The following is a 111,064-nucleotide window of genomic DNA, read 5'->3' as shown; positions in this document are numbered from 1 at the left end:
CAGACTTCACGTCAGCCTCCTCGCTGCTAGTACCAGTGGGGAGGCGCCCTCGTATGCCAGTGGTTCCGGAACGTGGCTGCCGGTTCGCTCACTGATCGGCGCTCGCAGCCAGTGTTGGCGTTGGCGCTCAGCCCTGTCGACGGTCCGCACGTCCCGGGTAACCACCAGTCCTCGCAGATCTCATGATGGACATCAACCGTGTCGAGCAAGCTCGGCGATGAACTGGCGGCACCTCGGGCGCATCAGCAATCCATCTGAAATCACTGACCTAAGGATGGTGCACCAGTGAGCTGGATCGGTTGGGTGGTGCTCGGAATCCTGGCCGGTTGGCTGGCCAACCTGGTGGTGCGGGACGAGCGGCGCAGGGGTTGCCTGACCAACATGGTGACCGGAGTACTGGGCGCCGTGCTCGCCGGCTTCATCTATCGGGCGGCGACCGGGACGCCCTGGGACTTCCGGTTCAACTGGGCCAGCATCGGGGTGGCCGCGCTCGGCGCGATCGCGCTGCTCATCGTGCTCAACCTGGCGGTCGGCCTCGGTCGCGGCGCCCGCCGCCGCTGATCGGCGCAGCCTCCCAACGCCGCCCGGACGGCAATCGGCCCCGGTGTCCGCTTCGGACTCCGGGGCCGATCGAGCCTGGCGCCGTCAGGCGGCGACCAGCGGAGCCGCAGCGGCGGCCGGCAGCCGACGCGCCCTGGTCTGGATCGCCGCCACCCTGGCAACCACCATGGTCAGCGCCCAGATCACGAAGAACGGCGCGATCGCACTCTGCTCGATCTGGTGGCCCATCATGAAGATGCCGACCTGGTCCCGGAACGCCGGGACGTCCGTCACCGCCCAGACGAACACCAGCCGGGAGGCCAGCGCGACGAACCAGGTGACGGCGAACCCGGCGCCGGCCACCGTCACCACGGCGCCGGTGTCGGCGTCCCGCTCCACCTTGGTGAGCAGCGCGGCGATGCCGCCGAAGACCAGCCCGAGTGCGACGCCAACGGCGTAGAGCCCCCATTCCCCGCCGGTCGCGGTCGGAGCGTCCTTGAGGTAGATGACGGCGAAGATCCCGACGATGACCAGCGGTCGCACCACCGAGCGGACGGTCAGGGCGCGTCGGCCCAGTCCGGTGAACAGCATGGCGACGAAGATGCTGCCGCCGATGACCAGTGCCTGCATGAAGTCGGACATCTTCAAACTCCTTCTTGGTGGCGGCCGATCGGCCGCTCTGGGACGTTCTTCGTGCTGACATCCATGTTCGTTTTCGGCAGGCAGCGGCACATCGGCCGGCAAGTGGAGTCCGGGTGGAGTTCGGGTCTCCACCCTGGGGTGCAGGGCGCGGGCCCCGGCCGGTGCAAGACTCGGGGAGTGCAGATGAACATCGGCCGCCGGCTGCAGGCGCAGCAGCGCGAATCGGGGATACCGGTGCTGCCCGAGGCCGACGCGATGGTGGTCGCCGTGCAACCGCTGCTCGGCCTGGCGATGATCATTCTGTCGGTGGTCACCGTCGATCCGCTGGGCTGGAGCGGCCGAGGGCTGTTCGGCAGCTGTCTGCTCATCGCCAATGGCGCGCTGACGCTGACCCGCACCCTGCCGGACACCCTGATCGGTCCGCGACTGCGATGGGCGATCGCCCTGGTCTGGTCGGTACCGGCCGGGTTGCTGTTCGCCTTCGATCCCGGCAGCTTCGCGGTGTCGTTCGCGTTCATGCTGGCGATCCACGCGGGCATCCGGTTCCCGCCGGTGCCAGCCGTGGTGATCGGTTCGATCGCCGGCATCACGGCGATGACCAGCATGGCAATCGACGGCGACACCTATTGGTGGATAGGTGTTTTCGTCATCGTGTCGGTCGCGCTGGGGATGCTCCGACGGAATCGGATGCAGACGCTGCAGGCGGCCCACGAGTTGGTCGAACAGACCCGTCGGACGGCCGCGTCCGAGGCGAAGGCACAGGCGTTGGCGGAGCGGGCGCGGATCGCCCGCGACATCCACGACGTGCTGGCGCACTCGTTGTCCGGCGTCAACATGCAACTGTCGATGGCCGACGCGCTGTTCGAGGCCGGGCGCGACGAACAGGGCCGGGACGCGGTGCGCCGGGCGCAGCACATGGTGGTCGAGGGGCTCGGTGAGGCCAGGCGGGCGGTGCAGGCACTCCGCGAGGACGTGGTCGACGCGGTGCCGGCGATCCGGTCGATGCTGTCGGCCGACCATGAGCAGCTCGTGGTCTCCGGTGAGCCGGGGCAGCTCGACGTGACCCGCAGCCAGACCCTGCTGCGGACCGCTCAGGAGGCGCTCACCAACGCCCGCCGCCACGCGCCGGGCGCGCCGGTGCTGGTGACGCTGCGGTTCGCCGCCGACCAGGTTCGGCTCGAGGTGACCAACGGCGGGGTTGACGCACCACCTACCTCTCACGGCAGCGGAATGGGGCTGATCGGCATGCGGGAACGCGCGGCACTGATCGGTGCGACGGTGACGGCCGGGCCGGTCACCGACGGCGAGTTCGCCGGCGGCTGGCGGGTGCAGCTGGCCATGCCGGTCGGCGTCGACATCAGTGGTTCGGATGAGGAGAAGTGATGGCGGACAAGGCGATCAGGGTGGTGGTGGCCGACGACCAGACAGCCATCAGGGAAGCCCTCGCCACCATGCTCGACCTGTTGCCGGACATCGACGTGGTGGGAACCGCCGCCGACGGGCAGCAGGCGGTCGAGCGGGTGACGCAGCTGCAGCCGGATGTGCTGCTGACCGATCTGCGGATGCCGGTGATGGACGGCGCCCAGGCCACCGCCGCGGTCTCCGAGCAGTCGCCGGACACTGCAGTGGTGTTGCTGACCACCTACGACGACGAGGAATCGATCCTGTCCGCGCTACAGGCCGGCGCTCGCGGCTACCTGACCAAGGAGGCGGGCCGGGACGAGATCGCCTCCGCGATCAGAACTGCGGCCTCTGGCCAGTCCGTGCTGGATCCCGGCGTGCAGGCCAGGTTGGTACGGGCCGTGGTGGCCGGCCAGCAGCCTGCGGCCAGTGCCGGCCCGACCGACCAGTCGCCGGACGGCCTCACCAAACGCGAGCTGGAGGTGGTGGCACTCATCGGCCAAGGACTGACGAACTCCGAGATCGCACGTCGCCTGTTCGTCAGTGAGGCGACTGTCAAGACGCACATCAACAATCTGTTCGCCAAGGCGCAGCTGCGGGATCGGGCGCACGCGGTGCGGTACGCCTACACCCACGGCCTGGCCGGCGGCTGAATCGCGGGTTGATCAGGATGCGGTCACCACGGCCGGATCTCGCAGCCGATGCCGTCGTTGTCGCGGTCGAACTTGGACTGGAATCCCAGGTCGGACGGGTAGATCGAGCGGCCCAGCCTCTTCCACACATCGGTGCAGTTCTTATAGGAAGCAGACGGCTTCGGTGCGACGGGCGGTTTCGGTGCGGCGGCCGGCTTGGTGACGCGAACGGTCGCGCTCGTGCTGCGGGCCTTGAACTTGCTGCTGCCCTTGTAGTTCACCGTGAACCCGTAACTGCCCGCGGCAAGGGCCGGCAGCACAATCGACGCCCTGCCCGAGGACAGCGACCTGGTTCCGTAGGACTTGCCGTTGCGCGTCACCGTGAGCGTGCCGGTCGGCGTCGACCCGGTGCCCTTGACGGTAACTTTGACCGTGGCGCGTTGGCCGGTGTGCACGGCTGCGGAGGTAGCGGACACGACAGGTAGCGCGGTGGTGATCCGCGAGACGACGGACGTCCGGCTCGTCTTGTGCTTGCTGGATCCAACATAGATCACCGTCAACCGACGAGTGGCCGGGATGAGCGACTTCGGCAGTGGCACGGTGGCGGTGCCCCCGCTGAGAGTCCGTGCGGCCAGCCACTTACCTGCCTGGTAGACCCGAACGACGCCGCCGGGCTTCGAACCGGCGCCGCGGACGGTGACCTTCACTCTGGCCCCCGTGCCGTATGCGACCGTGGCCGTAGTGGCAACGACCGAACTCACCGCCCTGATCGTCGACACCGAGATCGTCTTGGTGGTGCCGAGGTTTCGCGCGTCACCCAGATACTTGATCGTCACGGCGCGGGTGCCAGGCGCCCAGCCCGCCGGCAGGGTCAAGCGGACCCTGCCTGAACTCAACAGTGCGCCGGTTACCTTCGCGCCACGGTAATAGGCGCGCACCGGACCGGTGGGGGCCGGCGACGATCCCTTGACGGCAACAGTGATCCGGACCGGCGTCCCGAAGGTCGCACGCGTTGTCGTCGCAGTCACGGTGGTGGCGACCTTGCCGATCGGGGCGGTGCTGGTCGCTGGTGCAACGGACGGCCGCGGAGCGGCCTCGACCAACGCCGGGACCAGCCCGGCCAACAACGCGGCAGCGGATACCGCGACAACGCCACGTCGCAGGACAGCGGGCCATGAGGGTGCGCGCATCGCAGTGCTCCATAGGGAAGGGGTCAAGGAGAGCGTGCCGGCTCTGCCATCTGGGCAGGTCGGCGAATCCAGCCGAAGCATACGATAACGGAGTGACACTCTGCCAGTCGCAGCGTGGGCGTTGCGACCCGACTGGAGGCAGGAGCTCGAGGATTGCAGTCACGCACTGTGTTCGCCGGCCGTTAGGCCTGAGCGCGTCGCCGGGGCGGGTCGGGCACCGCCCGGTTGACCGCTGATCCATACCCGGTAGAACAGACCAATGTCATCCACGCCGACCGACCCGAAACCGCTGCCCTACGGCTCATGGCCGTCTCCGATCGACACCGAGCTGCTGACGTCCGGATCGGTCGGGCTGTCCGAGCCGGCGGTTGACGAACGGCCCGATGGCCGCGATCGCTACTGGTTGGAATCGCGGCCGAGCGAAAAGGGTCGCACGGTGCTGGTCCGCTCCAGGAATGGTGGCCCGCCGGTCGACGTCACCCCGGCGCCGTTCAACGTGCGCAGCAGCGTGCACGAGTACGGCGGTGGCGCGTACGCGGTGGCCGACTCCGTGGTGGTCTTCTCGAACTTCGCCGACGGCCGGATCCATCTGATCGACGGGGATGACGAACCCCGGCCGATCACCCCCGACCTGCCGGACCGGATGCTGCGGTATGCCGATCTGGAACTCGACCTGCCCCGGCGCCGGCTGCTCGCGGTCCGCGAGGACCACCGCGGGGTCGGGCGGCCGGACGGGCCGGCGGAATGCGTCAACTCGATCGTCCGGATCGCGCTGGACGCGGACGTCGACCCGGCCACCAACGAGGGCGAGATCCTGGTCGACGGGCACGATTTCGTCTCGTCACCGCGGTTGTCCCCGGACGGGCACCAGCTGGCCTTCTACACCTGGGAGCATCCGTCGATGCCCTGGGACGCAAGCCGGCTCTGGTGCGGCGATGCGGATGCCGGCGACGTCCGTCAGGTGGACGGCGGCGCCGGCGTATCGATCGCCGACATCGGCTGGCTCGCCGACGGGCGGCTGGCCTGGTGCAGCGACCGGAGCGGCTTCTGGAATCTGCACGTCGACGGGAGCAACGTCTACCCGGTGGCAGCCGATTGTGCCGACCCGGCCTGGGTTTTCGGGGCGCGCGGCTGGATACAGCTGGCGAACGGAACGGTGCTGATCCGCCGGCACGAACCCACAGGAGTGGTGCTGGTGCGGCTCGAGCAGCATCAGGACGCCAGGGCGATCGGCGGCTTCACCGCCGGCGAGCTCGCGGTCGACCTCGCCGCCGTCGGGTCGCTGGTCGCCGACGGCGACGAGGTGGTGGCGGTGGCCGGCTTCCGGGACCGGCCGAACGCGCTGGTCCGGATCGACGGGTCGACCGGCGAGCTGACCGAGCTCCGGTCGAGCATCTCGGAAACCGTTGACCCCCGTTATTTCTCGATCGCCGAGCCGATCAACTGGCCGACCCCGGACGGCGCCGTGTCGCACGGATTCTTCTATCCGCCGGTGAATCCGGAGGTCGCGGCACCGATCGCCGAGCTGCCCCCGCTGATCGTGCTGTCGCACGGCGGGCCGACCGGCGCGTCGTCAGCCGCGTTGTCGTTGTCGTTGCAGTACTGGACTTCCCGCGGATTCGCCGTGCTGGACGTCAACTATGGCGGCAGCACCGGCTACGGACGCGCCTACCGGGAGCGGCTCACCGGGCAATGGGGCATCGTCGACGTCGACGACTGCTGTTCCGGCGCCGCGCATCTGGTCGCCGGCGGTGCGGTGGACGGCGACCGGCTGGCCATCCGCGGCGGCAGCGCAGGCGGGTACACGACGCTGGCCGCGTTGACCTTCCGGGACGCCTTCGCGGCCGGCGTCAGCAGGTACGGCATCGGCGACCTGGAGGCGCTGGCCACCGACACCCACAAGTTCGAGTCCCGCTATCTGGATGGACTGGTCGGGCAGTACCCGGCGCAACGGCAGATCTACCTGGACCGTTCGCCGATCCAGCACGTCGACCGGCTCGATTGTGCGCTGCTGGTACTGCAGGGAACCGAGGACAAGGTGGTGCCGCCGAACCAGTCGATCTCGATGGCGGATGCGGTGCGCGCCAAGGGCCGGCCGGTGGCGCTGCGGCTCTACGAAGGTGAGGGACACGGCTTTCGGATGGCCGAGTCGGTGCGCGATGCGATCGAGAGTGAGCTGGTGTTCTACGGGCGGGTGTTCGGCTTCCGCCCGGTCGGAGAGTTGCCCGAATTGGACATCGACAACCTGCCACGCTGACGCTGTGTCGGATGGCGGGCCGGCAGGCCCGGGGTTATCGTCGAACCGACCCCTGGAGGTGGTGACCGTGACGGATCCAGCCGGATCGTTCGTGGCCCAGGCATACACGTCCATCCGTACTTCGGCCATTGTCAGCGCGGTGGTCGGGATCGTGGTGGGCATCATCGTATTGGTCTGGCCCGGCGCGACCGTGGTGGTGCTCGCCTGGCTGTTCGGGATCGCCTTGATCATCGGTGGCCTGTTCCGGATCGTCGCCGCGTTCACCGCGGACGCGCTGTCCACCGGGAACCGGTGGCTGCTCGGGATCCTCGGCGTGGTGGTGGTGGTCGCCGGCATCATCTGCCTGATCCATCCGGTGAGCACCGCGGTGTTCATCGCGATCTTCATCGGGATCGCCTGGATCATCAGCGGCATCCACGATCTGATCGTCGGGATCTCCGGTCGCACTATCGGTCCGCGCTGGCTGCCGATCGTCGGTGGCATCATCTCGGTCATCGCCGGCATCGTGATCCTGTTCCTGCCGGGAGTGGCCATCGGGACCTTCATCGTGGTCAGTGCGATCATGCTCATCGTGGTGAGCATCGTGTCGCTGTTCACCCTGCCGCCGAAGATCTCGGTCGCCTGACTAACCGCCGTTCTCCGGCGCGACCCGGCCCCGCAGCGCCTTCGTCCGGCCGCGCTGCTTCTTCGCGTCGAGCCGTCGGCGCTGCGAACCGCGGGTGGGTTTGGTCGGCCGGCGCGGCGGCGCGGGAGGGGCGATCGCATCCCGCAGGATCGCCGTCAGCCGCTCCCTGGCGGCGACCCGATTGCGGTGCTGCGAGCGGTATTCGCTGGCCGCGATGGCCACCGCTCCCTGACTGAGTCGATCGGCCAGTCGGCGCAGCACCCTGGCGCGCTGCGCCTGGCTGAAGGCCGTCGAGGTGGCCGGCACGAACAGCAATTCCACCCGGCTGTCCGCGGTGTTCACCCCCTGGCCGCCGGGTCCGGCCGATCGGGAGAACCGCTCCACCAACTCGGTGGCCGGGATCCGTAGCCCGTGTGGCATACCGGGTCCGGCGGCGATCAGCAGGTCGCCCCCCGGGATGCTCGACGGTCCGGGGGCGGTCACCCGACGCCACCGGCGGGTCGAGGAGCCGGATGTTCCACCGCGGCCACCAGATCCGGCTCCTGCGGGCCGAGGAACTTCGGGTCCGGCCGCCAGATGGCATCCCACGACGCCTTCACCGCCGCCGGGAGCTCTCGCACGGTGAACCGCAGCCCGACGCCACCTGGGTGCGGGTCGGCGACGCCCGCGGCGTCGATACCGGCCTGCCGGCACAGGAACACCGCCCGCGGCAGGTGGAACTCCTGGGTCACCACCAGTGCCCGGGTGACGCCGAAGATCTGCTTGGCCCGCACGCACGAGTCGTAGGTGTCGAACCCGGCGTAGTCCCGGATCACCTGCTGCGCCGGGACACCGTGTGCGGCAAGGTAATCACGCATCGCGGTGGGCTCGTCATGATCGGTCGTGCCGTTGTCGCCGGAGACCAGCAGTGCCGTCACCGTGCCGTTGCGGTACAGGGTCGCGGCGTCGTCCAGCCGGTCCTGCAGGTATTGCGACGGCGTGCCGTCCGGGCGCAGCCCGGCGCCCAGCACCAGCGCGACCGGGGCGGTCGGCGCGGTGTCGGTGCGGTACAGATGGGCCGAGCTGTCGATCCGTACCCAGGCGAAGGACGCACCGAGGACGCCGGCACCGAGCAGCACGACGGCAACGGCACCGACTAGAACGGGATGACGCCGGTACCAGCGACGCCGCACGACGGATGCCGGCGCTGCGTCAACCGGGCCGTCAGCCCCATCGTTGTCCGGTGCGACACCCGGCTGGTGCTCCGTCATACGCGAAACGATACTGACCACGGGGCACCCGTGGCGCCGATCGGGCCCGTCCCCACCCCCAGGTAGCGCTTCGTTTGACCCGACACGCCGACGATCGGCCGGCGTGTCGGCCAGTTTCGCGCTACCTCGGGGTCAGGCCTGCTGATCCTGCTGGTTCAACACGGCGACGGCGGCGGCGAACCGGGCGATCGGCACCCGGTACGGCGAGCAGGAGACGTAGCTCAGGCCGATCTTCTCGAACAGGTTGATGGAGGCGGGGTCGCCGCCGTGCTCGCCGCAGACGCCGACCTTCAGGTCCGGTTTCACCGACCGGCCGCGTTCGGTGCCCAGGGCGACCAAGCCGCCGACCCCGTCCACGTCGATGCTGGAGAACGGGTTGGCCGGAACGATATCGGCATCGACATAGGCGGCCAGGAAAGCGCCCTCCGCGTCGTCGCGGGAGATGCCGATGCCGGTCTGGGTCAGGTCGTTGGTCCCGAAGCTGAAGAAGTCGGCGAACTCGGCGATCTGGTCGGCGACCACCGCGGCCCGCGGCAGCTCGATCATGGTGCCGACGGTGAACGGCAGCTCGGCGCCGCCGGCGGCCGCCAGTTCCTGCGCCATCGTCTCGGTGATCAGCTCCCGCATCCGCTGCAGCTCCTGGGCGAAGGCGACCAGCGGCACCATGATCTCTACGTGCGGATCACCGCCGCGGCCCTTCACCGCGAGCGCTGCCCTGGCGATCGCCCGGACCTGCATCACCGCGATCTCCGGGAACATCAGGGCCAGCCGGACGCCGCGGGTTCCGAGCATCGGGTTCTGCTCGGTCAGCGCATTGATCCTGCCCAGCAACGCCTTTGCCTCGGCCAGCTCTGCTGCATCCCCGTTCTGCAGCTCCAGCCGCTGCACCAGCAGCGCCTGGTCCACCAGGTTCGGCAGGAACTCGTGCAGCGGCGGGTCGAGCAGCCTGATGGTGACCGGCAGGCCGGACATGGCGTCGAAGATCGCCTCGAAGTCGGCCTGCTGCATCGGCAGGATCTCGGCAAGCGCGGCTTCCCGCGCCGCCTCGTCGTCGGCCAGGATCATCTTCCGGACGGCCGGCAGCCGGGTCTCGTCCATGAACATGTGCTCGGTGCGGCACAGCCCGATGCCCTGGGCGCCGAACTCGCGGGCCTTGGCGGCGTCCTCGCCGTTGTCGGCGTTCGCCCGCACGTCCATCCGCCGGATCTTGTCGGCCCAGCCGACGATCGCCTGGAAGTCCTCGTTGACCTGTGGCGGCACCAGGTCGAGCGCACCGGCGAACACCTCGCCGGTCGATCCGTCCAGGGTGATCGAGTCACCCTCGCCGAGCACGGTGTCGCCGATCGTCAGCGTCTTGGCCAGCGCGTCGATCTTGATGGCCGAAGCCCCTGCTACGCAGGGCTTCCCCATCCCGCGGGCGACGACGGCGGCATGCGACGTCATTCCGCCGTGCGCGGTCAGCACGCCCTGGGCGGCGATCACCCCGGCGATGTCGTCCGGGGTGGTCTCCCAGCGCACCAGTACCACCGGGTCGCCGGCCTTCCCGCGCCGCTCGGCCGTCACCGCGTCGAACACCACGGTGCCGACGGCGGCGCCGGGAGAGGCATTGAGCCCCTTGGTCAACGGGGTCTTGCCGTGCTGCGGATCGATGGCCGGATGCAGTAGCTGATCCAGCTGTGCCGGTTCGATCCGGCGCAGTGCCTCGCGTTCGTCGATCACGCCCTCGGCGACCAGGTCGCGGGCCACCTTCAGCGACGCCGATGCGGTGCGCTTGCCGTTGCGGGTCTGCAGCAGGTACAGGGTTTCGTCCTCGACGGTGAACTCGATGTCCTGCATGTCGCCGTAGTGCTGTTCCAGCTTGGTCATCGTCTCGAGCAGCTGCCGATAGGCCGCCGGTAGTACCTGCTCCATCTCGGCCAACGGTCGCGGGGTACGGATGCCGGCGACCACATCCTCGCCCTGCGCGTTGACCAGGAACTCGCCGTACAACTCCTTGGCGCCGGTGGCCGGGTTCCGGGTGAAACACACGCCGGTGGCGGAGGTGTCGCCGCGGTTGCCGAACACCATCTGCATCACGTTGACGGCGGTGCCGAGGTCGGCCGAGATGTTGTTCGCGCGACGGTAGACGTCGGCGCGTGGGTTGAGCCAGGACCGGAACACCGCGTCGATACTGCGTCGCAGCTGTTCCTTCGGGTCCGTCGGCAGTTCCTCGCCCATGTGCTCGCGGGACAGCGTCAGATAGGTCTGCACCAGTTGCTGCAGGTCCTGCTCGGTGAGGTCGGTGTCCTGCTGCACCCCGCGGTCGGACTTCAGTGCGGCCAGCGCATCCTCGTAGACGTGCGCCGGGACGGTCTCGACCACTTCGCCGTACATCTGGATGAACCGCCGGTAGGCGTCCCAGGCGAACCGTGGATTGCCGGACTCGGCGCCCAGCGCCACCACCGAGGTATCGCTGATGCCGAGGTTCAGGATGGTGTCCATCATCCCCGGCATCGACTGCACTGCACCGGATCTCACCGACACCAGCAGTGGCCTCTCGGCGTCGCCGAGCCGCCGGCCGGTGCGCTGCTCCAGCCGGTCGAGGGCGGCGAGAATGTCGTCCCACAAGCCGTCCGGCCATTGCCCGTCGTTGTTCATCGCCGCGACGCAGGCGGTGGTGGTGACGGTGAAGGCATCGGGTACCGGGATGCCGATCCGCAGCATCTCGGCGACGCCGGCGCCCTTACCGCCGAGCAGCGGCTTCATCGATGCGTCGCCCTCGGACAGGTCGTACAGGTACCGCTCGGTCATGGTGAGTCCTCCGGTGTCGGGGCGGTGGGTCTGGCCGTACTACTGGTGTTGCGACTGTCGATCAACTCGATCACCCGTCCGGCCGCCTCTTCGAGCGCGACGTTGGTGGTGTCGATCACCGGGCAGCCGAGTCGGCGTTGGATGGCGCCGATCTCGTCGAGTTCGTCGTAGATCCTGGCCAGTTCGGAGTAGCCGTCTTTGCTCTTGCCGAGGCTGGCCCTGCCGATGCGCCCCTTGCCGATGCCCGCGGCAACGGCGGCCCCGGCACCACCTCCGCCCCCCATGCCCATCGCCTGCACCCGCCGACCACGGATCGCGGCCAGCCGCTGCGGGTCGATGGTGAGTCCGATGATCCTGTTCCGGTCGATGGCGAAAAGCTCTGCGGGAGGGGCGATCCCGGGGACCAGCGGGATGTTTGCTGTCTTGTAGCCGAGATAACCCAGGTACATCGACAGCGGTGTCTTGCCGGTGCGGGACACTCCGATCAACACGATGTCGGCGTCTGCCAGTCCTTCGAGGAACTGGCCGTCGTCGTTCTTGACCGCATACTCCATCGCGGCGATCCGCTTGAAGTAGTCGGCATCGACCCCGACCGCCCTGGCCGGCACCCGCTCGGCCCGGTCGCCGCTGGCCGCCTCCAGGGCATCCATCGCCGGGCCCAGCAGATCGGCGTGCGGGATGTGCATGGTGTTGCACAACTCGGTCACCAGTTCGCGCAGGCCCTCGTCGACCAGGGTCGAGTACACCGCCACCCCGCGCCGGTGCTCCAGGGTCTCGAACACCCGGCGCAGCCCGTCGGCGGTCATGATCCGTGGGTGCCGGACGATCCGCACCGAGTGCGTGGTGAACTGCACCTGCACCGCTCTGGCCACCCGGGCCGCGGTGTCTCCGGTCGCGTCGGCGATCACATGGATCTCCATCGGCTCCGACGACATGCGGTTACCGTAACGGCGCCGCTGCCGATTGGGGACCCGTGGGTGACGATGATCTCGATCAGTGCGGTGAGCTGCGGTTCGCCCGCAGACCACCCGGCCGCCGGGACCTGCGAAGATAGCGGTTCACCAGCAACAGATTCGGGATGAATGCCAGCCAGCAGGTGATCAGGTACGCGGTGTGGAACAGCGGATCGAAATCGCCGCCGTAGCTTCTGTCCAGCAGCGGCAGCTGCACCACGAGCAACAGCGGCAGCCAGATCCGGAACGTCACCGCGGCGAAGGTGAGCGCGAAGTTCCGGACCATCCACCGGGCGTGCTCGCGATAGCGGTGCGCGCGCACCAGTCGATAGGCCTGCACGCCGGTCACCAGCCAGATCAGGTCGCCGACCAACAGACCGGCCGCGGCGATCGGCCCTGCGGTGCTCAACAGGGCCACCGGAATGCCCACCAGACTGGACGGGAATACCCCGGCGAACAGGTAGCCGCGGCCGATGTAGCGGTGCAGTCGCGGGATCCGCCGGATGCGTCTGACGAACTGCAGTGGACCCAGCGCCAGCGCCACCGAGGCGGTGACGATGTGCGTCATCAGCGCCGCGAAGTGCCAGGGCACTCCCGGGCGCAGTCCGACGGCCGAGTCGGACGGGTCGAACCCGGAATAGGTCACCACCACGTAGCCCAGCACGCCGGCCGCCAGGAAGCCGGCAATCACCACCCGCAGCCGGTGGGGATGCTCCAACGGGGTGTGCGACATCGCGGCCACGATTTTCGAGCGGTTGTCCGCTGCGGCGGCCGAATTGTCGGCCGGGTGATGCTCGGCGGGCTGTGCGTGAATGGTCATGCCAGCGATGGTTCGCGCAGCCCGCTGATGGCACATCCACCCCTGGTCCAGACCACGGATCGACCGGGGTGGCAGCCGGTGCCGCACCCATCCCTGTTGATCATGGCGCCCAGCCCGGTAAGTCGCCGGGGGCATGTCCGAATTGCCGGGCAGCGAACCATGTTCATCGCCGAGGGGCAGCAAGGGGGCAGCAAGGGGGCAGCAACGGGGGAGCAGCAACGGGCGGCGAGGGGGCAGCGACGGGCGGCAAGGGCGGCCCGTTCGTCAGCCCCGGTGGTCGTCGCCGGCGGCGACCACGCCGTGGTCGAAGGCGAAGACGATCGCGGCCGGCCGATCGCGGACGCCGAGCTTGGCGAAGATCGCGCCGACGTGCGATTTCACCGTCGCCTCGCTCACGAACAGGGCCTCGGCCACCTCCTTGTTGGTCGCGCCGCGGGCCATCCGGCGCAGCACCTCGGTCTCCCGGTCGCTGAGCCGATCGAGCGCCCGGCGCTGCCGGGCAGCGGGGATCACCGCGCGCCGGTAGGCGGCCAGCAGCCGCGGGGTGACGGCCGGGTCGAACCACGCTCCACCGCCGGCCACCGCAGTGGTCGCCGCGATCAGATCCGCCGCGGTGGTGTCTTTCAGGACGAAGCCGGCGGCGCCGGCCTCGACCGCACCCCACAGCACTTCGTCGTCATCGAAGGTGGTCAGTACGAGCACCGCGGGCGGCTGCTCGGTGGCTTGCAGCAGCCGGGTCGCGGCGATGCCGTCCAGCTCCGGCATCCGGATGTCCATCAGCACCACATCGGGTCGGGTCCGCAGCACCGCCTCGGCGACCGCGCTGCCATCGCCGCATTCGGCCACCACCTCGAAACCGTCGTCGGGCGACAGGATCCGGGCCACCCCGGCGCGCACGATGGGTTGGTCGTCGGCGAGCAACACCCTGATCATCGGTCCATCATCGCCTCACCCGGCCGGCCGGAGCCGCTCGTCGTGCCGGTCGGGATCAGTGGGAGCTCGCAGCGCACCGTCCACCCTTCGGAGGTGCGGCCGGCCGAAATCTGTCCGCCGACCACTGCGGCTCGTTCCTGCATGCCGAGAAGTCCGTAGTGCCGGCGCTTCTCGGACCTGTTGGGGTCGGCAGCGATGATCGGGCCGACCGTGTCGACGGTGAGCGTGAGCTGCTGTCCGGTGACCAGCACCGTCAGGCTGGTCGCCGCGGCCGGTGCATGTCGGACGGCGTTCGCCAGCGACTCCTGGGCGATCCGGTACGCGGTCACCCCGACCGCCGGGTCGACGGCGCCGAGGTCGCCCTCGGCGCAGTATGCAATGGGATGACGGCCGTCGACGCCGCCGAAGGACTCGGCCAGTCCGCGGAGCTGCGAGAGCCGCGGCAGCGACGTGTCCGGCGCGTCGTCGTCCCGGCGCAACAGGTCGACGGTGCGGCGCAGTTCCTGCATGCTCCGCCGGCCGACGTCCTCGGCCGAACGCAGTGCCTCGTCCGCCGAATCCGGGTCCCGGCGCAGCACATGGCGGGCACTGGTGACCTGCAGCAGGACTGCGGCCAGCCCGTGGCCGACCAGGTCGTGAACGTCCCTGGCGATCCGCCGGCGCTCGTCGGCCACCGCCCGGTCGGCCAGCTCCAGCCGGGCGCCGGCGAGCTCGTCGGTCAGCTGCTCGAGCCGCCGGACGATGAGGCCGAGCACTGCCGGGAAGAGGATGCCTCCCATCCAGATGGCCCAGTTGATCTCGGCATCCGGGCTCACGAGTGCGAGGGCCGGCGGCACCAGCAGGGAACCGGCGACGATGACGCCGGCCAGGATCCGGTTCGTCACCCAGGCGGCCGCGGCCAGCGCCACCAGCGACACCTGGAACAGGCCGCCCTCGAGTGCGCCGGACCACGCCGCGGCGCCGACCAGGACCGGGATTGCCAGCGCCATCGCCGGCATGATCAGCGGCCAGCGGTACCAGCCGGCGAACAGCAGTACCGCGAGGGCGAGCAGCACCACCTGCCACCAGTCGCCCGGGTCGCTCAGGATCGTGACCAGCGCGAAAATCGCTGCCAGCGGCGCTATCCAGGCCCGGGCGGTGACCGGCAGATGGGCTCGGCGCAGTCGGGGCGGCACCATCCGACGGACGCTACGCCGGTCGGCGACCGGTGCCATCCGCCTGTGGTCGGACTCGGGCCGTCCGCCTGTGGTCGGACACCCGTGCTGCGCCGTGGGCGCTGTTCGTCCCCGCCGCGGACGATAATCCGGGCTGACGGCGACGACCGGCGACACCTAAGGTGGTCGGGTGGCAACGACACCGAGGTCCGCACCGCCGGACCGGACCATCGATCCCGAGTTCCTGGCACTGCCGCTGCGCGTGCTGGCCGACGCGGCGCTGACGGCTGCGACAGCGGCCGGCGCCTCGTTCGCCGACTTCCGCAGCGAGCGGTTGCGCACCGGAAACCTGCTGATCCGGGACACCGCGGTGCAGAACGCGACCGAGTCGACCACCGTCGGCTACGCGGTGCGGGTGATTGTCGACGGGGTCTGGGGTTTCGCCGCGGACATCGCCTTCACCCCGGACGCGGCCGCGGCCACCGCGCGGCAGGCAGTTGCGGTGGCCAGGGCGCTGGCCGGCGCGGTGGACGAACGGGTGGAACGGGCCGACGAGCCGGTGTACGCCGACGTCAGTTGGGTCTCCGAGTACCAGGTGGATCCGTTCGAGGTCCCGATGGCCGACCGGCTGGCCCTGCTGCTGGACCGCTCCGAGCGGCTGCTGGCCCAGGACGGGGTGGCCCACAGCATCGCCTCGCTGCTGCAGGTCAAGGAGAACAAGTTCTACGCCGACACCGCCGGCACCATCACCACCCAGCAGCGGGTACGGCTGGAGCCCGGACTGGAGGCGACCGCCGTCGACGTCGCGTCGGGTTCGTTCGAGTCGATGCGCACGCTGGCCCCGCCGGTCGGTCGCGGCTACGAGTACCTGACCGACGGGATCTGGGATTTCGACGGCGAGATCCCGGTGATGGCACAGACTCTCGCCGAGAAGCTGAAGGCGCCGTCGGTCCGGGCGGGCAGTTACGACCTGGTGATCGACCCGTCGAACCTGTGGCTGACCATCCACGAATCGATCGGGCACGCCACCGAATACGACCGGGCCATCGGCTACGAGGCGGCCTACGCCGGGACCTCGTTCGCCACCCCCGACCAATTGGGCAACCTGCACTACGGCTCGGACGTGATGAACGTGACCGGCGACCGGACCGCGGTGCACGGTCTGGCCACCGTCGGCTACGACGACGACGGCGTCGCCGGCCAACAGTGGGACCTGATCTCGGCCGGCACCCTGGTCGGCTACCAGCTGGACCGGGTGTTCGCCCACCGGCTCGGGCTGGACCGCAGCAACGGCTGCGCCTTCGCCGATTCTCCCGAGCACACCCCGATCCAGCGGATGGCCAATGTATCGCTGCAACCCGATCCGGCCGGCGGATCGACCGACGACCTGATCGCCGGCATCGACGACGGCATCTACGTGGTCGGCGACAAGTCGTGGTCGATCGACATGCAGCGCTACAACTTTCAGTTCACCGGGCAGCGCTTCTACAAGATCTCCGGCGGCAAGCTGGCCGGCCAGCTGCGCGACGTCGCCTACCAGGCCACCACGACCGACTTCTGGGGAGCGATGGACGCCGTCGGCGGCCCGGACACCTATGTGCTCGGCGGCGCGTTCAACTGCGGCAAGGGCCAGCCCGGCCAGGTGGCGGCGGTCTCCCACGGCTGCCCGAGTGCCAGATTCCGCGGTATCTCCATTCTCAACACCGTCCAGGAAGGTGCCCAGTAAATGGCAACCGAATCGGGCCCGGCGAGCGCGGCAATGCTCACCCCTCAGCAGATCGTCGAGACCGCGCTGGCCGCGTCGAGGTCCGACGGCTGCATCGTGGTGGTGAACGCGACCGGCGCGGCGAACGTGCGGTGGGCCAACAACACCGTCACCACCTCGGGGCTGGCCACGTCGCTGTCGTGGTTCGTGGTGGCCGTGCACGGCCGGGCGGCGGGCACCGTCGAGGCCTCCGCGGTCGACGCGACCTCGGTCGAGGCGATCGCCGCGGTGGTGCTGGCGGCCGAGGCGTCAGCGGAGTCGGCGGCCGCGTCCGGGCCGGCCCGGGACGCGCAGCCGCTGGTGGAAGGCGGGGCTGACGACGGCTTCGCCGACGGCCCGCAGGAGCAGGCGTTCGAGATCTTCGCGCCGTTGCTCTCCGGATTGTCGGCGTCGTTCGAGGCAGCCAGGTCGGGCGAGCGGCTGCTCTACGGGTTCGCCCGGCACGAGCTGACCACCACCTATCTCGGCTCGTCCACCGGGCTGCGCCGGCGCTGGGTGCAGCCGACCGGGACGGCCGAGGTGAACGCGAAATCGTCGGACCTGCAGCGATCCTCCTGGGTGGGGGCCGGCACCGCCGACTTCACCGACGTCGACGTCCAGCAGATGACGGACGGTCTCAGCCAACGGCTGGAATGGGCCCGGCGCAGCATCGAACTGCCGCCCGGCCGCTACGACACCGTGCTGCCGCCCACCTCGGTCGCCGACTTCATGATCTACCTGGGCTGGAGCGCCGGCGCCCGACAGGCGCGCGAGGGCCGGTCGGTGTTCTCCGCGGCCGACGGCGCCACCAAGATCGGTGAGAAGATCACCGACCGGCCGCTGTCGCTGTACTCCGACCCGGCCGAACCCGGCATCGAGTCGTCACCGTTCCTGGCCACCGGCTCCTCCAGTGAGGAGAGTTCGGTCTTCGACAACGGCATCGACCTGGGCCGGACCGAATTGATCGCCGACGGCACGGTCAACGCGCTGCTGCAGACCAGGGCCTCCGCCGCCGAGTACGGCGAGGCGTTCACCCCCGGCGCCGAGAACCTGGTGCTGCGCGGTGGCGACGAGACGCGCTCGCTTGATCAGCTGGTCGGCGATCTGCAGCGCGGGCTGCTCGTCACCTCGCAGTGGTACATCCGCGAGGTCGACCCGATGACGCTGCTGCTCACCGGGCTCACCCGGGACGGGGTCTACCTGGTCGAGAACGGCGAGGTGGCCGGCGTTGTCAACAACTTCCGGTTCAACATGTCGCCGCTTGACGTGCTGCGCCGGGCCTCCGACATCGGGGCGACCGAGCGCTGCCTGTCCCGGGAGTGGAGCGACTGGTTCACCCGCAGCGCGATGCCGCCGATCCGGGTCGACGGCTTCAACATGTCGTCGGTGTCCAAGGCTCAGTAGCGGCCAGGGCGCGGTCCGGCGGGGGAGGCGAGCCCTGGAACGGGTGGCGCCTCAGTGTTTTTCGCAGGCGATGCCGTCCTTGTCGCGGTCACTTCCGATGTTGAGGTTGTAGGCGGCCGTGGAGACGGTGAAGTTGGTGACGGGTGTTCCGCTGGTCTTGTCGCGAGCTCCGGGCCGACCGACCCCGTGCGGGTAAACCTGGTTCAGCGCTGCGCAATTGGCGTACTTGCGGGGAGTCGGCGCGGGCGCCGCCGCGGCCCGGCAGACCTTCGACAGGGGCGACAGGACGGAGAACTTCGACACCTGATTGTCGGTCCAGCGCACCGAGAAGTAGGCCCGGGTCCGGTAGCTCACACAGGTGCCGGCCGCGAGGTTCTTCCAACCCGTGTACGACAGCGCGGTAGCGCCGGTTCCGGAGTTCACCGGGGTGTTCTTCCGGATGACTGCTGCGGTGGCCGTGCCGAGGTCCACCCGATCGACCTGGACCTTGAGTGCCTTGCTGATCTTGGTGATCCGGCCGACCCCGCGCACCGCCGTCAGCACACCCGCCGAGTTGCGGCTCACCTGAAGTCCCACTGCGAAAGAGATCCCACCCCGGGCCGGGACGCCCGCGTGATACTTGCTGCCGGTGGCGTTGCCCTGCCCGATCACCGTGTCGGCGGCGGCGCTCGGTGCCGCCACGACCGAAGCCAACAAGGTAGCCAGCGCAGCACCGATGACCAGGATTCGCTTCATGTTGGTCCGTCCGTAGGTCCGTCGCGTCCCCATGAGGCGGCTGGACAGTCCGAGCATGGACTCGCAGTAGCTCGCCCGTCAAGCAGTCGCCGGCACGCGCTTAGACTGTGTCGACGGTCACACTGTCGGCGGTCACCGATCACTCGGGCGGCCGGCAGCTGAATCGTTCCTAGGTGGACGGTTGGGGGGCATCACGATGCATTGGTCCGGACAGGCACGACCCGCCGATGGGGTTGGCGAGGCCGCGGCGGGAGCGAACGCAGCGGCGGGAGCGAACGCAGCGGCGGGAGCGAAGGCTGCGGCGGGATCGACGTTGGACGCCCTTCCGCAATTGATCTGCGAGGTTCCACCCGACGGTTCCGAAGGGCGGCTGAATCTGGCCTGGCGGAGCTACGCCGGATCCGCTGCCCCGGCGGACGAGGGCTGGCTCGGCTGGGTCCATCCCGACGACCGGCCAGGGATCGCGGCCCTGCTCGCCGCAGCGCAGCGGGACGGCGGCGCCGCCGAGAGGGACGGGCGACTGCGGCACCGATCGGGGGAGTATCGGTGGCACTCCATCGTGCTGCAGCCCAGCCGGAGCGAGGATTCGACGGTCCCGGGCTGGTACGTGATCTGCACCGATGTCCACTCCAGGGTCGTCCAACAGCGTGCGCTGGCCGATCGGGTGAGCGTGCGCGACGACATGCTGGACGCCAGCGTCGACTGCATCAAGATGATCTCGACCGATGGCCGGCTGACGCATCTGAACATGTCGGGCTGCCTCGCCCTCGGCCTCCCGGCGGACGAGACAGAATTCGGGATGAAGTGGCTCGACCTTTTGCCCCAGGTGGTGCGGCGTCGCGGCCGCCGGGCGTTGAACATCGCGCGTTCCGGCACCGGGTCACGCTTCCCGGGTCTGAGCAAGGTGCCGGGTCGGCCGCCGCAGTACTGGGACAACATCCTGACCCCGCTGAAGAACAGCGCCGGCGAGACCACCGGAATCCTGTGTGTCTCCCGGGAGGTGACGGTCCAGCGAGAGGCCGAGCGTCGGCTCCGGGTGGCCGGCGAGACGGACAGCCTGACCGGACTGCTCAACCGGCGGGCCTTCCAGCTCCGGCTGAACCAGCTGGTGCGGAAGGCTCGCGAGTCCGGCGGCGAGGTCGGGCTGATGTTGATCGATCTCGACCACTTCAAGCATGTCAACGACACGGTCGGCCACACCGCGGGCGACCACCTGCTCCGGGTGCTGGCCCGTCGGTTGGCTGCGTGGGCGCCCGGATCCGGCGCGGTCGCCAGGCTCGGCGGTGACGAGTTCGCGGTCGCCCTCGGCGGCGTCGGGGGCGCAGCCGGTGTCGTCGATGCGGCCGAGCAGGTCGGAAGGCTGACCCAGACGCCGATCTCCTACGGCGGGCGGCTGATCAACGGCGGGATGAGTATCGGCTGCGCAGTCTTCCCTGGCGATGCGCGCGATCCGCAGGGCCTGATGAAATGCGCGGACACGGCGCTGCACGATCTGCGGGGCGAATCGCGGGGCGGCCACCGGATGTACTCCAGTGCGATGGCCGAGTCGGCGGAACGCGCAACCGGGCAGCTTCGGCTGGCCCGCCAGATCGTCCGCGACAACGCGGTCGAGTCGCGATACCGCACCAGGGTGGGGTTGGCGGACGGCCGAATCGTCGGGCTAACGGCGTTGCTGCACCACCGGACCTCCGAGAGCGGCGGGCAGGTGCCGGGCGCGGTGGCCGCGGCATTCGAGGACTACCAGCTGGCCACCCAGCTCGGGCGCCGGATGCAGGAGAAGGTCTTCGATGACCTGGCGTCGTGGCGCGGACAAGGGCTGGCGCCGGTCCCGGTCACCGTCAGCGCGACCTTGGTCGAGTTTCTGCGAGACGACTATGCCGAGCGGTTGCTCAGCGGCCTGGACGAGTTCCGGATCCCGCCGACGCTGTTGCAGGTGCAGATCGGCGAACAGATCCTGGTCCAGCGCGGGGCCGACTATGCGATCCGTGCGCTCCGCGCCATGCGTGAGGCCGGGGTGCGGGTCGTCCTGGACGGCTTCGGCGTCGGGCCGTCGTCGTTGGCCGATCTCGAGCACTACACGGTCGACGTGCTGACCATCGATCCGACCTTCGTCGCGCGGATGATGCGCGAGCGGTCCGCACTGGCCATCGTCCGGGCGATCGCCCAGCTGGGCCCACAGCTGTCGCTGACCGTCGTGGCGAAGGGGATCGCTACCGAGGAACAACGCGAGGCGTTGGTCGGCGTCGGCTGCCGGACGGGCGAAGGGCCGCTGTTCGGCCCTTCGCTGAGCGGCGACCAGGTGGCCGTCGCGCTCGCCTGACAACACTCCCGGAGTGTCTCCTCTCAGGTCGAGATCGAGAACGGCTGGTTCAGAGCGAGACGCCAAAGTCCTGGGCGATACCGGCCAGGCCGGAGGCGTAGCCCTGGCCGACCGCGCGGAACTTCCATTCGGCGCCGTTGCGGTACAGCTCGCCGAACACCATGGCAGTCTCGCCGGCGGCGTCCTCGGTGAGGTCGTAGCGGGCCAGCTCGTTGCCGTCGGCCTGGTCGACCACCCGCACATAGGCGTTGCGGACCTGCCCGAAGGTCTGGCCGCGGGTGTCGGCCTCATAGATCGATGCCACCACCACGACCTTGTCCACCTCCGGCGGCAGCGCGGACACGGAGACGTTGATCGCCTCGTCGTCGCCCTCGCCCTCGCCGGTCAGGTTGTCGCCGCTGTGCTCGACGGCGCCGTCGGGGGAGCGCTTGTTGTTGAAGAACACGAAGTGCGCATTACTCAGCACCTTGCCGTCGGCGCCCACCACCAGCGCGCTGGCATCCAGGTCGAAATCCGCGCCCGTCGTGGTGCGCAGGTCCCAACCCAGACCCAGCACCAGCGACGACAGGCTCGGCGCCGCCTTCGTCAGTGAGACGTTTCCACCCTTGCTGAGACTGACACCCATGGCCTAGTGACGCTCCTTCGCTGTTTGCTGTTGGCGGTCCGCTGTTTCGGTCCGTTCGGACGGACCCGTTGACTCGACACCCGTCATCATGCCCGGCGGTGGCAGTTCCTGCGCCGATCCGGAAGAAAATTGGCCGATGCGGGCCGGGCGTTAGGGTGACCAGCGATGGGATTCAGCCGGGAAGAACTCGAGGCGGCGCGTGGCAGGCAGGTGGACGACCTGGTCGGCCCCGGCCTGCGGTTGCTGATCGTCGGCATCAACCCCGGTCTGTGGACCGCGGCGGCGAACGCGCACTTCGCCCGTCCGGGCAACCGCTTCTACCCGGCACTGCACCGGGCCGGCATCACCGAGCAGGTGATCGATGCTTCTGCGGGGATGACGCCCGAGGACCGGGCGGCGCTGGTATCGGCCGGCATCGGCATCACCAACCTGGTGCGCAGGGCCACCGCCAGGGCTGACGAACTGACGCCCGAGGAACTGCGGGACGGTGCGGCGCGGGTCGCCAGATCGGTGGCCGCCTACCGGCCGAAGGTGGTCGCATTCCTCGGAATCACCGCCTACCGCAAGGCCTTTCGCAATCCCCGGGCGAAACCCGGCCCACAGCTGGACAAGCTGGCGGGCGCGCAGGTGTGGGTGGTACCGAACCCGTCGGGTCTCAACGCCCACGAGACGATCGACAGTCTCGCGGCCGCCTACGCGGCGGCCGCCACCGCGGCCGGCGTGTTGTCCGACGCCTAGACTCCCTGTCATGTCAGACGGAGCGGACCGCCGCTTGCGGATCTCGAATGACGACCGGGAAGTGGCTGCGCAGCTCCTGCAGCAGGCACTCGTCCAGGGTCGGATCACGATCGCGGAGCTGGACGAGCGGTTGGCGACCGTCTATGCGGCTCGCTACGCCGACGAACTCGATGCGCCGTTCGCCGACCTGCCGATGTCGCCGGCCGCCACGACCGCATTGCCGTCGGCCCAACCGCCGGTCCCGGTGGCTTCCTGGCCGGCCGTTTCCGACGACAGCGACCGGATCGTGCTCTCCGTCGGCTGGGGCACACTGCGGCGCGACGGCCGTTGGTCGGTGCCCGCCCGGCTGGCCGTCGAAATCGGACCGGGAACCGCGATCCTCGACTGCAGTCAGGCCGTTGTTCCGGCGGTCGTGGACCTTCGGGTGACGGTGAAATCCGGAACCTTGAAACTCATCGTCGGCCAGGGGATGACGGCCGACATCAACGGCGTGACCGCCCGCAGCGGAACCGCGCGCAGCAAGGTCGACGGTGTCGCCGACCCGCGCTACCCGCATTTCGTGCTGCACGGAACGGTGGGCGCCGGGACGGTCGTGGTCCGGCGGTCCCGCTCCGGCGGGTAGGCGCATCGCCGGACCGACCGGCCCTCTCCCGGCTGCCGATCTCGCGGAACGTCAGCCCAGCAGTCCGCGTTCGTAGGCCACCCGCACCGCGGCCGCTCGGTCGCGCACCCCGAGCTTCGGGTACAGCCGCATCAGGTGCGTCTTCACCGTCGCCTCGCTCACGAGCAGGTCCTTGGCCACGTCCCGGTTGGTACCGCCGCCGGCGATCGCCCGCAGCACCTCGACCTCCCGGTCGGTGAGCTGCCGGCCGCGGTCGCGGTCCATCAGCGACTGCACCGCGGACTGTGCCAACACGCTGCGGCCGGCCTGCGCCTGCAGCACGGCGTCGACCAGCTCGGCCCTGCTGGTGGCCTTGAGCAGGTAGCCGTCCGCCCCGGCGTCGATCGCGGTGTAGATGTCGCGGTCGGTGTCGTAGGTGGTGAGCACCAGGATCCGCGGGCGGTCGGCGGACCGTTCCCGCAGCGCCCTGATCGCGGAAACCCCGTCACCGCCGGGCATCCGCAGGTCCATCAGCACCAGATCCGGGTCCAGTCGGCGTACCTGGGCCAACGCTTCGACGCCGTCGCCGGCCTCCCCGACCACCTCGATCCGATCGTCGTGGTCGAGCATGCCCTTGATGCCGTCGCGGACCACCGGATGGTCGTCGACGACGATCAGCCGCACTGCAGTTTCGGCTGCCGGCTCGCTCATCCGGGCACCGCCGCGCTCACAACGCAGCCGCCGCCCGGCTCGGACTCGACGGCCAGCCGGCCGTCGGCCAGCCGGAGCCGCTCGGCCATGCCGGGCAGCCCGTGGCCGCCGGCAACTCCGGGCTCGGGGCGGGCAGCGGGGTCGAAACCTGTTCCGTCGTCACGGATGTCGAGCAGCACCTCGTCGTCCAGGTAGGTCAACGTCACCGCGACGTGATGCGCGGCCGCATGCCGGGCGACATTCGACAGGGCCTCTTGGGCGACCCGGACCAGCGCCGCGTCCTGCTCGGTCGCCCGTGGGTCGCCGGAAACCCGGTGTTGGGCCGCAACGCCGTTCAGCTCCGCCCAATCGGCCACCAGTCGCTCCAGCGCGTCCGGCAGTCCGCGGTCGTCCAGCGCCGGCGGACGGAGTGCGTTGACCGCACGCCGGGCCTCGCCGAGGCTCTGCCGGGCCAGGTCCTTGGCCCGCTCGACGCGTCGCGCAACGTCGGCGGACCGCACCTGCGCGTCGTCGATCGCCTCCAGTTGGGTGACCACCGCAACGAGGCCCTGCGCCATCGTGTCGTGCAACTCGCGGGCCAGCCGGGCCCGTTCGCCGAGGATCCCCTGCTGTCTGGCCTGCTCGACGATGTGCCGCTGCAGGGTGCTGTTCTCCTGCTGCGTCGCCAACAATTGCCGGAACGTGGCACCACGCCGGAGCACCGCCTCTTCCCGCCGGTTGGCCAGGATGATGGAGGCCAACCCGATCGAGGTGTTGAGTGCCATCAGCGCGGTGAACAGCGTCCACTCGCCGGCGAACTCCTCGAACCCGCCGAACTGGGTCGCCGTCATCAGCACGCAGGACAGTGGCACGGCCAGCAGCAACAGCCATCCGGTGAAGAAGGTTCCGGCGATGAGATAGCCGCTCCAGGCGAAGATCCCGCCCAGCGGGGTGACGACGATCAGGGCGGCGGTGAGGATCCAGTTGCCGGCGATCACGATGATCCGGCGACTCAGCGGCGTCAGGTCCCACCGGAACCACCACTCCAGCCACCCCCACAACAGCAGCCCGATGGCCAACCCGACCAGGTGCCGCTGCCATCCGCCGCCGGCGGTGATCTGCCCGACCACCAGCGCGACGACGAGCAGCCCGCGGAGAATGTGCGGACCGAACCGAGCCGAGAGCATTGCGTCCGGCCAGTCGAGCTGCGGTCGGTCCCGCAGCCAGCGACCCTCCGGTTCCCACTCCGGCACCCGGTGCAGCGCGGAGTAGGGCGGCAGTACGGTGTCGTGCGGCCACACCCGGTTGATCTCGTCGGCGGACCGGCCGCCGGCGACGCCGATCGGCTGAACCTCGGCCGGGTGGGGGTCGGCGGGCGCGCAGGACCCCGACACTGCGCCTGATTCAGACACCGGGTGCGCGCCCGCCAGGTTCATCTCGACTACTCCCACTTGAAGATCCGGACCGCCAGCAACGAGGTGACGGCTCCCCAGACGAGTAGAACACCGAAGTAGCCGATGCTGGCCCAATGGCCGGCCGCTGCATCCGCCAGCGCCTGCTGGGCGGCACCGGTGGGCGTGAGGTTGGAGATGGTCCGCATCCAGCCCGGCATGGTCGGCCGCGGCACCCATAGACCGGCGAAGAACTGCAGGACGAAGAACAGCACGGTGCCGAAACCGGCCGCCACCTTGGCATTACGGAACAGGCTGGCAATCACCATGCCCAGCCCGAGCATCGCCCAGGCGGCCAGCACGTACGAGACCAGGAACGCGGGCACGTTCTCCGGCCACGGCGCGCCGAAGAAGGTCGGCAGCACCACCATCAGCAGCATGCAGACGACCGAAACGCTGAAGATCAGCGCCAGCTGTGCGACCAGCAACAACCCCGGTGACGCCGGCGTGGTGCGCAGCCGTTTGAGTACTCCCAGCTCGCGGTAACGGGTCAGCACGTCCGGCAGCGCCTGCACCGCCAGCATGCAGATGGCGAACAGCACCAGGACCGGCTGGTAGACGCCGAAGAAGCTGGCCCCACCCAGGTCGTCGGTCGGGTTCCTGGTACCGGGAATGGCGCCGAGCACGATGGCAGCGACCACCGGCAGGATCGCCGTCCACAACACCACGCCGGGGTTGCGCAGCATCAACTTCGATTCGGTCTTGATCATCATGCTGGTCGCGCTCATCGGCTTCCTCCTGCCCTGGTCATGGCGCTGTCCTCTTCTGCTTCCCTGGTCAACTGGACGAAGGCGTCGTCCAGGTTCGGCTGATCGACCCGCAGCTTCTGCGCGGTGATGCCGTTGCCGTGCAGCGCGATGATCACCGCGCTGGCGACGTTGTCCGAGCCGCTGACAACCACCCGGTCGCCGCTGGTGCTCACCCCGTGCACGTCCGGCAGCTGCTGCAGCGCGGCGAGATCCAACGGGGCTGACGGGATGAAGCTCATCCGCTGCTCGCCCTGGGCGCCGGCGGCCAGACCCTCGGGGGTGTCGGTGGCGATCACCTTGCCGCCGTCGATCACCGCTACCCGGTCGCAGAGCCGCTCCGCCTCCTCCATGAAGTGCGAGACCAGCAGCAGGGTGACACCGGTGCCCTTGAGGTCGGCCAGCAGCGACCAGACCTCGCGCCGGGCGGCCGGGTCCAGGCCGGTGGTCAGCTCGTCGAGGATGGCCACCTGCGGATTGCCGATCAGCGCCAGTGCCACCGACAGCCGCTGCTTCTGGCCGCCGGACAGCTTGGCGAAATAGGTCTTCTCCTGGGTGCCGAGGCCGAGCCGGTCCAGCAGCTCGCGCCAGTCCCGGGGCTTTTCGTAGAAGCTGGAGTACAGCTGCAGGGCCTCGCCCACAGTCTGCTTGTCCGGCAGCCGGCTCTCCTGCAACTGGATGCCCAGTGCCTCGCGGAATGCCCTGCCCTCCCGTGCCGGGTCCATGCCGGCGACGGTGATGCTGCCGCCGTCGCGCTGCCGCAGCCCGCCGATGCACTCCACCGTTGTTGTCTTGCCGGCACCGTTCGGGCCGAGGATCCCGAAGATCTCGCCCGGTTCGACGCTGAAGCTCACCCCGTCCACTACGGTCTTCGGTCCGTAGACCTTCCGCAGGTCGCGCACTTCGATCATTGACATGCATCCATGGTCCGCCTACCGGCCAGGTTATTTGGTCCACCGGTCGGTCAGAACCCCGTCAGTCGATCGGTTGACCCCCTGGGTCGGGTGGGTCAGGGTAGTGGTCAGGCTTCAGGCCGACGGCGAGGAGACCGACCATGGCGCAGCTCAGCTACTCAGCGATCACCTCGTTGGACGGGTATGTGGTCGACGCTGCCGGCAGCTTCGACTGGGCCGCGCCGGACGAGCAGGTGCACGCTTTCGTCAATGACCTGGTGCGGCCGATCGGCACCCACTTGTTCGGCCGACGGATGTACGAGGTCATGCGGTATTGGGAGCACGCCGCCGACGAGACGAATCAAGGTGACACGGGGCAGTCACCGGTGATACTGGATTTCGCCCAGATCTGGCGGGGCGCCGACAAGATCGTCTACTCCAGCACGCTGGACGGGGTGACGACGGCGCGAACCAGGTTGGAACGCGCCTTCGACCCGGACGCCGTTCGGCAGCTCAAGTCCGCGGCCGTCAGGGATCTCGGCATCGGCGGCCCGACCCTGGCCGGCGCCGCGATCCGCGCCGGGCTGGTCGACGAGCTGGTGCAGTTCGTCAACCCGGTGGTGGTCGGCGGCGGCACCGGGTGGCTGCCCGGCGACGTCCGGCTCGACCTCGACCTGGTCGACACCCGCCGGTTCGACAGTGGCGTGGTGTTCCTACGCTACCGCGTGCTCACGCCTGCTGCCCGATGATCATGACGCCCAGCCCGCTCGGGGGTGAAAATATCCGGAATGCCGGGCAGTGCGTGATGATCACCGAAGGCTGGGCGGGCGGATTGCTCAGTCGCGGGACTGCGAGAAGGGCACCGGCTTCGGGGCCGGCCGCATCCGCATGCCACTGCCGCCGCGCAGCTGGCTGACCCGGCCGCGCTTGTCGAACTCGAAGTGCACCAGTTCGCCGAGCGAGTCGTAGCCGGAGCCGCCGTCGGTGCGCAGGGTGGCGGCATCGATCACCGTGAGCGGCTCGGCCGCCGCCACCGGGTTCGGTGCCGTCGGCGGGATCATGAACAACTGGTCGCCGAGCCGAGCGATGTCGACCAGCGCCCACGGGCTGGCATACCGGCCGGTGAAGGCGTCCAGGTCGACCGACCCGGCCGTCGCGGCAGGCGCACGGGTGGCCGCGCCATAGACGTCGTTGGGCAGCCCGCTGCTCGGCCGCAGTGCACTTCTCGGTCGGTCGAGCGCCGTCATCAGCAGCTCGATGACGCCGACCGTCAGATCTTCGGCCGGCCCGTCGATCGCGTTGGTCAGCGACGACACCGCGATGCCGAGCTCGGGCTCCCACAGTGTCCGGGTGATGTGTCCCGGCCAGCCGCCGCCGTGGCCGTACCAACTGCGGCCGTGGATCTTTCGCCCGGCGAGGCCGAGCCCGTAGCTGGTGGCGCTGCCGTCGCGGCCCTCGACCTGCCACAGTGCCTGCCGCATCCAGCGCTTGGACCGGTCGTCGAGCAGTTCACCGGAACCGGTGAAATGGGCTGCGGCATAGCGGACCAGGTCACTCGCGGTGGAACTGAAGCCGGTCGCGGCGGCCATCGCACCGGTCGGAACGTTGGGGATGATCTCCCGGTCGAAGTCGGTGATCACGCCCGAGTGCGCGGCGGCGTACTTCGTGCCCGGCTTGTCGATCACGTCGGAGGCGGTGTTGCGCAACCGCAACGGGCTGACGATGTGGTCGCGGGTGTAGTCGTCGTAGCTCTGCCCGCTCGCCGCCTCGATCACCATCCCGAGGATCGAATAGCCGATGTTGGTGTATTTGAAAGCATGGCTGGAGACCGTGACGTCCAGGTCCTGGCGCAGGATCTCGTCGAACGCTTCGGCATCCGGGAACGGCCGCGCCAACGACCAGAAGTCGCCGTCCGCCGAATCCCTTGAGACCCCGCCGGCATGCGAGGCGAGCTCGCGAATCGTCACCGTGCCGATGGCGGCGCCGACCAGTCGAGGCACATATTGCTGCACCTCGTCGTCCAGCCGCAGCTTTCCGGCCGCAGCCAACTGCAGGACACTGGTGGCGGTGAAAGTCTTGGAGTGCGAGGCGATCCGGAACAGGTGCGAGTTCGTCAGCTGCTCGCCGGTCGCGACGTTCGCCAGTCCGAACGAGCGGGCGAACTGCCGCTTGCCGTCGAACCAGATCGCCACCTGCGCACCGGGCACCCTGGTCCGCCAGACCCGGTACTCCAGCCAGCTCCGCACATATTCCAGCGATGCGGTCAACGCCAGGTTCGCGTCGGCGGTGTTGTTCTCGGCAGGGATCTGGGATGCACGTTTCCTGGTCGCCACCCGTCCATCCTGCCTTGCTCCTCCCGGCGTCGCTCAACCGGTTGGTGCTGGTCGGACCTTCCGCTACCTCCGGGCGGGACAACCCCGCTACGCCCTGGGCGGGACAACCCCGCTACGCCCGGGCGGGACAACCCCGCTACGCCCGGGCGGGACAACCCCGCTACGCCCGGGCGGGACAACCCCGCTACGCCACAGCGGGAGGCATCGTCGCCGGCAGGGGGCGGCTGTTCGGCGCAGAACCGTTGGGGCCATCCTGGAGTGCGCCGGGACCGCCCGTGGCTCGGCGGAGGAGATGACGGGATGAGGATTCTGCTTGCCGGCGGTACCGGTGTGCTCGGCCGGAGAGCCGGCGCCCTGCTGGTCGATGCCGGCCATGAGGTCTGGGCCAGTACACGATGGCCGAACCGTACCGCCGCGCTGTCGGCGGCCGGGCAGCATCCGGTGCTGATGGACGCGCTGGAACCCGACAGCGCAGACCGCGCCGTCGCGGAGAGCGAACCGGATCTGGTGCTACATCTGCTGACCGATCTGGCCGGCGACGACTTCGCCGCCAACGCGCGCCTTCGGGTCGAGGGCACGGCGAACCTCGTGGCGGCGGCCCGTCGCCACGGCGTGACCAGGATGGTCGCGGAGAGCCTCAGCTGGGTCTACCGGCCCGGGCCGGGAGCGGCCGGCGAGAACGAGCCGCTCGCCCGCAACCCCGACGGCGAGCCCGCCTACCGCGGGGTGGAACTGCTCGAGCAAGCAGTGTTGGCCCTGCCGGGCGGTCTGGTGCTGCGGTTCGGCCTGCTGTATGGGCCGGACACCTGGTACGCGCCAGGCGGTTCGGCGTTCGTGGCAGCGGCGGCCGGATCGGTGACGGCGACCACCGACCACACCAGCTTCGTGCAGGTCGACGACGCCGCAGAGGCCGCAGCGGCCGCCATCAACTGGCCGCCCGGCGTGGTCAACGTGGTGGATGACGAGCCGACCCGGCTGCAGCAGTGGGGGCCGGCGTTGGTCGCGGCCGCCGGCGGCGACCCCGAACGGGCCACCTTCCGAGCGAGTGCGCCTGGCCGGTCCGCGTCCAACGCGTTGGCATCGTCGCTGGGCTGGCGGCTTCGTCATCCGAGTTGGTCGGCGACGGCGTTCGACACACGCCCGCAGTGACCCCAGGCGGAGGTACGGACAACCCCCGGGCCTGACCAGCGGCCGCAGGGAACTCGCAGCAAACAGCCTGAGCCGATGCCGAAAGGATGCGGCCGGAGGTCGAGCCGACGTGGACAAGATGTCGGCGGCCCGGGGGTCGGGTGACTGTCCGGTACTGGCCAGGTCGTCACTCGATCTCCCGATCGACCGGCTCCTGGCGGGCGGTGGACGGCCTAGCGGCCAGTCACCTCACGAGTCCGTTGGGAATACAACTTCGGACCACCTCCTTTCGTGTGTACCTCGAAGGTACGAGCGAACGGCGGGGTTCGCAACGAGATTGGCCAGTTGTCCCTTCGTGGTGCGGCGCCCGGCGTGGCCCGGCCGACGCCGTCGTGTGGTCGCGAACCGAGGGTTGTGGCAGTTCGTGAAATGTGATTTCATCGCAACAATGACGGCCCTTCGCGGCGGTTCCTGTCGCACGTCCGACTCCGGCAACTGGTGAAAGGTCTTCTGCGGAACATGATGCTGACACGAGAGTCCTTCATCGGACCATGGGCCGGCCTGCCGGTCGCCTGGGACGAGAATGACGAATTTGACGAGAGAACGTATCGCGCGGACGTCGCGCGCAGTGCGGAGAACGGGGCGCCGGGCATCTACACCGGCGGGACGTCGGGTGAGTTCTATGCGATCTCCGAGGACGAGTTCAAGGCCATCACCGTTGCGACGGTCGACGAGGCGCACAAGTACTCCACGGCGGCGATGATCGGCTGCACCGCTACCAGTACTCGTGGGGTGCTCGACCGGATCGCCTGGGCCAAGGAGGCCGGCGCGGATGCCGTCCAGGTCGCGCTGCCGTTCTGGCTTGCGGTCGCCGATCATGAGGTGGTCCCGTTCTTCGTGACGGTGGCCCAGGCGGCCGCTCCGATGGCGTTCTCGGTCTACGAGACGACACGGAGCAAGCAGACGCTGACCGTCGACCAGCACCGCGCGATCCATGACGCTGCCCCGAACTATCTGATGGTGAAGGCGAACGCGGACACCGTTGGGTGCACGCTCGAGGGCAGTCGGGAGCTCTCCGAATTCGTCAACGTCTTCGTCAGCGAGGGTCTGTGGGCAGAGATGGCCGACAGCGGGGTGATCGGCGGTTGCAGCGCCACCGTGTACGCGAACCCGACCAAGATCCTTCGGATGTTCGAGCATCTGCAGGCGAAGGATCAGGTCGCCCTGCAGGCCGACGTCGACGCGTACAACAAGCTGTACGACTTCGCGTTCCAGGCATTCGAGGGACGCGGATTCCATGACAGCGCCTGGGACCGTCTCGTTGGCAGCGCCACCGGGTTCCTGTCGACCGATGTCCGCTGTCGCGCGCCGTATTCCGCGGCGAACGCCGACGACGTTGCGGTGCTGCGCGAATGGATCACGGACCATGCGCCGGAGTGGCTCTGGGAGCCCGCTGCGGCCGGGGAGTGACCGTGACCGACAGCGCGCCGGACGTGTTCACCGTCGATGTCCACGGACACTACGGATCGATGGACCGAGGACTGGGTGAACTGGTCGACAGGTTCATGTCGGGCGAGGCGGGCGAAGTCGCAGCCCGCGCCGAACGATCGAACATCGACTGGACGGTCATCTCGCCGCTCCGTGGGTTGGTGCCCAGGTTCAGCGCCAACCCAGTGATCGGCAATGCCGACGCCGAGAAGATGGTGCCGGCCACACCGGGTTTGCTGCAGTGGGTGATCATCGACCCGCGTGAACCGGAGACCTTCGAGCAGGCGGACCGGATGCTGCAGCATCCGTGGTGCGTCGGCGTGAAGATCCATCCGGAGGAGCATGGCTATCCGATCACGGAGTTCGGGGAGGAGATCTTCCGGTTCTGCGCAGAGCGGGGAGCGTTGGTGCTCACCCACAGCGGTGAGCAGAACAGCCTGCCGATGGACTATGTGCCGCTGTTGGATCGGTACGCCGATGCGCGGCTGATCCTCGCGCATCTGGGGAACGGGTGGGACAACGACCCGAGCCACCAGGTGCGTGCCGTGCAGGCGAGTCGGCATTGCAATATCTGGACCGACACGTCCAGCGCACGGAGCATCTGGCCAGGACTCATCGAATGGGCCGTCGCGGAAATCGGCGCGGACCGGATCCTGTTCGGCTCCGACACACCGCTGTACCTGGCGGGGATGCAGCGGTTCCGGATCGTGGACGCGGAGATCAGCGACGAGGATCGAGCGCTGATCCTGGGGCGCAATGCCGAGGCGCTGCTCGGCCTGACGGGGCGCGATCCTCGATCCGGCTGGTAGTGCGTTCGCCGGTCAGCCGGCGTCCCGCGCGATCCGCAGGGTGACGATCTGGAACGGCCGCAGCGCCACGGTGATCGGGTCGGTGTCGACCAGCGCGTCCGGCCGCAGTTCCCGTTCCAGCAGGTCGGTCTCGATGACCGCAGCGACGTCGAACGACGGCGTGACGGTGACCTGCGCGCGGGCCCCGCTGGGCTCGTACAACCGGACGATCAGATCGCCGCTGCGGTCCTGAGCCAGTTTCACCGCCTCCACCATGGCGCCCTCGCCGACGCTGACCAGCGGCGACACCGGGCCGGCGCCGGTCCCCCGGCGCGCCGGCAGGTTGATCCGATAGCCGGCCGCGGCCGCGCCGGCGACATCGACGCCGGGAACCAACGCGTAGTGCAGAACGTGCCGACCCTGGTCGGTGTGCGGGTCGGGATATCGCGGCGCCCGGAGCAGGCTGAGCCGAACGGTCGAATAGCTGCCACCGCCATCCCGGGGATGACGGGTGACGTCGTGCCCGTAGGTCGCGTCGTTGCTGACGGCGATCCCGTACCCCGGCTCGGCCAGGTGCACGAAGCGATGCGCACAGACCTCGAAACGCGCTGCGTCCCAACTGGTATTCCGGTGGGTGGGGCGCACCACGTGCCCGAACTGCGTCTCGTAGGCCGCATGGTCGGTGTGCACGTCCAGGTCGAAAGCGGCCTTGAGTACCCGCTCGCTCTCCTGCCAGTCGATGTCGACGGTGCACAGCACCTCTCCGGCCCCCGGTTCGAGCCGGATCCGTTGCTGCACGGTCGATGCACCGAACGAGCGGCGGACGATCACCTCGGCGGCGCCGCCGGAGTCCGGGCCGGCCTGCTCGAGGGTCATCTCGTCGACCTCGGTCAGATCGGTGACGGTGTTGCGGTAGAACTCGTCGATGTCCCAGGCATCCCATTTGTTCGGGAGATCGGGATGGATCTGCAGCAGGTTCCCGACGCCGCCGGCCGGCAGCACCTCGCGGCCGGCGCGGAGGTCGCGGACCGAATCGATCACGCCACGCTCGTCGATCTGCACCCGGAGAACTCCGTTGTCCAGCACGATCGATCCGGAGTCCTGCTGCGCGGCAACGGCTCCGCCGTCGACCGGTTCGGCCGCCGACAGCGGCGGCAGGCCGGCCGCGGTCACCGGAGCCGCGTTGAATGCGATCGTCCGGTCGCCGGCGCCGGCCAGCGCCGTTGTCGCCGTGTCGATCAGCGTCTGCAACTCCGCCGCCACCCGCTGGTAGTTCTCCGCGGCCTCGCGATGGACCCAGGCGATCGAGCTGCCCGGCAGGATGTCGTGGAACTGCTGCAGCAGCACGGTTTTCCACGCTGCGTCGAGTGCGTCGTGTGGGTACTCGAGCAGTCCGCGGACGGCAGCGGTGGCCGACCACAGCTCGGCCTCGCGGAGCAGGTGCTCGCTGCGGCGGTTTCCCTGCTTGGTCTTCGCCTGCGAGGTGTAGGTGCCGCGGTGGATCTCCAGATACAACTCGCCGGTCCACACCGGCGCGTCCGGGTAGTCGGCCCGGGCCGCCTCGAAGAAGGCGGCGGGCGACTCGATCGTCACCCGCGGTGAACCCTGCAGGTCGGCGGTCCGGCTGGCCCTGGCGAGCATCTCCCTGGTCGGACCGCCGCCGCCGTCACCGTAGCCGAACGGGACCAGCGACCGGCTCGCCCGACCCTTGTCCCGGAAGTTCGCGGCCGCGTGTGCCAGCTCGGCGCCCGACAGCTCGGAGTTGTAGGTGTCGACCGGTGGGAAGTGGGTGAACACCCTGGTGCCGTCGATGCCCTCCCACCAGAAGGTGTGGTGCGGGAACGGGTTCACCTGGTTCCAGGAGATCTTCTGGGTCAGGAAGTCGGTGCAGCCGGCCAGCGTGACGATCTGCGGCAGCGCTGCGGTGTAGCCGAACGAGTCCGGCAGCCAGACCTGGGTCGGCTCGACGCCGAACTTCTCGAGGAAGTACCTCTTGCCGTACAGGAACTGCCGGACCATCGCCTCGCCGCCGACCATGTTGGTGTCCGACTCCACCCACATCCCGCCGACCGGAACGAACCTGCCGTCGGCGACGTGCTTGCGGAGCCGCTCGAACACCTCGGGTCGCTGCTGCTCGATCCATTCGTACTGCTGCGCCGAGCTCATCGCGTAGACCAGGTCGTCGGTGGTGTCCAACAGCTGGGTCACGTTGGACACCGTCCTGGCCACCTTGCGCACCGTCTCGCGCACCGGCCAGAGCCAGGCCGAGTCGATGTGCGCGTGCCCGACGGCGCTGAGCCGGTGGCTGCCCGGTGCGGCCGGCCGGGCCAACAGCCCGGCGAGTTCGGCGCGGGCGCCGGCCGCGGTGCCGTTGACGTCGAACAGATCGAGTGCGTCCAGCGCGCGTTCCAGTGCGTACAGCAGCTCCCACCGGTGCGCGTCGCTGTCCGGGAGCGAGCGCATCAGCCCGTCCAGCACCTCGAGATCGGCGACCAGTTCGAAGGTCTCGGTGTGCAGCCGGCACAGTTGCGCGCGGGCGATCCGGTACAGCGGTGCGTCACCCGCTGTGGTCTTCTCGCCGAACCGGGTCGGCAGGAACCCCTGTTCCCCCAACAGGATCGGATTGGCGGCCGCCTCCACGTACAGGTCGATCCGATCGCCGGTGGACACCGGGATCCAGCTGTTGCGCGGGTTGAGTCCCTTGATCACCGAGCCGTCGGGCCGGTACACGAGGCCCTCGGCCTGGAAACCCGGCATGTCCTGCGACCAGCCCAGATCCAGCACCAGCTCCAGCGGACCGGCGGCATCCCCGTCATCCCCGTGCCCGCCGGCGACCCCGGCGGCCGTGCCGGTCAGATGGAACCAGCTCGTGCCCCAGGCCGGGCCCCAGGCGTCGCCGACCCTGGCCGGCAGATAGTGGGCGGCCGCCTCGGGCGCCAGTGCCTCGGCCGGAGTGATCGGTTCCCCCTGCCCGCCGTCGAGGTGCCACGCGGTCAGCGTGAGCTCGGCCAGCGGCCGATGGACGGCGGGCCGGATCCGTTCGGCGAGAGCGCGGGCGATGCGGTCGGAGATCAGCTGTCGTCGATCGTGCATGGCCTCATTCTGCGGGAGCGGCCGGATCGTGTTGCGCGACGGTCCGCAGCAGCTCGGTGAGGGCGTCCCGCTGCTGCTGGCTGAGCACCGAGAACATGTCGTCCGCCTTCTCCCGGCTTGCCTGCGCCATGGCGGCGCGCAGCCGGCCGATCAGTTGCCGGCCCTCAGCGGTCAGCGAGAGCGCGGTGGCGCGGCGGTCGGTCGGACTGGGAGCGCGCTGCACCAGGCCCTTCTCCTGCAGTGCGTCGACCACCTCGGTGGCCGACCGTGGGGCGATGCCCAGCCGCTCGGCCAGGCCCGACAGTCGCAGTTCCTCGCCGTCCCGGTGGGTGCTGCGGGCCACGGTGGCCAGCGCCCTGGATTGCGCCGGCGTCAGCCCGAACGGCTGCAGTTCCTGTCCGCGCAGGTGGCGGAGCCGCCGAGCGAGCATGGTCAGCAGCTCACCGGCCGTCATGTCGGCCGGGTCCTGCGCCTCGCCGTGTCCGTGTCTCACGCCTCACAGCCTACCGGATTTGACGGGTAACCACAATGTGAGGTAACCTCAGCATCGAGACTTGAAGAGAACCCAGAGAATCGCCCACTGCCCAGGAGGCAGGCGAAGCAGAACCGAAAGACGTGATGCGTATGACTAGCCCGATGATTGCCCCGATGCGGGGCCACTCCCATTCCGCCGGCGATGTCGGCGGCGAGCGCGGCGGTCGTGGCGGAAGGCCCGACGCGTCCAGCGCCAAGAAGAAGCCCGAAGACATCGCCCAACTGGCCGAACATCCGGTCAGCCTGCGCAGGATCGGCGCATTGTTCCGTCCCTACCGCGCGCGACTGGCCGTTGTCGTCGCGCTGATCGTGGCGACCTCGCTGGTCGGGCTCGCCTCCCCCTTCATTACCAAGCACCTGATCGACGACGCCATCCCGAACAAGGATGTGTCGCTGTTGCTGCTGCTGGTCGGCGGAATGCTCGGGATCACCGTGTTGAGCTCGGTCTTCGGCGTGCTGCAGACCTGGCTGTCCACCGTGATGGGCCAGAAGGTGATGCACGGCCTGCGGACCAGCGTGTTCTCCCACCTGCAGCGGATGCCGCTGTCCTTCTTCACCCGGACCCGCGGCGGCGAACTGCAGTCGCGGCTGACGAACGACATCAACGGGATGCAGTCGGTGGTCACCAATTCGGCCACCTCGATCGCCTCGAACCTGACCACCGTCGTCGGTACCGCGGTAGCGATGGCCGCGCTGAGTTGGCGGCTGTCGCTGCTGAGCCTGATCGTGCTGCCGCCGGCCATCTATCTGACCCGCAGGGTGGCCAGGATGCGGCGCGCGGTCACCACCAAGGCGCAACGCGCGCTGGCCGACATGCAGACCCAGATCGAGGAGTCGCTGTCGATCAGTGGCGTCCAGCTGTCCAAGACGCTCGGCTCCGGACCGCAACTGTCCCAGCGATTCACCAAGACCTCGGTCGAGTTGACGGACCTCGAGGTCTCCTCGCAGCTGGCCGGCCGTTGGCGGATGGCGACCATGTCGATCATCTTCGCCGCGATTCCCGCCTTGATCTACTTGGCCGCCGGCCTGCCGGCCACCTCCGGTGGGATGACGATCGGCACCCTGGTCGCCTTCACCGCCCTGCAGAGCGCGCTGTTCCGGCCGCTGATGGGGGTGCTGAACGTCGGCGTGCAGATCAACTCCTCGCTGGCACTGTTCTCCCGCATCTTCGAATACCTCGACATGCCGGTGGAAATCGATGATCCGGCCGACGCTGTCGATCTGCCGGTCGAAACCGCCTCCGGTACGGTCCGTTTCGAGAACGTGACGTTCCGCTACCCGGGCTCCGACCGTGATGCGCTGACGTCGGTCGACCTGGAACTGCCGGCCGGCAGGACGGTCGCCGTGGTCGGCGCCACCGGCTCCGGCAAGTCGACCCTGGCCGGGTTGGTCTCCCGGCTGCACGACCCGAGCTCGGGCACGGTGAGCATCGACGGTGTCGATCTGCGCGACATGTTGCTGAAGAACGTGGCCGATCTGGTCGGCGTCGTCTCCCAGGAGACCTATCTGCTGCACACCAGCATCGCCGAAAACCTGCGGTACGCCAAGACGAATGCCGCCGACGACGAGATCATCGCGGCCGCCAAGGCGGCGCAGGTGCACGAGATGATCCTGGACCTGCCGGACGGCTACGACACCGTCGTCGGGGCCCGCGGCTACCGGTTCTCCGGCGGCGAGAAGCAGCGGATCGCGTTGGCCCGCACCATCTTGCGGGATCCGAAGGTGCTGGTGCTGGACGAGGCGACCAGTGCGCTGGACAACAACACCGAGCGAGCCGTGCAGGCGGCGCTCGATGCGGCCAGCCACGGCCGCACCACGCTGACCATCGCCCACCGGCTGTCCACCGTCCGGCACGCCGATCTGATCGTGGTGATGGACCACGGCGCCATCGTCGAGCGGGGTGACCACGATGAGCTGATGGCCATCGGCGGTCGCTACGCCGCCCTGGTCAACGCGCAGGCCGACACCGACCTGGACGACGAGTTCGCTGCGGCGGACGCGATTCCGGCGGCGGAGTTCGCTGCGGCGCTGTAACAGCGGATCCACCGACCGACACCCGTCCCGATACCGGCCCGGCCCCTGGAGATGACCAGGCGCCGGGCCGTTCGTCGTCGAGCAAACGAATCGTGACCGGGGGTGCCTTGCTGCTGTGATGGGTGCATGCGCAAGAGCGACATCACCCACGGGCTGATCAGAGGGTTGCTGGCGGAGCAATTTCCGCAGTGGGCAGAGCTGCCGATCCGGCCGGTGGACAACGACGGTTGGGACAACCTCACCCTGCGCCTGGGCGACACCATGTCGTTGCGGTTCCCGAGCGCGGACGTCTACGTCCCGCAGGTCGCCAAGGAGCACCGGTGGCTGCCGGTATTGCGGCCGCGACTGCCGGTCGCGATCCCGAACCCGCTCGGCAAGGGTGAGCCGGGCGCCGGGTTCCCGCGCCCTTGGTCGGTCTATGAATGGTTGCCGGGCGAACCGGCAACGCCGTCGCTGGTCAGCGATCCGGTCCGGCTTGCCGGTGAGGTCGCCGGATTCCTGACCACGCTGCGGCGGATCGATGCGACCGGCGGCCCGGAGGCCGGACCGCACAGCTTCTTCCGGGGCGCTGGGCCGGGGCATTGGGACGACTCTGCCCGAGCCGCCATCGACGCGCTCGCCGATCTGATCGACGCGCCGCTGGCGCTCGATCTGTGGCGGGCGGCGCTGACATCCGAGTGGGGCCGACCACCGGTCTGGTTCCACGGAGACATGAGCGGCAGCAACCTGTTGTTGCGCGACGGCGCGCTGGGCGCCGTCATCGACTTCGGGACTTGTGGGGTCGGTGATCCGGCCTGCGATCTGGTGATCGCCTGGTCGCTGTTCGAAGGCGCCGGCCGGGCGCTGTTCCGAGCAGCCGTCGGGCTGGACGACGACACGTGGACCCGAGCGCGCGGCTGGATGCTCTGGAAGGCCGCCGTCACTGCCCGCAATGCCCGCGAGGAGTCGCCGGACCAGCTGGAAGATGCAGGGTTGGAGTTCGGGTGGCGCACCGGGGCGCTCGGCCTGATCGACGAGCTGCTGACCGAACACCGCAACTCGGTGCGTTGAACATCCTTCCAACGCCCCTCATCACTTTCGGGCCCACCCGGTCGAAGAATCGTCGCCGCCGGCTGGCGGGGTTGTACCCGCCGACTGGTAACGCCGTGTCCGGCGATGACGTCCCCGACGAACATGGACGACTTCAACTGTGTCGGGTCGACCGGCAGCGAGTCCCCATCGCCCATGCCGAGGGGCGTCGCGTTGAACACCAGATCGCAACCCGTCGGGTCCGGTGGCCCCACGATCACTCGGCCGCGACCGTGGCCGGCGAGCAGGTCGACGAGCTTGGCAGCTCGTGAGGGGTCGGCATCGTGAATGACGAGTTCTCCGACGCCTGCCTCCGCCATCGCGATCGCGCTGCCGGCGCCGTCGGCGCCCAGGAGCAGCGTTCGTGCATTCTCGATGTGAGCACCGCGGTCCTGCTGTCCGGGCACCTGCATGGGGATGCACACGGCGTCGTGACCGCGCTGCGCGAAGGTCCGGGTGAGCCGCACCGGTGACTCGGCGTAGGTCACCGGGTCGCCGATGATCGGAAACAATCGCGTGCGCCCGCTGAGTGCGAGTTCGAACATGTCGGATCCGGAGCCTTCCCGGTTGAGGCGGGCATCAGCATTCCGTCATCCACGACTGTAAGCGCACCGACCGCCAGCAACTGCGCACCGGACCGGTGGGGAAGGCGTGTCAGCCCCCGGTGACCTTGTTCAATGTCTGCCCGCGGACCGTCGCCAGTCGCTCCGCCTGCGCCGCGACCGCACTGCACACACCGGCCGTCACCGGCAGCCACGCCTCCCAGTTGATCGTCAGCTTGCTGCCGGTGGACTTCGGCCGCCAGGTGCCGACGATCTCGCCGTCGACGGCCACCGCGCCTGGCCGCCCGAGTATGCGCCAGAGGTCCTTGGAGTGCGCCGGATCGGCCACCAACATCGGCCGGTCCCGCGCCTGCAGGTAGGCGTCGTACGGGCCGAGAAGCCTGGTGGTCCCGCTCATTTCGGGCGCTGCGGTCAGGGCTTCGAGCTGCCCGGCCAGGAGGAACCGCTCGCCCCGCACCGTCGGCGCGTCGGTCACCTCGACCGGCACTGTGTCCTGCGGCCAGTGCGCGGCGACCACCTTGGTCGGCATGTCGAGGAACGCGGCGACGTCGGCCGGTCGGGCTGGTCCGAAGAACCGCAGGTAGTTGCGGATCACGCTGAATTGCGGATCGGCATCCGCGCCGGAGCGGCCGTACAGCGGCGCCCGGAACCCCGGGATGCGTTGCAGCACCGGGGGAGAGGTCCCCGGTTGCAGCTCGAGGCCGGCCTGCAATCCAACAATCCGGAATGACGACTCCCAGCAGTGCACACACCCACACGGGCCGCACTCGCGCAGGTACGGCGGATCGAGCGCCGCCGTCAGCGCAGTCGACAGGGCACCCTTCACCATCGGCTTCGCGACGATTCTCCGTTGCTCCCGCGCCACGACGGCCAGCCCGTCCGTCACGGAGATGCCGGCCGCCGTCAGCGGTTTTGCCGCGTCGAAGATGCGTTTGGCCGCGTCGGGCTCCGAGAACGGTGAGCTCGCCGTCGCAATCGCCGCCACATCGGCGCGCCGGTACAGGTGGGGCGATACCCGTAAGGTCCAGGCCAGCAAGGTGTCTGCCTCGTCGTAGTCCGTCAGCCCGCGGTTGGTCAGCGCCCAGCGGGCCGCTGCCGGCCCGGTGTCCTGCACGCCGAAGTCCAGCAGATCGACGTCGGCAAGGCCGGCGGCGGATCCCGGTTCGCGGTCCAGCTGGTGCGCGCGCCAGCGGAACTTCAGCACCTGAGCACGCGTCACCGACATGGTCGTCATTCTGTCCCCCGGGTCCGACGGACCTCATTGATCGCCGCCGCCAGCACGTCGACACCGTCGGCGATCGCCCGCTCGTTCTCCTTGGCGAACCCCAGGATCAGCGCCCCGCGGTCGGCGGCGGCGATCCGGTGCGGGGCCAGTCCGTTGATGCCCAGACCCCGGCGCGCCGCCTCCGTCACCACCGCTTGCTCGTCGAGATCCGTCGGTAGCCAGACCATCAGATGCAGCCCGGCTGAGATGCCGACCGGTCGCAGCTCCGGCAGCCGCGCGGCGAGTGCGGCCAGCAATGCATCGCGGCGGGCATGGTAGAGCGGGCGCATCGTGCGCAGATGCCGGTCGAACGCGCCGGTCTCCAGGAAGTCGGCGAAGGCCAACTGGTCGATCACCGGCGAGCCGCGGTCGGCGTCAAGTTTGGCCGCGGCGACGGCGCCGACCAGTCGGTTCGGCGCGATCAGCCAACCCAGCCGCAGGCCCGGCGCCAACGTCTTGCTGGCGGATCCGGCGTACACCACCTGATCGGGGGCCAGGCCCTGCAGACTGCCGATGGCGACCTGGTCGTAGCGGTACTCGGAGTCGTAGTCGTCCTCGACGATGATCGCGTTCCGCTGCTGTGCCCACCGGACCAAGGCGGCCCGTCGGGGTGCCGACAGCACCGCGCCGGTCAACTGGTGCGACGGCGTCACCAGGACGGCGTCGGCCGCGCTCGCCACCAGAGCGCGAACGTCGATGCCTTCGTCGTCCACTCCGATCCCGACAACGGTCAGCCCGGCGCCGGCGGCGATCGGCCGGACGTCTTCGAAGGACGGATCCTCCACCGCGAAGGTGCGGACGCCGGCGGCGGCCAGCACCCGGACGATCAAGGACCAGGCCTGGGCGAAACCGCTTGTCACCACGACGTTGTCGGCCGGCGCCCAGGTGCCGCGGACCCGGTTCAGGTAGTTGGCGAGCGCGCTGCGCAGTTCCGGTGCCCCGTAACCCTCGAGGTAGCTGAACCGATCGTGCGGGGCCTTCGTCAGCACCGTGCGCATCGACCGGAGCCAGGCGGCGCGGGGAAAGCGCGAGACGTCCGGGCGACCGTAGAGCAGGTCGATCCTGGGCAGCGCCCGAGGCGTCGGCGGCGCCGGTGATGGCGGCGCCCGGTCGGCGGCCACCGTCGTGTAGCCGCCGCCGCGGCTGGTCAGGTAGCCCTCGGCGGTGAGCTGCTGGTAGGCCTCGACCACGACTCCACGGGACAGCCCGAGGTCGGCGGCGAACTGCCGGGTGGAGGGCAGTTGTTGGCCGCGCAACAGCCGGCCGCCGCGGATCGCGTCGCGGATCGCCGCTTCCAGTTGGACGTGCTTCGCCGTCGAGGAGTCCGGATCCAGCGAGACGAGCGGGCCGCTCGTCGCCGACGGGCTGGTCCTGATTTCCGTCATCGGATTGGACCTTACCGACCCGGCAGGCCGGCGTCAGAGTTCTTTCATGACCACAGCAACCCAGCTCCGGCAGCAGACCAGGATGATCAGGGGAACGGTGCTACTGCCGGGAGATACCGGCTACCACCGGGCCCGTTCGGTGTGGAACGCCGCGGTCGATCGCCATCCCCGCCTGATCGTCAGGGCCGCCGGCGCTGACGATGTGGCGGCGGCGGTCCGAGCGGCCGGTGAACTCGACCTGGAGATCGGCGTCCGCTGTGGTGGGCACAGCGCGGCCGGCCACGCCGTCCCGGACGGCGGACTGATGATCGACCTGACGCCGATGGGCGGCGTCGCCGTCGATCCGGCGAGCCGCACCGCACTGGTGCAGGGCGGTGCGCTGTTGGGCGCGCTCGACCGCGCGTCGCAGGAGTTCGGCCTGGCCACCACCGCCGGCAACGTCTCGCACACCGGAGTCGGCGGGCTGACCCTCGGCGGCGGCATGGGCTGGCTGGCCAGGCAGCACGGACTGGCTTGTGACAACGTCACCTCGTTCACGGTGGTGCTGGCCGACGGGTCGATCACCACTGCCAGTGCCGCCGAGCACCCGGACCTGTACTGGGGCCTGCGGGGTGGCGGCGGCAACTTCGGCATCGTCACCGAGTTCGCATTCCGCTTGCACGACACCGGGTCCAACGCATCGTCGGTCGAGGTGGACTTCCCGCTCGATCAGGCGGCCGCGGTGCTGCGCGGCTGGCGGGATCTGAACGCGACCGCGCCGCGGCAGGCCACCTTCACCGCCGACATCGAGAACGGGCTGGCAACGGTCGGCTACGTCTGGACCGGCGACCGGCAGGGTGACACCTCGTTGTTGCCGGCGATCAGGTCGTTGGGCCGGCCGTGCGGTGAGCGGGTCGTCCGTTCGTCCTACCTGCAGTTGCAGACCCGGATCGACACCGCCGGCCGGCACGGCAAGCGACGGTACGCCAAGAACCATTACTTCACCGGCCTGACCGACGAGGCCATTGAGCAGCTGGTGACCGGGGCCGACGATCCGATGTTCCCCGGCGCCGGCCTGCAGGCCTACGGCGGAGCAATCGCCGACGTGCCCGACGACGCCTCGGCTTTCAGTCACCGCGGCGTCGCGTTCGAACTGAATGCCGGCACCGGCTGGACCGACCCGGCGCAGGATGCGGCGCGGATCGACGCTGCCCGCAGCTACGCCGCGCGGCTGGCGCCGTTTGCCAGCGGCGCCTACGTGAACGCCCTCGGTGACGAGGGTGCCGACGGCGTGCGGCGGGCGTACTCGCCGGCGAAACTCGCGCGGCTGACCGAGCTCAAGAACGCCTACGACCCGCAGAACGTCTTCCATCTCAATGCCAACATCCCACCGTCCAGGTGACCACCAGCGACAACAGGAGAACATCATGGGAAAGATCGTCAGTTCGACCTTCGTCAGCCTCGACGGCGTGATCAACCACATGGACCGTTGGCACTTCGACTTCATCGACGCCGAGACCGACGCCTTCGCCATCCGGCAACTGAACGAGCACGACGCACTCCTGATGGGTCGCAACACCTATGACGCGTACGCCGCGACCTGGCCGGAACGGGACGGCGAGATGGCCGACCGGATCAACCTGATGGAAAAGTACGTCGCGTCCACCACGTTGCAGTCGCCGGAATGGGCGAACACCACGGTGTTGGCCGGGGATCTCGTCGAGGCCGTCACCGACCTCAAGCGTGACCCCGACCGGGACATCCTGATGCACGGCTACGGGCCGGTGGCCAAGATCCTGGTCCGGCACGGGCTGCTGGACGAGCTGTTCCTCTGGGTGCATCCGATGCTGGCCGGGGTCGGCGGGCCGGACGATCTGCTGCTCAGCGAAGGACTCAACACCCGGCTGGAACTGCTGGAGGTGATCAGGCTCGGCTCGGGCATCGTCATTCTTCGCTACCGGCCCGAGCCGCCGCTCCCTCGCAGCTGACGGCCGCACACCGTCGGACACGTCCCAACAGGCTCGAACAGGGGGTGGTGACCGTCACGAATCTGAATCGATCTCTTTCTCGATTCTGAGACGCTTTCCTCAGCGACACACCGGCAATCCTTCGGCAGTTCGGTCTACCGTTTGGCAAATCACCTGCCGCGCCCGTCGATTGCAGCACTATCGGCGGGCCTCGACGATTCCGGAGAGCCAACGACATGACAGCCGTAGCCGAGAACGCCACCAACTCAGGTACCGATCTGACCGCGCAGCCGACCGCGGGCTACGACTCGGAGCTCCTGGCCTGGGTACGGGAGGTGGCCGCGCTGACCACCCCCGATCGGATCGTCTTCGTCGACGGTTCGGATGCTGAGTGGACCAGGATCACCGACAAGCTCATCGACGCCGGCACGTTCACCCGCCTGACGGCCAAGCCGAACTCCTTCCACTGCGCCTCCGACCCGTCCGACGTGGCCAGGGTGGAGGACCGGACCTTCATCTGCTCGGCCCGAGAGAAGGACGCCGGCCCGACCAACAACTGGCGCGACCCGGTCGAAATGAAGGCCGAGATGAGCGAGCACTATCGCGGCAGCATGGCCGGCCGCACGATGTACGTGGTGCCGTTCTGCATGGGTCCGTACGACGCGCCGTCGCCGATGCTCGGCGTGGAGATCACCGACTCGGAGTACGTGGTCGCCTCGATGCGGGTGATGACCCGGATGGGCGCGAAGGCACTGGAGCTGATCAACAACGGTGCCCGCTGGATCAAGGCGCTGCACTCGGTCGGCGCGCCGCTCTCGTCAGGCGAGAAGGACGTGCCGTGGCCGTGCAACGACACCAAGTACATCACCCAGTTCCCCGAGGAGCGGATGATCTGGTCCTACGGCTCCGGATACGGCGGAAACGCCTTGCTGGGCAAGAAGTGTTACTCGCTGCGGATCGCCTCGGTGATGGCCCGCGACGAGGGCTGGCTGGCCGAGCACATGCTGATCCTCAAGCTCACCTCGCCGGAGAACACCACCCACTACATCGCCGCCGCCTTCCCGAGTGCCTGCGGCAAAACGAATCTCGCCATGCTCGAGCCCACCATCCCCGGCTGGACGGTGGAGACCCTCGGCGACGACATCGCCTGGATGACCTTCGGTAAGGACGGTCGGCTGTACGCCGTCAACCCGGAGTTCGGCCTGTTCGGCGTCGCGCCCGGCACCGGCTACCAGACGAACCCGAATGCCATGCGCGCCATCGAGAAGGGCAACTCGATCTTCACCAATGTCGCCCTCACCGACGACGGCGACATCTGGTGGGAGGGGATGACGAAGGAGCCGCCGGCGCACCTGACGGACTGGAAGGGCCGGGACTGGACGCCGGCGAGCCAGGAGCCCTCGAGCCACCCGAACTCGCGGTTCTGCACGCCGATCACCCAGGTGCCGATCATCGCCGACGAGTACTTCCAGCCGGTCGGCGTGCCGATCTCGGCGATCCTGTTCGGCGGCCGGCGCAAGGACACCGTGCCACTGGTGACCCAGGCCCGGGACTGGCAGCACGGCGTCTTCATGGGTGCCACGCTGTCCAGCGAAACCACCGCCGCCGCAACCGGAAAGGTCGGTGTGGTCCGTCGCGACCCGATGGCCATGTTGCCGTTCATCGGTTACAACGCCGGCGACTATCTCGGTCACTGGATCAATGTCGGCAAGAGCGCCGCCGACGACAAATTGCCGAAGATCTTCTACGTCAACTGGTTCCGCCGCGATGCCGACGGTGGCTTCCTCTGGCCGGGCTTCGGCGAGAACTCCCGGGTGCTCAAGTGGGTGATCGACCGGCTGGACGGCAGGGTCGGCGCCGCCGAGACCCCGATCGGCTACGTGCCGGCAGCCGGGGAACTGGACATCGACGGGCTGGACATGACCGACGATGCGGTGGCCGAGGCGCTCGCCGTGGATCCGGACGAGTGGAGGCGGGAGATCCCGTTGATCCAGGAGTGGTTCGACAAGCTCGGCGACACCGTGCCGACGTCGCTGCGTGACGACCTGGCTCTGTTGCGCCAGCGCTTGGGCGAGTAGCCCGCCCGGCCTCCTGGTCGGCCGCCCGGACCGGCGGGTCGGCGGCGCGATGGCGCCGGCTCGTCGGCCCGGAGAGGTGCGCTCCGGGATCGTCTTGGGGTGTCCCGTACCGGCACCCCGTGTGCTGTAATGGAATCGCGTTTCACATTGAGTGGAGCCCCAGGTCAGCAGCCAGAGAGAGACGAGCCGGAATGAAGATCATGACGATCTACGCCCATCCCGCCGACACCATCACCAACTGCGGCGGCATGCTGGCACGGCATGCGGATAATGGCGACGAAATCGTCGCCGTCATACTCACCCACGGCGGTCGGATCCACCCGAACAAGTACGCCGAAGAGATGCGCAAGGAAAATCCGGACCCGGCCATTGCGGCGGCCGGCCTGCAGGACGTCGTTGACAACAAGAAGGAAGAGCTACGACGGGCCGCCGAAATCATCGGAATCGGCACCGTCGTGACACTCGACAACGACGATCGTATGGCCGTCGTGAGTGAAGAGATGGTGGATCAGGTTGCAGAGCAGATCGCGCTGCACCGCCCGGACGTGTTGATCTGTGACTACCCGCTGAATCCAGTTGTCTCGGGATCATCGCACACCACCGCCACGATGACGGCCATTGCGGCCCTTGACCGCGCTGCCCAGTTCCTGACCGTCCTCGATGGCCAGGCCGAAGTGAACGTGCGACAGGTCTTTTTCACCGGAATGCAGTCGATCGCCCGCGATGCGTTGTCCAGTTACGGCGAGCGCAACGACATGTTCATCGACATCACCCCGGTGGTCGGACGCAAGATCGCGGCCATGGACTGCTTCGTCAGCCAGGGCTACGACGGCCTCTTCGCCCGGAAGTTGATCGAGTCCTACAACGGCGAGTTCGGGCGCGCCGCCGGCGTCGATGTCGCCGAAGCCTATGTCCGGTTCCGCAGCGAGACCCATTCGCTGCTCCCGTTGACTCCCCAGGCGCAGGAGTTCGACGCACTGACCAGCCATATCACCTATTCCAGGATGAACGTTCGCGCGGAATTCCCCATCGTCACCTGAGCTCAGCCTGGCCATCAAAGGCGAATTCAGCATCGGGCCCCCGCCCTGGCCGCCGGTTGCCCCCCCTTAGGTCATTGCACTTGAGGGGGGTCAACTGCACCAGGTCATGTACGTGCCGGCCGGATTTCGCGATTCTCTCCTTTCTCCTTTCTTTCGCCGTCACGTAGGGGTCGTCTCGTGTCCGTCGTGGATGCCGTCGGCTGGATCGCGGCGCTCTCTTCGGTCTGCTGACTGGCATCCCGCAGATCCTGTCGCCCGACGCGCTGCTCTTCCCCACCCCGGGGTGGGTCCTGGCCCAACTCTGCCAGGCCCGCCGGCTGCCGCTGGCAACCACCTGGGACATCCGACCCGGCCGGCGTGTCGTTGCTCGGGATGGTTCTCATCTTGGTGAACCAAGCGCTGTGGTTCAGCTACGCGCTGCCGTCCGGTGAGAGTGCGATGCTCTACTCGACCATCCCCTACGGATCGCTGGTCTTGGCAAATGTCGTGGCCCTCCAGTGGCGCCGATCGCGGCTGCGTGCTCGCGTTGGGGTGGCGCCGCAGCAGGTCACGGGTGACCCGCTCAGGGCCGACAGCCCCGGGGAGGCCCCGGTTCAGCTACCGGATCGCTGACCGCATCAGTGCAGGTGAGGCGCATCTGTGATGCCGCGCGCCCGGATGCCGGGCGCTCGTTGGCGGACGGGTGGTACGTATAACGTAGCGCTCACGAAATGCCGTTCCATGCCAGCGGGGAGTGAGGGACCTGACGTCGATGATGCAAGGTCGAGTCCTTGCAACGGGTGGATAACAGCCTATTGACAGTCCGGCAACCTCCCCCCATGCTGTGAAATAGCGTTTCAATCCGTGTAGTTCGGACGGGATCAGTCGATCTCGTCTCTTCGACCAGCCGAAGAGGTGTCAATGAAGCGACAACGCAAGATGCTGGCCATGGTGGCCGGAATTGTGGCGGCGGCCATGGTGTTGTCCGCGTGCTCGGACCCGAGTAACCCTGCGGACGAGACCACATCGGCGGCGACCGGACAGACGTCCTCCCCCGCCGCCGGGACCACCGAGGCGTCATCCGCAGCCGATACCGCGGCGACCAGCGGAGGTACCGCGGCGACCAGCGCGGCGACCACCGGGGGCGCGGAGGCGACCGAGGGCACTACCGGTACCCCGGCCGAGGCCGGACAGGCGGCAGCGAACGCCACCGGCACGCTGAACCTGTTCATGTACCAGAAGCCGAACGGCTTCTTCAATCCGCTGCACGGCGCTTCCGGGCCGGATCAGGAAGTCATCTCGCTGGTCTACGAACCGCTGTTGATCGCCAGCCCCAGCGGCGCGCTGGTGCCGGATCTGGCGGACGGGACACCGACCATCAGTTCGGATGCCAAGACCTTCACCTTCAAGATCAAGAAGGGCGTGTTGTGGAGTGACGGGCAGCCGCTGACCAGCAAGGACGTGCTGTTCACCTACACCAGGGCGGCCGATCCGAACATGGACCTGAGCCGGGCGGCCACCCTGTTCAGCACGGTCGAGGGCATCGACGACTTCGCGTCCGGCAAGGCGAAGACCATCTCCGGATTCTCCACGCCGGACGATCAGACCTTCGTCATCAAGCTGACGGAGCCGAACGTCGGCTTCCTCGGCCAGATCGGCACGATCGAGATCCTCCCGGAGCATGTCGTCGGCAAGCTGCCGATCAAGACCTTCACCCAGGATCCGTACTTCGCCAAGCCGACGGTCGGCACCGGGCCGTTCACCGTGGCGGAGTTCAAGACCGACCAGTACGTGCACCTGACGGCGAACCCGAACTTCCGCTACCAGGTCGGCGTCAAGGACGTCTTCCTGAAGATCCTGACCTCCGACGTGGCGACCCAGCAGCTGCAGACCGGCGAGCTCGATCTGACCAACATCGCGCCGGTGGACCTGGACGTGGTCAAGGGCTTCGACGGCGTGACGGTGGACACCATCGACACCGCAGGGTTCGTCCGGGCGGCGTGGAACCAGTCGCAGAAGCGGTTCCAGGACCCGAAGGTGTTGCAGGCCTTCCTGTACGGGACGGACCGCAAGTCGATCGTCGAGGGCGCGATCAAGGGACAGGGAATCGTCCGCAACAGCGTCTTCGGGCCGCCGTGGCAGGCCGCCGACCTGAACGACTACCCCTACGATCCGGACAAGGCCAAGCAACTGCTGACCGAGGCGGGCTGGGACTCCAGCCAGCCGGTTGAGCTGGCCTGGATCTCGGCCGGCAACCCCGACCGCGACGCCGCTGCGCAGGTGATGCAGAACCAGCTCAAGAACGTCGGCATCAACATCGAACTCAAGCAGGTGCAGGCGTCCTGGATCCCGGACCACGTCTCGGTCGGCAAGTTCGACATGTTCATGTACGGCGGTGGCGATTACACCGCCGAGCCGGCCAGCGTCATCCCGATCACCTCGTGCCAGGAGCCGGGCAAGGGACCGAACAACGGCCTGTACTGCAACAAGGAGTTCTCCGCCCTGCTCACCAAGGCGAACCAGGAGAACGACCTGGCGGCCCGGACGAAGCTCTACCAGCAGGCGTCGAAGATCGAGAACGAGGACCCGTCGCAGATGTGGCTGTACTCGCCGAAGAGCCTGTGGGCCGTCGGCAAGACGTTCCAGGGCTTCCAGCCGCAGGCGCTGGCCAACTCCTGGTTCGAACCGTGGAACTGGAAGAAGGCATCCTGATCGATCGGGCAGGATCTGTTGGTCACCCTGAGTGACCACCCCAGCGTTGGGGGCCGCTCGCCGCGGCCCCCAACGCTGCATGAACGCACCGGCCCTGCCGGAGAACCTATGGAAGGAGGTGACTCGTGGGTGCCTACCTGTTGCGCCGGCTCGCCTCCACCGTCCTGGTGTTCTTCCTGATCACCATTGTGGTGTTCACCCTCATCCACTTGGCGCCCGGCGACCCGATCGCGATGCAGATCCCGCCGGATCAATACACGTCCGCGACCCAGGACTTCATCGCCGCCAAACGGCATGAGCTCGGCCTGGACCGGGCACTGCCGATCCAGTACCTGACCTGGATCGGACACGCCTTCACCGGCGACCTGGGACTGTCGATCGTCAACGGCCGTCCGGTCTCGGAGATCATCGGCGAGCGGATCGTCCCCACGCTGGAGCTGATGAGCCTCGGCATGATCCTGGCCATCGTGATCGCGCTGGTCTTCGGTACCTGGGCCGCCGTCCGCAAGAACCGCATCGTCGATTACGTCATCACCTTCTTCAGCATGTTGACCATTTCGACGCCCGGCTTCTTCATCGGCATCATGGCCATCTATCTGTTCTCGGTGAAGCTCAAACTCCTGCCGTCGGCCGGTATGTCGACGACCGGCGTGCACACCACGGCGGACGCACTCAAGCACCTCATCCTGCCGGTGACCATCCTGGGCCTGACCATGTCGGCCGGCCTGTTGCGGTTCGTCCGCGGCGCGATGATCAGCGAACTGACGGCCGACTACCAGCGAACGGCGCTCGCCAAGGGCCTGACCCGCGGCGGAGTGGTCGTCAAGCATGTGTTCCGGAACGCGCTGATCCCGATCCTGACCGTCATCGCCTACATGATTCCGCAGCTGCTCAGCGGGGCGGTACTCATCGAGTCCGTCTTCGCCTGGCCGGGGATGGGTTCGATGGTGGTCGACGAGGCTGCGAAGAACGACTTCCCGGTGCTGATCGCGTTCGCGATGTTGACCGCGATCCTGGTACTGCTGTCCAACCTCGTTGCCGACGTCCTCTACACACTGGTGGATCCGCGGGTGAAACTCCGATGACAGCAACCTTTGATCCGAACCTGCCGGCGGCGGCGCCGGCCGCGGACCATTCGCACGACGCGGCAGAGGGACTTGCCGCGGTCCGGCGCTCGCCATCGCGAATGGCCTTGCGGCGGTACATGTCCAACAGACTCGCCGTAGCCGGCGCCGTGGTGCTGGTGGTGCTGGTGCTCGGCGTGCTGTTGCTGCCGGTGTTCATGCACCTCGATCCCTACACCGTCGATCCGCTCAATGTCAGGGCCAAGCCAACCGGTGACCACCTGCTGGGCACCGACGGCGTCGGTCGTGATGTATTCGCCCGACTGGTTTACGGCGGCCGGATCTCGATGCTCATCGGCTTTTCGGCAGCCCTGCTGGCGGTGCTCATCGGGTCGCTGATCGGTGCGCTGGCCGGCACCCTTGGCGGCTGGGTGGATTCGACCTTCATGCGGATGGCCGACGTGTTCATGTCGTTCCCCAACCTGGTCGCGATCATCGTCGTGGTCGGCATCTTCGGGGCGAACGTGATCGTGATGGTGATCCTGCTGGCCCTGTTCGGCTGGACCCAGACGGCCAGGGTGGTCCGCGGGATGATCCTGTCGCTGCGGGAGCGCGAATACGTGCAGGCGTCGCGCGCGTTCGGCGCCAAACCACTGTGGCTGATCAGTCGGCACCTATTGCCGGCGGCGCTCAGTCAGGTGGTGGTGCTGATGACGCTCGAGGTGGCCGGATTCATCCTCAGCGAAGCCGCGCTGTCCTTCCTCGGCGTCGGGATCCAGCCACCGACTGCGAGTTGGGGCAACATGCTGCAGGCGGCGCAGCAGTACACGGTGATCTCGTCGATGCCGTGGCTCTGGCTGCCACCGGGGCTGGCGATCGCCCTCACCGTGCTGGCCATCAATTTCGTCGGGGACGGCCTGCGCGATGCGCTGGATCCCCGGCAGCGCTAGGAGTGCCGATATGACGGAACAGGTCTCGATCACGAAGGACACCGCGCCGATCGGCGACGAACAACCACTGCTGCAGGTCACCGATCTGCAGGTCGAGTTCCGCACCGACGCCGGTCGCGCCTACGCCGTTGACGGCGTCTCGTTCAGCATCGCGGCCGGCGAAATTCTTGGCGTGGTCGGCGAATCGGGTTCGGGGAAGTCGGTGACGGCGATGTCCATTCTCGGTCTGGTCCCGTCACCGCCAGGCCGGATCGCGGGTGGCTCCATCGTCTTGCAGGGCCAGGAACTGGTCGGGGCGTCGGAGCGGACGCTGCGCAAACTCCGCGGGAGCGCGGTCGGGGTGATCTTCCAGGATCCGATGACGGCGCTCAATCCGGTCCAGCGGGTGGGGCGGCAGATTGCCGAAGGCATTCGGATTCATCGAGGACTGTCCAAGGACAAGGCGCTGGAGCGGGCCGTCGAACTGCTTGCCCTGGTGGGCGTTCCACAACCCGAGCTGCGGGCTCGGCAATACCCGCATGAGTTCTCCGGCGGTATGCGGCAGCGGGCGATGATCGCAATGGCGATCGCGAACGACCCGGCGCTGTTGATCGCCGATGAACCCACGACAGCGCTGGACGTCACCATCCAGGCACAGGTGCTCGACGTGATCCGGCACAGTCAGCAGGAGACCGGCGCGGCGACCATCTTCATCACCCACGACCTCGGGGTCGTCGCCGAACTGGCCGAGCGGGTGATGGTGATGTACGGCGGACGGGTGATGGAAACCGGCAGGGTATCCACCATCTTCCGCCAGCCGCGTCATCCGTACACGGCCGGGCTGTTGGCCAGCTTGCCGTCGTTGACCAGGGACGACGCCGAGCTGACGCCGATTCCCGGTAATCCGCCCAGCATTCTGGCCAAGGTGAAGGGGTGCCCGTTCCAGCCGCGGTGCGTGATCGGCCGGGACAGGGACATCTGCGCGGCCGAACGGCCGCCGTTGCTCGAGGTCGGCACAGACCATCTGTCCGCCTGCCACTTTCCGGACGAGGTCGGTGCGAGCGCACCCGAGCAGCAGGTCGCGCCGGACGATTCGGAGGTCCGCTCATGAGTGAAGAACCACGTCCGCCGGCCGAGCCGGTGCTGGCTGCCGTCGGCCTGCAGAAGTACTTCACGACGCGAACCGGCATTTTCTCGAAGCCGAAACCGCCGGTTCGCGCGGTCGACGGCGTGAGTTTCGAGTTGCAGGCCGGTGAGACCCTCGGCCTGGTCGGCGAATCCGGGTGCGGGAAGTCCACCACCGGGCGGATGTTGATGGGGCTGGAGACACCGACCGGCGGTCAGGTCCTGTTGGACGGCAAGCAGGTCGATCTGGCCGGCGAGGACGGACTGCGCAACAACGTGCAGATTGTCTTCCAGGACCCGTACGCATCGCTGAGTCCCCGGATGACGGTGCACGACATCGTCGCCGAACCGCTCCGGGTGCAGAAGCGGTACGGCCGTAGCGAGAACGGCCGCACCGGTGCCGAACGGGTGGCTGATGCCCTGGTTGCAGTCGGACTGTCCCAGGAGCAGGGATCGCGGTACGCCCACGAGTTCTCCGGCGGCCAGCGGCAACGGATCGGGATCGCCAGAGCGCTGGTGCTCGAGCCGCGAGTGATCGTGCTCGACGAACCGGTGTCCGCCCTTGACGTCTCGATCCGGGCGCAGGTGCTCAACCAACTGGAGCGCCTGCAGAACGAGCGCGGACTGGCCTACCTGTTCATCTCGCACGACCTGTCCGTTGTCCGGCACATCTGTGACCGGGTCGCCGTGATGTACCTCGGTGGGATCGTGGAAGTGGGATCGCGGGAGGAGATCTTTACCCGGCCGACCCATCCCTACACCCAGGCGTTGCTGTCGGCCATCCCGTCTGCCGATCTGGATGCCGCCGTCGTCCGGGAGCGGATCGTGCTCCGTGGCGACGTGCCGAGCCCGAGCAACCCACCCAGTGGATGCCGGTTCCGCACCCGATGCTGGAAGGCGCAGGACATCTGCGCCGAGCAGGCGCCCGTGCTGCTGCCGACTCCGGGGCGCCGGGCCGGGTCGGTCCATGAGATGGCCTGCCATTTCCCGCAGGCGATCGACGTCCTCGGTGGCGAGCCGGTCGGAGCGTACGCCGACGCGCCGTGACCGCCCCTGGGGGTCTATAGTGAAATGGTATTTCATTATGGCGGAACAGCAATCGAAAGGCACGGAGGCTCACCATGGCCGCAGCAGATCTGACATTCACTCCGGTGAGCGCCGATAGCCACACCAAGAGCAAGGCGCTCGCCGACCGGGCGACCGCAGTGATCCCCGGTGGGGTGAACTCAGGAACCCGGCGCAACGGTGCGCCGTACGCGTTCGAGTCGGCCGCCGGTGCGTACATCACGGACTTCGACGGAAATCGATACCTGGATTACCACGCGGCGTTCGGGGCGATCCTGCTCGGACACCGGCACGCGGTGATCGAAGATGCGATGGCGGCCGCAGCTGACACCTTGGACCTCAGTGGCTATGGCGTCAGCGAGGCAGAGGTGAAGCTCGCCGAGTTGATCGTCGAGGTGCTGCCCAGCGTCGAGCAGACGGTGATTCTCAACAGTGGCAGTGAGGCGGTCGCCTACGCGATCCGACTGGCCAGGGCGAGCACCGACCGCAAGTACCTCGTCAAGTTCCAGGGCGGCTTCCACGGCTGGAGCGAATCCGTTGCCCGCAACGTGATCTCGCCGAAGGAACGTGCCTATGGCGACGACCCGGTGACGGCGGGAATCTTGCCGGATTCCTGGCAGTCGACGCTGATCGCGGAGTTCAACGACCTGGAGTCGGTGAAGACGCTGTTCGAGCAGTACCCCGAGCAGATCGCCGCGGTGATCGTCGAGCCGATCCCGCACAATGTCGGTGCATTGGTGCCGACCAAGGAATTCATCGAGGGCCTGCGGACTCTGACCACCGAGCAGGGTGCACTGCTGATCTTCGACGAGGTGATCACCGGGTTCCGGCACGCTCTCGGCGGCTACCAACAGATCTGCGCAGTGACCCCTGACCTCACCACCTTCGGCAAGGCCATGGGCAACGGGTATCCGGTGGCGGGGCTGGGCGGTAAGCGGGAGTTGATGCAGAACTTCGATGCGGCCGGCGGCAAGGTCGCGTTGATGGGTACGTTCAACGGCAATGCCACCTCGTGTGCTGCCGGGATCGCGACCATCACCTACCTCAAGGACAACCCGGACTTCTACACCAGGACTCATGCTCTCGGTGAGCGCTGGCGCAGTGGGCTGCGGGGGATCCTGTCGGAGCTGGAGATCACCGCTGAGGTGGTCGGTTTCGGTGGTACCTTCTCCACCTATTTCATCGACCACCGGGCGAGCGGGTTCAAGGACCTGCTGGAGAACGACGTGCAGGCGGCGATCCAGTTCCACCGCAGAATGATCGACCGTGGTGTGCTGATGCTGCCGTTGCCACTCAAGCGCAACCACATCTCGGGCAGTCATACGGCCGAGGACATCGACATGAGTCTGAATGCCGCCCAGGACGCGCTCCAGAGCATGATCGACGACGACATCGTCAGTCGCGGCTGACATACTCCGGCAACGACAATGGCCCCGCCTGCGCCGACGAGCGGGCGGGGCCGTTCGCATGGTTGTCCTTCCCGGCACTCATTGGAGACCGAGCCATGATGGACCTGACCCTCCCGCGTCCGGCCTCGCCCCAGTCGTACACGGTGCCGGTCGATCCCGGGCGGACCTGGGTCAAGGACCCCAGGATCGTGATCGATGCGCCACCCGACACTGAGGTCGATCCGGCGCCGGACGGCCGGTGGCCGACGAGTGCGATCCGAACGGGTCGGTGCGGTGTCGTCAGCCCGCGCGCACTGCGGATGGCCGACGGCAGCTACCGGCTGTACTACACCCAGATCCGTCCTCGGCCCGGATTTCCCGCTGGGGCCAACGACTACGACACGTCGACCAGCCGGATCCTGAGCGCGTCGTCTGCTGACGGCGACAGCTGGACGCCGGACCCGGGTGTCCGGCTGACCCCACAGCAGGGTGCAGCCGGCGACCTGCGCGTCGTCTCGTCGGAGGTGGTCGCCGTCCCCGGCGAGAGCGGGTCGCTGCGGATGTACTTCGAGTGCTGTCCGGGGTCCCAGTCGGCGGCTACCAGCATTCGGAGCGCGATCTCCGATGACGGCGGTTGGGAGTGGGAACTCGAGCCAGGGGTCCGTCTGGACACCGGGGATCGCGGTGTCAATACTCCCCGGATCACCTACCTGCAGGACGGCGGCGTCCGGCTCTACTTCTACGAGCGGGACCGCGGAGTCCTCAGTGCCGTCTCGCGCGACGGCGGTCTGACCTTCGCGGAGGAGCCGGGCATCCGCATCGAGCAGAACGGCCCCCTCGATTCGACGGCGGCCTTCTCGCCGGAGGTCATGAAGATCGCCGGCGGCGGCTATCGGATGTATTACGCGGGCTACAGCGCGAACAATCGGGCGCAGATCCTGGCCGCCACTTCCGAGGACGGGTTCACCTGGCACAAGGAAGCCGAGCCGGCGATCGTCCCGACCGAAGGCGCACCGGACGCGGCGAAGTGCTCGGAACTGAGCATCCTGCAGCTGCCAGGGCGCAGCGGTGGGTCGCGCCTGCGGATCTTCTACGAGGCGTGTGACGGCACCGCCGTCAACCAGCGGGGCGTGTGGCGGATCATGAGTGCTGTTGCCGAGCTGTCACTGTGAACAGGGAGCATTGCTGTGGTTGATGTCGAAACTGTAGTGATCGGCGGCGGGGCGATGGGCGCGGCCGCGGCGTGGAGTCTGGCCAGGGCCGGCCGTTCGGTGCTGCTGCTCGAGCGCTTCGGACCGCGTCACGATCGCGGTGCTTCCCATGGCGATTTCCGCAACTTCAACCTGCTGTACGCCGAGTCGTACTTTCAGGACCTGCTCGTCGAGTCCGACCGCCTCTGGCGCGAGCTGGAAGCCGAGAGCGACCGCGTGCTCATCGACCGGGTCGGAATGGTCGGCCACGGCGGGGACGCCCGGGCAGACGATATCCTCGCCGCCCTCCGAACTTCGGGGTTCCGGGCCGGAGAATTGGATGTCGCCGAGGCGACGGCCCGCTGGCCGGGTATCAGGTTCGACGGCCGCGTCGTGTTCGCCCCCGACGGTGGCCGGGTGCGCGCCTGGGATTCGGTCGAGGCCTTCCACGAAGGCGTGGCCCGCCATGGTGGTGAGGTGCGCTACCGGACCCCGGCGGTGCGACTGGAGGTCATCGGCGATGACGAGGTCGCGGTGACCATCGACGGCGAGGACGGTCCGCAGGTTGTCACCGCGAAGCGGGCGATCGTGACGGTCGGGGCCTGGACATCGAAGGTGCTCGGCGCGCTGGTGGATCTTCCGCAGCTGGCGGTGTTCCAGGTGCAGCCGGCGCATTTCCCGGCTGCAGAGGTCCCGTGGCCGTCGTTCCGGCACATCGTGGACTCGCCGTACGGCAGCATTTACGGCCTGCTGGAACCCGGCCGTGGCGTGAAGATCGGTTGGCACGGCGGGGGAGTGCCGGTCGATCCGGACGCCCGACGGGATGACTGGGACGCCGAGGAGCTGGCCGCGCTGCGGAGCTACGTGCGGTCATGGATGCCAGGGCTCGACGCGGAGCGGCCCGAGATGATCAGCTGCACCTACACGATGACGCCCACCTCGGACTTCGTACTCGACCGGGTCGGTCCGGTGGTGGTGGGAGCGGGCTTCTCCGGTCAGGGATTCAAGTTCACCCCCGCGATCGGCGCGTCGCTGGCCGGCCTGGCGACCGGCGACCGCGGAGTTGCGCCGGAGTTCAGGATCGCCGCCCACGTTCGGATCTAGCCTCGGCACCGCTCGGCCGATCCCGGCCCATCGCGGAGACGGCAATGGCCCCGGCTGCGGTTGAGCAGACGGGGCCATTGCCGTTGAGAGCCGGCGGATCACTCGCCCAGATAGGCGATCGCGTCGACCTCGACCCGCACGTCGGCATGTCCGAACGCGACCACCATGGTGGTCCGCGCCGGTGGAACGTCGGTAGCCGCAGCGAACCGCTGCCGATAGATCTCGTTGAACTTGGCGAACAGCAACGAGTTCGACAGCCACGCGTTGACCTTCACCACGTTCGAGAAGTCGGCGCCGCCGGCCTTCAGGATTGCCTCGACGTTGTCGAGGGTCTTGTTCACCTCGTCCTCGAAGTCGCCGATCAGGACCGAGCCGTCGCCGTTGCTGGCGATCTGACCGGACACGAACAGCAGATCACCGGCGCGGTATCCGGCACTCAACGGGACGCCAGGGGCTGGAATGTCGGGACTTTCAATGGCAGGCACAGCGGGTGTTTCCTCTCGTTGTCATTCTGTGGTCAGGACTCGTCGAGTCCGTCGCCCGGGTGGATGGTGACCAAGGCCTTTGCCAGCCGTGGGTCGGCGGCGATCTGGGTGGCGATCTTCGTCAGCTCCGGAACGATGTCCGCGTGCCGATCGGCCGACAGCTCGCCGGCCGGACCGGAAATACTCACCGCAGCAACAGATCTCTGGCCAACGACCACAGGAACCGCAAAGCAGCTCAAGCCGAGCGCACCTTCTTGATCGTCGTAGGCGTAACCCTGCTTCCGGACCCGCTTCAGCTCGGCGTCCAGTTTCGAACGCGTGGTGATGGTGCGGGGTGTCTTGGCATCCATCGGCCCGTCGCCGACGATCCGATGGACGCTGGCCGTGTCCAGCTGGGCGAGCAATGCCTTCCCCAGTCCGGTCGAGTGCGGGTCGTCCCGGCTGCCGGTGTGCACGATGTAGCGGATCGGCCGGTCGGCCAGCACCACGCACAGGTGCAGCACCTGATTCCCGGTCAGCACCCCCAGGTTCGCCGTGTGCCCGACCGCCGCGGACAACCGCTGCAGGTACGGCCGGGCCAGCTCGTCCGGATGAAGATCGTCGGCGACGCCGGCGGCGATGGCGGTCACCGTCGGCCCCAGGCCATAGGTGGGTCGCTCATCCAGCCGGATGGTGCAACCCTCCTGGGTGAGGATGGCCAGCAGCCGCACCAGGGTCGGCTTGGGGATCCCGGTGCGGTCGTGCAGGTCCTGCAGCGTCACCGGCTCACGTACGTCGGCCATGGTGCGCAGCACCGTGAGACCTCTGGTCAGAGTTTGCGCCCGGTACCGGCCGACTTCATCGTCATCCTTTGTCGCCACAGCTCATTCCTCCGATTGTTCATGCGGTGCGGACGGGAGTCACCAGCTTCCCCAGTCCCTCGACCTCGGCAACCATGACGTCCCCGTCGTTCAGGTAGGTCCCGGTCGTCGCACCCACACCTGCTGGTGTGCCTGTGAGGATTATGTCCCCCGGGCGCAAGGTACACAGCCGGGAGGCGAACGCGATGAGTTCCGCGCAGGTGAAGATCATCCCGCCGGTCGTCGACTGCTGACGAATCTCGCCGTTCACCGCGAGTCGGATCGGCAGGCTTTGCGGGTCCGGGATCTCATCGGCGGTCACCAGGTACGGGCCGACCGGAGCCGAGTTGTCGGCCCATTTGCCCTCGAGCCAGTCGAAAAAGCCGACCCAGGCATTCTCGGTGTCGCGCTCGAAGCCGATCTTGTCGAGTGCCCGCAGCGACAGGTCGTTGGCCGTGGCGTAACCGAACACGTGATCCAACGCGTCGTCGGTGGCGATATTGCGGCCCTCGCGACCGATCACCACTGCCAGCTCGACCTCCCAGTCGGCAGCTGCCGAGATCTCCGGGATCAGGAAGGTGTCGTCCGGGCCGGCGATCGCGTTCTCGAACTTGTTGAACAGCTTCGGGCTCGTCCTGGTCTTGTCGACCCGGGTGCCGCCGCCCTCGTCGATGTGCTCCTGGTAGTTACTGGCGGCACAGATGATCTTGCCCGGGGCCTGCAGCGGCGCCAGCACGGTGACGTCCGAGAGGTCGAACCGTTGTGCCGGAGCGGTGGGCGCGGCGGGGACGAGCCCGGCCGCGACCACGGTGGCGAGGTCGCCGTCACCGAGTTCGATCACGCCGGTGCCGTCGTCGGTCAGGATGCCGTGGCCGATCGAATCGTCCGTACGGCGGTAGGTCAGCAGTTTCATCGGAATCTCTTTCGCTGTGGTGGAAGGTCAGAAGTCGACGGCACGATGGGTGGCCGCGGAGGTGTTGAGGGCGTCGATGACGGCGGCCAGGTCGGCGGCGATGCCGAGTCCCGGTCGGGTGCCGCCGTCGGCGACCGACCGGATGAGGGAGTCCACCGAACTCGGGCCGAACGGCAACCGCCCGCGGTGGGTGCCGATCACGTCGAAGGCGGGGGAATCGAGGTCGACCAACAGCTGCCCGTGGCTACCGAGGATGCGGTAGCGGTGCAGGATGCTGTTGTCCGGTACCGCATTCGCTTCGCCGGCGCCGGGACCGGCCCGGCCGATCAGCAGACTGACGGCCACATCCGGCCGGCAGCGCAGCGACAGTGTGATCGCCTCGCCGGAGCCATCCGGTCCGGCCTGCGCAATGACCGCGTGGGCACGGCCGTGCAGGTCGCCGATCAGCGACTGCACGACGTCCAGTGCGTAGACGGCCAGGTTGCGGAGCTCTCCGAGCGGGTGCGGGCCGTCGCCAGGACCGACCAGCAACTCGCCGTGCACGGCGTGCAAGAGTCCGAGGCCACCGGAGACGGCGCGGCCGCGGGCCGTGGTCATGGCCGGGTGGAACCGCGGGTGGTGGGCGGCGACGGCGTTCGGGAAACGCGCGGCCAGGTCGGCGAGCACCGCGGTCGGCAGCAGGGTCGGCTTGTCGACGACCGCCGGCTTGCCGGCATCCGCGCTCCGCTGCAACAGGTCGGCCAGCTCGTCCGGCTTGTTGACGTCAGCGCAGATGATCACCAGGTCGGCGTCGTCCAGTGTCTCCGCCTGCTCGAACCCTTCCAGGCCCTGAACGGCGGGTCCGTACATGTCGCGATGGTGGTCCTGCCGGTGTCCGGGAGTTCCGGCGCCGGCGAGCAAGACGCGGGTCGTCATGCCTTCGTTCCTTCCTGGCGGGAGACGTCGACAACCTCGCCGGTGCGGGCCGACTGCTCGACGGCAACGGCGATCGCGATCGAATGAATGGCGTCCGCAACGGCCGGGAAAACCGGGGTGCCGTTGACGATGGCGTCGTGCATCACTCCGAGCTGGCGACCGAACGGCGAGGTCCCGGCTGCGCCGAGCGCGCCGACCACCTCGTCGGTGAAGGCAACGGTGCCGTCCGAGTTCCACCTGCGGGTCAGGGTGCCGGTAGTGCCGTGCACCACGATCTCGAACACGTTGGTCGACCTCGGCCGCTCGCCACGGGAGATCTCGCAGACCGCGGTGCTGCCGTTGGCGAACTCGAGGGTGGCAACCAGCGCATCGTCGATCTCCAGAGCCGCTGCGGTGATCTTCTGGCCCATGGTGAAGACCCGCTCCACCGGCGAGCCCATCCACCAGTGCGCCAGGTCGTACAGGTGCACGCCGTTGTGGAAGGCGTGGCCGCCGCTGCGTTTCGGGTCGAGCACCCAGGCGCCCCAGCTACCCCAGATCCAACCGCCGGCGATCGCGAGCCGCATCGAGCGCGGCGTCCCCACCGCACCCGACTGCAGCGCGGCCGACACGGACATCGCGTAGTCGCTGTGCCGGTGCGTATGACCGATCAGCAGGGTCAGGCCGCGTTCGGTGAAGGCGTCCGCGACCCGCTGTGAATCGGCGACGGACAGCGCCAGCGGCTTCTCCAGCAGCAGGTGTTTGCCCGCTGCGGCCGTAGCCAGAGCCAGCTCGGCATGGGTGTCGTTGGGGGTTCCGATAATGACGATGTCGACGGCCGGATCGGCCAGTAACTCGTCGAGACCGGGGCTGACGGTGGCGCCGTACTTGGCGGCCAGGGCGGCCGCGGCGACTGGATTGCGGTCGTTGACCGCGGCCAGTCGGAGGCCCGGATGGCCTTGTGCCGCTTGGGCATGGGAGTCGGCGATGAATCCCGCGCCGACGATACCGATGCCCAACGGGTCGGTGCTGACGGTCATGTCGTCCCTTCTGTGACGAACCGTTCTCGTGACGCCACCGCCGTGGTGGCGAAACCGCGTTTCACTCGCGGTGAAATCAGCTTAGAGCCCATTCCTACAACGGTCCAGGTCGGGCCCGTCACCTTGACGTGAAAGGCCGTTTCGTGTTCAGTTCGAACGATGGATCTGCTGCTCGTCGGCGGCCTCGTCTACGACGGAGCTGGAAACCCTCCTGTCGTCCGGGACGTCGGCATCGCCGACGGCCTGTTGGTCGTCGACCCCGCCGACATCGTGGCGGCCATCGACGCCGCCGGCTCGCCGCCGGTGGTTCGCGATGTCGCCGGGCTGGTTGTCTGTCCGGGATTCGTTGACATCCACACCCATTCCGATCTCACTCTTCTGTCAAACCCGTTGGGCGGCAGCAAGATCCACCAGGGCGTCACCACCGAGGTAGTGGGCAACTGCGGCCTGGGACTGACCCCGTTGCCGGACCCGGCGCGGGCCGCGGAACCCGGGGGCGCGGCGGCGGATCTGGCCGGCATCAGGGACGCCGTCGGTTACCTGGATCTCGACCCGCAGGTGTCGGTCGGCTGGCGCGACATGCAGGGTTACCTGGCCACCGTGGCCGCGGCCGGCCCCGCGCAGAACGTCGCCGCCCTCGTCCCGCACCTGTCATTGCACGCCGGGGTGGTCGGATTGGACGACCGTCCGGTCACCGAAGCGCTACTGGCCGACATGGTGGACCTGCTGGACACCGAACTGGCCGCCGGCGCTGTCGGTCTCTCCACCGGGTTGGTCTATGCCCCCCTGTGTTACGTGGAGGAATCCGAGTTGATGGCTCTCGGCGAGGTGGTGGCCCGGCACGGCAAGCTCTTCGCCTGGCACATCCGGGACTACGCCGACGACCTGATGCCCTCTGTGCGGCAGGCGATCCGGGTGGCGACCAGCACCGGCTGCCGGCTGCAGATCTCGCACCTGACCGCCGTCGGCCGGCGTAACTGGGGCGCGGTGAACGATGCACTGGCCGCCGTCGACGCCGCCCGGGCGGCCGGTATCGATGTCGGGGTCGACATCTATCCGTACCTGGCCGGCAACTGCCCGCTGAGCCAGCTGCTGCCGGATTGGGCCCAGGAGGGCGGCGGCGAGGTGTTCGCCCCCCGGCTGCGGGACCCCGAGGTCCGTGCGCGGGTGATCGCCCATTGGGCCGAGACCGCATCGGACTGGAACGACATCGTGGTGAACGCGGTCAACGGTCGGCGCGCCGACGACCCGGCGAACGCCGCGTTCCTCGGAGAGACGGTCGCCGCCCTCGCGAGCGCCGCGGGAACGACCGGCGACGAGGTGGCCCTCGATCTACTGGCCGAGTACGGCGCCTCGGTGATGATCGTTGCCTACGGGCGCAGCGAGGCCGACCTGCGCGCCGTTCTCGCACATCCGGCCACCGTCGTCGCCTCCGACGGCCAGGCACTCGACCCGGCCGGCCCCACCGGCGCCGCCGGGCAGCCGCACCCCCGCTCCTACGGCTGCTTCCCGCGTTACCTGTCGCGGTACGCCGACGATCTGGCGGACGGGATCAGGCGCTGTACGTCTGCCCCTGCGGCCAGGGTCGGGCTCGCCGACCGGGGCTTGCTCGCCGACGGCCACCCGGCCGACCTGGTGGTGTTCGACCCGAGCACACTGGCGGACACCGCCACCTTCGACGACCCGCAGCAGTTCGCTGCGGGAATCACCATGGTCGTGGTGAACGGGCAGGTCGTGCTGGACGACGGTGCCGACACCGGCGCCCGGCCCGGCCAAGTGCTGACCACCTGACCGACCTGACCAACAGAGCACCAGACGAGGCGAAAGGCACCGAAGTTGATTCTCGACGTCCATACCCACGCGATGACCCCCGAACAATGGGGTCCGGAGTGGGAGAAGAACTGGGAACCGGTGTACCGGGAGCCGGCGCACTCCACCTCGGTCGAGGAGTACGACGCCGCGATGGCGGGGGTCGGCACGACCTTCGTCTTCGGCCTGCGGGCGACCAGGGCCGGCGTGGCCACCCCGCACGACTGGATCGCCGACTTCGTCAAGCGATCGACCACCAACTGCATCGGCTTCATGGCGCTGGATCCCACCGATGACGACGTTCTCGAGCAGCTGCGGTACGGCGTGCAGCTGGGGCTGCGCGGGATCAAGCTGTACCCGGTACTGGCCCACTTCGATCCGCGGGACGAGCGGTTCGATCCGTTCTACCGCGCGGCCGACGACGCCGGGCTGATCGTGTTGTGGCACATGGGCGCGACGCCGTCGCCGGAGGGCCGGCTGGACGTCAGCCAGCCGCTGGTCGTCGACGAGGTGGCCCGCCGGCACCCGGGGCTGACGCAGATCATCGCCCACATGGGCCACCCGTGGCAGCGGGACACCATGGTGGTGCTCCGGAAGAACCGCCGGGTGTTCTCCGATGTCTCTGCGTCCTGGTTCCGACCGGCCGACGGGCACCGCGCGCTGATCCGGGCGCAGGAATGGGGAGTGGTGGACAAGCTGGTGTTCGGTTCAGATTTCCCGCTCTGGACCCCCACCGACGCGATCGCCGGACTGACGGCCCTGGGTGAGATCGAGGTACCGGAAGGCGCCCCGACACTGGCCAAGGAGACCTTGGACTGGATTCTGACCGGCGACCAGCGGCCGGCACTCGGGATCGAACTCTGATGGCCGCGCTCGCCCAGACCGATTGGTCCACCGTCCAGACCCCGGTGTTCACCGTCGATGTTGCTCGGATGGATGCGAATATCGCCGCCACCGCAGCGATTTTCGCCGAAGCGGGAGTCTCGCTCCGGCCACACTTCAAGACCTCCAAGTGCGTCCAGGTCGCGCAGCGACAGCGGGCGGCCGGCGCCATCGGCTTCACCTGCTCGACGCCGGCCGAGGTTCGCGAACTGACGGCCGCCGGGTTCACCGGCCTGCTCTGGGCCCATCAGCCCGTCGGGCCGGGCAAGGTGGAGTTCGTCGTTGAGATGGCCGCCGGGCTGACGATCATCGTCGACTCGTTCGCGGTGGCCGAGCCGATCTCGCAGGCGGCAACCGCGGCCGGCGTCACCGTCGGCTATCTGTTGGACATCGACACCGGCCAGGGTCGCACCGGGGTGCTGCCGGCGAATGCGCTCGCCGTCCAGAATCAACTGAAGACGTTGCCCGGCATCGAGTTGCGCGGGGTCATCACCCACGAGGGCCAGCTCGCCGGCTATCTCGGCGATCGGTCGGCGTTGGACATTGCCGGCACCGACGTCGGGGCCCGGCTGGCGGCCGTCGCGGCGGAACTCGGTGCGGCCGGCCACGAATGCGCCATCGTCTCGGTCGGCTCGACCCCTGGGATGCGGTCGGCTCCGTTCGCCGAGGGCGTCACCGAAGGCCGGCCAGGTACCTACGTCTACTTCGACGGCAACCAGACCGCGCTCGGCAGTTGCGAAATCGGGCAGTGCGCCTCGTCGGTGGTGACCCGTGTGGTGTCGGTGAACCGGGACGGCTCGGCGATCATCGACGCCGGGTCGAAGGCGATGAGTGCTGACTCGATCTCCAAGATGAAGGGCGCCGGAACTCTGGTGAACCTCGACGGCTCGCCGGTCTCCGACCTGCAGTTCATCGAGACCAACGAGGAGCACGGGTTTCTCGCCGGATCCGGTACCGATCGCTTGAAGGTCGGCGACCTGCTGAGGGTGATCCCGCACCACGCCTGCGGCACCACGAACATGTGGAGCAAGCTGTTGGCCGTGCACCCGGACGGTCACACCGAGGAGTGGCCGATCGTCGGACGGCACTGAAGCGGCCGCCGACAGTCAGCTCACGGCCGCAGGCTCTCCTCGTCCGGCGCCGACAGACTGAGCACCGCGCCGACCACCGCCGGTGACTTGGCGATCTTGGCCTCCAGGGCCCGCAACATGATCGCCACGTTGTGCTCGTGCGCGTCGCCGGCCAGGTCGACGTCACCGACCACGTTGATCATCCGCGGGCCGACGATCTCCAGGCGCAGGTACGTCACCCGATCGACCTCCGGTTGCTCCAGCAGCGATGTCAGCACCGCCGTCCTGGTCCGTTCGTCGGCCATCTCGCCGACCAGGAACCGTCGGTTCCGGTTGATCAGCACCAGTGCGACCACTCCGAGCAGCAGCCCGACCAGGATCGATCCGAGGGCGTCCGGCACCGACGAGCCGGTGAGTTCGTGCGCCAGCAGCGCCAGGCCGGCGATCAGCAGGCCGATCAGCGCCGCGGTGTCCTCGAACACCACCGCCCGCAGCGTCGGGTCGGACGTCCGCATCACGTGCTCGATCACGTCCCGGTGCAGCTCGCCGGCTTCCCGTCGGGCCTGCCGCAGGCTCTGCAGCAGCGACAGTCCCTCGAAGACGAACGCGATGGCCAGCACGATGTATCCGATGACGAAGTTGCTGGCCGGTTCCGGGTCCAGCAGCTCGGTGACGCCGTGGGTGATGGACACCGCTGCCCCGGCGACGAACAGCCCGAGCGCCGCGAACAGCGACCAGACGTAGGTCTCCCGGCCGTGCCCGAGCGGATGGGTCTCGTCCGGCTCCTGCTTCGACCGGCGGTCGGCGATCAGCAGGAACACCTCGTTGCCGGCGTCCGCCCACGAGTGCGCGGCCTCGGCGACCAGCGAGGCGGACGAGGTGAGCATCGCGGCGATCGACTTGGCGATCGCGATGATCAGGTTCGCGGCGAACGCGACCAGCACGGTGAAGGTGCTGCCGCTGGACTCCTGCTGCGGATCCTCGGGTTTCGCTTCGGTGGCGATCACTTCGCCATCCTCGCACCGGAGGTCTCGTGCTCGCTGCTCTCAGCAGATCCGCTGTCAGTTGATCCGCTGGCCCCTGGCCGGCCGGGCCGGGCATCGTCGAGGCCATGACGACAACCGAGACACCGACGGACCGGCTCGGTGATCAGCTGATCACCCGGCTGCAGAACCAGCGCATCATCCAACTCGGCGAGGAGGTGAACGACCCGATCGCCAACCGGCTCTGCGCCCAGTTGCTGTTGCTCGCCGAGGAGGATCCGCGACGGGACATCCTGTTCCTGATCAACTCGCCGGGCGGCTCGGTGTCGGCCGGGCTGGCCATCTACGACACCATGTGCGCCATCAAGCCGGACGTGGTGACGGTGGCGATGGGCCTGGCCGCCAGCATGGGCCAGGTGCTGCTGTCCGCCGGCACTCCCGGCAAGCGATTCTCGCTGCCGCACAGCATGATTCTGATGCACGAGGGATCGGCGGGCGTCCAGGGCACCGCCGTCGACGTGGAGATCCAGGCGGCGGCGCTGGAGCACACCAAGAACGTGATGAACGGGCTCAACAGCCGATTCACCGGTCAGAGCGTCGAGCAGATCGCGATCGACAGCGACCGCGACCACTGGTTCACCGCCGATGAGGCCCGCGACTACGGGTTCGTCGATCGGGTCGTCTCCAGCCTCGACGACATCCGGCCGGCCGGCCGCAATTCCGGAATGGGGTACTGATCATGGGGCATTACTCGATCCCGAACGTGGTGGAACGCACGCCCTCCGGCGAGCGGTTCACCGATGTGTTCTCCCGCTTGCTGTCCGGCCGGATCATCTATCTGGGCACCGAGATCGACGACGACGTGGCGAATGTCGTGGTCGCCCAGCTGCTCTATCTGGACGGCGAGACGGTCGACCAGGAGATCGGCCTGTACATCAACTCGCCCGGCGGATCGATGTCCGCGACCATGGCCATCTACGACACCATGCAGTTCGTCCAGTCGCCGATCGCGACCACCTGTGTCGGCCAGGCGGCCTCGGGTGCCGCGGTGATCCTGGCGGCCGGCACGGCCGGCAGGCGCGCCCTGCTGCCGCACGCCAGGGCACTGCTGCACCAGCCGTCCATCCCCGGTCATCGCGGCACCATCACCGACCTGACGCTGCAGACGAAGGAGGTGCTGCGGGTCCGGGAGCAGATGAACGAGGTGCTCAGTGTGCACACCGGGCAGCCGGTGGAGAAGCTGCTGGCCGACACCGACCGGGACAAGATCTTCACCGCGGCGCAGGCGGTCGACTACGGCCTTGCGGACCGGATCATCGATCCACGGAAGTCGGCCGAACACGCTGCGTAATCGCAGTCTCCCGTCAGCCCCGTTCTACCTGCAGTTTCCCGTCGGCGACAGCGGTCACCCACCGCAGCCGGTCGGCGTCGGCGCAGGTTTCCGTCGCGTAATTTTGTTCCGAATCTGGTTACGAACTCGTGACGGTACTTACATCCGACCCCTTCGATGGGGCAGGATCCTGCGAAGGCCCCGCCGGTTCCGGCGGTTCCGGCGCCAGGCGCCCACCAACTGGAGGTAGAACGTGAAACTCGGACGACTCGTCGCGGCCGTTGCCGCGGCTTCCGTCGTGCTGACCGCCTGTTCGTCCACTGCGGACCAGGGCAGCACCGGCGGTTCCACGCCGGAGGGAGGTGCCGGCAGCGCCACCTCGGACGCTGGAGGCCCGACGACCTCGGCCGGTGAGACCGCGACCGGCGGCACGGAAGGTGGCACCGCCGCGCCGGCCAGCGACGCAATCCTGAAAGAGGTGCTGAGCCAGGACACCCCCACCCTGCTCCCGATGGACTCGAACGCCGCCGACAACATCAGCGTGCTGGATGTGGTCTATGACGGCCTGGTGCGCTACGACCCCAAGACCACCAAGCCGTACAACTACGTGGCCGAGGACATCACCAATAAGGACAACACCGTCTGGACCATCAAGATCAAGGACGGGCTGAAGTTCCAGAACGGCGAGGCGGTGGACGCCGCGGCGTTCGCCCGCGCCTGGAACTACGCCGCGTACGGCCCGAATGCGATGCAGAACAACTACTTCTTCGAGCGCATCGCCGGCTACGACGACATGCAGGGCGAGTGGGACGAAGAGGACGGCAAGGTCACCGTCAGCAAGGAACCGACGGCCAAGGAGCTGTCGGGCCTCAAGATCGTCGACCCGCTGACCCTGCAGGTCACGCTCACTGCACCGTTCTCCGGCTTCGCCACCATGCTCGGTTATACCGGCTTCTTCCCGATCGCCAAGGCCTGCTTGGACGACATTCCGGCCTGTGCGGTCAAGCCGATCGGCAACGGCCCGTTCAAGATCGACGAGTGGGACCAGGGGCAGAAGCTGGTCGCCAGCAAGTGGGACGGCTACACGCTCAACGAGACCCCGAACTACGCGGGCATCGAATGGACCGAGTACAAGGGCAAGTCGTCGTGGCCGGACTTCCAGGCCGGCGACATCGACGTGTCCTCGCCGCCGCCGGCCCAGTGGGCCTCGGCCAACGCCGATCCGGACCTGTCGTCTCGCAAGGTGACCGGCCCCGGTGCCGCTCTCACCTACATCGGTTTCCCGCTGTACCTGGGCGCGCCGTTCAACAACCTTGAATTCCGTAAAGCGATCTCGATGGCCATCGACCGTAAGACCATCATCGACAAGATCCTGCCGGGCCAGGCCGTTGCGGCCGACAGCTGGGTCGTCCCCGACGGCGTGCCCGGCGGCGTTGCCGGCACCTGTGAGTGGTGCAAGTTCGACCCGGCGGCCGCCAAGGCCGCGCTGGCCAAGGCCGGCGGCTGGCCGGCCGGCAAGAAGCTGACCATCCACCTCGGCATGGACGAGACGACGGTGCAGTACTTCAAGGCGATCGGCGACTCGATCCAGCTGAACCTGGGCATCCCGTACCAGCTGGATCCGTCCCCGGACTTCTTCAAGCGCCGGGCCGCGCGTGAATTCACCGGCATCATGCGGTCGAACTGGTTCCCGGACTACCCGCTGAACGAGAACTACCTGTCCGGGCCCTACGGAAGCAACGACCCGAAGGTTGGCAACACCAGCCTCGGCTACTACAACCAGAAATTCACCGACGCGATCAAGGCGGGCGACGCTGCCCCGACGTTGGACGAAGCGGTCAAGAAGTACCAGGACGCCGAGAAGATCCTGGCTGCCGACTTCCCGTCCGCCCCGATCAGCTTCTCGCAGAACGTCGCGTTCTACAGCGAGCGGCTCAGCAACGTGGTGCTCGACCCGTTCAGTGGTGCGGTCAAGCTGCGCCTGCTGACGATCAACGAGTGACCAGGCGCCCGGCACCGGTCCACCCGTCAGCCCCGATCAGGGGCTGACGGGTGGGTCGATACGTCCTGCGGCGGGTGCTGCAGGGGATTCTGACGTTGTTCCTGGTGATCTTCCTGCTGCACCTGCTCACCACCTTCGCCATTCAGCTCAACGGCAATCCGGCGCTGGCGTTCTTCGGCGACCGGGTTCCCACCCAGGCTCAGCTGTCCGCCGTTTCGGCCCGGTTCGGCCTTGACGACCCGTGCTACAACCAGCTGGGCAATCCGTGTTTCGGGCCGTTCGTCAACCGGCTCAAGGACTACCTGAGCGGCGACTTCGGCACCAACCTGCGCGGCCGCGAGATCACCTCTATCGTCGCAACAGCGGCACCGAACAGCTTCCGGCTGTTCCTGGTGGTGACCGCGACCTGGCTGGTCGTCGGGATGTTCCTCGGGTCGACCGCGGCGCGCCGCCGGGGCAAGGTCGTCGATCACGGCATCCGCGGTTTCTCGGTGATGATCGACGCGCTGCCGGTATTCGTCATGCTGCTGGTCTACCGCTACGTGATCACCGTTCCGGTGTACACCTGGGCCAAGAAGCAGTTCGGGTCGGACAGCTTCATCGCGTTGCTGTTCAAGCCGTCGTTCGACTCCGACCACCCGATGATCACCGTGATCATTCCCGGCATCCTGCTCGGCCTGGCCGGGTCGGCCGCGTTCATCCGGCTGGTCCGGGCCGCCCAGCTGGAGAACTACAACTCCGACCATGTCCGGGCCGCCCGGTCCAAGGGTCTGTCCGAGCGGCACGTCCGGGTGTTCCACATCGTGCGGAACTCGTCCATCCCGGTCGCCACTGCGGTCGGCATCGTCTTCACCGAGGCGTTGGCCGGCGCGGTGATCACCGAGGGCGTGATGAACATCTACGGCATGGGTGGCCTGCTGTGGAACGCGGTGCGGGACAGCGACGTGTCGCTGATCATCGGCATCGTGACGCTCTTGGCCATCGTCACCATCGTGGTGATGATCCTGGTCGACCTGCTCTACGCCGCCCTCGACCCGAGGATTCGTTATGAGTGAGCGCATGCGAGCGAATCATGTTGCCGGCTGGGTCACCTTCGCGAGGGACGAGCGGAAGGGGGCCCTATGAGTGACCAGACCGTTCAGGTGTTGATCACCGAGGAGCAGAATCCCGAGGAGGGCCGCGGCGGCGGTTCGATCTGGGGGGACGCCTTCCGCACCCTGCGGCGTCGTCCCGAGGTGATCATCGCGGCGCTGGTCGCGCTGTTCTTCCTGGTGGTGGCGCTGTTCCCGAAGCTGTTCACCTCGCAGGACCCACAGCACTGCGACATCGCCGACTCCGGCATCCCGCCGCAGGGATTCGGCGGCGCGCACCCGTTCGGCACCGACATCACCGGCTGCGACATGCTGGCCGGCGTTGTCTACGGGGCCCGGCCGTCGCTGCTACTGGCCTTCATCGTGGTCGGCCTGTCGGTGCTGATCGGGGTGACCCTCGGCACCTTGGCCGGCTTCTACCTGGGCTGGGTGGACACCATCATCTCCCGGGCGGTCGAGGTGTTCCTGGTGATCCCGCTGCTGCTGGCGGCGCTGCTGCTGCTGTCGTTGTTCCACGGCGCGGAGACCAGTGGGGTGCTCGGCAGCATCCTGCAGCCGGCGCTGGTGCTGACCTTGTTCGGCTGGATGGGCTACACCCGGTACGTCCGGGCGAACGTGTTGGAGACCAAGAACCTCGACTATGTGGTGGCCGCCAGGGTGCTCGGCGCCTCCGACCTGCGGATCATGGTCCGGCACGTGCTGCCGAACGCCATCGGTACCGTCACCGCGCTGGTCCCGACCGCGATCGCCGGGGTGATCGGCACCGAGGCGGTGCTGGCGTTCCTCGGTATCGGGGTGCGTCCGCCGGCCGTCAGCTGGGGGATCCTGATCAGCAACGGCTCCGAGCGTTTCGCCGCCGGTTCCCAATACCTGCTGCTGTTCCCGCTCGGGTGTCTCGTGTTGACCGTGCTGGCGTTCGTCATCCTCGGTGACGCACTGCGCGACGCCCTCGACCCGAAGCTCAAGTGATCGCAGTGACCTCTCCCTCGCCAGCTGCTGCGGCAGCACCCCTGCTCACGGTGACCGACCTGGTGGTCGAGTTCAGCACCGCCGACGGGGTGGTGCGTGCCGTCGACGGGCTGACCTACTCCGTCGACGCCGGACGCACGTTGGCCATCGTCGGCGAGTCCGGCAGTGGCAAGAGTGTCAGCTCGCTGGCCGTGATGGGGCTGCTGCAGTCGCCGCCGGCCCGCATCGCCGGCGGCAGCATCCGGTTCAACGGCACCGAGCTGCTGACCATGAGTCGCAAGCAGCACCGCGCCTACTGCGGCGAGCACATCGGGATGGTGTTCCAGGACGCACTGGCCGCGCTGAACCCGGTGTACACCGTCGGCTGGCAGCTCACCGAGGCGCTGCGCGCGCGGCACGGCTTCTCCCGGCGGCAGGCCAGGACGCGGGCGATCGAGCTGCTGGACATGGTCAAGGTGCCGGCCGCCAGGCAGCGGGTGAGCGAGTACCCGCACCAGTTCTCCGGCGGCATGCGGCAGCGGGTGATGATCGCGATGGCGCTGGCGATGGACCCGGAGGTGCTGATCGCCGACGAACCGACGACTGCGCTCGACGTCACCGTGCAGGCCCAGATCATGACCCTGCTGGCCGAGATCCAGGCGGAACGCCAGATGGGGCTGATCCTGATCACCCACGATCTCGGGGTGGTGGCCACGGTCGCCGACCAGGTGACGGTGATGTACGCCGGCCGGGCGGTCGAGCAGGCGCCGGTGCTGGAGGCCTACGGATCGCCGGCCCACCCGTACACCAAGGCGCTGTTGCAGTCGATCCCGCGGCTGGACCGCAAGGGCGGCGAGCTCGAGGTGATCCCCGGGCGGCCGCCGGACCTGCTGGCGGTGCCGGCCGGCTGCCCCTTCCATCCGCGTTGCGAGCGCGCCGAAGACGTCTGCCGGACCGGCGCGCCACCGCCGGTGGTCGAACTGCCCGGCGGCCGGTCGGCGGCCTGTCACTTCGCACAGGAGGTGATGACCGATGCCTGATGGTTCCGAGGGTGACGTGTTGCTCCAGGTCGACGATCTGGTCAAGTACTACCCGGTGCGCCGCGGTGTGGTGTTCAAACGCACCGTCGGCCAGGTCCGGGCGGTGGACGGGGTGTCGCTGACGCTGCGCCGCGGGCAGACCCTCGGTCTGGTCGGTGAATCGGGCTCCGGCAAGTCGACGCTGGCCAAGCTGCTGGTCGGCGTCGAGGCACCGACCAGCGGCCGGATCCTGGTGGAGGGCGTCGACGTCTCCGGGATGAAACGTGCCGAACGGCGTCGGCTGCGTCGTACCATCCAGTTGATCTTCCAGGACCCGTACACCTCGCTGAACCCGCGGATGTCGGTCGGCGAGATCGTCGGCGAGGCCTTCGCCATCCACCCGGATGCTGCCCCGAAGGGCGCCCGGACGAAGGCGGTCCGGGAACTGCTCGACCTGGTCGGCCTGAACCCCGATCACCTGAACCGCTACCCGCACCAGTTCTCCGGCGGGCAGCGGCAACGGATCGGCATCGCCAGGGCCCTCGCGGTCAAACCGAGGATCCTGATCTGCGACGAGCCGGTGTCGGCGCTGGACGTGTCGATCCAGGGTCAGGTGATCAACCTGCTGGAGAAACTGCAGGACGAGCTGGGCCTTGCCTACCTGTTCATCGCGCACGACTTGTCGGTGGTGCGGCACATCGCGGATCAGGTCGCAGTGATGTATCTGGGTCGGACGGCGGAAACCGGCACCGATGTCCAGGTCTTCGAGCAGACCCGTCATCCGTACTCGCGCGCGCTGATGTCGGCGGTGCCACTGCCCGATCCGACGCTGCGCGACACCCGCCGGCCCATTGTGCTGGAGGGCGAGGTGCCATCGCCCGCGGCGCCGCCGTCCGGCTGCCGTTTCCACACCCGGTGCTGGCTGGCGCCGATCGTGGCCGGGCGCGAAGGCGGTGATGGCACCGGCGTCCCGTCGGTGTGCAGCACCGTCCAGCCGGAACTGGAACAGCAGGAGGCATCTGGACACCTGGCGGCCTGCCACTTCGCCGCCGACGTCACCAGTGAGGCGGTAGGGCATGACTGAATTTCCTCGGACGGAACCCGCGTCGCGGGTGCTCGTCATCCGCAACGCCGACAGCAGCGGACCCGGGCGGCTGGAGCAGTGGCTGACCGACGCCGGGATCGACGTGACGGTACTGCCGGGCGAGCGGTTGTTGGACGTGCCGGCCGGAGAAATCGGATCTCTGCTGGCCGACGTGAGCGCCCTGGTGATGTTGGGTGGCGGCTTCATGCCGAACGCCGACGACCGCGCGCCGTGGCTGCCGGTGGAGCGGTTGCTGGCCGAACATGCTGTGGCCCAACGTGTCCCGACGCTCGGGATCTGCCTGGGTGGCCAGTTGCTGGCGCTCGTCTCCGGGGGCGAGGTGACCGCCGACTCCGGTGAGATCGAACGCGGCTCGTGCCCGGTCGACCTGTTGCCTGCCGCCGCCGATGATCCGCTGTTCGGTCCGCTCGCGCCGCACCACACGCTGCGGATGATCCAGAACCATCGGGACAGCATCACCGGGTTGCCGCCGGCGGCCACCCTGCTGGCCAGCAGCGACGAGTGCCGCGTGCAGGCGTTCCGGATCGGCGACTGTGCCTGGGGTCTGCAGTTCCATCCGGAGGCGCAGGCCGAGCGGATGACCAGCTGGAGCGCCGAATCGCTGGCCGCGGACGGCTACGACCCGGCCGAGGTGCTCGCCGGCGGTCGGGCCGACGCCGCCGTCAACGAGCAGCAGGCGCGAATCTTGATCACCGCTTTCGCCGACGTGCTGCGCAGTGCCGATGTGCTGCGCAGTGCCGATGTGCTGCGCAGTGCCGATGTGCTGCGCAGTGCCGGAAAGGAATCCTGATGTCGATTCGATCCACCTACAGTGACGGCGCCCCGGTGGTCGCCTTCCGGGTCGCCCGGGCGTCCGGCGAGGTGCTGGCCGAGCGGCTCGCGGACGACGTGTTCTACCCGGCGAGCACGGTGAAACTCGCGGTGCTCGCGGCGGTCGGCCGGCTGCTGGAGACCGGTGAGGTGAGCCTCGACCAGCCGTTGATCAGCCGGGACACCTTCGTCAGCGACATCGCCGGTACCCCGGACTACCGGCTGGTGCCGGACGACGTCGACCACGGGATGGCGCCGTCGGGTGCACCGATGCCGTTGGCCGAGGTGGTGGAGCGGATGGTCGTGGTGTCCTCGAACGAGGCGACCAACCTGCTGTACGAGCTGATCGGTTTCGACGCGGTGAACGCGGTGTTCGCCGACGCCGGTGCGACGGCCAGCAAGGTGAGCCGCAAGTTCGGTGACTTCGCCGCAGCGGCCGCGCACGGGCCGGGCGGCGGCAACCTCACCACCGCCGGCGACCTGGCGGCGCTGATGGGCGCGCTGGTGTCCGGCCGGCTCGCCGGACCGCAGTGGACCGGCTGGGCGATCGACATGCTGTCCCGCCAGGAGTACCCGGCGATCACCAAGGAGCTACCGGACGGCGTGCCGTGGGGCAGCAAATCCGGCTCGGTGGATGCGATCCGGCACGACGTGGCGTTCATCGGCGAGCCGGGCCCGGACGCCTTGATCGTCGCGGTGTGCACCCGGGGTTATCAGGAAGACGACTCCAGGGAAGCGGTGACGGCGATCGGCTCGTTGGCGTTCGCCCTGGCTCAGTAACCGGCCGCCATCAAGACCGGGCCGGTCGGCCGGATGGGCGGGCCGAAACCGCTGGCCGCGCCGAGGCGGATGAACTGCAGCCCACCGCCGAGCAGATCGCCGAGTGTCAGCCCGAGCGCGCCGCAGATCGAGGCGAGCATCTCCGACGACGGCTCCTTGCGGCCGCGTTCCACCTCGGACAGGTACTGCGGCGAGATACCGGCCCGCTCGGCGACCTGACCGAGCGTGCGGTGCTGGCGGTTCCGTTCGTCCCGCAACACCCTGCCGGCCAATTCGCGCCAGATCGGCTCCTGCTCGGCCGGTCGGGGCGGTCGCGTCGGTGGTGCTGCGGGCGCGGGACGACGGAACGGGACGACGGTCGGCCGGGCGGTGTCGGATCCGGGGTCGGTCGCGGACATGTCCGCAGCTTAGAACGGGATCGGCGGTCCGGCGGCGGTGTTCGCCGCCGGCGAACCGCCGCTCTCCTGCCGGACGTCGCTCAGCGCCGGGCGAGGTCGAACCGGTCCAGGTTCATCACCTTGTCCCAGGCCGCCACGAAGTCGCGCACGAACTTCTCGCCGGCGTCGTCAGCCCCGTAGACCTCGGCCACTGCCCGCAGTTCGGCGTTGGAGCCGAACACCAGGTCGTTGCGGCTGGCGGTCCACCGCTGTTCGCCGGTGGCCAGGTCGCGCCCGGAGAACACGTCCGGGTAGTCGAGTTTCGGATCCGCCGGGACCCACTCGGTGCCCATGTCCAGCAGGTTCACGAAGAAGTCGTTGGTCAGCGTGCCCGGCCGATCGGTGAACACCCCCATCTCCGAGTCCTGGTAGTTCGCACCCAGTACCCGCAGCCCGCCGACCAGGACGGTCAGCTGTGGCGCGGTCAACGTCAGCAGATTGGCGCGATCCAGCAGCAGGTACTCAGCGGGCAGGTTGTTGCCCTTACCCAGGTAGTTGCGGAACCCGTCGGCCTTCGGCTCCAGGAACTCGAAGGACTCCACATCGGTCGACTCCGCGGTGGCATCCACCCGGCCGGGGGTGAACGGGACGGACACCTGGTATCCCGCGGCGTGAGCCGCCTGCTCGACGCCGACGCAGCCGGCCAGCACGATCAGGTCGGCCAGCGACACCTGCTTGCCGCCGCTCTGCGCCTCGTTGAAGGATCTCTGGATCCCTTCAAGTGCCCGCAGCACCCCGGCCAGCTGCTCCGGCCGATTGACCTCCCACCCGACCTGCGGCTGCAGCCGGATCCGGGCGCCGTTGGCGCCACCGCGCTTGTCGGTGCCGCGGAACGTGGACGCCGATGCCCAGGCGGTGGAGACCAACTGCGCGACCGTCAGCCCGGACTCGCCGACGCGCTGCTTGAGCGCGGCGACGTCCTGCCCGTCGACGATGTCGTGATCGACGGCTGGCAACGGGTCCTGCCAGATCAGCGGCTCTGCGGGCACCTCGGGGCCGAGGTACCGGGCGATCGGTCCCATGTCGCGGTGGGTGAGTTTGAACCAGGCCCGCGCGTAGGCGTCGGCGAACTCGTCAGGGTGCTCGAGGAACCGCTGGGAGATCGGCCCGTAGATGGCGTCGAAGCGCAGTGACAGGTCGGTGGTCAGCATGGTCGGCGGCCGGTTCAGCGTGCCGTCCTGCGGATCGGGGAAGGTGTTCGCGCCGGCGCCGTCCTTGGCCACCCACTGATGGGCGCCGGCCGGGCTCTTCGTCAGCTCCCATTCGTAGCCGAACAGGATCTCGAAAAAGCTGTTGTCCCACCGGGTCGGGGTGGTCGTCCAGGTGACCTCGAGCCCGCTGCCGATGGTGTCGCGGCCCTTGCCGGTGCCGTAGGAGCCCTTCCAGCCGATGCCCAGCTGCTGCATCGGCGCCGCCTCCGGCTCCGGGCCGACGTACTTCTCCGGGTCCGCCGCGCCGTGGGTCTTGCCGAAGGTATGGCCGCCGGCGATCAGCGCCACCGTCTCCTCGTCGTTCATCGCCATCCGACCGAACGTCTCGCGGATGTCGAGCGCTGCGGCCAGCGGGTCCGGACGGCCGTCCGGACCCTCGGGGTTCACATAGATCAGCCCCATCTGGGTGGCGGCATACGGTTTGGCCAACTCCCGGTCACCGGAGTACCGCTCGTCGCCCAGCCACGTCCGTTCCGGGCCCCAGTAGACGTTCTCGTCGCTCTCCCAGGCATCGACCCGGCCACCACCGAAGCCGAAGGTCTCGAACCCCATGGATTCCATCGCGACGTTGCCGGCCAGCACCATCAGATCGCCCCAGGACAGGCTGCGTCCGTACTTCTTCTTGACCGGCCACAGCACCCGGCGCGCCCGGTCCAGCAGCACGTTGTCCGGCCAGCTGTTCAGCGGGGCGAAGCGCTGCTGCCCCGATCCGGCGCCCCCGCGGCCGTCCTCGACGCGGTAGGTGCCGGCCGAATGCCAGGCCATCCGGACCATCAGCGGGCCGTAGTGACCGAAGTCCGGTGGCCACCAGGCCTGCGGAGTGGTCAGTACCTCCTCGATGTCCCGCTTGAGCGCGGCGAAGTCGATGCCGGAGAACGCTTCCGGGTAACTGAACTCCGCCCCCAGCGGGTTCACCACCGGCGAGTTGACCGCCAGCATCTTGACGTTCAGTCGGTTGGGCCACCAGTCGTGGTTGCCGCCGCCCTCGCTGGGATAGGCGGCGCGCCCGGGCGCAACCGGGCACTTCGCGTCGGACTCGTTCACTTCGGCGATGGTGGTTTCGTGATCCTCGGGCATGTTCCGGTTCTCCTCATCGACCTCGCAGCCCCCGCGAGTGGGGCCTACTTCTTGATCAGTTTGCGCAGCAGGACGGCAGCGAGTGCGACCAACACTGCCGGCAGCACCTTCGTCAGCAGGGCGTCGGCGCGGTCGGACGGTCGGTGGTAGGCCGAATCCGTTGCTCCGCCGGGGATCCGCCGCACCGCGGTGGCCTCGGCGGCCAGCGCCCGCTCCCGCTCGGCCGCGATCTCGTCCGGGTTCTCCACATCGATCAGCTTCGCGCCGCCGGTGCCCCGGCCGACCAGCTTGTTCGACACACAATCGGCGAACTGGCTGACCAGCCGGTTCCCGACCTCGACCATCATCGGCCGGCCGAACTCGGCCGGCCGGCCGGTCAGCGACAGGGTGGTGACCAGGTCGACCTGGGTTCGGGTGGCGGACAACTCGCTGGCCGTCGCGGTGACGTACATGGCGGCCTTGGTGGCCGCGCTCTCGTCGCCGGTCGCCTCGATCGAGGCAGTGTGCGCCCGGTCGTCCCGCTCGACGACGCGGGCCTGGCCGGTGTACGTCAGCCGGACCGGGCCCATCTTGAGCTTCACCGATCCGGAGAACGAGTCGCCCTGCACCGAATCGAGGTTCGCGCCGGGGAAACACGGACCGACCTTCTCGATGTCCATCAGCGTCGCCCAGGCGGTGTCGATACCGACGGGAAGATCGAAACGGTGCTCCAGTTCCATGGTGTTGATCCTAGTGGGCAGGATCAGGCGGCGAGTCGGGTGAACATCGTCGCGACGACGTGGCCGATACCTCCGGATCGACATGCAGCACCGCCAGATGCCGGTCCTGCCCGGTCCGGTCTGCCGGCGCCGCGTCTGTCGGTGTTCGTCATCCCCGTACCCGGTTCCTCGATCCGGCAACGTGAAACGACGGTAGAACGCCTGTCCGACGGTCGGCTCCCGGAGCCCACTCCCGCCGGCTGATGTTCTCGCGGGAACGCCCGGCGGGTCGGTGGAACTCCGACAGTCGCGCTCCCGAACTTCGGACGTAGCGACGAACAGGACGCCCGGACGGCTGTGCCAGGATGTGAGATGGACCGGATACACCGGCCCGCCAACCGTCAGCGCCGACGGCGGCTCGGATCCGGGCCCCGTCGTTGCCCGCACACCGGCGACCCCGGTAGCGGGGCGACCAACCGAGGAGATGTGCATGGCTCCCGAGCAATGGGTCGAGAGACCGCGATACGTACAGCACGCCGAGGACGTGGCCGAGGGGGCCGGTGCATCCAACGTGCCATCGCCGGACGAGGTCGCCCGAGGTCTGCGGGCCACCAGCGAGGGCGAGGACCTGATCCAGATCCTCTCCCCGGAGGGCGTGCTCACCCCGCATCCGGATTTTCCGGTCGAGGTGACCGGCGAGATGCTGCAAGGCCTGTACCGCGACATGGTGCTGATCCGGCGGTTCGATCGGGAGGGCAACTCCCTGCAGCGGCAGGGCCAGCTGTCGATCTGGGTGCCGCTGCTGGGCCAGGAGGCCGCACAGATCGGCGCCGGCCGGGCCATGCGGCCGCAGGACTTCGCCTTCCCGAGCTATCGCGAGCACGGCATCGCCTGGTGTCGGGGCGTCGACCCGACCGCGTTGCTGGGCATCTTCCGCGGCACCGACCATTCGGGCTGGGATCCCAAGGAGTACCGCTTCCACGACTACACCATCGTGATCGGCAATCAGGCGCTGAACGCCGCCGGCTATGCGATGGGGCAGGCCTTCGACGGCAAGGTGGGTGACGGCGCCGACGCCGAGGCCACGATCTGCTTCTTCGGCGACGGTGCCACCGCGCAGGGCGACATCCACGAGGGCATGGTGTTCGCCACCGCGTTCGACTCACCGATCGTCTTCTACTGCCAGAACAACCAGTGGGCGATCTCCGAACCGGTTGGAAAGATGGCCCGGCTGCCCCTGTTCCGGCGTGCGGCCGGATACGGCATGCCCGGTTTCCGGGTGGACGGCAACGATGTGCTCGCCTGCCTCGCGGTGACGAAATGGGCGCTGGACGAGTGTCGCACCGGCAACGGCCCGGTGATGATCGAGGCGTTCACCTACCGGATGGACGCGCACACCACCTCCGACGACCCCAGCCGCTACCGGTTGGCCGCCGAGACCGAACATTGGAAGCTGCTCGATCCGATCGAACGGGTCCGGGTGCACCTGGTGCGAGAAGGGCTGGCGGACAAGGCTTTCTTCGATTCGGTGGATGTCGAGGCCGACGAGTTGGCGGCCAGGTTCCGGGACTTCGCGGTGAACATGCAGGTCCCGCCGGTTGACCGGATCTTCTCCAACGTCTACACCGGTCCGCATGCCGAGGTGGACCGGCAACGCGCCGACTACCTGGAATACCTGGCCGGCTTCGAGGAAGAGGGGGCGCACTGATGTCCGCCGAGTCCGTGACGCTCGCGAAGGCACTGAATCTCGGGCTGCGCGCCTCGATGGAGGCCGACCCCAAGGTGCTGATGATGGGGGAGGACGTCGGAAAGCTCGGCGGCGTCTTCCGGATCACCGACGGTCTGCAGAAGGACTTCGGTGAGCACCGGGTGCTCGACACCCCGCTGGCCGAGTCCGGAATCATCGGCACCGCAGTGGGTTTGGCGCTGCGTGGGTACCGGCCGGTGTGTGAGATCCAGTTCGACGGCTTCGTCTTCCCCGGCTTCGACCAGATCATCTCGCAGGTCGCCAAGGTCACCTACCGCTCGATGGGCGCCTGGTCGATGCCGCTGACGGTCCGCATTCCCTACGGCGGCGGTATCGGCGCCGTCGAACACCACGCCGAGTCGCCGGAGGCGTTCTTCTGCCACATCGCCGGGCTGCGGGTGGTGGCCTGTTCCAATCCGGCGGATGCCTACTGGATGATCCAGGAGGCGATCGATTGCCCGGATCCGGTGATCTTCTTCGAGCCGAAGCGCCGGTATTGGGAAAAGGGTGAGCTGGACACCGGTGTCCGGCCGGACTCGACCTTCTCGACCGTGGTCCGCCGACCGGGGGACGACGTCACCCTGATCGGGTACGGAGCCACCATGCCGGTGGTGCTGGCGGCGGCCGATGCTGCCGCCGCCGAGGGTCGATCGCCCGAGGTGATCGACCTGCGCACGCTGTCGCCGCTGGATCTGGGTCCGGTGCTGGACTCGGTGCGGCACACCGGAAGAGCCGTGGTGGTCGCCGAGGCGCCGCGGCACGCGTCGCTGTCCGGGGAGATCTCGGCGCGGATCACCGAGGAGGCGTTCTACTCGCTGTCCGCGCCGGTCGCCCGGGTCACCGGATTCGACACCCCGTACCCGCCGAGCAAGTTGGAGGAGCAGTACCTGCCCGATCTGGACAAGGTGCTGCATGCCGTCGACCGCGTGATGGACTTCTGAGAAGGCGGGACCGAAATGGCACAGCACACGGCATCGAACGCGCCGGCGACCGGCCGGATCCGGCAGTTCCCGCTCCCCGACGTGGGGGAGGGTCTGACGGAGGCCGAGATCCTTGAATGGAAGGTCGCCGTCGGCGACACGGTCACGGTGAACCAGATCCTGGTGGAGATCGAAACCGCCAAGGCCGCAGTGGAACTGCCCAGCCCGTGGGCCGGGCAGGTGCACGAGTTGCTCGCCGAACCGGGGGTGACGATCAACGTCGGCACCCCGATCATCTCGATCGACACCGAGCCGGGCGCCGGCCCGGCAGCCGACGTCGAGGAGGTCGGCTCGAAGATCGGCGAGGTGGCGGCGGACGGCCGGATCGCCACCCTGGTCGGCTACATTCCGGCGGCCGGGTCGTCGGCCCGGCGTCCGCGCAAGGGCTTGCCTGGGCAGCCTCCTGCCCCGACCGCGGCGGCGCAGCTGGCCGCCGGCGGCGAGCCCGGCACGGCGGCCGATGCGGTGAAAGCCGGTGCCACCCACGGGGAACCGGGACATTCGCTGGCCAGCGCCGGCGGTCCGACGGTCGACACGGATGACGGTGCGCCCCGCACTCAGGCGCCACTGGCGGCGCCGCCGGTGCGTAAGTACGCGAAGGACCTGGGGGTGGATCTCGCGTCCGTCAGTTCCTCGCGGGACGACGGGGTGATCACCAGGGCTGACGTGGCAGCGGCGGCCGACAGCCCAGCGGCCGGCGACTCGGCACCTGTCGAAACCGTTGCGGTGCAAGGTGGTGGAGCACGGCAGGGTGGCGGCGAGCGTCGGGTGCCGATCAAGGGCGTCCGGAAGATGACGGCGCAGGCGATGGTGAGTAGCGCGTTCACCGCGCCGCACGTCACCGAGTTCCTCACCGTCGACGTCACCCCGATGATGCAGCTGCGGGAGCGGCTGAAGGCGCGCCGGGATTTCGCCGGAGTGAAGATCACCCCGCTGACGTTCGCCGCCCGGGCGGTCTGCATCGCGGCCAGGCGGACGCCGGAGGTCAACTCGGTGTGGGACGAGGCGGCCGGCGAGATCGTCTTCAAGGACTACGTCCATCTCGGGATCGCCGCCGCCACCCCGCGCGGACTGGTGGTGCCGAACATCCGCGACGCCGATCGGATGTCGATGCTGGAACTGGCGGCGGCACTCGGGGAACTGACCGACATCGCCCGCCAGGGCAAGACCTCGCCGGCCGCGATGGCCGGTGGCACCTTCACCATCACCAACGTCGGCGTGTTCGGCGTCGACACCGGCACCCCGATCATCAACCCGGGGGAGTCGGCGATCCTGGCGCTCGGCTCGATCAAGGACCTGCCGTGGGTGGTGGACGGCCAGATCGCGGTCCGCAAGGTCTGCCAGCTGGCGCTCTCGTTCGACCATCGGGTGATCGACGGTCAGCAGGGTAGCGAGTTCCTGGCCGACGTCGGTGCGCTGCTGGCCGATCCCGGGATGGCGATGGTTTTCTGACCCACGGTGTGACCGATCGGCCCGTTCACCGCGTCTTCTTCGGTGAACGGGCCGAGCCGCATCCGAGCGGCCGCCGGAGGGAGGATGGTCATGACCGGGAATGACGAGCTGCCGGGTGAGGTGCGTCGGGGTCTCGAGCAGTTGCCGAGCTGGTCGCCGGCCGGATTCGACGCCGCGGTCGGGCAGCGAGCATCCGGGAAGCTGGTGCGCCGCAGGCGGTTCGCCGTCGCTGGATCGACGGCCTTGGTGCTGGCCGTGGTCGGCGGGGGAATCGGGGTGGCCACCATCACCTCCGGCCGCCACGGCGACTCGGTGGCGGCCCTCGCGGCGCCGACGCACTCTTTTCCAGCCGCCAGCACGAAAGCCGGATCATCGCAGCCGGCGGGGTCCGCCGCCACTGCGAAGAGCGCATCGGCGACGACCACGGTGAAGTCGGCACCGGCGAAGCAGGTCACGAAACCGGCGGCGGAACCCGGCGGTCCGGTGGTCGGTGTCCTGCCCCGGGGGAAGACACAGCTTCCCGACGGACTGGCCTACGTCCGGCAGCGGAAGGACACCAGCGAGCAGGCCGCCGGGCCGTACCTGCCGTACCTCAAGCCGCTCAACGACTCCGGACCGTTGCTGGGCTTCATCGCCGGAACCGTCGGCGAACGCGACTCAACGATCGAGCCGGTCAACGGCGCGAACGACTTCCTCTCGCTGCCCGGTCGATGGCAGCCGGACGGCGAACCGGCCATTGCTGCCCGGGTCGCGGTCGCCGAGTACGCCAGCCGCGCCGACACCGACGCGACGGTTGCCGACGCGTTCGATCAACACGGCAACCGCCCGTTCTCCCGATCCGACAACATGAAGGAGATCACCGTCCCGGGACTGACCGAAAAGGGCATCCGGGTCTTCTCCAGCACCAACCACTCCCGGCCGACCGGTGGCGACGGCAAGCTGGTCTACTACCCGGCGCTGACGGCGTTCAAGGTGACCGGCAGTTGGATCGTTTCGATCGAACTGAACGCCGAGGGGCTGAAGAACCCGAAGCGGACACTCACCACCATCATGAATGCCATGGTCACGAACCTGGACCAGAGCGGGCTGGCCAAGTGACCGGCGTCGACCCGGCGGCGGCCGAGTACGTCCGGGACGCCGCTCCCCGGTTGTTGCGACTGGCCTACGGGCTGGCCGGCAACAAGGCGGATGCCGAGGACCTGGTGCAAGACGCGCTGGCCGCGGTGATGGTCAAGTGGCACCGGGTGTCCGTGGCGGAACACACCGACGCCTACGCCCGGCGCATCCTGATCAATCGGTTCCTCGGGCTGGCCCGGCGTCGCCGGGCAACCGAATGGGTGACCGACACCCGTCAGGATCGCTTCGACACCGGGCGGCCGGACATCGCCGATGACGTCTGCAGCCGCGACGAGGTACTCGCACTGCTCGCCGGGCTGCCGTCGAAGCAGCGGGCCGTGTTGACCCTGCGCTACCTGGAAGACCTCCCGGACGACAAGATCGCCGAGATCCTTGGTTGCCGGACCACCTCTGTGCGCGGGCTGGCCCATCGTGCGGTCGGTCGGATACGCGAGAGCCAGGCCGCGATGCGGGGTCCGGCACACGGATCGCCGGACCTGCGGACTCGACCGGCGATCGTCCGGTAGATTTCGATACAGGGCCGGACGATCACCGGCATGTGATCGGCTTCACCGGACGATCGCGTGCGAATGGGGAACAATTCGGGTTCAATGGACGTCATACAAGGTGACGGCGCCGAAGAGGGTTCCACCGGGGAACAGCCGGCCACGTCACGAATGACCAGAAGGACTGAAGACCATGAGCCGCCTCGCGAAGGTTCTCCGCGACCACCGTGAGTTCAACCGCAACCGCCGTGCGCTGAGCCGCGCCATCGAGAACGCATCGCCCGCGATGCGCGACGAGCTGCTGGTGATTGCCCAGCGCCAGGACATCCTGCGCTGATCTCACGGTCACACCCCCCCATCGACCTGGGGTTTTCGGATTCGTTCATGAGTTCTCAAGAAGACCTGTAACGAATCCGGCCCCAGTGCCGATATACAGAGCGACCCCGGATCGCTACCGGACCCCGACCTGGTAGCGACTCGGGGTCATTTCATGTCTGGACTCAGCAGGTCCGGGCCCACCTGGTGAGCAGCGCGTCAGCCCCGGCCAGATCCGCCACCACCTCGGATGCCGGCCGTGAGGTCTCCACCAGGCCGGCTGCCTGGCCGGCGTAGACCGGCGCGAAGGCAGCATCACCGGCCGCCTTCGCGGACCGCACCTGATCGCCCAACGCCACCACCGCGGGGCCGCCGGCGGCCAGTTCGTCCTCCCGCCCCGCCCACATCCGGGTCACTTCGTTGACCAGCGACCGACCGCCGAACTCGGCCGGCCACGGCACCCCCTGGACCAGGTCGAACACCCGGGAGTAGACGGTGTCGCCGGCATCGGCATCCAAGACTGCGTGCCGGGACTCGGCGGGCGCGTCCGACTCCGGGCAGGTCATGAACGCGGTCCCGATCCAGCCGCCCTCGGCGCCGGCCGCCAGCACCGCGGCCAGCCCACGCCGGGTACCGATACCACCCGCGGCCAGCACCGGGGTGTCCACCGCGTCCAGCACCTGCTGCAGCAGCGGCAGTGTGGCGATCTCGTTGCGGCCGTGCCCGCCGCCCTCCGAGCCCCTGGCGACGATCAGATCGACGCCGACGGCGTCGGCGGCCAGCGCCTCGTCCAGATTGCCGGCCTGCGCCGCCACCACGATCCCGGCGTCGTGCAGCGGCGCCACGTGATCGGTGATGTCACCGAAACTGATCGAGACCAGCGCCGGGCGCGCGGCGATCACCCTGGCCAGCAACGGATCGCCCTCCTCGACGCCCCAGCCGATCAGGCCGACTCCGAACGGCCGGCTGCCGGCGGCAGCCACGGCGAGTTGTTCGTCCAGCCAGTCGATGGTGGCGCCCGGTCGGACGCCGATCATGCCGAGCGCCCCTGCCGCACTGACGGCGGCGGCCAGCCGTCCGCCGGCCACTCCGGCCATCGGGGCGCAGACCACGGGCACGGTCAGGTCGAACTGCTCGGTGAGCCAGGTGTTCATCGGCCGATTGTCCCCCGGTAGATTGGGCTGTTGTGAACCGGCTCGGGGTGGACATCGGCGGAACCAAGATCGCTGCTGGGGTGGTCGACGACGCCGGTCGCATCCTCGCCAGGTTCCGGCGCGAGACCCCGCGGACCGGACGCGGCTCGGACGTGATGGCCGAAGTGGTGGACCTGATCGGTGAGGTGTCGACGCGCTACGCCCTGGCCGCTATCGGGCTCGGCGCCAAGGGCGTGATCGACACTGTGAACGGCATCGTCCTGCAGGACGGCGACACCCTGCCCGGCTGGGGCGGCACGGACGTTGCGGGGCCGGTCCGGGCGGCCCACGGCCTGCCGGTGGCTGTTGACAACGATGTCAGGGTGACGGCGCTCGGCGAGGCCAGACACGGCGCCGGCGTCGGTTTCGACCGGTTGCTGGTGGCCTCCATCGGCACCGGCGTCGGCGGCGGACTGGTGTTCGATGGTGAGATCGCGCACGGTGCCCACGGCACCGCCGGCGAGATCGCCCACCTGTTGGTGCCGGGACCCGGCGCGCTGCCCTGCGGCTGCGGTCGGTGGGACCATCTCGAGGCGGTCGCGGCCGGCCCGGCGATCGCCGCCGAGTACAGCCGGCGCAGCGGGCGCCGTGATGTCCGGCTCACCGAGGTGGCCGACCTGATGCACGGCGGTGACGAGCTCGCCCGCGAGACCATCGCCGACGCCGGCCGGGTGCTCGGCGCGGCCCTGGCGGGACTGGCGACGGCGATCGACGTCGATGCAGTGGTGGTCGGTGGTGGCGTCGCCCAGATCGGTGACGCCTTTCTCGGTCCGACCAGGTCGGCGTTCCTGGATGCGGTGCTGGAGCCGCTCGAGCGGGTTCCGGTGGTGGTGGCGGCCCTGGGCAACGATGCGCCGATCGTCGGTGCGGCCGAGCTGGTGGCGGGCATCCGGGACGAAACGGGAGTAATCGGCCAGGGCGCATAGCACTCTGAGCGGCCGTTTTGCGTCAGGCTCGCCGAGCCGTTGTACTGGTCGTTCCCGACGAACGATCTTGAGGACTCCAGTAGATGACTGCCCGGCGGCTTGCCGTTCCCCTGCTCACTGTTCTTGTCGCGGCGCTACTGGCCCCCGGGCTCGCGTCCGCGTCGCCGCGACCGGTGGCCGCCCAAGCCGCGTACGCGGTGACCGCGAGCGCCGCGGTGGCGGCCACGACGCCGGTCTACGGGGATGCCGCCGGGGTCTCCGTCATCAAGGTGAAGGACGGCACCTGGCGATCGTTCGCGATCGCCTCGAACGGGCAGATCTACCAGCAGATCAAACGGGCGTCCTGGTCCGGGCCGGAATCGCTGGGCGGGTCGTTCAAGGGGGCGCCCGCGGTGATCTACCGGGCGTCCGACCACCGGTTCGACGTGCTCGCGGTGTCGAAGTCCGGCACCGTGATGCTGCGCAGTTTCGTCGGCGGGAAATGGCGCGGGTGGACGTCGACCGGCGTTCGCGGGTTCACCGGCGCCCTGTCGGCCATCCGGGATCGCAACGGCGCCCTTCATCTGTTCGGTGCCGGGTCCGGTGGCGCGGTCCTGCACGCCAAGCACCCCTTGGGCGGCAGCTGGTCGACGGTCGGCATGGGAACGGGGATCAGGGGCAACGTGTCGCTGGTCTACCAACCGGCGGCGCATCGATTCGACCTGTTCGCGGTCCGCACGGACCGCAAGATCGAGCAGCGGACCTTCTCCGGGGGCGCCTGGGCCGGCTGGCACGTCATCGGCCAGGGGAGTTTCGCGGGCGGCATCACCGCCGTCCGGCTGGACTCGCTGAACTGGCGGGTGATGGCGGTCGGCACGAACCGGCAGGTCTATCGGATCAGCTACAGCCATCGCGCCTGGTCGGCACCCGGCCGGCTCGGCGGTTCGGCGATCGGCACTCCCGGCTCGTTCTGGGACGGCTCCGCCGGCAAGGTGGTGACCTCGGGCCCCGACCGACGTCTGCACATCCAGAACGTCGGAAGCCCTTGCTGCACCTGGACAACCGCGACAGGTGCCATCTACCCGAAGCCGAGCCCACCGCCGCCGCCGGCACCGACCAGGGTGACGTTGGCCAAGACGCTGCTGGCGCGTTGGGGCGGCCGGTTGACCGGGCTCAGCGGGGCGAAGTCGGATCTGCAGGTCACCGCCGCCGGCCGGGCCGTCACCAGCTGTGGCGGGTCGGTCTACCTCGATCCCAAGATGTTGACGTCGATCGTCAAGGCCACCGACAAGTACCAGGTGTTCATCAACAACATGGTGTCCGGGCACAGCTGCGATTCGGGATATCACCCGAAGGGCAAGGCGGTCGACTTCAACACCGTTGTCGACCCGGCGACCGGGCGGCACACCAACTGGCACTCCTACGAAAGCGGCGACAACCGCGCCCTGGACGCGGAGTTCCTCAGCTACGTCGCGTCAGCCATCACCAGCGGGGGCGGGGCCGGGCAGGTGAACTGCCCGGGGTCCGCCCATGCACCGGTCCCGGCCGGGATGCTGCGGTTCTCCGACTACTGCAACCACCAGCACCTGGACTCCCGCTGACCGCCGGGTCCACGACGACTCAGAAGGCAGCCTCCGGGATGTCCATCAGCGAGCTGTCGGCGGCTTCGACGACGACCCGGCGGGCGGTCAGCTCCGGAAGCACGTTGCGGGCGAACCAGTTCGCCACCGCGAGCTTGCCGGCGTAGAAGTCCCGGTCGGCCGGCGCGGCGGTGCCCTCGTCCAGCGCCGTCTGGGCGACGACGGCCTGCCGCAGCAGCAGGTAGCCGATCAGCAGGTCGCCGACGCTCATCAGCAGCGACACCGCGTGCTCGCCGACCTTGTACAGGCTCGCGGGTTCGGTGGTCGAGGCCATCGTGTAGCCCACCAGCGCACCGATCATCGCCTGCACGTCGGTGAGTGCGGTCGTCAGCAGCGCCAGCTCGTTCTTCAGCCGACCGTCGGCGGCCTGCGAGCCGGTCGTCTCCAGGAACGAGCCGATCTCCCTGGCCACCGCGCCGAGCGCGGCGCCGTTGTCCCTGACGATCTTGCGGAAGAAGAAGTCCTGGGCCTGGATCGCTGTGGTGCCCTCGTACAGGGTGTCGATCTTGGCGTCCCGGATGTACTGCTCGATCGGGTAGTCCTGGGTGTAGCCGGACCCGCCGAAGGTCTGCAGCGACAGGGCCAGGTTCTCGTACGCCCGCTCCGAGCCGACGCCCTTGACCACCGGAAGCAGCAGGTCGTTGATCTTGACCAGGGCATCAATGGACGTTTCGGCAGCGTCCTCGGCGCCCAAGGCGATCCGGTCCTGGACGTCCGCGGTGTAGAAGTACACGGCCCGCAGACCCTCGGCATAAGCCTTCTGCCGCATCAGGATCCGTCGGACATCAGGGTGGTGGATGATCGTCACCCGCGGTGCGGTCTTGTCCGTGTTGCGGGTCAGGTCGGCGCCCTGCACCCGCTCCTTGGCGTACTCAAGGGCGTTCAGGTAGCCGGTGGACAGGGTGGCGATCGCCTTGGTGCCGACCATCATCCGGGCGTACTCGATGATGTTGAACATCTGCCTGATGCCGTCGTGCACGTCGCCGACCAGGGTGCCGACGGCCGGTACGCCGTTCTGGCCGAAGCTCAGTTCGCAGGTGGTGGAGGCCTTCAGGCCCATCTTGTGCTCGACGCCGGTGACGAAGACGCCGTTGCGCTCGCCGAGTTCGCCGGTGGCCAGGTCGACGTGGAACTTCGGTACCACGAACAGGCTCAGGCCCTTGGTGCCTGGCCGGGCCTCGACGCCCTCGCCCTCGGGCCGGGCCAGCACCAGGTGCACGATGTTGTCGGTCATGTCGTGCTCGGCCGAGGTGATGAACCGCTTGACGCCCTCGAGGTGCCAGCTGCCGTCGGCCTGCTTGATCGCCTTGGTCCGGCCGGCGCCGACGTCCGAGCCGGCATCCGGCTCGGTGAGCACCATGGTGGAGCCCCAGCCGTTGTCGATCATCAGCTTGGCCAGCGTCTGCTGGTCCGCGGTGCCCAGCTGGTAGAGAATCTTGCCGAAGTTGGGCCCGCCGGCGTACATGAACAGGGCCGGGTTGGCGCCGAGGATCAGCTCGGCCGCCGCCCACCGCAGGGACGGCGAGGCGCCGTAGCCGCCGAGTTCGGAGGGCAGCTCCAGCCGCCACCATTCGCCGTCCATCATGGCCTTGAACGAGGCCTTGAACGACTCGGGCATGGCCACCGAGTAGGTCTTCGGGTCGTACACCGGTGGGTTGCGGTCGGCGTCGACGAAGGACTCGGCGAGCGGGCCGGTGGCCACTGCGGACAACTCACGCAGCACGCCCCTGGCGGTGTCCGGATCCATCTCGGTGAACGGTCCGGTGCCCAGTCGGCTGCCGGACTCGAACACCTCGAACAGGTTGAACTCCAGGTCGCGCAGATTCGGACGGTAGTGGCTCATTGCGGGCCTCCATAAGTTACTGGCTGGTACAACCAGGTTATTACTCGCCAGTAACCTTCGCAAGGAGCTCGTCATCGGGTGTAATTCTGGTGGGTGTATTCGGCGAAGGACGGAGACGGGGTGGCCGCTGTGCAGTTCGAGCATTTCCTTGCCGTCGAGCTCGCGCCGCTCGGCCGGTTCGCCGCGGTCCTGACCGGCGACCGTCAGCTCGCCCACGACGTGCTGACCGATGCGCTGATCCTGGCCTCCGCCCGCTGGGACCGGATCGGCGAGATGGACCATCCGACCGCCTACGTCCGGCGGATCGTGGTCACCACGTTCCTCTCCGACCGGCGTCGCGCGGCCCGTCGGCGCACCGATCCGACCGACGACGAGTCGGTACTGGACGGGGTGAGCCCTGACCTGTCGATCAGGGTCGGCGACCGGGATCAGATCCACCGACTGCTCGAGCAACTTCCGCCGCGGCAACGGGCCGCCGTGGTGCTGCGCTATTACCTCGGCCTTGACGACGTGCAGATCGGTGCCGAACTGGGCGCCAGTGTCGGCGCGGTCCGCACCCTGGTCTCCCGCGCCCTCGCCGGGCTGCGGGAATCGGCCGTCACTGCGGGGATGACGGCGGGTGAGTTCGGGTGAGCGAGCGGCGGCGAACCGATGAGTGAGTACGACGAGGAGATCCGGGCGGCGCTGCGACGTGACGAGGCGCTGGTCCCCGACCTGTCGGCGGTCCGTCGAGAGGTCGCCAGGGCCAGGGCATCCCGGCGCCGCCGCAACGGCTGGTTGGCCGGCGGGCTGATGGCCGCCTGCGTGCTGGTGGTCAGCACGGCGGTGGCGATGGCGGCGTTCCGGACGGACAACCAGACGGCGAACCACGGCGCGGATCACTCCGCGGCGCTGCGCGAGGTGACCGAGACATCGACGTCCGCGTCGCCGAGCTCGCGGACCGACCTGGTGATCAGCACCAGCAGACCCGCTGCCACCAGCAACGCCCCGGACCGGACACCAGCGGCAGTGCCGGCGCCGCCGCCGGAACTGGTGGCGATCCCGGTGGTGGCCAACCCGATCGACGGACCGCTGCGGCACTGCCAGAGCCAGTCGATCGCCTGGCCGGTCACCGCCACCGGCGCGGTGAACACGGTGGCCCTGCGGCAGGCGGTCAACGAGTGCTCGGTCGGCTTCGGCAACGGGCCGACGGTCACCGCCCGGTACAGCCTGCCGACACTGGCCGAGGTGATGAGGTCGTCGTCGCTGTTCACCCACACGCCGGTGCCCGCGGACGTCGATCTCGACCAGCGGGTGCTGGTGGTACGACTGGACGGTCTGTTCCCCGAACTGACCCAGGACGGATACCGCCCCACATCGGTGCAGATCTACCTGACCGCGACGGACGCGCAGTGGCTCGGCGCTCAGGACAGCGCTCCGGTCGATCCGGCGGTGTTCGGCGCGCCGGTGCTGCCGGTGCCCTGAGTGCGCCGAACGACCGGGTGTACCTCGCCGTCAGCCCGGTCGTCGATCCCACTGCGACCGGCGGACCGGCCCATTGGCGGCTCCGTCCGGTCGCGCCCGACGGCGCCGCGGCCGGCCCGGAGCGACGGGTGGACGCCGCCGGGCTGGCCGGCGCGGAGCTAGAGCGGCCGCGGTGGCTGATGGACGCCGCCGCCCGGGTCTACCCCGACCTGCTGGCGGCCGGTTGCCCGGTGCGGCGATCGCACGACGTGACCCTCACCGAACGGATCCTGCTGGCCCGTGACGGGCGCTCGGGGGAACCTTCGTCAGCCGCCGCCGTGCACGCCAGGGCCCGCGGGCTGACGGTCCCAACGGATCCCGACCCGGCGGCCAGGGACGGGCAGCCGGGTCTGTTCGAGTCCGGCGACGCCGGGCCGGAACAGGTGGACCCGCTCGAGGCGCTGGCGACGGCGATCGCCGACCAACACCGGCGGATCGGTTCCGACAACGCCTTGCGGCTGCTGGTCGCGGCGGAGTCGGCCAGCGGTCTGGCCGCCGCGGAGATGGGCTTCGCCGGACTGCCGTGGGACGTCCGGGAACACGACCGGCTGCTCACCGCGGCGCTCGGGCCGCGGCCGGTCGGCGGCGCCCGGCCGGTCAAACTGGCTGCCCTCGCCGGCCAGATCTCCGCGGCCTTCGGGTTCGAGGTGAATCCGGACTCGGTGACGGACGTCCGCAACGCCTTCCGTCGCTCGGGATTCGACATCGAGAGCACCGGCCGGTGGGTGCTGCGGGAGCTCGCCCACCCGGCGGCCGGCCTGGTGCTGCAGTACAAGGAGCTGTCCCGGCTGTACACCGCGAACGGCTGGAACTGGATCGCCGATTGGGTGCGCGACGGCCGGCTGCACTCGGAGTTCGTCCCCGGCGGGGTGGTGTCCGGGCGATGGGCGACCAGGGGCGGCGGCGGGCTGCAGATCCCGCGGGCGATCCGCGCCGCGGCCAGGGCCGAGCCCGGATACCGGCTGGTGGTCGCCGACGCCGCCCAGCTCGAGCCGCGGGTGCTGGCGGCGTTGTCGGCGGATCCGGCCCTGCAGGCGGTGTCCACCGACGCCGACCTGTACGCCGGTCTGGCGGCGGACGGATTCGGTGGCGACCGGGCGGCCGCGAAGTTGGCGATGCTCGGTGCGATGTACGGGCAGACCTCGGGCGAGGCCGGCCGGCTGCTGGGCACCCTGCGGTCGCGCTACCCGGCCGCGGTCGCCTGTGTGGAGGCGGCGGCCAGGCAGGGCGAGGCGGGCGGGGTGGTGCGGTCGGTGCTCGGCCGGACCAGCCCGCCGCCGGGCGGGACCTGGCGGGCGGTGGTGGCCACCGGCACGGACGAGACGGCGAGCGACGCCGACCGCCGCCGGGCCAGGGAGTACGCCCGGTCGTGGGGCAGGTTCACCCGTAATTTCGTGGTGCAGGCCTCCGCGGCCGACTGGGCAGCGGTCTGGCTGTCGACGCTGCGCCGGGAACTGGCGTCGCTGTCCGGCGCCGAGCTGGTCTTCTTTCAGCACGACGAGGTGGTGGTGCACGCCCCGCAGCAGCACGCCGCCGCCGTCGCCGAGATCGCGATCGAGGCGGCCGAGCAGGCGCGCGACCTGGTGTTCCCCGGCGCGACCGCATCGACGCCGGTCCGGCCGATGATCGTCGGCGGCTACGCCGAGGCGAAATGAGCGTGCCGCCGGCGTCGAACTGGAACATTGCGGTCCGGTCGGGTAACCATGCCTGTATGCACCGCCGTCGAGGCACCGTGGTCCGCGCCCTCGCGGCGTTGGCGACGGTGGCCGTGGTCGCCGGGTGCACCGGGCAACCGGGCGAGCCGGTCCTGCCGCCGACCACCACGTCGGCATCGCCGTCACCGAGCGCGCCGTCCGGGCCCACCAGGTCGGTGTCGGCGCCGACCACCGCGACGCCGCCGACGGGTTCGACGCCGACCAGCGCGACCAGCGGAACGGCCTCGGCCGCGGGCACGGTACCGGCGGTGGTCCGGCTGCAGTGGCTCGGCAAGCGACCCTCGACGCCCGGCGTCGAGATCGGGTCAGGGTCCACCATCGAATGGCAGAGCCGGAACGCCGGGGAGTACGCGCTGATCCACGGGCCGGCGAGACAGTGGTTCGGGGCCGACGGCAGCGCCGTCGGGTGCGCCTCGGACATCAAGTGTGTCGGGGTGGACGCCGCCGGCTACACCGCGGTCGTGCTGGACGGCCGGACCCGGCTGGTCTACAGACCCGACGGGCAGGCGGTGGGCCGGTTCGCCGCCGACGGCCGCCGGGTGGCCGGGCCGGCACTGCCGTCCTGGTCGGCCGCGATCGCCGAGACCGGGGTCGATCTGGCCGCGCTGCTGGACCAGGCGACCACGGGCGTCCCGTTCGCCGGTGGCATCACCGGGGACCCGCACGTGCTGACCGCCGGCGGCCGCCGGTACAGCACCCAGCTCACCGGCCAGTACTACGCGCGGTCCGGCGATCCGGCGCACGCCGTCCAGGTCCGGCTGGAACCGCTGCCGCACCAGCCGAATGTGTCCGTGGTGACGGCCGTCGCGGTCGGCAGCATCGGGTCGGTGCTGGAGTACACCGCGCAGGGCGCGGCCACCCTGGACGGCACCGTGCTGCCGGCGCCGGAACCCTTCCGCCAGGTGTCCATCCCCGGCGGCCCGGACATCGGGCTGTGGGCGGCCGACGCCGAGGGCACCGGGCGGGCGGCGGTGGTCTGGCCCGACGGTGCTTCGGTGGTGCTGTCTGCCAGTGCGGTGCTCGGGATGACGGTGGTGGTCTCGGCGCCGAGAGTCGCCGGGGTGAGCGGTCTGTTCGGGGTGGGAGGCCCCGACCCGGCGAACGATCTGCAGGACCGGCAGGGTGCGGCCCTCGACCCGGACACGGTGGCGCGGGACTGGGCGGTGAAGGACAAGGACTCGATGTTCTCCGAGCAGGTCGGGCCGACCCTCGGGTTCCCCTCGGCGCTCGTGACGGTGCCGGAGCAGGCGCTCCCGTTCGCCGAGAAGGCCTGCCGGGCAGTAGGTCTGACGACGAACGACGATCTGACGGCGTGCGAGTTCGACGTCGGGCTGACCGGTGACGACGGATTCGCGCTCGGGCACGCGGCGATGGCCCTGCCGGCGGACCGAACCGTCGCACCGGAACTCGCCCGCCGCTTTCCGGCGCTGCTGCTCGGCTCCACCGCCGAGAAGGTGGCGCTGCCGGAAATCGTGAACGCCGATGTCGCGGCCGGGCAGCAGCGGGTCTACGAGCTGACGACCACCGAACAGGGGGCCATCGGTCTCGAATTCGTCTCCGGCTGCCGGGACGACGAACCGCAGTTCCCGTCGGGCGGCGGCGCCGCGGTCCGGCTGTTCGACGAGCAGGGACACGCGGTTTCCCACCGGTTCCCGGCCTGTGGCCAACCCAAGACCTCGACGCTGCCGGCTGGGCGCTACTTCCTGGCGGTGGCCGGCCCGGCGTCCGGCGGGACGACCAGTGTCCGGTTGCAGGTGCGGCTGCCCTGAGCCGGCGATACCGAGCATCGGCCGGGATCGGTATAGTCACCGGCATCGCGGGTGTAGTTCAGTGGCAGAACTTCAGCTTCCCAAGCTGATAGCGCGGGTTCGATTCCCGTCACCCGCTCCACCTACGGACGGCCGTTCGCGCCGGCCCGCCAAACAACCCTTCCGCGTCGCCGGACCGAATCCGCTACCTGAGCCCTGTGCTGCCGATCGATCCACGCTCAGGGATTGACATGAAATACTGTTTCACCTTAGCTGAAGCAGTCACCGCGGGTCGCTGCACGCCGCGTGGGCAGATTGGTCCACGTCGGGAGCGGCGGGATCCCTTCGACACACCCAGGAGATGCCGCATGCTCGACGTCCACACCCACTGTCACCAGGAGAAGCATTCCGGCGACAGCTGGAAAAATCACAGTGGCCCGGTCTACGCGGCCGCCGGGATGAAGGTCGACCCGGACGTCACCCCTGAGCAGTACGACGCGGCGATGGCCGAGGGTGGCGTCGATCTGGCACTGGTCTTCGGGGTCAGGGCGACTGCGGGTGGCATCATCACGGCGAACGACTTCGTCGAGGACTTCTGCGCGCAGACGACGACGCCGACGGTCGGCTTCATGGCGCTGGATCTGAACGACGAGGACCTGTTCGAGCAGCTGGAGGACGGCATCGCTCGCGGCTTCGGAGGCATCAAGCTCTACGCCACCGTTGCGTTGTTCGACGGCCGGGACACCAAGCACGACAAGTTCTTCCGGGCCGCAACCGAAGCGGGTCTGATCATCCTCTGGCACATGGGGGCGACCCCGGTGCCGGAGGCCTCGTTGGCGCTGAGCCAGCCACTGATCGTCGACGACGTGGCCCGCCGGCACCCGAACCTGGTGCAGATCATCGCCCACATGGGTCACCCGTGGCAGCGCGAGACGATCATCACCATCCGGAAGAACAAGCGGGTGTTCGCCGACGTCTCCGCCCAGGGCTCGCGTCCGTTGGAAGGCTATTTCGCGCTGGCTCGGGCCCAGGAGTGGGGCGTCGTGCAAAAGCTGCTGTTCGGCTCGGATTTCCCGCTCTGGACCCCGGCGGAGTCGAAGAAGAGCCTGCTGGCTCTCGCGGAGCGCGACATGGGCGGGCTGCCGCGGATCGAGTCGAGCACCCTGGACTGGATTTTCGAGGGTGACCATCGCGGCGCGCTGGGTCTGAACGTCTGACGCCGTTGCCGGCGAGTTCGTCGTTTCCACACACCGAGGAGAAACCCCATGCTGGACGTCCATACCCACTGCCACCAGCGCCGGCACCGCGGCGGCAACTGGGAGAAGCACAGTGGTCCGACCTACGCGGCCGCCGGGATGAAGGTCGACCCGGACGTCACCCCTGAGCAGTACGACGCGGCGATGGCCGAGGGTGGCGTCGATCTCGCGTTGGTCTTCGGGGTCAGGGCGACGGTAGCCGGGATCGCGACGCCGAACGACTTCGTCGAGGACTTCTGCGCGCAGACGAAGACGCCGACGGTCGGGTTCATGGCGCTGGACCTGAACGACGAAGACCTGTTCGAGCAGCTCGAGGACGGCATCGCGCGTGGGTTGCGTGGGGTCAAGCTGTACGCAGTGCTGGCAATGTTCGATGCGCGGGACCCCAAGCACGACAAGTTCTTCCGGGCCGCCACCGATGCGGGCCTGATCATCCTGTGGCACCTGGGGGCGACCCCGGTTCCCGAAGGGTCGCTGGCGCTGAGCCATCCGCTGATCGTCGACGACGTCGCCCGCCGGCACCCGAACCTGGTGCAGATCATCGCGCACCTTGGGCACCCTTGGCAGCGCGAGTCGATCATCACCATCCGGAAGAACAAGCGGGTGTTCGCCGACGTGTCGGCGCAAGGTTCGCGTCCGCTGGAGGGTTATCTGGCGCTGACCCGGGCCCAGGAGTGGGGCGTGGTGGAAAAGCTGTTGTTCGGTTCGGACTTCCCGCTCTGGACCCCGGCGGCTGCGAAGGCGAGCCTGCTCGCCCTCGCCGCGCGGGACATGGGTGGGCTGCCGCGGATCGAGACCAGCACGCTGGACTGGATCCTCGAGGGTGACCATCGCACTGCGCTGGGTCTGACCGGCTGACGGCTGACGGCTAGGCTGCTGACCATGCTGCTGTCCGACCGTGACCTGCGGGCCGAGATCGATGCCGGAACTCTGTCGCTCGATCCGTTCGACGCCTCGTTGATCCAGCCGTCGAGCATCGACGTCCGGCTGGACCGGCTGTTCCGGGTGTTCAACAACTCCAAGTACACCCACATCGACCCGGCCACCCAGCAGGACGAACTGACCAGCCTGGTCGAGACCGATCCGGATGAGCCGTTCGTGTTGCACCCCAGCGAGTTCGTCCTCGGATCCACCTTCGAGGCGGTCACCCTGCCGGACAACCTGGCCGGCCGGCTGGAGGGGAAGTCGTCGCTGGGGCGGCTCGGCCTGCTCACCCATTCCACCGCCGGGTTCATCGACCCCGGGTTCTCCGGGCACATCACCCTGGAGCTGTCGAACGTGGCGAACCTGCCGATCACGCTCTGGCCGGGAATGAAGATCGGCCAGCTGTGCCTGTTCCGGCTCACCTCGCCGGCCGAGCACCCCTACGGATCCGCGGTGTACGGCTCGCGGTACCAGGGGCAGCGCGGGCCGACGCCGTCGCGGGCCTACCTGAACTTCAGGCGGGACTCCACCGCGCGCTGAGGGTGGAGCTGGCCCGGACGAACAGCTGCGGCGACAGCACCACCTCGCGACCGGGCCCGACGTACCCGGTGAGCCGGCTCAGCAGCATCCTGGCCGTCTCGGCGCCGACGTCGTAGGTCGGCTGGCCGACCGTGGTAAGCGGCGGCCGCAGCAGCGGCGCCCAGGCCATGTCGTCGAACCCGACGATGCCGATGTCGTCGGGCACCCGCAGGCTGGTCGCCGCGATCGCGTCCAACGCTCCGAGCGTCATCAGGTTGTTGGCCACGAACACCGCGTCCGGCGGATCCGGCAGTGCGAGCAGTTCCTGCATGGCCCTGGTCCCGGACTCCTCGTGAAAGTCGCCGAAGCTCACCAGCTGCTCGTCGTCGGGGAGCTGATGGGCAGCAAGACCCTGCCGGTAACCGGCCAGCCGGTCCGCCCCTGTGCTCACCCCGACCGGTCCGCTGACGCAGCCGATCCGGCGAAAACCGCTGTGCCACAAGTGTTCTACTGCGGTGACGGCGCCACCGATGTTGTCGATCAGTACCCGGTCGACGTCGTCGTCGGCCAGTCGCCGGTCGACGGTGACGACCGGCACGCCGGCGGCCCGCAGTGATTTCAGGTCGGTGCCGGTCGGCGAGGCCGGCGCCAGCACCACGCCGGCCATGTGTTCGTCGACGGCCAGGGTCAGGTAGTCGGCCTCCTTGGCCGGGTCGTCCTCGGCATTGCACAACACCAGCGAGTAGTTGTGCGCGTAGGCGACATCCTCGATGCCGCGCACCATGTCGGTGAAGAACGGGTTCCGGATGTCGGAGATGATCACCGCCAGCACGCTGCTCCGCCGGGTCCGCAGGCTGCGGGCCACCCGGCTCGGCCGGTAGTTGAGCTCGGCGATGGCGACCCGCACCCGGTCGGCCAGCACCGGGTCCACCTCGGTGTTGCCGTTGATCACCCGGGACACGGTGGCGGTGGACACCTGGGCGAGGCGGGCGACGTCAGCGATGGTTGCCACGCAGGCAGAGTAACCCCAGGCCGGACGTCCCGACGCCAGCGCACCGCGATCGGCCCGGCGCCGTCGGCTTCGCTGCGTTGACAGCGACACGAACGAGTGGTTGTGTGTGAGCAATCGATTTCCCATGGACTCGAGATTCCGGCGACGACGACGTTCCGACGACAGGTGGCTGCGTGCGACTGATCCTGCTTGGCGGCTTCCTCGGCGCCGGGAAGACCACCACCATGCTGGCCGCGGCCAGGGCCATCGGGGCCGATGGCACGGTCGTCGCGGTGATCACCAACGACCAGGGTGACGACCTCGTCGACACCACGGTGGCCAGAGCCGGCACGTCGGCCGGGGTCGAGGTGCAGGAGATCACCGGTGGCTGCTTCTGCTGTCGCTACGACGAGTTGCACGAGGTGCTGCTGAAGGCGGCAGCGGCCGGCGCCGAGGTGGTGCTCGCCGAGGCGGTCGGCAGCTGCACGGATCTGGCCGCCACCGTGGTCGCCCCGCTGCAGGCACAGCAGCCGGACCTGGTCGAGGTCGGACCGCTGACCGTACTGGTGGACGCCGCCCGGCTGGCCGATCTCGGCACCTCGGACGACGACCTCGGCTACCTGTTCGGGCGGCAGCTGGCCGAGGCGGACCTGGTGGTGCTCAACAAGATCGACCGGATCGACGCGGCCGCAGTCGCGGCCGCGACCCGGGCGATCGCGCAGCGCGTGCCGACCGCGACGGTGCGCGCGCTGTCCGCGTTGACCGGCGCCGGTTTGTCCGGGCTGATCAAGGACTGGGGGACGGCGCGGTCGGCCTCCGGTCGGCCCGTGGCGGTGGACTACGACCGGTACGCGGCCGCCGAGGCCGCCCTCGGCTGGCTGAACCAGACCTGGCAGTTGACCGCCGAGCGGCCGTTCGACACCGCGGCGTGGTGCCGGGACGTGCTGGAACGGTTGCGCGCCGAACTCGGCCAACGGATCTTGCTGGGGCACGCCAAGATCGCGGTCCGCGCGCCGGGCGGGCTGACGAAGGCGTCGCTGGTCTCGAACCTCGAGGACCCGGTGCTGGACGTCACTGCCGGCCCGGCCACCAGCGCGACCGCGGTGCTGAACGTGCGGGCCGCGATGCCACCGGCCGTCCTCGAACTGGCCGTCGCACAGGCGGTACTCGGTGCCGGCGGCGGCGCCGTGGCCGCGATCGCAGGCCCGGCCAGGGCCTTCGCACCGAGCTATCCGAAACCGATCCATCGAATGGGACGAACATGACCTCCTCCTCCAGCCACCCCGTCGAGTGCTGCGCAGACCCGGGCTGCTGTCCGCCGGGCGGCGGGATCTCCCGCCGCGGGTTCCTGCTGTTCGCCGCCGGCGGCGCCGTGACCGCGGTGCTGGCCGGCAGCCGGGCGGCGGCCGCGGCCGAACTCGGTGTCCCCGAATCCGCGCTGGTACCGGTCCCGGCGGACAAGAACCTGGACCCGCGCTGGGTCGCGGCCCTGTACCGACGCGGCGACCCGACCCGCTACACCGCCGACGCGCGGACCTACATCGGGATGCCGGTCGGTGGCATCGGCGCCGGTCAGCTCTATCTGGGCGGCGACGGCCGGCTCTGGCACTGGGACATCTTCAACCGGGCGGCGGTCGGCACCGGCGACGCCGGGTACGCGAACCCGCCGAAGCCGTCATCCCCGATCCGGCAGGGCATGGCGATCGAGGTGGACGGCGATGCCCGGGCGCTCGACGACAGCGGCTTCGCCGATGTCGCGTTCACCGGGCAGTACCCGATCGGCACCGTCGACTACCGCGACCCCGGCGTCCCGGTCCAGGTCCAGCTGCAGGCCTACAGCCCCTTCATCCCGTTGTCGGTGGACGATTCGGCGTTGCCGGCAACGGTTCTCGAGTACACGGTGCACAACACCTCGAAGCGGGCCCGCAAGATTCGGCTGCTCGGCTGGTGCGAGAACCCGGCCTCGCTGGACGCCAGGATGCAGCGACCCATCCGGCTGACGGCGGAGAAGTTCGCCGCGGCCGGCGCCACCGGTGTGCAGTTCGGCGGCTACCAGCACGTCGAACAACCGGAACGGCCGGACATCGTGCTGGCCGACTTCGAGCAGCCCGACTACGGCGACTGGACCGTCACCGGCACTGCCTTCGGGGCGGGCCCGGTGTCGATCGCCGAGGTCCCGGCCTACATGGCGCCGACCGGCAGCCTGGCCGTGACCGGCAGTCGGTTCGTCACCTCGCACGACTTCCGCGGGCACCCGGGCGACGTCGGCGGTGCCGACAGCACCACCGGCACCCTGACCAGTCCGCCGTTCACGCTGTCCCGCAAGGGGATCCGGTTCAGTCTCGGCGGCGGCAACCATCCGGGGCAGACCTGCCTGAACCTGCTGGTGGACGGTCAGGTGGTGCGCACCGCGACCGGGCGGGACGAGGAGGTACTGCGTACCGGGTACTTCGACACCGCGGAATTCGAGGGTCGGCAGGCCAGGGTGCAGCTGCTGGACGGCGCCACCGGCGCCTGGGGCCACATCAACTGCGACCAGATCGTTCTCACCGACTCGCTGCCGGCGCCGGATGTGGTCTTCGAGGACTGGGAACGCGAGAGCTACTCGCCGTGGACGACGACCGGCGACGCCTTCGGCGCCGGGCCGGTGCTGGAATCACAGGTGCCCGACTACATGCGCAGGTTCGGTGCGCTGGGCGTCACCGGCAGCCGATTCGTCACCTCGCACGACTTTCGCGGGCACCCCGAGAACGCCGACGGCCCCACCGGGACCCTGACCAGCCCGGTGTTCACCGTCGAGCGGGACTACCTGAGCATTGCGGTGGGCGGCGGGTCGAACCCCGCCGCCTGCGCGGTTCGGGTGCTGGTCGACGGCCAGGTCGTCGGGTCGGTGAGCGGCGCCGACACCGAGCCGATGGTGCCGGCCAGCATCTACCTCGGCGGCCACCGCGGCCGGCAGGCGCAGATCGAGATCGTCGACACGGCCAGCGGAGGCTGGGGGCACATCAACTGCGACCGCATCGTGTTCACCGACATACCGGTGGACACCCGGCCGCTGCCGGACCTGCCGGACACCGGGACGCTGGCCCTGGCCTGCCTCGACCGGCAGGTCACCGTCCGGCCGTCGGTCGGCCGGATCGAGAACGCCCAGCAGGCCTTCGACGCCGCCGACGCCCCGCCGGACGTGCCTGCCGAGCAGACCCAGAACGGCACGGTCGGCACGGCCTTCACCCTGGCGCCGGGTGCCCGACGCACGGTGAAGTTCCTGCTGTGCTGGAACTTCCCGATCCCCGACCGGCGATCGCTGTCGTTCCTGCAGGACATCCAGACCCTGCGCCGGCACTACGCCGCGCGGTTCGACGACGCGGCTGCGGTCGCCCGGCACCTGGCCGGCCACCTCGACCGGCTCGGCGCCGGCACCCGTGACTGGGTGCAGACCTGGTACACCGATTCGACGCTGCCGCACTGGTTCCTGGAACGGACCCTTGCCTCGGCCTCGACGCTGGCCACCAGCACCTGCTACCTGTTCGACAACGGCCGGTTCTACGGCTGGGAGGGCGTCTACTGCTGCGCGGGCACCTGCGAACATGTCTGGAACTACGCCCAGTCGGTGGCCAGGCTGTTCCCGGAGCTGGAACGTGATACCCGGCAGCGGGTGGACCTCGGCATCGGGTTCGACCCGGACACCGGGCAGATGGGCTTCCGGGCCGAGGCCTTCATGGGCTGGGCGGCCGATGGCGAGTGCGGCACCATCCTGCGCTGCTACCGGGAACACACCACAGCCGCGGACAACGAGTTCCTGTTGACCAACTGGCCGAAGATCCGCACCGCGCTGGAATTCATGATCGCCAAGGACCCCGATCGCAACGGCATCATCGAGGGGATCCAGCCGAACACGCTGGACACCGACTGGTACGGCCGGATCGCCTGGATCAGCGGGATGTACGTCGCGGCGCTGCTGGCCGGCGCCGAGATGGCAGCGGTGGCGGGGGATTCCGCGTTCGGCGCCACCTGTGCGGAGCTGGCCGCCGCCGGACGGCGGTACCTGGAGACCGAGCTGTGGACCGGCGAGTACTTCATCCAGCAGGTCGATCCAGCGCACACCGAGGTGATCAACTCGAACATCGGCTGCCACATCGACCAGCTGTTCGGGCAGAGCCTGGCCGGCCAGGTCGGGCTGCCGAGGGTGGTGGCCGCGGACAAGGCGAAGTCCGCGCTGACGGCGTTGTACCGCTACAACTTCACCTCCGACCAGACCGGCTACCGCGCCTCCGACGAGGCGCCGGTGGACGCCGGCCGCTGGTTCGCAATGGACGGCGAGTACGGGCTGCTGATGACGACCTTCCCGCACGGCGGTCAGGACACCGCGGCCGGGGAACCGGCCAGCTGGGCGGCGATGTACTTCAACGAGGTCTGGACCGGGCAGGAATACCAGGCCGCCGCCCAGATGATCGACGAGGGCCTGCTCGAGCAGGGGCTGGTCGTCACCGGCGCCATCCGCGATCGCTACGACGGCCGCAAACGCAACCCGTACAACGAGATCGAGTGCGGCGACCACTACGCCAGGGCGATGGCCTCCCATGGTGTGTTCCAGGCCGCCTGCGGATTCGCCTACCACGGGCCACTGGCGCACCTGCAGTTCGACCCGAAGCTGTCGGCGGACGACTTCGCCGCGGCGTTCACCGCCGCGGCGGGCTGGGGACGGTTCACCCAGACGCTCCGCGGTTCCCGGCAGGACGCCGGGATCCAGGTGCGGCGCGGCACCGTCGAGGTCGCGAGCCTGACCCTGGGTCGAGCCAGGCAGCCGCACGTGGTCAGGGCGACGGTCGGCCGCCGGGCGGTGCCGATCGGCGATTGGACGTACGCCGACAACATGCTGAAGATCACTCTGCAGCAGCGGATGACGCTGCGGCAGGGCGAAGAACTGCGGGTGACCGTCAGCTGACCGGCGCCGACCTGATATGCATGCAGCACGGCGCAACGCTGTGACCGGCGCTGGTTACCGGCCGGTAACATGCGTGCAGATCAGGAGGAGTTGACCCGCCGATGACCGCACTGCAATGGATCCTCGGACCGCTGGCCGCGCTACTCATCGTGGTGGGGATGGGCATGCTGGTGCTGGCCGGTCTGCAGATCGCCCGCACCGTCCGACTCGGCGCTGCCGACCACAGCCGGACCCAGCCGGTCGGGCAGCGGGTCAAGGTCATGCTGACCGAGATCCTCGGCCACACCAAGATGCTCAAGTGGGGCTACATCGGGGTCGCGCACTGGTTCGTCATGGTCGGCTTCGGTGCCCTGGTACTCACCCTGGTGGAGGCCGTCGGGGAGACCTTCAACCCGGAGTGGGAACTGCCGATCATCGGCCACTGGTGGGGCTGGGGATTGTTCGTCGAGCTGATCGCGCTGACCACCGTGCTCGGCATCGGCACGCTGATCGTCGTTCGTCAGCTCAACCACCCGCGCAAACCGGACCGGCGGTCCCGATTCGCCGGGTCCAATTTCTGGCAGGCCTATTTCGTCGAGGCCGTGATCGCCGCCATCGGTGTCTGCATCTTCGGAATCCGCGGCTTCAAGGGGGCGACCGACAACTTCCCGTACCCGGTCTGGTCGGCGCCGATCAGCCACGGTCTCGGCAACATTCTGCCGGCCTGGCTGGGCGCGGTCTCGGTGGTGGCGTTCATCAAGGTCGCCGTCTCGATGGGCTGGGCGATCGTCATCGCGAAGAACCTGACCATGGGCGTCGCCTGGCACCGGTTCACCGCCTTCTTCAACATCTTCTTCAAGCGGGAACCGAAGGTGAACCAGCCCGCCCTCGGCGCGCTCAAGCCGATGCTGTCCGGCGGTGTGCCGTTGAACCTGGAGGAGGCCGACCCGGAGACCGACACCTTCGGCGCGGGCAAGATCGAGGACTTCTCCTGGAAGGGCTGGCTGGACTTCACCACCTGCACGGAGTGCGGTCGCTGCCAGTCGCAGTGCCCGGCCTGGAACACCGCGAAGCCGCTGTCGCCCAAGCTGGTCATGCTCTCGCTGCGCGATCACGCGTTCGCCAAGGCGCCGTACCTGGCGGCCGGCGGCGGCAAGGACATGGCGGGTGAGGAAAAGGCCACCCCCGAGCAACTGGCCGGGGTGCCGGCGGCGGCGCTGGCCGAGGCCGAGCGGCCGCTGATCGGTGGGCCGGACCTGAACGGGATCATCGACCCCGAGGTGCTCTGGGACTGCACCACCTGTGGCGCCTGCGTCGAGCAGTGCCCGGTCGACATCGAGCACGTCGACCACATCGTCGACATGCGCCGCTACCAGGTGATGATCGAATCGGAGTTCCCGAGCGAGCTGGGTGGGCTGTTCCGCAACCTGGAGAACAAGGGAAACCCCTGGGGGCAGAACAACTCCGACCGCCTCGCCTGGGCCAAGGACCTGGATTTCGAGGTATCGGTGGTGGATGGCGAGCTGGAGGCCGACACCGAATATCTGTACTGGGTCGGCTGCGCCGGCGCGTTCGACGACCGGGCCCGCAAGACCACCCGCGCGGTGGCCGAGCTGCTGCACCTGGCCGGTGTCAAGTTCCAGGTGCTCGGCGAGGGCGAGACCTGCACCGGCGACCCGGCCCGTCGGGCCGGCAACGAGTTCCTGTTCCAGATGCTGGCGCAGCAGAACGTCGAGGTGCTGGACGAGGCATTCGGGCTGCGTGCGCAGCGCAAGCTGGTGGTGACCTGCGCGCACTGCTTCAACACCTTCAGCAACGAGTACCCGGACCTGGGTGGCGACTACCAGGTGGTGCACCACACCCAACTGCTGAACAAGCTGGTCCGCGAGCGCAAGCTGGTGACGGTGGCCCCGGCCGACCGCGGCAGCGCACCCGGTGGACGTCCGGTCACCTACCACGACCCTTGCTACCTGGGGCGGCACAACAAGGTCTACTCGCCGCCCCGCGAGCTGGTGGCCGCTGCCGGCCTGGAGCTCACCGAGATGCCGCGGAACTCAGAGCGCGCGATGTGCTGCGGCGCCGGCGGTGCCCGGATGTGGATGGAAGAGAAGATCGGCAAGCGGATCAACCTGGAGCGGGTGGACGAGGCGCTGGACACCGGCGCCGAGCAGATCGCCACCGGCTGCCCGTTCTGCCGGGTGATGCTCACCGACGGGCTGACCGCGCGGCAGGCCGAGCCGACCTCCGACCGGGACATCTCCGAGGTCGAGGTGCTCGACGTGGCGCAGATGCTGCTGGCCGGCGTCAAGGGCGGGCACGCATAGCGGGGTTGTCCCGGGTGCCGGCCAGGGCGTAGCGGGGTTGTCCCGGGTGCCGGCCAGGGCGTAGCGGGGTTGTCCCGGGTGCCGGCCAGGGCGTAGCCGGGTTGTCCCGGGTGCCGGCCAGGGCGTAGCGGGGTTGTCCCGGGGCACCTGATCCGATCCGGCCTCAACTCTTGCAAAGTCCCTGGTCGACCTGGGCTTTCGCGGAAGTTGAGGCCCGATCGGACCGGTGCCCGGCGATACGCGCTCTCGCGTCAGGCGTCGGAGGCGGCTCGATCTGCGCCCGCACTCCAGCGTTCCCTGTCCGCATTGGTGATCTCGACCGGTCCGGCGGCGTGCTGGGTGATCCGGATCTGGTTGCCGAACGGGTCGCGCAGCGCGCAGTCGATCCCGTAGGGCTGCTCGGTCGGCTCCTCGGAGAATTCGACGCCCCTGGCGGACAGCTCGGCAAAGGTCTTGCGGCAGTCGTCGGTGCTCAGCACGCAGGCCAGGCCCAGAGCGCCCTTGGTGAGTAGGTCGCGCACCTGACCGGCAACCTGCTCGCTGAGGGCCGGCGGGCCGGGGACCTCGAGCAGTAGGTGGCGATCCGGATCGCTGGGCAGCGCAATCGTCAGCCAGCGCATGAAGCCCATGTCGACGTCGTTGGTGACCTCGAAACCGAGCTTGCCGACATAGAAGTCGAGGGCTGCATCCTGGTCGAGGACGGGGATCGCGGTGATGGTGATGGCGTTGAACATGGCCGCAACGCTAGCCGCGGGTCAGGCGAGTTGCTTCTCCGAAACTGCTCGATCCGACGCGGACGGCGTGGCCGTCGCCGGCCGCGTCCAGGAACGCACGAAACAGCCCGGAGCCGAGAGCGGCCCGCTGGACCGGCGGTAGGACGACGGCGATTGGCCGACTATTGCCTTGAACGTCCGGCTGAACGTCCCGGGGCTGACGAACCCCACCGCCAGGCCGACCTCGGTGATGCTCGGGGCGGACCCGCGTAGCAGCGCCATCGCCCGCTCGACCCGCCGGCGCTGCAGGTAGCGGTGCGGTGGTTCGCCGAAGGTGGACCGGAACTCCCTGATGAAATGTGCCGGCGACATCAGCGCGACGCCGGCAAGTACCGAGATCGCCAGCGGCTCGGCGAAGTGCCGGTCGATCGCGTCCCTGGCACGGAGCAGCCGGCGGTTGGCGTCCTCGGTCGCGCTCGGCCTCACCGCTCAAGACTAGGACGATTCAGCCGAGCTGCGCCCGGCGGGCCGTTTCGGCGCGGAACCGGCCGGATCACGTGACTGCACCCAGCTGTGCTGAAACCGGCGATCGGCAACTTCTCGAAACGCCGGCTCCGGCGGACGCTGACCTGACAGGCTGGGTGCCATGGAGAGCGCGCCCACCCGACGCCCGGCGACCGATGTGGTGGCCGGCCGCTACGCGCTGTGCGACCCGATCGACAGCGGCGGGTCCGGCACGGTCTGGCGGGCCTGGGACCTGGCCCGCGGTCGGTACTGCGCGGCCAAGCTGTTGCGCCGCCGGGACGCCGGACAGCTGCTGCGGTTCGTCCGTGAGCAGGCGGTGCGGTTGGAGGGCACCCACATCGCCAGCCCGTACGCCTGGGCGGCCGAGGACGCCGATGTGTTGATCGCGACCGAACTGGTCGACGGCGGCTCGCTGCACGCCATGGTGAACCGGTCGGGCCCGTTGGCAGAGCCGACGGTGGCGGTGCTGTTGGACCAGCTGTTGGCCGGCCTGCAGCAGGTGCACGGGGCCGGTCTGGTGCACCGCGACATCAAGCCGGGCAACGTGTTGCTCCGGGCGACCGGGACAACCCCGCTACGCCTGTTGTTGATCGACTTCGGGTTGGCCATCCGCGCCGACGACGCCAGGCTCACCGAGCTGGGCATGGTGATCGGCACCCCCGGCTACCTGCCGCCGGAGCTGGCCACCGGCGCCGGTCCGTCAGCCGCCCAGGACCTGTTCGCGGCCGGCCGTACCGCCGTCGCCGCGCTCACCGCGATCGAACCGAAAATCCGTGTGCGGCAGGAGTTCAGGACCGCCGATCCGGTGCTCGGGCGGTTGCTGGCGGCGCTGCTGGCGGAAGACCCCGATCAGCGCCCGCCGGATGCGACGACCGCCCGCCGCTTGTTGTCGGCCGCAGCGATGGACCCGCACCCGCGGACCATGGCGGGCGCGGCGATCACTCTCGGCCCGGTGCTGCCACCGTTGCCGGACGGCTGGGATCCGGTGCACGGCCCCACCTCCGCCGCCCGGATGACGCCGGCCCGGCTGGCGGTGGACCACCGGCCACGCGGCGCCACCATCATCGACACCGGCATCGCTGTCGCCCCGCCCGCAGCCCGACCGATGACCCCACCGGCCCGGACTCCGCGTCGGCCGAGCCGCTGGCCGGTGCTGGCCGGCGGGCTGGGGATCGCCATGGCGTTGGCGGCCATCGTGGCCGCGGTGGTGATCGGGCAGAACCCGCCGCCGCCCAACGGATCCGAGGACGCAACCGGGACCGGGACGCGGACCGTCCAGAGTTCCGGCGCGGCGACCGACCCGAACGGGCCATCGGCGGGGGACGAGTGCGGCTGGACCGACGAGGGTGACGAGGCGGCCGGGCCGGGCGGATCCGTCACCTGCGTACTCGGTGCCGACGGCAGCTACCACTGGCAGTGACGGACGTGCTGACGGCGGCCAGGGGTCAGTCGACGCCCGTCTCCATCGCCGCTCGGTCCAGGGCGTCGTCCTGGGCATCGAGGTCGTCCAGCAACGGGTTGGCCGAGATGGCCGCCGCGCCACCGGCTGTCAGCTCGCCGACCAGGTCGAGGGCGCCGGTGCCGAGCAGGCCCTGGGCGGCGTACAGCTCGAGCTTGGCGCGCGAATCGGCGATGTCGAGGTTCCGCATGGTGAGCTGACCGATCCGGTCGACCGGGCCGAAGGCGGCATCCTGGGTGCGCTCCATCGACAGCTTCTCCGGGTGGTACGAGAAGCTGGGGCCGGCGGTGTTGATCACCGACCAGTCGTCGCCCCGGCGCAGTCGCAGGGTGACCTCGCCGGTGACGGCGGAGGCGACCCACCGCTGCAGCGACTCGCGGATCATCAGCGACTGCGGGTCCAGCCACCTGCCCTCGTACAGCAGCCGGCCCAGCCGGCGGCCCTCCGCGTGGTAGTTGGCGATGGTGTCCTCGTTGTGGATGGCGTTCAGCAGCCGCTCATAGGTGATGTGCAGCAACGCCATTGCCGGTGCCTCGTAGATGCCGCGGGACTTCGCCTCGATGATCCGGTTCTCGATCTGGTCGCTCATCCCCAGGCCATGCCGACCGCCGATCTTGTTGGCCTCGTCGACCAGCGCCACCGGGTCGGTGAAGTCGCGGCCGTTGATCGCCACCGGACGGCCCCGCTCCCAGCGCACCGTCACGTCCTCGGTGTCGATGGCCACCGCCGGGTCCCAGAACTTCACCCCCATGATCGGCTCGACCACCTCCATCGATTCCGACAGGAACTCCAGCGTCTTGGCCTCGTGGGTGGCGCCCCAGATGTTGGCGTCGGTCGAGTACGCCTTCTCCGCGGAAGCCCGGTAGGGCAGATCGCGGGCCGTGAGCCACAACGACATCTCGTGCCGCCCA

Annotated in this window: 96 protein-coding genes and 1 tRNA gene (1 of these 97 only partly in view); 62 read left to right on the top strand and 35 right to left on the bottom strand. The window is 68.9% G+C overall.

The genetic code is table 11. The annotated features are described in order from the left end of the window. Window positions 1-285: 285 nt before the first annotated feature. On the top strand, window positions 286-561 hold the full coding sequence (locus K340_RS0125245) for a GlsB/YeaQ/YmgE family stress response membrane protein (protein WP_029138737.1): 276 nt from the start codon (window positions 286-288) through the stop codon (window positions 559-561). Between the two features lie 84 nt (window positions 562-645). Here the strand turns inward: K340_RS0125245 and K340_RS0125240 are convergent, their stop codons facing one another. Then, on the bottom strand, window positions 646-1,182 hold the full coding sequence (locus tag K340_RS0125240; RefSeq protein ID WP_029138736.1) for a hypothetical protein: 537 nt from the start codon (window positions 1,180-1,182) through the stop codon (window positions 646-648). A gap of 183 nt (window positions 1,183-1,365) precedes the next feature. On the opposite strand from K340_RS0125240, the gene K340_RS33280 reads away from it, so the two are divergent. Beyond that, window positions 1,366-2,565, top strand: coding sequence for a sensor histidine kinase (locus tag K340_RS33280; RefSeq protein ID WP_051267625.1), 1,200 nt, complete (start codon window positions 1,366-1,368; stop codon window positions 2,563-2,565). After that, window positions 2,565-3,236 (top strand): response regulator, encoded by a 672-nt coding sequence (locus K340_RS0125230; protein ID WP_029138735.1) that lies wholly within the window; start codon window positions 2,565-2,567, stop codon window positions 3,234-3,236. The genes K340_RS33280 and K340_RS0125230 overlap by 1 nt, the downstream gene beginning before the upstream one ends. Before the next feature lie 23 nt (window positions 3,237-3,259). Here the strand turns inward: K340_RS0125230 and K340_RS0125225 are convergent, their stop codons facing one another. After that, entirely contained in the window at window positions 3,260-4,405 is a 1,146-nt protein-coding gene (locus tag K340_RS0125225) for an Ig-like domain repeat protein (protein ID WP_161632189.1), read from the bottom strand. A 259-nt stretch (window positions 4,406-4,664) separates the two neighbouring features. On the opposite strand from K340_RS0125225, the gene K340_RS0125220 reads away from it, so the two are divergent. Both K340_RS0125220 and K340_RS0125215 read left to right on the top strand, forming a co-directional pair. Beyond that, on the top strand, window positions 4,665-6,662 hold the full coding sequence (locus K340_RS0125220; protein ID WP_051267623.1) for a dipeptidyl-peptidase 5: 1,998 nt from the start codon (window positions 4,665-4,667) through the stop codon (window positions 6,660-6,662). 67 nt (window positions 6,663-6,729) lie between these two features. Next, window positions 6,730-7,287, top strand: coding sequence for an HdeD family acid-resistance protein (locus tag K340_RS0125215; protein ID WP_211229635.1), 558 nt, complete (start codon window positions 6,730-6,732; stop codon window positions 7,285-7,287). On the opposite strand, the gene arfB is transcribed toward K340_RS0125215, so the two are convergent. The 7 genes from arfB to K340_RS33260 form a co-directional block, all read right to left on the bottom strand. Beyond that, window positions 7,288-7,707, bottom strand: a complete 420-nt coding sequence (arfB, locus tag K340_RS0125210; RefSeq protein ID WP_037366850.1) for an alternative ribosome rescue aminoacyl-tRNA hydrolase ArfB — start codon at window positions 7,705-7,707, stop codon at window positions 7,288-7,290. A 59-nt stretch (window positions 7,708-7,766) separates the two neighbouring features. Beyond that, a complete protein-coding gene (locus K340_RS33275; protein ID WP_084614966.1) occupies window positions 7,767-8,537 on the bottom strand; it encodes a SanA/YdcF family protein in 771 nt (256 codons plus the stop codon). Window positions 8,538-8,669: 132 nt separating this feature from the next. After that, a complete protein-coding gene (gene ppdK, locus K340_RS0125200) occupies window positions 8,670-11,327 on the bottom strand; it encodes a pyruvate, phosphate dikinase (RefSeq protein ID WP_029138730.1) in 2,658 nt (885 codons plus the stop codon). Continuing rightward, a complete protein-coding gene (locus K340_RS33270) occupies window positions 11,324-12,262 on the bottom strand; it encodes a pyruvate, water dikinase regulatory protein (RefSeq protein ID WP_037366644.1) in 939 nt (312 codons plus the stop codon). The genes ppdK and K340_RS33270 overlap by 4 nt, the downstream gene beginning before the upstream one ends. A gap of 58 nt (window positions 12,263-12,320) precedes the next feature. After that, entirely contained in the window at window positions 12,321-13,100 is a 780-nt protein-coding gene (locus tag K340_RS33265; RefSeq protein ID WP_161632188.1) for a DUF2306 domain-containing protein, read from the bottom strand. Window positions 13,101-13,364: 264 nt separating this feature from the next. Beyond that, window positions 13,365-14,033: a response regulator transcription factor gene (locus tag K340_RS0125185; protein ID WP_029138729.1), complete on the bottom strand. Its 669-nt coding sequence runs from the start codon at window positions 14,031-14,033 to the stop codon at window positions 13,365-13,367. Then, the gene (locus K340_RS33260; protein WP_161632187.1) at window positions 14,030-15,211 is read right to left on the bottom strand and encodes a sensor histidine kinase; all 1,182 of its coding nucleotides are present in this window, start codon (window positions 15,209-15,211) and stop codon (window positions 14,030-14,032) included. Before K340_RS33260 ends, K340_RS0125185 begins: the two co-directional genes overlap by 4 nt. A 166-nt stretch (window positions 15,212-15,377) precedes the next feature. Between K340_RS33260 and K340_RS0125175 the strand changes: the two genes are divergently transcribed. Both K340_RS0125175 and K340_RS0125170 read left to right on the top strand, forming a co-directional pair. Further along, complete coding sequence (locus K340_RS0125175) at window positions 15,378-16,913, top strand: TldD/PmbA family protein (RefSeq protein WP_051267616.1); 1,536 nt, start codon at window positions 15,378-15,380, stop codon at window positions 16,911-16,913. Beyond that, entirely contained in the window at window positions 16,914-18,335 is a 1,422-nt protein-coding gene (locus tag K340_RS0125170) for a metallopeptidase TldD-related protein (RefSeq protein WP_245599717.1), read from the top strand. 51 nt (window positions 18,336-18,386) lie between these two features. On the opposite strand, the gene K340_RS37665 is transcribed toward K340_RS0125170, so the two are convergent. After that, window positions 18,387-18,638 carry an excalibur calcium-binding domain-containing protein gene (locus K340_RS37665; RefSeq protein WP_051267648.1) on the bottom strand — a complete coding sequence of 84 codons (252 nt, stop codon included), beginning with the start codon at window positions 18,636-18,638 and terminating at the stop codon, window positions 18,387-18,389. 745 nt (window positions 18,639-19,383) lie between these two features. Between K340_RS37665 and K340_RS33250 the strand changes: the two genes are divergently transcribed. Next, complete coding sequence (locus K340_RS33250) at window positions 19,384-21,390, top strand: putative bifunctional diguanylate cyclase/phosphodiesterase (protein WP_051267614.1); 2,007 nt, start codon at window positions 19,384-19,386, stop codon at window positions 21,388-21,390. A gap of 49 nt (window positions 21,391-21,439) precedes the next feature. Here K340_RS33250 and K340_RS0125140 read toward each other — a convergent pair whose 3' ends face one another. Next, a complete protein-coding gene (locus K340_RS0125140) occupies window positions 21,440-22,015 on the bottom strand; it encodes a TerD family protein (RefSeq protein ID WP_029138725.1) in 576 nt (191 codons plus the stop codon). 165 nt (window positions 22,016-22,180) lie between these two features. Here K340_RS0125140 and K340_RS0125135 point away from each other — a divergent pair, with 165 nt between their 5' ends. Then, the gene (locus K340_RS0125135; RefSeq protein WP_029138724.1) at window positions 22,181-22,753 is read left to right on the top strand and encodes a mismatch-specific DNA-glycosylase; all 573 of its coding nucleotides are present in this window, start codon (window positions 22,181-22,183) and stop codon (window positions 22,751-22,753) included. 10 nt (window positions 22,754-22,763) lie between these two features. Continuing rightward, window positions 22,764-23,375: a DUF1707 SHOCT-like domain-containing protein gene (locus K340_RS0125130; protein ID WP_029138723.1), complete on the top strand. Its 612-nt coding sequence runs from the start codon at window positions 22,764-22,766 to the stop codon at window positions 23,373-23,375. A 51-nt stretch (window positions 23,376-23,426) separates the two neighbouring features. On the opposite strand, the gene K340_RS0125125 is transcribed toward K340_RS0125130, so the two are convergent. From K340_RS0125125 to K340_RS0125110, 4 genes are read right to left on the bottom strand one after another with little or no spacing between them, the layout of a single operon-like run. Beyond that, window positions 23,427-24,065: a response regulator gene (locus tag K340_RS0125125; RefSeq protein ID WP_029138722.1), complete on the bottom strand. Its 639-nt coding sequence runs from the start codon at window positions 24,063-24,065 to the stop codon at window positions 23,427-23,429. Continuing rightward, window positions 24,062-25,438 (bottom strand): sensor histidine kinase, encoded by a 1,377-nt coding sequence (locus tag K340_RS0125120; protein ID WP_161632186.1) that lies wholly within the window; start codon window positions 25,436-25,438, stop codon window positions 24,062-24,064. The genes K340_RS0125125 and K340_RS0125120 overlap by 4 nt, the downstream gene beginning before the upstream one ends. Window positions 25,439-25,485: 47 nt before the next feature. Beyond that, complete coding sequence (locus tag K340_RS0125115) at window positions 25,486-26,223, bottom strand: ABC transporter permease (RefSeq protein ID WP_029138720.1); 738 nt, start codon at window positions 26,221-26,223, stop codon at window positions 25,486-25,488. After that, entirely contained in the window at window positions 26,220-27,158 is a 939-nt protein-coding gene (locus K340_RS0125110) for an ABC transporter ATP-binding protein (protein ID WP_029138719.1), read from the bottom strand. Before K340_RS0125110 ends, K340_RS0125115 begins: the two co-directional genes overlap by 4 nt. A gap of 137 nt (window positions 27,159-27,295) precedes the next feature. On the opposite strand from K340_RS0125110, the gene K340_RS0125105 reads away from it, so the two are divergent. After that, complete coding sequence (locus K340_RS0125105) at window positions 27,296-27,883, top strand: dihydrofolate reductase family protein (protein WP_029138718.1); 588 nt, start codon at window positions 27,296-27,298, stop codon at window positions 27,881-27,883. A gap of 87 nt (window positions 27,884-27,970) precedes the next feature. On the opposite strand, the gene K340_RS33245 is transcribed toward K340_RS0125105, so the two are convergent. Continuing rightward, a complete protein-coding gene (locus tag K340_RS33245) occupies window positions 27,971-29,467 on the bottom strand; it encodes a serine hydrolase domain-containing protein (protein WP_051267613.1) in 1,497 nt (498 codons plus the stop codon). Between the two features lie 300 nt (window positions 29,468-29,767). On the opposite strand from K340_RS33245, the gene K340_RS0125095 reads away from it, so the two are divergent. The 3 genes from K340_RS0125095 to K340_RS34820 all read left to right on the top strand — a co-directional run bounded on the left by K340_RS0125095 (window position 29,768) and on the right by K340_RS34820 (window position 32,892). Continuing rightward, window positions 29,768-30,616 carry an NAD-dependent epimerase/dehydratase family protein gene (locus tag K340_RS0125095; protein ID WP_029138717.1) on the top strand — a complete coding sequence of 283 codons (849 nt, stop codon included), beginning with the start codon at window positions 29,768-29,770 and terminating at the stop codon, window positions 30,614-30,616. A 498-nt stretch (window positions 30,617-31,114) separates the two neighbouring features. Further along, the gene (locus K340_RS0125090; protein ID WP_029138716.1) at window positions 31,115-32,065 is read left to right on the top strand and encodes a dihydrodipicolinate synthase family protein; all 951 of its coding nucleotides are present in this window, start codon (window positions 31,115-31,117) and stop codon (window positions 32,063-32,065) included. A 2-nt stretch (window positions 32,066-32,067) separates the two neighbouring features. Beyond that, complete coding sequence (locus K340_RS34820; protein ID WP_161632185.1) at window positions 32,068-32,892, top strand: amidohydrolase family protein; 825 nt, start codon at window positions 32,068-32,070, stop codon at window positions 32,890-32,892. Between the two features lie 12 nt (window positions 32,893-32,904). On the opposite strand, the gene K340_RS0125075 is transcribed toward K340_RS34820, so the two are convergent. Next, on the bottom strand, window positions 32,905-35,964 hold the full coding sequence (locus K340_RS0125075; RefSeq protein ID WP_029138714.1) for an alpha-mannosidase: 3,060 nt from the start codon (window positions 35,962-35,964) through the stop codon (window positions 32,905-32,907). Window positions 35,965-35,968: 4 nt separating this feature from the next. Further along, on the bottom strand, window positions 35,969-36,457 hold the full coding sequence (locus tag K340_RS0125070; RefSeq protein ID WP_037366639.1) for a MarR family winged helix-turn-helix transcriptional regulator: 489 nt from the start codon (window positions 36,455-36,457) through the stop codon (window positions 35,969-35,971). 155 nt (window positions 36,458-36,612) lie between these two features. Here K340_RS0125070 and K340_RS33235 point away from each other — a divergent pair, with 155 nt between their 5' ends. The 3 genes from K340_RS33235 to K340_RS0125050 all read left to right on the top strand — a co-directional run bounded on the left by K340_RS33235 (window position 36,613) and on the right by K340_RS0125050 (window position 40,073). Further along, window positions 36,613-38,532 carry an ABC transporter ATP-binding protein gene (locus K340_RS33235; protein ID WP_084614983.1) on the top strand — a complete coding sequence of 640 codons (1,920 nt, stop codon included), beginning with the start codon at window positions 36,613-36,615 and terminating at the stop codon, window positions 38,530-38,532. Window positions 38,533-38,658: 126 nt separating this feature from the next. Next, complete coding sequence (locus K340_RS0125060) at window positions 38,659-39,582, top strand: aminoglycoside phosphotransferase family protein (RefSeq protein ID WP_029138712.1); 924 nt, start codon at window positions 38,659-38,661, stop codon at window positions 39,580-39,582. A gap of 302 nt (window positions 39,583-39,884) precedes the next feature. Continuing rightward, window positions 39,885-40,073 (top strand): hypothetical protein, encoded by a 189-nt coding sequence (locus K340_RS0125050; protein WP_029138710.1) that lies wholly within the window; start codon window positions 39,885-39,887, stop codon window positions 40,071-40,073. 181 nt (window positions 40,074-40,254) lie between these two features. Here the strand turns inward: K340_RS0125050 and K340_RS0125045 are convergent, their stop codons facing one another. Then, on the bottom strand, window positions 40,255-41,388 hold the full coding sequence (locus K340_RS0125045; protein WP_211229634.1) for a DNA glycosylase AlkZ-like family protein: 1,134 nt from the start codon (window positions 41,386-41,388) through the stop codon (window positions 40,255-40,257). Between the two features lie 5 nt (window positions 41,389-41,393). After that, window positions 41,394-42,812 carry a MocR-like pyridoxine biosynthesis transcription factor PdxR gene (pdxR, locus tag K340_RS0125040; RefSeq protein WP_029138708.1) on the bottom strand — a complete coding sequence of 473 codons (1,419 nt, stop codon included), beginning with the start codon at window positions 42,810-42,812 and terminating at the stop codon, window positions 41,394-41,396. A 46-nt stretch (window positions 42,813-42,858) separates the two neighbouring features. On the opposite strand from pdxR, the gene K340_RS0125035 reads away from it, so the two are divergent. The 13 genes from K340_RS0125035 to K340_RS33230 all read left to right on the top strand — a co-directional run bounded on the left by K340_RS0125035 (window position 42,859) and on the right by K340_RS33230 (window position 58,432). Further along, the gene (locus tag K340_RS0125035; protein ID WP_029138707.1) at window positions 42,859-44,193 is read left to right on the top strand and encodes an FAD-binding oxidoreductase; all 1,335 of its coding nucleotides are present in this window, start codon (window positions 42,859-42,861) and stop codon (window positions 44,191-44,193) included. Between the two features lie 25 nt (window positions 44,194-44,218). Next, on the top strand, window positions 44,219-44,779 hold the full coding sequence (locus K340_RS0125030) for a dihydrofolate reductase family protein (protein ID WP_029138706.1): 561 nt from the start codon (window positions 44,219-44,221) through the stop codon (window positions 44,777-44,779). A gap of 215 nt (window positions 44,780-44,994) precedes the next feature. Continuing rightward, window positions 44,995-46,836: a phosphoenolpyruvate carboxykinase (GTP) gene (locus K340_RS0125025; protein ID WP_029138705.1), complete on the top strand. Its 1,842-nt coding sequence runs from the start codon at window positions 44,995-44,997 to the stop codon at window positions 46,834-46,836. A gap of 191 nt (window positions 46,837-47,027) precedes the next feature. Beyond that, window positions 47,028-47,876, top strand: a complete 849-nt coding sequence (locus K340_RS0125020; RefSeq protein WP_029138704.1) for a PIG-L deacetylase family protein — start codon at window positions 47,028-47,030, stop codon at window positions 47,874-47,876. 387 nt (window positions 47,877-48,263) lie between these two features. Further along, complete coding sequence (locus K340_RS0125015) at window positions 48,264-48,488, top strand: hypothetical protein (RefSeq protein WP_154674472.1); 225 nt, start codon at window positions 48,264-48,266, stop codon at window positions 48,486-48,488. Window positions 48,489-48,776: 288 nt separating this feature from the next. Then, complete coding sequence (locus tag K340_RS0125010; RefSeq protein ID WP_029138702.1) at window positions 48,777-50,567, top strand: ABC transporter substrate-binding protein; 1,791 nt, start codon at window positions 48,777-48,779, stop codon at window positions 50,565-50,567. A 125-nt stretch (window positions 50,568-50,692) separates the two neighbouring features. After that, entirely contained in the window at window positions 50,693-51,652 is a 960-nt protein-coding gene (locus tag K340_RS0125005) for an ABC transporter permease (protein WP_029138701.1), read from the top strand. Beyond that, window positions 51,649-52,581 (top strand): oligopeptide ABC transporter permease, encoded by a 933-nt coding sequence (gene opp4C / locus K340_RS0125000; RefSeq protein ID WP_211229633.1) that lies wholly within the window; start codon window positions 51,649-51,651, stop codon window positions 52,579-52,581. The genes K340_RS0125005 and opp4C overlap by 4 nt, the downstream gene beginning before the upstream one ends. Before the next feature lie 10 nt (window positions 52,582-52,591). Next, complete coding sequence (locus K340_RS0124995) at window positions 52,592-53,671, top strand: ABC transporter ATP-binding protein (protein WP_051267610.1); 1,080 nt, start codon at window positions 52,592-52,594, stop codon at window positions 53,669-53,671. Then, window positions 53,668-54,732 (top strand): ABC transporter ATP-binding protein, encoded by a 1,065-nt coding sequence (locus tag K340_RS0124990; protein ID WP_029138698.1) that lies wholly within the window; start codon window positions 53,668-53,670, stop codon window positions 54,730-54,732. The genes K340_RS0124995 and K340_RS0124990 overlap by 4 nt, the downstream gene beginning before the upstream one ends. A gap of 104 nt (window positions 54,733-54,836) precedes the next feature. Further along, window positions 54,837-56,159: an aspartate aminotransferase family protein gene (locus K340_RS0124985; protein ID WP_029138697.1), complete on the top strand. Its 1,323-nt coding sequence runs from the start codon at window positions 54,837-54,839 to the stop codon at window positions 56,157-56,159. A 95-nt stretch (window positions 56,160-56,254) separates the two neighbouring features. Beyond that, the gene (locus K340_RS0124980) at window positions 56,255-57,310 is read left to right on the top strand and encodes an exo-alpha-sialidase (protein WP_029138696.1); all 1,056 of its coding nucleotides are present in this window, start codon (window positions 56,255-56,257) and stop codon (window positions 57,308-57,310) included. 15 nt (window positions 57,311-57,325) lie between these two features. Next, a complete protein-coding gene (locus K340_RS33230) occupies window positions 57,326-58,432 on the top strand; it encodes an FAD-dependent oxidoreductase (RefSeq protein ID WP_211229632.1) in 1,107 nt (368 codons plus the stop codon). Between the two features lie 98 nt (window positions 58,433-58,530). On the opposite strand, the gene K340_RS0124970 is transcribed toward K340_RS33230, so the two are convergent. The 5 genes from K340_RS0124970 to K340_RS0124950 are packed head-to-tail and all read right to left on the bottom strand — an operon-like array spanning window position 58,531 to window position 62,603. After that, a complete protein-coding gene (locus K340_RS0124970; protein WP_084614953.1) occupies window positions 58,531-58,917 on the bottom strand; it encodes a RidA family protein in 387 nt (128 codons plus the stop codon). Window positions 58,918-58,949: 32 nt separating this feature from the next. Then, entirely contained in the window at window positions 58,950-59,777 is an 828-nt protein-coding gene (locus K340_RS33225) for an IclR family transcriptional regulator (protein ID WP_051267606.1), read from the bottom strand. Between the two features lie 19 nt (window positions 59,778-59,796). Then, on the bottom strand, window positions 59,797-60,669 hold the full coding sequence (locus tag K340_RS33220; protein ID WP_037366633.1) for a fumarylacetoacetate hydrolase family protein: 873 nt from the start codon (window positions 60,667-60,669) through the stop codon (window positions 59,797-59,799). 27 nt (window positions 60,670-60,696) lie between these two features. Beyond that, on the bottom strand, window positions 60,697-61,584 hold the full coding sequence (locus K340_RS0124955; protein WP_029138694.1) for a Gfo/Idh/MocA family oxidoreductase: 888 nt from the start codon (window positions 61,582-61,584) through the stop codon (window positions 60,697-60,699). Next, a complete protein-coding gene (locus tag K340_RS0124950) occupies window positions 61,581-62,603 on the bottom strand; it encodes a Gfo/Idh/MocA family protein (RefSeq protein ID WP_029138693.1) in 1,023 nt (340 codons plus the stop codon). Before K340_RS0124950 ends, K340_RS0124955 begins: the two co-directional genes overlap by 4 nt. A gap of 159 nt (window positions 62,604-62,762) precedes the next feature. On the opposite strand from K340_RS0124950, the gene K340_RS0124945 reads away from it, so the two are divergent. From K340_RS0124945 to K340_RS34815, 3 genes are read left to right on the top strand one after another with little or no spacing between them, the layout of a single operon-like run. Then, window positions 62,763-64,394: an N-acyl-D-amino-acid deacylase family protein gene (locus tag K340_RS0124945; protein WP_029138692.1), complete on the top strand. Its 1,632-nt coding sequence runs from the start codon at window positions 62,763-62,765 to the stop codon at window positions 64,392-64,394. 45 nt (window positions 64,395-64,439) lie between these two features. Further along, window positions 64,440-65,276, top strand: a complete 837-nt coding sequence (locus tag K340_RS33215) for an amidohydrolase family protein (protein WP_281170761.1) — start codon at window positions 64,440-64,442, stop codon at window positions 65,274-65,276. Then, the gene (locus tag K340_RS34815; protein WP_051267602.1) at window positions 65,276-66,385 is read left to right on the top strand and encodes an alanine racemase; all 1,110 of its coding nucleotides are present in this window, start codon (window positions 65,276-65,278) and stop codon (window positions 66,383-66,385) included. The genes K340_RS33215 and K340_RS34815 overlap by 1 nt, the downstream gene beginning before the upstream one ends. Window positions 66,386-66,405: 20 nt before the next feature. On the opposite strand, the gene K340_RS0124930 is transcribed toward K340_RS34815, so the two are convergent. Next, window positions 66,406-67,371 carry a cation diffusion facilitator family transporter gene (locus K340_RS0124930; protein WP_029138691.1) on the bottom strand — a complete coding sequence of 322 codons (966 nt, stop codon included), beginning with the start codon at window positions 67,369-67,371 and terminating at the stop codon, window positions 66,406-66,408. 104 nt (window positions 67,372-67,475) lie between these two features. On the opposite strand from K340_RS0124930, the gene K340_RS0124925 reads away from it, so the two are divergent. The 9 genes from K340_RS0124925 (at window position 67,476) to K340_RS0124885 (ending at window position 76,432) form a co-directional block, all read left to right on the top strand. Then, window positions 67,476-68,084: a ClpP family protease gene (locus K340_RS0124925; RefSeq protein ID WP_029138690.1), complete on the top strand. Its 609-nt coding sequence runs from the start codon at window positions 67,476-67,478 to the stop codon at window positions 68,082-68,084. A gap of 2 nt (window positions 68,085-68,086) precedes the next feature. Next, on the top strand, window positions 68,087-68,698 hold the full coding sequence (locus K340_RS0124920; RefSeq protein WP_029138689.1) for a ClpP family protease: 612 nt from the start codon (window positions 68,087-68,089) through the stop codon (window positions 68,696-68,698). 232 nt (window positions 68,699-68,930) lie between these two features. Next, on the top strand, window positions 68,931-70,679 hold the full coding sequence (locus K340_RS33205; RefSeq protein WP_051267600.1) for a peptide ABC transporter substrate-binding protein: 1,749 nt from the start codon (window positions 68,931-68,933) through the stop codon (window positions 70,677-70,679). 50 nt (window positions 70,680-70,729) lie between these two features. Next, a complete protein-coding gene (locus tag K340_RS0124910; protein ID WP_029138688.1) occupies window positions 70,730-71,734 on the top strand; it encodes an ABC transporter permease in 1,005 nt (334 codons plus the stop codon). Window positions 71,735-71,800: 66 nt separating this feature from the next. Beyond that, a complete protein-coding gene (locus K340_RS0124905; RefSeq protein WP_029138687.1) occupies window positions 71,801-72,739 on the top strand; it encodes an ABC transporter permease in 939 nt (312 codons plus the stop codon). A gap of 5 nt (window positions 72,740-72,744) precedes the next feature. Beyond that, window positions 72,745-73,758 (top strand): ABC transporter ATP-binding protein, encoded by a 1,014-nt coding sequence (locus K340_RS0124900; protein WP_245599715.1) that lies wholly within the window; start codon window positions 72,745-72,747, stop codon window positions 73,756-73,758. Continuing rightward, complete coding sequence (locus tag K340_RS0124895) at window positions 73,751-74,821, top strand: ABC transporter ATP-binding protein (RefSeq protein WP_029138685.1); 1,071 nt, start codon at window positions 73,751-73,753, stop codon at window positions 74,819-74,821. The genes K340_RS0124900 and K340_RS0124895 overlap by 8 nt, the downstream gene beginning before the upstream one ends. Beyond that, on the top strand, window positions 74,814-75,632 hold the full coding sequence (locus K340_RS33200; protein WP_084614951.1) for a type 1 glutamine amidotransferase: 819 nt from the start codon (window positions 74,814-74,816) through the stop codon (window positions 75,630-75,632). The genes K340_RS0124895 and K340_RS33200 overlap by 8 nt, the downstream gene beginning before the upstream one ends. Further along, a complete protein-coding gene (locus K340_RS0124885) occupies window positions 75,632-76,432 on the top strand; it encodes a serine hydrolase (RefSeq protein WP_037366632.1) in 801 nt (266 codons plus the stop codon). Before K340_RS33200 ends, K340_RS0124885 begins: the two co-directional genes overlap by 1 nt. On the opposite strand, the gene K340_RS33195 is transcribed toward K340_RS0124885, so the two are convergent. The 3 genes from K340_RS33195 to K340_RS36340 form a co-directional block, all read right to left on the bottom strand. Then, window positions 76,426-76,830 (bottom strand): helix-turn-helix domain-containing protein, encoded by a 405-nt coding sequence (locus K340_RS33195; protein WP_051267596.1) that lies wholly within the window; start codon window positions 76,828-76,830, stop codon window positions 76,426-76,428. The two genes, K340_RS0124885 and K340_RS33195, sit on opposite strands and share 7 nt — an antisense overlap. 80 nt (window positions 76,831-76,910) lie before the next feature. Further along, a complete protein-coding gene (gene katG / locus K340_RS0124875) occupies window positions 76,911-79,157 on the bottom strand; it encodes a catalase/peroxidase HPI (protein WP_029138683.1) in 2,247 nt (748 codons plus the stop codon). Between the two features lie 44 nt (window positions 79,158-79,201). Next, a complete protein-coding gene (locus K340_RS36340; RefSeq protein ID WP_051267594.1) occupies window positions 79,202-79,876 on the bottom strand; it encodes an SRPBCC family protein in 675 nt (224 codons plus the stop codon). 469 nt (window positions 79,877-80,345) lie between these two features. On the opposite strand from K340_RS36340, the gene K340_RS0124865 reads away from it, so the two are divergent. The 6 genes from K340_RS0124865 to K340_RS36485 all read left to right on the top strand — a co-directional run bounded on the left by K340_RS0124865 (window position 80,346) and on the right by K340_RS36485 (window position 85,993). Beyond that, window positions 80,346-81,563 carry a thiamine pyrophosphate-dependent dehydrogenase E1 component subunit alpha gene (locus K340_RS0124865; protein WP_084614947.1) on the top strand — a complete coding sequence of 406 codons (1,218 nt, stop codon included), beginning with the start codon at window positions 80,346-80,348 and terminating at the stop codon, window positions 81,561-81,563. Continuing rightward, window positions 81,563-82,543 carry an alpha-ketoacid dehydrogenase subunit beta gene (locus K340_RS0124860; RefSeq protein WP_029138681.1) on the top strand — a complete coding sequence of 327 codons (981 nt, stop codon included), beginning with the start codon at window positions 81,563-81,565 and terminating at the stop codon, window positions 82,541-82,543. Before K340_RS0124865 ends, K340_RS0124860 begins: the two co-directional genes overlap by 1 nt. Window positions 82,544-82,558: 15 nt before the next feature. Then, a complete protein-coding gene (locus K340_RS0124855) occupies window positions 82,559-84,034 on the top strand; it encodes a dihydrolipoamide acetyltransferase family protein (protein WP_051267592.1) in 1,476 nt (491 codons plus the stop codon). A gap of 90 nt (window positions 84,035-84,124) precedes the next feature. Beyond that, window positions 84,125-85,132: a hypothetical protein gene (locus K340_RS36335; protein ID WP_161632183.1), complete on the top strand. Its 1,008-nt coding sequence runs from the start codon at window positions 84,125-84,127 to the stop codon at window positions 85,130-85,132. Next, window positions 85,129-85,677 carry a SigE family RNA polymerase sigma factor gene (locus tag K340_RS36330; protein WP_051267590.1) on the top strand — a complete coding sequence of 183 codons (549 nt, stop codon included), beginning with the start codon at window positions 85,129-85,131 and terminating at the stop codon, window positions 85,675-85,677. The genes K340_RS36335 and K340_RS36330 overlap by 4 nt, the downstream gene beginning before the upstream one ends. 172 nt (window positions 85,678-85,849) lie before the next feature. After that, complete coding sequence (locus K340_RS36485) at window positions 85,850-85,993, top strand: hypothetical protein (protein WP_169726928.1); 144 nt, start codon at window positions 85,850-85,852, stop codon at window positions 85,991-85,993. 163 nt (window positions 85,994-86,156) lie between these two features. Here K340_RS36485 and K340_RS0124830 read toward each other — a convergent pair whose 3' ends face one another. Then, complete coding sequence (locus tag K340_RS0124830; protein ID WP_029138677.1) at window positions 86,157-87,125, bottom strand: NAD(P)H-dependent flavin oxidoreductase; 969 nt, start codon at window positions 87,123-87,125, stop codon at window positions 86,157-86,159. A 32-nt stretch (window positions 87,126-87,157) separates the two neighbouring features. On the opposite strand from K340_RS0124830, the gene K340_RS0124825 reads away from it, so the two are divergent. Continuing rightward, entirely contained in the window at window positions 87,158-88,090 is a 933-nt protein-coding gene (locus K340_RS0124825) for an ROK family protein (protein ID WP_029138676.1), read from the top strand. A gap of 83 nt (window positions 88,091-88,173) precedes the next feature. Then, window positions 88,174-89,670 (top strand): hypothetical protein, encoded by a 1,497-nt coding sequence (locus K340_RS0124820; protein WP_029138675.1) that lies wholly within the window; start codon window positions 88,174-88,176, stop codon window positions 89,668-89,670. Between the two features lie 19 nt (window positions 89,671-89,689). Here K340_RS0124820 and K340_RS37370 read toward each other — a convergent pair whose 3' ends face one another. Continuing rightward, window positions 89,690-91,552: an acyl-CoA dehydrogenase gene (locus K340_RS37370; RefSeq protein WP_029138674.1), complete on the bottom strand. Its 1,863-nt coding sequence runs from the start codon at window positions 91,550-91,552 to the stop codon at window positions 89,690-89,692. 120 nt (window positions 91,553-91,672) lie between these two features. On the opposite strand from K340_RS37370, the gene K340_RS0124810 reads away from it, so the two are divergent. The 8 genes from K340_RS0124810 to dcd all read left to right on the top strand — a co-directional run bounded on the left by K340_RS0124810 (window position 91,673) and on the right by dcd (window position 99,238). After that, window positions 91,673-92,185, top strand: coding sequence for a sigma-70 family RNA polymerase sigma factor (locus K340_RS0124810; protein ID WP_161632182.1), 513 nt, complete (start codon window positions 91,673-91,675; stop codon window positions 92,183-92,185). 18 nt (window positions 92,186-92,203) lie between these two features. Then, window positions 92,204-93,016, top strand: coding sequence for a hypothetical protein (locus tag K340_RS0124805; RefSeq protein ID WP_029138672.1), 813 nt, complete (start codon window positions 92,204-92,206; stop codon window positions 93,014-93,016). After that, window positions 92,944-94,710: a bifunctional 3'-5' exonuclease/DNA polymerase gene (locus K340_RS33180; protein WP_084614944.1), complete on the top strand. Its 1,767-nt coding sequence runs from the start codon at window positions 92,944-92,946 to the stop codon at window positions 94,708-94,710. The genes K340_RS0124805 and K340_RS33180 overlap by 73 nt, the downstream gene beginning before the upstream one ends. 56 nt (window positions 94,711-94,766) lie before the next feature. Then, window positions 94,767-96,539, top strand: a complete 1,773-nt coding sequence (locus K340_RS0124795) for a hypothetical protein (protein ID WP_154674471.1) — start codon at window positions 94,767-94,769, stop codon at window positions 96,537-96,539. A 47-nt stretch (window positions 96,540-96,586) separates the two neighbouring features. After that, a tRNA-Gly gene (locus K340_RS0124790) sits at window positions 96,587-96,660 on the top strand. Between the two features lie 226 nt (window positions 96,661-96,886). Continuing rightward, entirely contained in the window at window positions 96,887-97,735 is an 849-nt protein-coding gene (locus K340_RS33175; protein ID WP_051267586.1) for an amidohydrolase family protein, read from the top strand. A 48-nt stretch (window positions 97,736-97,783) separates the two neighbouring features. Then, window positions 97,784-98,632 carry an amidohydrolase family protein gene (locus tag K340_RS0124780; RefSeq protein WP_029138670.1) on the top strand — a complete coding sequence of 283 codons (849 nt, stop codon included), beginning with the start codon at window positions 97,784-97,786 and terminating at the stop codon, window positions 98,630-98,632. Window positions 98,633-98,656: 24 nt separating this feature from the next. Then, window positions 98,657-99,238 (top strand): dCTP deaminase, encoded by a 582-nt coding sequence (dcd, locus tag K340_RS0124775; protein WP_029138669.1) that lies wholly within the window; start codon window positions 98,657-98,659, stop codon window positions 99,236-99,238. Here the strand turns inward: dcd and K340_RS0124770 are convergent. Next, entirely contained in the window at window positions 99,213-100,229 is a 1,017-nt protein-coding gene (locus tag K340_RS0124770; RefSeq protein ID WP_029138668.1) for a LacI family DNA-binding transcriptional regulator, read from the bottom strand. The genes dcd and K340_RS0124770 overlap by 26 nt on opposite strands. Window positions 100,230-100,402: 173 nt before the next feature. Here K340_RS0124770 and K340_RS0124765 point away from each other — a divergent pair, with 173 nt between their 5' ends. The 3 genes from K340_RS0124765 to K340_RS33165 all read left to right on the top strand — a co-directional run bounded on the left by K340_RS0124765 (window position 100,403) and on the right by K340_RS33165 (window position 107,456). Then, window positions 100,403-101,473, top strand: a complete 1,071-nt coding sequence (locus tag K340_RS0124765) for a GTP-binding protein (RefSeq protein WP_029138667.1) — start codon at window positions 100,403-100,405, stop codon at window positions 101,471-101,473. Next, the gene (locus tag K340_RS34810; protein ID WP_051267584.1) at window positions 101,470-105,153 is read left to right on the top strand and encodes a GH116 family glycosyl hydrolase; all 3,684 of its coding nucleotides are present in this window, start codon (window positions 101,470-101,472) and stop codon (window positions 105,151-105,153) included. Before K340_RS0124765 ends, K340_RS34810 begins: the two co-directional genes overlap by 4 nt. A 101-nt stretch (window positions 105,154-105,254) precedes the next feature. After that, complete coding sequence (locus K340_RS33165) at window positions 105,255-107,456, top strand: (Fe-S)-binding protein (protein ID WP_037366627.1); 2,202 nt, start codon at window positions 105,255-105,257, stop codon at window positions 107,454-107,456. A gap of 251 nt (window positions 107,457-107,707) precedes the next feature. Here K340_RS33165 and K340_RS0124750 read toward each other — a convergent pair whose 3' ends face one another. Both K340_RS0124750 and K340_RS0124745 read right to left on the bottom strand, forming a co-directional pair. Further along, the gene (locus K340_RS0124750) at window positions 107,708-108,190 is read right to left on the bottom strand and encodes a VOC family protein (RefSeq protein ID WP_029138666.1); all 483 of its coding nucleotides are present in this window, start codon (window positions 108,188-108,190) and stop codon (window positions 107,708-107,710) included. A 21-nt stretch (window positions 108,191-108,211) separates the two neighbouring features. Then, complete coding sequence (locus K340_RS0124745) at window positions 108,212-108,655, bottom strand: helix-turn-helix domain-containing protein (RefSeq protein WP_029138665.1); 444 nt, start codon at window positions 108,653-108,655, stop codon at window positions 108,212-108,214. Window positions 108,656-108,815: 160 nt separating this feature from the next. Here K340_RS0124745 and K340_RS33160 point away from each other — a divergent pair, with 160 nt between their 5' ends. Continuing rightward, a complete protein-coding gene (locus K340_RS33160; protein WP_084614941.1) occupies window positions 108,816-110,114 on the top strand; it encodes a serine/threonine-protein kinase in 1,299 nt (432 codons plus the stop codon). Window positions 110,115-110,139: 25 nt separating this feature from the next. Here K340_RS33160 and argG read toward each other — a convergent pair whose 3' ends face one another. After that, window positions 110,140-111,064: the 3' portion of an argininosuccinate synthase gene (gene argG / locus K340_RS0124735; protein ID WP_029138664.1), read on the bottom strand. 500 nt of this gene lie beyond the right edge of the window; 925 of the gene's 1,425 nt are visible here — the last part of the coding sequence; the start codon falls outside the window, past its right edge; it ends in the stop codon at window positions 110,140-110,142.

Origin of the sequence: Nakamurella lactea DSM 19367, assembly GCF_000426645.1 — a bacterium.
Lineage (GTDB): Bacteria > Actinomycetota > Actinomycetes > Mycobacteriales > Nakamurellaceae > Nakamurella > Nakamurella lactea.
The sequence above is the reverse complement of the archived record's forward strand: the minus strand, read 5'-3'. Positions and strand labels throughout refer to the sequence as shown.

Excerpts from the sequence above, each read along its gene's own strand:
- K340_RS0125240 (WP_029138736.1), bottom strand. The coding sequence starts at position 1,182 with ATGTCCGACTTCATGCAGGCACTGGTCATCGGCGGCAGCATCTTCGTC.
- K340_RS33280 (WP_051267625.1), top strand. The coding sequence starts at position 1,366 with ATGAACATCGGCCGCCGGCTGCAGGCGCAGCAGCGCGAATCGGGGATA.
- K340_RS0125230 (WP_029138735.1), top strand. The coding sequence starts at position 2,565 with ATGGCGGACAAGGCGATCAGGGTGGTGGTGGCCGACGACCAGACAGCC.
- K340_RS0125225 (WP_161632189.1), bottom strand. The coding sequence starts at position 4,405 with ATGCGCGCACCCTCATGGCCCGCTGTCCTGCGACGTGGCGTTGTCGCG.
- K340_RS0125220 (WP_051267623.1), top strand. The coding sequence starts at position 4,665 with ATGTCATCCACGCCGACCGACCCGAAACCGCTGCCCTACGGCTCATGG.
- arfB (WP_037366850.1), bottom strand. The coding sequence starts at position 7,707 with ATGCCACACGGGCTACGGATCCCGGCCACCGAGTTGGTGGAGCGGTTC.
- K340_RS33275 (WP_084614966.1), bottom strand. The coding sequence starts at position 8,537 with ATGACGGAGCACCAGCCGGGTGTCGCACCGGACAACGATGGGGCTGAC.
- ppdK (WP_029138730.1), bottom strand. The coding sequence starts at position 11,327 with ATGACCGAGCGGTACCTGTACGACCTGTCCGAGGGCGACGCATCGATG.
- K340_RS33270 (WP_037366644.1), bottom strand. The coding sequence starts at position 12,262 with ATGTCGTCGGAGCCGATGGAGATCCATGTGATCGCCGACGCGACCGGA.
- K340_RS33265 (WP_161632188.1), bottom strand. The coding sequence starts at position 13,100 with ATGACCATTCACGCACAGCCCGCCGAGCATCACCCGGCCGACAATTCG.
- K340_RS0125185 (WP_029138729.1), bottom strand. The coding sequence starts at position 14,033 with ATGATCAGGGTGTTGCTCGCCGACGACCAACCCATCGTGCGCGCCGGG.
- K340_RS33260 (WP_161632187.1), bottom strand. The coding sequence starts at position 15,211 with ATGGTGCCGCCCCGACTGCGCCGAGCCCATCTGCCGGTCACCGCCCGG.
- K340_RS0125170 (WP_245599717.1), top strand. The coding sequence starts at position 16,914 with ATGGCAACCGAATCGGGCCCGGCGAGCGCGGCAATGCTCACCCCTCAG.
- K340_RS0125140 (WP_029138725.1), bottom strand. The coding sequence starts at position 22,015 with ATGGGTGTCAGTCTCAGCAAGGGTGGAAACGTCTCACTGACGAAGGCG.
- K340_RS0125135 (WP_029138724.1), top strand. The coding sequence starts at position 22,181 with ATGGGATTCAGCCGGGAAGAACTCGAGGCGGCGCGTGGCAGGCAGGTG.
- K340_RS0125130 (WP_029138723.1), top strand. The coding sequence starts at position 22,764 with ATGTCAGACGGAGCGGACCGCCGCTTGCGGATCTCGAATGACGACCGG.
- K340_RS0125125 (WP_029138722.1), bottom strand. The coding sequence starts at position 24,065 with ATGAGCGAGCCGGCAGCCGAAACTGCAGTGCGGCTGATCGTCGTCGAC.
- K340_RS0125115 (WP_029138720.1), bottom strand. The coding sequence starts at position 26,223 with ATGAGCGCGACCAGCATGATGATCAAGACCGAATCGAAGTTGATGCTG.
- K340_RS0125110 (WP_029138719.1), bottom strand. The coding sequence starts at position 27,158 with ATGTCAATGATCGAAGTGCGCGACCTGCGGAAGGTCTACGGACCGAAG.
- K340_RS0125105 (WP_029138718.1), top strand. The coding sequence starts at position 27,296 with ATGGCGCAGCTCAGCTACTCAGCGATCACCTCGTTGGACGGGTATGTG.
- K340_RS0125095 (WP_029138717.1), top strand. The coding sequence starts at position 29,768 with ATGAGGATTCTGCTTGCCGGCGGTACCGGTGTGCTCGGCCGGAGAGCC.
- K340_RS0125090 (WP_029138716.1), top strand. The coding sequence starts at position 31,115 with ATGATGCTGACACGAGAGTCCTTCATCGGACCATGGGCCGGCCTGCCG.
- K340_RS0125075 (WP_029138714.1), bottom strand. The coding sequence starts at position 35,964 with ATGCACGATCGACGACAGCTGATCTCCGACCGCATCGCCCGCGCTCTC.
- K340_RS33235 (WP_084614983.1), top strand. The coding sequence starts at position 36,613 with ATGCGGGGCCACTCCCATTCCGCCGGCGATGTCGGCGGCGAGCGCGGC.
- K340_RS0125060 (WP_029138712.1), top strand. The coding sequence starts at position 38,659 with ATGCGCAAGAGCGACATCACCCACGGGCTGATCAGAGGGTTGCTGGCG.
- K340_RS0125045 (WP_211229634.1), bottom strand. The coding sequence starts at position 41,388 with ATGTCGGTGACGCGTGCTCAGGTGCTGAAGTTCCGCTGGCGCGCGCAC.
- pdxR (WP_029138708.1), bottom strand. The coding sequence starts at position 42,812 with ATGACGGAAATCAGGACCAGCCCGTCGGCGACGAGCGGCCCGCTCGTC.
- K340_RS0125035 (WP_029138707.1), top strand. The coding sequence starts at position 42,859 with ATGACCACAGCAACCCAGCTCCGGCAGCAGACCAGGATGATCAGGGGA.
- K340_RS0125030 (WP_029138706.1), top strand. The coding sequence starts at position 44,219 with ATGGGAAAGATCGTCAGTTCGACCTTCGTCAGCCTCGACGGCGTGATC.
- K340_RS0125025 (WP_029138705.1), top strand. The coding sequence starts at position 44,995 with ATGACAGCCGTAGCCGAGAACGCCACCAACTCAGGTACCGATCTGACC.
- K340_RS0125020 (WP_029138704.1), top strand. The coding sequence starts at position 47,028 with ATGAAGATCATGACGATCTACGCCCATCCCGCCGACACCATCACCAAC.
- K340_RS0125010 (WP_029138702.1), top strand. The coding sequence starts at position 48,777 with ATGAAGCGACAACGCAAGATGCTGGCCATGGTGGCCGGAATTGTGGCG.
- opp4C (WP_211229633.1), top strand. The coding sequence starts at position 51,649 with ATGACAGCAACCTTTGATCCGAACCTGCCGGCGGCGGCGCCGGCCGCG.
- K340_RS0124995 (WP_051267610.1), top strand. The coding sequence starts at position 52,592 with ATGACGGAACAGGTCTCGATCACGAAGGACACCGCGCCGATCGGCGAC.
- K340_RS0124990 (WP_029138698.1), top strand. The coding sequence starts at position 53,668 with ATGAGTGAAGAACCACGTCCGCCGGCCGAGCCGGTGCTGGCTGCCGTC.
- K340_RS0124980 (WP_029138696.1), top strand. The coding sequence starts at position 56,255 with ATGATGGACCTGACCCTCCCGCGTCCGGCCTCGCCCCAGTCGTACACG.
- K340_RS33220 (WP_037366633.1), bottom strand. The coding sequence starts at position 60,669 with ATGAAACTGCTGACCTACCGCCGTACGGACGATTCGATCGGCCACGGC.
- K340_RS0124955 (WP_029138694.1), bottom strand. The coding sequence starts at position 61,584 with ATGACGACCCGCGTCTTGCTCGCCGGCGCCGGAACTCCCGGACACCGG.
- K340_RS0124950 (WP_029138693.1), bottom strand. The coding sequence starts at position 62,603 with ATGACCGTCAGCACCGACCCGTTGGGCATCGGTATCGTCGGCGCGGGA.
- K340_RS0124945 (WP_029138692.1), top strand. The coding sequence starts at position 62,763 with ATGGATCTGCTGCTCGTCGGCGGCCTCGTCTACGACGGAGCTGGAAAC.
- K340_RS34815 (WP_051267602.1), top strand. The coding sequence starts at position 65,276 with ATGGCCGCGCTCGCCCAGACCGATTGGTCCACCGTCCAGACCCCGGTG.
- K340_RS0124925 (WP_029138690.1), top strand. The coding sequence starts at position 67,476 with ATGACGACAACCGAGACACCGACGGACCGGCTCGGTGATCAGCTGATC.
- K340_RS0124920 (WP_029138689.1), top strand. The coding sequence starts at position 68,087 with ATGGGGCATTACTCGATCCCGAACGTGGTGGAACGCACGCCCTCCGGC.
- K340_RS0124905 (WP_029138687.1), top strand. The coding sequence starts at position 71,801 with ATGAGTGACCAGACCGTTCAGGTGTTGATCACCGAGGAGCAGAATCCC.
- K340_RS0124895 (WP_029138685.1), top strand. The coding sequence starts at position 73,751 with ATGCCTGATGGTTCCGAGGGTGACGTGTTGCTCCAGGTCGACGATCTG.
- K340_RS33200 (WP_084614951.1), top strand. The coding sequence starts at position 74,814 with ATGACTGAATTTCCTCGGACGGAACCCGCGTCGCGGGTGCTCGTCATC.
- K340_RS0124885 (WP_037366632.1), top strand. The coding sequence starts at position 75,632 with ATGTCGATTCGATCCACCTACAGTGACGGCGCCCCGGTGGTCGCCTTC.
- K340_RS33195 (WP_051267596.1), bottom strand. The coding sequence starts at position 76,830 with ATGTCCGCGACCGACCCCGGATCCGACACCGCCCGGCCGACCGTCGTC.
- katG (WP_029138683.1), bottom strand. The coding sequence starts at position 79,157 with ATGCCCGAGGATCACGAAACCACCATCGCCGAAGTGAACGAGTCCGAC.
- K340_RS36340 (WP_051267594.1), bottom strand. The coding sequence starts at position 79,876 with ATGGAACTGGAGCACCGTTTCGATCTTCCCGTCGGTATCGACACCGCC.
- K340_RS0124865 (WP_084614947.1), top strand. The coding sequence starts at position 80,346 with ATGGCTCCCGAGCAATGGGTCGAGAGACCGCGATACGTACAGCACGCC.
- K340_RS0124860 (WP_029138681.1), top strand. The coding sequence starts at position 81,563 with ATGTCCGCCGAGTCCGTGACGCTCGCGAAGGCACTGAATCTCGGGCTG.
- K340_RS0124855 (WP_051267592.1), top strand. The coding sequence starts at position 82,559 with ATGGCACAGCACACGGCATCGAACGCGCCGGCGACCGGCCGGATCCGG.
- K340_RS36335 (WP_161632183.1), top strand. The coding sequence starts at position 84,125 with ATGACCGGGAATGACGAGCTGCCGGGTGAGGTGCGTCGGGGTCTCGAG.
- K340_RS36485 (WP_169726928.1), top strand. The coding sequence starts at position 85,850 with ATGAGCCGCCTCGCGAAGGTTCTCCGCGACCACCGTGAGTTCAACCGC.
- K340_RS0124830 (WP_029138677.1), bottom strand. The coding sequence starts at position 87,125 with ATGAACACCTGGCTCACCGAGCAGTTCGACCTGACCGTGCCCGTGGTC.
- K340_RS0124820 (WP_029138675.1), top strand. The coding sequence starts at position 88,174 with ATGACTGCCCGGCGGCTTGCCGTTCCCCTGCTCACTGTTCTTGTCGCG.
- K340_RS37370 (WP_029138674.1), bottom strand. The coding sequence starts at position 91,552 with ATGAGCCACTACCGTCCGAATCTGCGCGACCTGGAGTTCAACCTGTTC.
- K340_RS0124805 (WP_029138672.1), top strand. The coding sequence starts at position 92,204 with ATGAGTGAGTACGACGAGGAGATCCGGGCGGCGCTGCGACGTGACGAG.
- K340_RS0124795 (WP_154674471.1), top strand. The coding sequence starts at position 94,767 with ATGCACCGCCGTCGAGGCACCGTGGTCCGCGCCCTCGCGGCGTTGGCG.
- K340_RS33175 (WP_051267586.1), top strand. The coding sequence starts at position 96,887 with ATGCTCGACGTCCACACCCACTGTCACCAGGAGAAGCATTCCGGCGAC.
- K340_RS0124780 (WP_029138670.1), top strand. The coding sequence starts at position 97,784 with ATGCTGGACGTCCATACCCACTGCCACCAGCGCCGGCACCGCGGCGGC.
- dcd (WP_029138669.1), top strand. The coding sequence starts at position 98,657 with ATGCTGCTGTCCGACCGTGACCTGCGGGCCGAGATCGATGCCGGAACT.
- K340_RS34810 (WP_051267584.1), top strand. The coding sequence starts at position 101,470 with ATGACCTCCTCCTCCAGCCACCCCGTCGAGTGCTGCGCAGACCCGGGC.
- K340_RS33165 (WP_037366627.1), top strand. The coding sequence starts at position 105,255 with ATGACCGCACTGCAATGGATCCTCGGACCGCTGGCCGCGCTACTCATC.
- K340_RS0124750 (WP_029138666.1), bottom strand. The coding sequence starts at position 108,190 with ATGTTCAACGCCATCACCATCACCGCGATCCCCGTCCTCGACCAGGAT.
- K340_RS33160 (WP_084614941.1), top strand. The coding sequence starts at position 108,816 with ATGGAGAGCGCGCCCACCCGACGCCCGGCGACCGATGTGGTGGCCGGC.